Source organism: Methylobacterium sp. Leaf94, assembly GCF_001426045.1.
GTDB lineage: Bacteria > Pseudomonadota > Alphaproteobacteria > Rhizobiales > Beijerinckiaceae > Methylobacterium.
On record NZ_LMRM01000056.1, the window covers coordinates 162789 to 249648 of the forward strand.

General features: G+C 67.3%; 72 protein-coding genes, 1 tRNA gene and 2 pseudogenes (1 of these 75 running past the window's edge). 41 read left to right on the forward strand and 34 right to left on the reverse strand.

The features are described 5' to 3' along the window. The 4 genes from ybgF to glmM all read left to right on the forward strand — a co-directional run. Positions 1–214 carry the end of a tol-pal system protein YbgF gene (gene ybgF, locus ASG63_RS20725; protein ID WP_056221082.1) on the forward strand. Its footprint begins 755 nt before the window's first position, so only the last 214 of its 969 coding nucleotides appear in the window; the start codon falls outside the window, past its left edge; its stop codon occupies positions 212–214. A gap of 98 nt (positions 215–312) precedes the next feature. Beyond that, positions 313–1212, forward strand: a complete 900-nt coding sequence (gene tilS / locus ASG63_RS20730) for a tRNA lysidine(34) synthetase TilS (protein ID WP_082559435.1) — start codon at positions 313–315, stop codon at positions 1210–1212. A gap of 159 nt (positions 1213–1371) precedes the next feature. Then, positions 1372–3288 carry an ATP-dependent zinc metalloprotease FtsH gene (gene ftsH, locus ASG63_RS20735; RefSeq protein WP_056221088.1) on the forward strand — a complete coding sequence of 639 codons (1917 nt, stop codon included), beginning with the start codon at positions 1372–1374 and terminating at the stop codon, positions 3286–3288. A gap of 238 nt (positions 3289–3526) precedes the next feature. Beyond that, the gene (glmM, locus tag ASG63_RS20740) at positions 3527–4870 is read left to right on the forward strand and encodes a phosphoglucosamine mutase (protein WP_056221091.1); all 1344 of its coding nucleotides are present in this window, start codon (positions 3527–3529) and stop codon (positions 4868–4870) included. Positions 4871–4934: 64 nt separating this feature from the next. Here glmM and ASG63_RS20745 read toward each other — a convergent pair whose 3' ends face one another. Further along, on the reverse strand, positions 4935–5237 hold the full coding sequence (locus tag ASG63_RS20745) for an MmcQ/YjbR family DNA-binding protein (RefSeq protein ID WP_244479989.1): 303 nt from the start codon (positions 5235–5237) through the stop codon (positions 4935–4937). Between the two features lie 239 nt (positions 5238–5476). Between ASG63_RS20745 and ASG63_RS20750 the strand changes: the two genes are divergently transcribed. From ASG63_RS20750 to ASG63_RS20760, 3 genes are all read left to right on the forward strand, one after another. Beyond that, positions 5477–6346, forward strand: a complete 870-nt coding sequence (locus ASG63_RS20750) for an outer membrane protein (protein WP_056221099.1) — start codon at positions 5477–5479, stop codon at positions 6344–6346. A 256-nt stretch (positions 6347–6602) separates the two neighbouring features. Then, positions 6603–7457, forward strand: coding sequence for an outer membrane protein (locus tag ASG63_RS20755; protein WP_056221101.1), 855 nt, complete (start codon positions 6603–6605; stop codon positions 7455–7457). A 148-nt stretch (positions 7458–7605) separates the two neighbouring features. Beyond that, positions 7606–8526, forward strand: a complete 921-nt coding sequence (locus tag ASG63_RS20760) for an outer membrane protein (RefSeq protein WP_056221104.1) — start codon at positions 7606–7608, stop codon at positions 8524–8526. 347 nt (positions 8527–8873) lie between these two features. On the opposite strand, the gene ASG63_RS20765 is transcribed toward ASG63_RS20760, so the two are convergent. Beyond that, positions 8874–9422 (reverse strand): HNH endonuclease, encoded by a 549-nt coding sequence (locus ASG63_RS20765; protein WP_055950293.1) that lies wholly within the window; start codon positions 9420–9422, stop codon positions 8874–8876. Positions 9423–9998: 576 nt separating this feature from the next. Between ASG63_RS20765 and ASG63_RS20770 the strand changes: the two genes are divergently transcribed. Further along, positions 9999–12671, forward strand: coding sequence for a DUF3772 domain-containing protein (locus tag ASG63_RS20770; RefSeq protein WP_082559436.1), 2673 nt, complete (start codon positions 9999–10001; stop codon positions 12669–12671). Between the two features lie 63 nt (positions 12672–12734). Then, positions 12735–13202 (forward strand): CAP domain-containing protein, encoded by a 468-nt coding sequence (locus ASG63_RS20775; protein ID WP_056221107.1) that lies wholly within the window; start codon positions 12735–12737, stop codon positions 13200–13202. A 199-nt stretch (positions 13203–13401) separates the two neighbouring features. Here ASG63_RS20775 and ASG63_RS20780 read toward each other — a convergent pair whose 3' ends face one another. After that, a complete protein-coding gene (locus ASG63_RS20780) occupies positions 13402–14235 on the reverse strand; it encodes an OmpA/MotB family protein (RefSeq protein ID WP_056221110.1) in 834 nt (277 codons plus the stop codon). 33 nt (positions 14236–14268) lie between these two features. Next, entirely contained in the window at positions 14269–15042 is a 774-nt protein-coding gene (locus ASG63_RS20785) for a motility protein A (protein ID WP_056221112.1), read from the reverse strand. A 248-nt stretch (positions 15043–15290) separates the two neighbouring features. Here ASG63_RS20785 and ASG63_RS20790 point away from each other — a divergent pair, with 248 nt between their 5' ends. Beyond that, positions 15291–17066 (forward strand): glucan ABC transporter ATP-binding protein/ permease, encoded by a 1776-nt coding sequence (locus ASG63_RS20790; protein ID WP_056221115.1) that lies wholly within the window; start codon positions 15291–15293, stop codon positions 17064–17066. Positions 17067–17236: 170 nt separating this feature from the next. Here the strand turns inward: ASG63_RS20790 and ASG63_RS20795 are convergent, their stop codons facing one another. Next, a complete protein-coding gene (locus ASG63_RS20795; RefSeq protein ID WP_056221119.1) occupies positions 17237–18061 on the reverse strand; it encodes a transglutaminase-like domain-containing protein in 825 nt (274 codons plus the stop codon). Between the two features lie 133 nt (positions 18062–18194). Further along, entirely contained in the window at positions 18195–19079 is an 885-nt protein-coding gene (locus tag ASG63_RS20800; protein ID WP_056221123.1) for a YihY/virulence factor BrkB family protein, read from the reverse strand. A 140-nt stretch (positions 19080–19219) separates the two neighbouring features. On the opposite strand from ASG63_RS20800, the gene ASG63_RS20805 reads away from it, so the two are divergent. After that, the gene (locus tag ASG63_RS20805; protein WP_056221310.1) at positions 19220–20092 is read left to right on the forward strand and encodes a DMT family transporter; all 873 of its coding nucleotides are present in this window, start codon (positions 19220–19222) and stop codon (positions 20090–20092) included. 213 nt (positions 20093–20305) lie between these two features. Next, the gene (locus tag ASG63_RS20810) at positions 20306–21988 is read left to right on the forward strand and encodes an acyl-CoA dehydrogenase family protein (protein ID WP_056221126.1); all 1683 of its coding nucleotides are present in this window, start codon (positions 20306–20308) and stop codon (positions 21986–21988) included. 83 nt (positions 21989–22071) lie between these two features. On the opposite strand, the gene ASG63_RS20815 is transcribed toward ASG63_RS20810, so the two are convergent. Both ASG63_RS20815 and ASG63_RS20820 read right to left on the reverse strand, forming a co-directional pair. Beyond that, positions 22072–22254, reverse strand: a complete 183-nt coding sequence (locus tag ASG63_RS20815; RefSeq protein ID WP_056221130.1) for a hypothetical protein — start codon at positions 22252–22254, stop codon at positions 22072–22074. Positions 22255–22467: 213 nt separating this feature from the next. Continuing rightward, positions 22468–23742, reverse strand: a complete 1275-nt coding sequence (locus ASG63_RS20820) for a glycosyltransferase family 4 protein (protein WP_056221133.1) — start codon at positions 23740–23742, stop codon at positions 22468–22470. A 142-nt stretch (positions 23743–23884) separates the two neighbouring features. Between ASG63_RS20820 and ASG63_RS20825 the strand changes: the two genes are divergently transcribed. From ASG63_RS20825 to ASG63_RS20845, 5 genes are all read left to right on the forward strand, one after another. Beyond that, positions 23885–25138 carry a glycosyltransferase gene (locus ASG63_RS20825; protein ID WP_056221136.1) on the forward strand — a complete coding sequence of 418 codons (1254 nt, stop codon included), beginning with the start codon at positions 23885–23887 and terminating at the stop codon, positions 25136–25138. A 127-nt stretch (positions 25139–25265) separates the two neighbouring features. After that, positions 25266–25628: a phasin gene (locus tag ASG63_RS20830; RefSeq protein ID WP_056221139.1), complete on the forward strand. Its 363-nt coding sequence runs from the start codon at positions 25266–25268 to the stop codon at positions 25626–25628. Between the two features lie 221 nt (positions 25629–25849). After that, positions 25850–26512, forward strand: coding sequence for a hypothetical protein (locus ASG63_RS20835; RefSeq protein ID WP_056221143.1), 663 nt, complete (start codon positions 25850–25852; stop codon positions 26510–26512). Between the two features lie 119 nt (positions 26513–26631). Beyond that, on the forward strand, positions 26632–28095 hold the full coding sequence (locus tag ASG63_RS20840; RefSeq protein ID WP_056221146.1) for a Do family serine endopeptidase: 1464 nt from the start codon (positions 26632–26634) through the stop codon (positions 28093–28095). Positions 28096–28167: 72 nt separating this feature from the next. Further along, positions 28168–29484, forward strand: coding sequence for a replication-associated recombination protein A (locus ASG63_RS20845; protein ID WP_056221150.1), 1317 nt, complete (start codon positions 28168–28170; stop codon positions 29482–29484). 70 nt (positions 29485–29554) lie between these two features. Here ASG63_RS20845 and ASG63_RS20850 read toward each other — a convergent pair whose 3' ends face one another. Then, a complete protein-coding gene (locus ASG63_RS20850; RefSeq protein WP_156394290.1) occupies positions 29555–29932 on the reverse strand; it encodes a hypothetical protein in 378 nt (125 codons plus the stop codon). Positions 29933–30238: 306 nt separating this feature from the next. Here ASG63_RS20850 and ASG63_RS20855 point away from each other — a divergent pair, with 306 nt between their 5' ends. The 7 genes from ASG63_RS20855 to ASG63_RS26905 all read left to right on the forward strand — a co-directional run bounded on the left by ASG63_RS20855 (position 30239) and on the right by ASG63_RS26905 (position 38793). Then, on the forward strand, positions 30239–31735 hold the full coding sequence (locus ASG63_RS20855; protein ID WP_056221155.1) for a carboxypeptidase M32: 1497 nt from the start codon (positions 30239–30241) through the stop codon (positions 31733–31735). Positions 31736–31964: 229 nt separating this feature from the next. Continuing rightward, positions 31965–33212 carry an Hsp70 family protein gene (locus ASG63_RS20860; protein ID WP_056221157.1) on the forward strand — a complete coding sequence of 416 codons (1248 nt, stop codon included), beginning with the start codon at positions 31965–31967 and terminating at the stop codon, positions 33210–33212. A gap of 91 nt (positions 33213–33303) precedes the next feature. Next, positions 33304–34734 (forward strand): RluA family pseudouridine synthase, encoded by a 1431-nt coding sequence (locus tag ASG63_RS20865; RefSeq protein ID WP_056221161.1) that lies wholly within the window; start codon positions 33304–33306, stop codon positions 34732–34734. 630 nt (positions 34735–35364) lie between these two features. Then, on the forward strand, positions 35365–36042 hold the full coding sequence (locus ASG63_RS20870) for an HAD-IA family hydrolase (RefSeq protein WP_056221163.1): 678 nt from the start codon (positions 35365–35367) through the stop codon (positions 36040–36042). 65 nt (positions 36043–36107) lie between these two features. Further along, positions 36108–36902 carry an ATP12 family chaperone protein gene (locus ASG63_RS20875; RefSeq protein ID WP_056221166.1) on the forward strand — a complete coding sequence of 265 codons (795 nt, stop codon included), beginning with the start codon at positions 36108–36110 and terminating at the stop codon, positions 36900–36902. A 116-nt stretch (positions 36903–37018) separates the two neighbouring features. Continuing rightward, entirely contained in the window at positions 37019–38551 is a 1533-nt protein-coding gene (locus ASG63_RS20880) for an acyl-CoA carboxylase subunit beta (RefSeq protein ID WP_056221169.1), read from the forward strand. Between the two features lie 113 nt (positions 38552–38664). Beyond that, positions 38665–38793 (forward strand): hypothetical protein, encoded by a 129-nt coding sequence (locus tag ASG63_RS26905; RefSeq protein WP_274534750.1) that lies wholly within the window; start codon positions 38665–38667, stop codon positions 38791–38793. A 55-nt stretch (positions 38794–38848) separates the two neighbouring features. Here the strand turns inward: ASG63_RS26905 and ASG63_RS20885 are convergent, their stop codons facing one another. The 3 genes from ASG63_RS20885 to ASG63_RS20895 all read right to left on the reverse strand — a co-directional run bounded on the left by ASG63_RS20885 (position 38849) and on the right by ASG63_RS20895 (position 41873). Next, complete coding sequence (locus ASG63_RS20885) at positions 38849–39802, reverse strand: metallophosphoesterase (RefSeq protein WP_056221172.1); 954 nt, start codon at positions 39800–39802, stop codon at positions 38849–38851. 168 nt (positions 39803–39970) lie between these two features. Further along, a complete protein-coding gene (locus ASG63_RS20890; protein WP_056221174.1) occupies positions 39971–40186 on the reverse strand; it encodes a hypothetical protein in 216 nt (71 codons plus the stop codon). Between the two features lie 289 nt (positions 40187–40475). Further along, positions 40476–41873, reverse strand: a complete 1398-nt coding sequence (locus tag ASG63_RS20895; RefSeq protein ID WP_056221177.1) for an aminotransferase — start codon at positions 41871–41873, stop codon at positions 40476–40478. Between the two features lie 102 nt (positions 41874–41975). Between ASG63_RS20895 and ASG63_RS20900 the strand changes: the two genes are divergently transcribed. Both ASG63_RS20900 and ASG63_RS20905 read left to right on the forward strand, forming a co-directional pair. Continuing rightward, positions 41976–42515, forward strand: coding sequence for a hypothetical protein (locus ASG63_RS20900; protein ID WP_056221180.1), 540 nt, complete (start codon positions 41976–41978; stop codon positions 42513–42515). After that, positions 42505–43233, forward strand: a complete 729-nt coding sequence (locus tag ASG63_RS20905; RefSeq protein ID WP_056221183.1) for an HAD family hydrolase — start codon at positions 42505–42507, stop codon at positions 43231–43233. The genes ASG63_RS20900 and ASG63_RS20905 overlap by 11 nt, the downstream gene beginning before the upstream one ends. Here the strand turns inward: ASG63_RS20905 and ASG63_RS20910 are convergent. Continuing rightward, positions 43230–43712 (reverse strand): MarR family winged helix-turn-helix transcriptional regulator, encoded by a 483-nt coding sequence (locus ASG63_RS20910; protein WP_056221185.1) that lies wholly within the window; start codon positions 43710–43712, stop codon positions 43230–43232. The genes ASG63_RS20905 and ASG63_RS20910 overlap by 4 nt on opposite strands. Before the next feature lie 140 nt (positions 43713–43852). Here ASG63_RS20910 and ASG63_RS20915 point away from each other — a divergent pair, with 140 nt between their 5' ends. Continuing rightward, on the forward strand, positions 43853–44632 hold the full coding sequence (locus tag ASG63_RS20915) for a DUF1499 domain-containing protein (RefSeq protein ID WP_056221188.1): 780 nt from the start codon (positions 43853–43855) through the stop codon (positions 44630–44632). A 7-nt stretch (positions 44633–44639) separates the two neighbouring features. On the opposite strand, the gene ASG63_RS20920 is transcribed toward ASG63_RS20915, so the two are convergent. Next, a complete protein-coding gene (locus tag ASG63_RS20920; RefSeq protein WP_056221191.1) occupies positions 44640–45557 on the reverse strand; it encodes an MBL fold metallo-hydrolase in 918 nt (305 codons plus the stop codon). A gap of 86 nt (positions 45558–45643) precedes the next feature. Then, positions 45644–46315: a DUF2865 domain-containing protein gene (locus tag ASG63_RS20925; RefSeq protein ID WP_162248661.1), complete on the reverse strand. Its 672-nt coding sequence runs from the start codon at positions 46313–46315 to the stop codon at positions 45644–45646. Between the two features lie 567 nt (positions 46316–46882). Between ASG63_RS20925 and ASG63_RS25680 the strand changes: the two genes are divergently transcribed. From ASG63_RS25680 to ASG63_RS20935, 3 genes are all read left to right on the forward strand, one after another. Next, positions 46883–47128 (forward strand): hypothetical protein, encoded by a 246-nt coding sequence (locus tag ASG63_RS25680; RefSeq protein ID WP_156394291.1) that lies wholly within the window; start codon positions 46883–46885, stop codon positions 47126–47128. A 313-nt stretch (positions 47129–47441) separates the two neighbouring features. Further along, complete coding sequence (locus ASG63_RS20930) at positions 47442–49139, forward strand: methyl-accepting chemotaxis protein (RefSeq protein WP_056221197.1); 1698 nt, start codon at positions 47442–47444, stop codon at positions 49137–49139. A 165-nt stretch (positions 49140–49304) separates the two neighbouring features. Next, positions 49305–50681, forward strand: a complete 1377-nt coding sequence (locus ASG63_RS20935; protein ID WP_082559438.1) for an Nramp family divalent metal transporter — start codon at positions 49305–49307, stop codon at positions 50679–50681. A gap of 22 nt (positions 50682–50703) precedes the next feature. On the opposite strand, the gene ASG63_RS25685 is transcribed toward ASG63_RS20935, so the two are convergent. From ASG63_RS25685 to ASG63_RS20950, 4 genes are all read right to left on the reverse strand, one after another. Beyond that, positions 50704–50853 (reverse strand): hypothetical protein, encoded by a 150-nt coding sequence (locus ASG63_RS25685; RefSeq protein WP_156394292.1) that lies wholly within the window; start codon positions 50851–50853, stop codon positions 50704–50706. A gap of 218 nt (positions 50854–51071) precedes the next feature. Then, positions 51072–52448: an aminotransferase class I/II-fold pyridoxal phosphate-dependent enzyme gene (locus ASG63_RS20940; RefSeq protein WP_056221203.1), complete on the reverse strand. Its 1377-nt coding sequence runs from the start codon at positions 52446–52448 to the stop codon at positions 51072–51074. Positions 52449–52473: 25 nt separating this feature from the next. Further along, positions 52474–59895, reverse strand: a complete 7422-nt coding sequence (locus ASG63_RS20945; RefSeq protein WP_156394293.1) for a type I polyketide synthase — start codon at positions 59893–59895, stop codon at positions 52474–52476. Positions 59896–60402: 507 nt separating this feature from the next. Continuing rightward, positions 60403–62592: a glycosyltransferase family 2 protein gene (locus tag ASG63_RS20950; RefSeq protein ID WP_056221209.1), complete on the reverse strand. Its 2190-nt coding sequence runs from the start codon at positions 62590–62592 to the stop codon at positions 60403–60405. 422 nt (positions 62593–63014) lie between these two features. Between ASG63_RS20950 and ASG63_RS20955 the strand changes: the two genes are divergently transcribed. The 4 genes from ASG63_RS20955 (at position 63015) to ASG63_RS20970 (ending at position 64220) form a co-directional block, all read left to right on the forward strand. Further along, positions 63015–63089 (forward strand) — tRNA-Val (locus tag ASG63_RS20955). Positions 63090–63342: 253 nt separating this feature from the next. Continuing rightward, entirely contained in the window at positions 63343–63606 is a 264-nt protein-coding gene (locus tag ASG63_RS20960) for a hypothetical protein (RefSeq protein ID WP_244479990.1), read from the forward strand. A gap of 30 nt (positions 63607–63636) precedes the next feature. Then, complete coding sequence (locus ASG63_RS20965; RefSeq protein ID WP_056221214.1) at positions 63637–63900, forward strand: hypothetical protein; 264 nt, start codon at positions 63637–63639, stop codon at positions 63898–63900. Further along, on the forward strand, positions 63897–64220 hold the full coding sequence (locus ASG63_RS20970) for a hypothetical protein (RefSeq protein ID WP_056221218.1): 324 nt from the start codon (positions 63897–63899) through the stop codon (positions 64218–64220). The genes ASG63_RS20965 and ASG63_RS20970 overlap by 4 nt, the downstream gene beginning before the upstream one ends. Positions 64221–64306: 86 nt before the next feature. On the opposite strand, the gene ASG63_RS24740 is transcribed toward ASG63_RS20970, so the two are convergent. The 10 genes from ASG63_RS24740 to ASG63_RS21005 all read right to left on the reverse strand — a co-directional run bounded on the left by ASG63_RS24740 (position 64307) and on the right by ASG63_RS21005 (position 73162). Further along, on the reverse strand, positions 64307–66031 hold the full coding sequence (locus ASG63_RS24740; protein ID WP_156394294.1) for an alpha-L-fucosidase: 1725 nt from the start codon (positions 66029–66031) through the stop codon (positions 64307–64309). Then, positions 66028–67701 (reverse strand): hypothetical protein, encoded by a 1674-nt coding sequence (locus tag ASG63_RS25690; protein WP_156394295.1) that lies wholly within the window; start codon positions 67699–67701, stop codon positions 66028–66030. The genes ASG63_RS24740 and ASG63_RS25690 overlap by 4 nt, the downstream gene beginning before the upstream one ends. A 405-nt stretch (positions 67702–68106) precedes the next feature. Then, positions 68107–68439 (reverse strand): hypothetical protein, encoded by a 333-nt coding sequence (locus ASG63_RS20975; protein ID WP_244479991.1) that lies wholly within the window; start codon positions 68437–68439, stop codon positions 68107–68109. Between the two features lie 85 nt (positions 68440–68524). Then, complete coding sequence (locus tag ASG63_RS25695; RefSeq protein WP_156394296.1) at positions 68525–68821, reverse strand: hypothetical protein; 297 nt, start codon at positions 68819–68821, stop codon at positions 68525–68527. Continuing rightward, a complete protein-coding gene (locus ASG63_RS20980; RefSeq protein ID WP_056221223.1) occupies positions 68745–69185 on the reverse strand; it encodes a hypothetical protein in 441 nt (146 codons plus the stop codon). Before ASG63_RS20980 ends, ASG63_RS25695 begins: the two co-directional genes overlap by 77 nt. After that, on the reverse strand, positions 69182–69664 hold the full coding sequence (locus ASG63_RS20985) for a lysozyme (RefSeq protein ID WP_244479992.1): 483 nt from the start codon (positions 69662–69664) through the stop codon (positions 69182–69184). Before ASG63_RS20985 ends, ASG63_RS20980 begins: the two co-directional genes overlap by 4 nt. Next, entirely contained in the window at positions 69661–69882 is a 222-nt protein-coding gene (locus ASG63_RS20990) for a DUF7940 domain-containing protein (RefSeq protein ID WP_056221227.1), read from the reverse strand. The genes ASG63_RS20985 and ASG63_RS20990 overlap by 4 nt, the downstream gene beginning before the upstream one ends. Positions 69883–69946: 64 nt before the next feature. Then, positions 69947–71509: a hypothetical protein gene (locus tag ASG63_RS20995; RefSeq protein WP_056221229.1), complete on the reverse strand. Its 1563-nt coding sequence runs from the start codon at positions 71507–71509 to the stop codon at positions 69947–69949. Positions 71510–71582: 73 nt separating this feature from the next. Continuing rightward, positions 71583–71999 (reverse strand): hypothetical protein, encoded by a 417-nt coding sequence (locus ASG63_RS21000; protein WP_056221232.1) that lies wholly within the window; start codon positions 71997–71999, stop codon positions 71583–71585. An 8-nt stretch (positions 72000–72007) separates the two neighbouring features. After that, positions 72008–73162 (reverse strand): hypothetical protein, encoded by a 1155-nt coding sequence (locus ASG63_RS21005; RefSeq protein ID WP_056221235.1) that lies wholly within the window; start codon positions 73160–73162, stop codon positions 72008–72010. Positions 73163–73391: 229 nt separating this feature from the next. On the opposite strand from ASG63_RS21005, the gene ASG63_RS25700 reads away from it, so the two are divergent. After that, complete coding sequence (locus ASG63_RS25700) at positions 73392–73640, forward strand: hypothetical protein (protein ID WP_156394297.1); 249 nt, start codon at positions 73392–73394, stop codon at positions 73638–73640. 395 nt (positions 73641–74035) lie between these two features. On the opposite strand, the gene ASG63_RS21010 is transcribed toward ASG63_RS25700, so the two are convergent. Next, positions 74036–76588 (reverse strand): hypothetical protein, encoded by a 2553-nt coding sequence (locus ASG63_RS21010; protein ID WP_056221237.1) that lies wholly within the window; start codon positions 76586–76588, stop codon positions 74036–74038. A 98-nt stretch (positions 76589–76686) separates the two neighbouring features. Between ASG63_RS21010 and ASG63_RS21015 the strand changes: the two genes are divergently transcribed. Both ASG63_RS21015 and ASG63_RS21020 read left to right on the forward strand, forming a co-directional pair. Next, on the forward strand, positions 76687–77493 hold the full coding sequence (locus ASG63_RS21015) for a PD-(D/E)XK nuclease family protein (protein WP_274534752.1): 807 nt from the start codon (positions 76687–76689) through the stop codon (positions 77491–77493). Beyond that, the gene (locus tag ASG63_RS21020; RefSeq protein ID WP_056221242.1) at positions 77490–78491 is read left to right on the forward strand and encodes an AAA family ATPase; all 1002 of its coding nucleotides are present in this window, start codon (positions 77490–77492) and stop codon (positions 78489–78491) included. Before ASG63_RS21015 ends, ASG63_RS21020 begins: the two co-directional genes overlap by 4 nt. Before the next feature lie 231 nt (positions 78492–78722). On the opposite strand, the gene ASG63_RS25705 is transcribed toward ASG63_RS21020, so the two are convergent. Further along, positions 78723–79583 carry a hypothetical protein gene (locus ASG63_RS25705; RefSeq protein WP_156394298.1) on the reverse strand — a complete coding sequence of 287 codons (861 nt, stop codon included), beginning with the start codon at positions 79581–79583 and terminating at the stop codon, positions 78723–78725. A gap of 118 nt (positions 79584–79701) precedes the next feature. Between ASG63_RS25705 and ASG63_RS27140 the strand changes: the two are divergent. Both ASG63_RS27140 and ASG63_RS21025 read left to right on the forward strand, forming a co-directional pair. Further along, positions 79702–79839, forward strand: a pseudogene (locus ASG63_RS27140) (helix-turn-helix domain-containing protein); the annotation flags it as partial. Positions 79840–79856: 17 nt separating this feature from the next. Then, the gene (locus ASG63_RS21025; RefSeq protein WP_056221246.1) at positions 79857–80933 is read left to right on the forward strand and encodes a tyrosine-type recombinase/integrase; all 1077 of its coding nucleotides are present in this window, start codon (positions 79857–79859) and stop codon (positions 80931–80933) included. A 118-nt stretch (positions 80934–81051) separates the two neighbouring features. Here ASG63_RS21025 and ASG63_RS21030 read toward each other — a convergent pair whose 3' ends face one another. From ASG63_RS21030 to ASG63_RS21040, 3 genes are all read right to left on the reverse strand, one after another. Continuing rightward, positions 81052–83613 (reverse strand): PAS domain-containing protein, encoded by a 2562-nt coding sequence (locus ASG63_RS21030; protein WP_443189821.1) that lies wholly within the window; start codon positions 83611–83613, stop codon positions 81052–81054. Beyond that, complete coding sequence (locus ASG63_RS21035) at positions 83546–83743, reverse strand: ribbon-helix-helix domain-containing protein (protein ID WP_056221251.1); 198 nt, start codon at positions 83741–83743, stop codon at positions 83546–83548. The genes ASG63_RS21030 and ASG63_RS21035 overlap by 68 nt, the downstream gene beginning before the upstream one ends. Before the next feature lie 838 nt (positions 83744–84581). Continuing rightward, positions 84582–85358 (reverse strand): calcium-binding protein, encoded by a 777-nt coding sequence (locus ASG63_RS21040; protein ID WP_056221253.1) that lies wholly within the window; start codon positions 85356–85358, stop codon positions 84582–84584. Positions 85359–86277: 919 nt separating this feature from the next. Here ASG63_RS21040 and ASG63_RS21045 point away from each other — a divergent pair. Then, positions 86278–86607 (forward strand): CsbD family protein, encoded by a 330-nt coding sequence (locus ASG63_RS21045; RefSeq protein WP_056221255.1) that lies wholly within the window; start codon positions 86278–86280, stop codon positions 86605–86607. 47 nt (positions 86608–86654) lie between these two features. Beyond that, a pseudogene (locus ASG63_RS21050) lies at positions 86655–86860 on the forward strand (PhnA-like protein); the annotation flags it as partial.

Here is an 86860-nt window from a genome sequence, read left to right on the forward strand (position 1 = left end):
GGCCGAGCAATTCCTGAAAGTCTCCACGGACTATGCACGCTCGGCGCAGGCGCCGGATGCCATGCTGAAGCTCGGAGCCTCGCTCAATGCGCTCGGAGCCCGCGAGCAGGCCTGTGCGACCCTCGCGGAATTGGAGCGTAAATTTCCTTCTGCCAGCACCAGCGTCCGCCAGGGCGTGACCCGCGAACAGAAGCGCGCGCGCTGCGCCGCCTGAGCAAACCGGTCGACGCGGTCGAGGACGCGCTCCGCCCCTATCTGACTGGCGGAACGGTCCTCCTCGCGGTCTCCGGCGGACCCGACTCGACCGCGTTGATGGCTGCAGCGGCAGCCGTCGATCCTGCGGCGACCGTCCACGTCGCCACGGTCGATCACAACCTTCGGCCTGAAGCGGGCGTGGAAGCCGCGGCGGTCGCCAGCCTCGCCGAAGCTGTCGGTCTCCCCCACCGAACCTTGGCCTGGACCGGACCAAAGCCGTCGCGGGGGCTTCAGGAGGCCGCCCGCATCGCGCGTTACGCTCTCCTTGCCACCCATGCCGAAACCATCGGTGCCGGCCTCGTGCTCACCGGGCACACCCGGGACGATCAGGCCGAGACCGTTCTGATGCGTCTTCTGGCGGGGAGCGGGCCGGCAGGCCTCGCGGGTATGCGCACCGAGCGATCCCTGACACCTTCCATCAGACTGGCACGGCCCTTCCTGAAAATCGCGAAGGCTCAACTCGTGGACTATTGCGAGCGCCGGCACTTCGCCTTCGTGCGCGACCCATCCAACGACGACGAACGCTTCGCCCGAGCACGCCTGCGCCGGCTCATACCGGACCTCACCCGCAAAGGTCTGAGTCCGGATCGGCTCTGCCGTCTCGCGGCGCGCTGCGCTCGTGACGACGCGGCCTTGACGGAAGCGGCGCGGATCGCTTTCGTGACGGCACTCCGGCCGGAGTGCCGCCCCGGCATCCACCTGGACGGTCCCCATCTCCGCTTCCTGCCGGACGCCGTACTTCTTCGTGTTGCGAGCCTCGCGGCGGAGCAGATGAAGCCCGATAGCCCGGAGCGGCTGGAACGGCTCGAAGCCCTCGTTCTGGATGACCTTCGACCCGCCCTACATGAGGGGATTCCGGTACGCCGGACTCTGCGTGGGATATTGTTCGAAGTGACGCGGGCAGGGGATCTGGTGCTGACCTCGGCGCCACTGCGCCGGGGAAGGAAATCTTCGTAACCCTCCCATCCGATGCGGCCTTGCCGCGGCGGCATGGCCATGGCACGGCCTCCCCTTCGACTTGGCAAGGGGGGACTCGCTGCCTACATTGGCGGGGAGCGTCAGGAGCGACCCGCCCCAATTCGCGCGGCGGGCCCCGATGCCTCCAGGGATTGATCGATGAACCCGAATTTCCGCAACTTCGCCTTGTGGGTCGTCATCTTCCTGCTCGTGCTCGCCCTTGTGACCCTGTTTCAGAACCCGGGTCATCGTGGTGGCGGTTCCGAGATCGCCTACAGCCAGCTCCTGAATGATGCCGATTCCGGTAAGATTCAGACGGTTGTGATCTCCGGGCAGGATGTCAGCGGCACCTATGTCGGCGGCGGCAACTTTACGTCCTATGCCCCCAACGACCCGAGCCTCGTGTCCAAGCTGCAAAGCAAGGGCGTGCAGATCACCGCTCGTCCCCCATCCGACAACACGCCATGGTTCATTCAGCTGCTCGTGAGCTGGCTGCCGATCCTCGTGTTCATCGGCGCCTGGATCTTTCTCTCCCGGCAGATGCAGTCCGGGGCAGGGCGCGCAATGGGCTTCGGCAAGTCGAAGGCCAAGCTTCTCACCGAGGCCTCTGGCCGTGTAAGCTTCGACGACGTCGCCGGCGTCGAGGAAGCCAAGGAGGACCTGCAGGAGATCGTGGAGTTCCTGCGCGACCCGCAGAAGTTCCAGCGCCTGGGCGGCCGCATCCCGCGCGGCGTGCTTCTCGTCGGCCCCCCCGGCACGGGTAAGACCCTGATCGCCCGGGCGGTCGCGGGCGAGGCCAACGTGCCATTCTTCACGATCTCCGGCTCCGACTTCGTCGAGATGTTCGTCGGTGTCGGTGCCTCGCGCGTGCGCGACATGTTCGAGCAGGCCAAGAAGAACGCCCCATGCATCATCTTCATCGACGAGATCGACGCGGTCGGCCGCCATCGTGGCGCCGGCCTCGGCGGCGGCAACGACGAGCGCGAGCAGACCCTGAACCAGCTCCTCGTGGAGATGGACGGCTTCGAGGCCAACGAGGGCGTGATTATCATCGCGGCGACCAACCGTCCCGACGTGCTCGACCCCGCCCTGCTGCGTCCGGGCCGCTTCGACCGCCAGATCATGGTGCCGAATCCCGACGTCGTCGGCCGTGAGCGCATCCTGCGCGTCCACGTCCGCAAGGTGCCCCTGGCGCCGGACGTCGACCTGAAGGTCATCGCGCGCGGCACCCCCGGCTTCTCGGGCGCCGACCTGATGAACCTCGTCAACGAGTCGGCCCTGCTCGCCGCGCGGCGCGGCAAGCGCATCGTCACGATGCACGAGTTCGAGGATGCCAAGGACAAGGTGATGATGGGTGCCGAGAGGCGCACCCTGGTCATGACCGAGGACGAGAAGCGGCTGACCGCCTATCACGAGGGCGGCCACGCCATCGTGGCCTTCAACGTCCCGGCGACGGACCCTGTCCACAAGGCTACGATCATCCCGCGCGGCCGGGCACTGGGCATGGTCATGCAGTTGCCCGAGCGCGACAAGCTCTCGATGTCCTTCGAACAGATGACCTCGCGCCTCGCCATCATGATGGGCGGACGCATCGCCGAGGAGATGACCTTCGGCGCCGACAAGGTGACCTCGGGTGCACAGTCCGACATCGAGCAGGCGACCCGTCTTGCCCGCATGATGGTGACCCGCTGGGGCTTCTCGCCAGAGCTTGGTACCGTGGCCTACGGAGAGAACAACGACGAGGTCTTCCTGGGCATGTCGATGGGTCGTCAGCAGACGGTCTCGGAGGCGACCGCTCAGAAGATCGACGCAGAAGTTCGCCGCCTCGTGGAAACCGGCCTTGAAGAGGCGCGCCGCATCCTCGGTGAGCACAAGGACGATCTGGAGGCATTGGCTCAGGGTCTCCTCGAATACGAAACCCTGTCCGGTGACGAGATCAAGAACCTCATCGCGGGCAAACCTCCAATCCGGGACGCGGGCGATGGACCGACCACGCTGCGCGGCTCATCCGTTCCATCTGCCGGCCGTGGCCGTCCACGCGGCAGTGATGGACTGGAGCCTCAGCCACAGGCTTGAGACCTGAGATAAGCCACATCTGACATCACGAGCCCGCCACCGGCGGGCTCGTTCGTATCAAGGCCGTCCTAACGATACGATGGATTTGGTCTTCAAGGGCGGGATCCGGCAACCGGATTTTCATCCCATGGGTGAACCTAATGCCGAAGCATCATCACCGGCGGTCAGTCGGAGCATTGCGTCTGAAGGCGGACTCAGTTCCCCTACACGCGAGAACAGCAGACGGGACGCGAAAAGCATGTCGCGCAAGTATTTCGGCACGGATGGTATCCGGGGACGGGCCAACGGCGTCATCACGCCGGAACTCGCCCTGAAGGTCGGTCAGGCGGCAGGCTTGATCTTCCAGCGCGGCGATTACCGCCATCGAGTCGTGATCGGCAAGGATACGCGTCTTTCGGGCTACATGATTGAAACCGCCCTGATTGCCGGCTTCACATCGATGGGCATGGACGTACTCCAACTCGGGCCGATGCCAACCCCGGCCGTGGCGATGCTCACCCGATCCATGCGCGCCGATATCGGCGTGATGATCTCGGCCTCGCACAATCCTTTCGAGGACAACGGCATCAAGCTGTTCGGGCCCGACGGCTTCAAGCTCAGTGACGATGTCGAGCGGGAGATCGAGGCACTGATCGACGGCGAACTGCATAAGCGTCTGGCAGGTTCGCGGGACCTTGGACGTGCCAAGCGCATCGAGAGCGTGCACGCCCGCTACATCGAATTCGCCAAGCGCTCCCTGCCGCGCAACGTCACCCTTGACGGCCTGCGCATCGTCGTGGATTGCGCGAACGGCGCCGCCTACCGAGTGGCACCCGAAACCCTCTGGGAGTTGGGTGCCGAAGTGATCGCCATCGGTGTGGAGCCAGACGGCTTCAATATCAACCGTGACGTCGGTTCAACCGCGCCGGCTGCGCTTGCGGCCAAGGTTCGGGAGCTGCGCGCTGATATCGGCATCGCCTTGGATGGCGACGCAGACCGGGTCCTTATCATCGATGAGAAGGGCCAGTCCGTCGACGGCGATCAGCTGATGGCCGTGATCGCCCGGTCATGGAAGGAGGATGACCGCCTAACGCAGCCGGGGCTGGTCGCCACGATCATGTCGAACCTGGGCCTGGAGCGCTTCCTAGGTGGTATCGGTCTGAATCTGGCGCGCACCGCGGTGGGGGACCGCTACGTGCTCGAACACATGCGGGAGCACGGCTACAATCTCGGCGGCGAGCAGTCCGGACACATCATCATGTCGGATTACGCCACCACCGGCGATGGCCTCGTGGCGGCTTTGCAGTTGCTCAGCGTCGTGAAGCGTCAGGAGCGTCCGGTCAGCGAAGTCTGCCACTGCTTCGAGCCGCTGCCCCAAATCCTCAAGAACGTACGCTACCGGTCCGGCCAGCCGCTGAGTGCGGATTCGGTCGTCACGGCAATTGCTCAGGCGCGTGAGCGCCTCGGCAATTCCGGCCGCCTGGTGATCCGCCCGTCGGGCACCGAGACGGTGATCCGTGTGATGGCCGAAGGGGACGACCGGGGCCTCGTCACGGAGGTGGTGGATGATGTAGTCGAGGCTGTTGCCAGAGCTGCGGCGTGAATTCGCTCGGGTTTGACTAAAACGGCTCGGCACAGATGCTTTGGCCCGTTCGAGATGCGAGACCTTAGATCTGATCGTAAGCCGCAGGTGCGACCTCTCGCCAGGCGGCCAGGAGAGCTGCGGCCAGCATGTCCTCATCCGCCTTCCAAAGGGTGAGACAAGTCCAGCCGCGCCGACCCCAAGCGCCGTCCACCGCTTCGAAAAGATCGGGCTCGGCCTCGATCCATTCGGCCTGCAGCGTTCGCGAGAGGCGCAGAACCAACCGTTCCTCTTCCACCCACAGCGTCGCGAAGATCCGCCCAAGAACCCGAAAGTCCGGGTGTCCGTTGTGCGCCCCCTCGGTTACTTCAGGAAGTGCCCCGGCCAAGCGGCGAACATCCTCTGGTCTGCTGGGCACGGGCAGTGTTTCCCTGTCGCTTAAATTTCTACTCAAAACGAGCGTGCATTCCGCCGTAATGACGGACCAAGCGTTGTGTGACAGCCGTCAACGCATCCGCAAGGATAACATTTAACGTTAAATCCGATTTAACTCTTGGATCCCATGATGTCCCCGTCATCCCGCCGGTATTTCAGGCTTCCGGCACACGGTCGATTGAAGGACATCCGATGCGCCGCACCAAGCTGTCTGCCTTGGCGCGCTCGATCACGCTCTTTGCGAGCGTGGCAGCGCCCTGCCTCGCCCAAGCGGCGGATCTGCTTCCGCCCCTGCCGCCCGAGCCGCTGCCCCCGCCCGTTGAGATCGGCGGCGGCTGGTACCTGCGCGGCGACGTCGGCGTTGGCGCAGCCAGCGTGGGCGCCATCTCGACCACGGTCCTGAAGGGATCGCTTCCGGACGGGTACCGATACGACCAGAAGGCCATCGAAAGCCAATTCTTCGCCGGCGGCGGTGTCGGCTATCAGTTCGGCGCTTACTTCCACGGCGATATCACGGCCGAGTACCGCGGCGGAGGCAAGCTGACCTTCCAGGACAGCTATGGAGCGGATTGCCGCTCGGATGGGTGCCGCGGGGTCAACGCGTATCAGGCCAACTTGGCGTCCGTCGTCGTAATGGCGAACGGCTACATCGATCTCGGCACCTGGTATGGCGTGACGCCCTTCGTCGGCGGCGGCGTCGGCACTGCGTTCCACGACTTTTCCGGATTCAACGATCGCGGCTTCGGCAACGCGACCGGCGGGTATGGATTCGCTAAGGACAAACATTCGAACACGCTGGCCTGGTCGGCTATGGCCGGTCTCGGCTACAGCGTGACGCCCAATTTGAAGCTGGAACTCGGCTATCGCTACCTCAATCTGGGTGACGTGCGCTCGGGTGTCGTGAACTGCATCAACCAGGATTGCGGCGGCGCGGTCTACAAGGTGAAGGAGGTCACCTCCCACGACGTCCGGATCGGCATGCGCTGGCTGCTCGGTGGCATCGTCGCCCCTGCAGTCGCCGAGTATCAGCCCGAGCCGGCCCCGTTGATTCGCAAATACTGACGGAGGCGTGCCCTGCCGGGGGGCTCCCCCCAGCGGGGACAGAGACCGGATTGATCCGAAGGCCGAGGACGCGGGATGCCGCGTCCTCGGCCTTCGTCCGTTTCCGGGCGTCGGCGATCATCAAAAACCCCGTCGCGACAAAGCGTTAGGGTTAAGTCCTCTCTAACGGTTCTGTTCTACGGTGCGGCGTTGCGTGATCCGAGGCGTGCCGCGCGCGCCTTCGATCGCTTCAAATCGTTCAGCGTTCGAGAGGGTCATGGCCGCATCCACGTTCCGGTTCGTCACGGCCTTCGGGCTGATGCTCGCTGCTCTAGGGCTGGCGCCCACCGCCTCGGCGGCGGATCTTCGCCCCCTGCCACCACCGCCACCCGCCCCGGTCGCCATCGGGGAGGGGTGGTACCTCCGGGTCGACGCGACGGTCAGCGATTATGCCCGTCCCCATGATGCGACCCCAGCGCCGGCCGACGGAAGCCCCCTCAATCCCCTCACGCGCCTGAATCTCGAGACGGTTCCCGGCTATGGCGGCGGCGTCGGCTACCGCATCAACAACTGGCTGCGCGTGGACGCCACGATCGATCAGCGGATGCCCGCCCGCTACAGCGCCTATTCGTCGGGCTCGGGCTTCGTGACGGGCTACAACATCGAATCCGCTCAGCTCGACGTCCTCACGGGATTGGTGAACATCTATGCCGACCTCGGGACCTGGTGGGGCCTGACGCCCTATATTGGCGGGGGCATCGGCTTCGCCGACAAGCATCTCGGCAAGGCCTACACCCAGACGACCTGCATCCTGGAAGCCTGCGACGGCAATGCGGGCACCGGCTTGCGCGACGTTGTGCGGCGCCCGAGCCGCTCGGTCGCTTCCTTGGCCTGGGCCCTCACAGGCGGCGTGTCCTACGAGATCGGCGCCGGCCTGAGCCTCGACACCAGCTATCGCTACGTCGATCTCGGCCGCGCCAAGACAGGGCTCGACACCTACGGCTTCGATTCGCGCCTGAAGGACCTCGCCTCGCATGAGGTCCGCGTCGGCCTGCGCTACCGCTTCGCTGGCGGTCCGGCGAGCCTCCCCGGCCTCCCCGGTGCGAGCTGGAACCGAAATCCCTACGAATAAGGGACCCGGCCCGGCGAGCGCCTCGCCGCCGGGCTCCTTACCGTTCCCGCGAAGGACAGGGCAACGGAACGTTAAGGTTACTCAAGTAAAACCGAACCATAGGCTCAGCCATCTGACCCATCGGGCTCACGCCCTGAGGACGACATCGATGCGTACCGTTTCCCTCGCGCTCCTGACCGGTTTCACTGTCGGAATCGTCGTGCCGGCGTGGGGCGCGGACCTTGATTACGGCATCCTGCGCGGCTCCGACTACGAACCCGAAGTCCAGATCATCGACTGGAACGGCGTCTATTTCGGTGGACACGGCGGGTACTCGTCAGCGACCGCCGGCTTCAAGAACGCCTACACGCCGCTGGTGTCGAACGCCTTGCGCTACTCCACCGCAGAAACGACCTTCAACGCCTCCAGCCTGCTTGCGTCCCGCGGTGGCAATATGGAGGGGGCCAGCTACGGCGCCTTCGCGGGCTTCAACTACCAGTTCGACGAGACCGTGATCGGCATTGAGGCCGACTATACGCGGTTCGACCGGACAGCCTCGACGCGGGACAGTCTCAGCCGGTTCAAGGTCGGATCCGACGGTTACCTGGAGACGGTCTCGCTGACCGGTGCCGCGACCGCGCGGATCGAGGATTACGGCACGATCCGCGCCCGCGGCGGCTACGCGCTCGGGAACTTCCTGCCCTACGTTACGGGCGGCCTTGCCATCGGCCGGGTCCATACCGAGCAATCCGTCGCGATTCAGGATTACGGCTACGACACGATCGCCTACAAGGCCAACCAAGCTCTGACGACGGGCAATCCCGTGGCGGTCAAGAACTTCGGCTACACAGCGAACGGCTTCGACCCGAACAACCCGGAATCCGGAACTCCGGCCACCCAGGTGGTCCGCACTGCCAAGACCAAGACCATGGGCGGCTTCGTCCTTGGTGGCGGCCTGGAGTTCGCCCTGACGAGCAACATCCTCCTGCGTGGCGAATATCAGTACGTCATGCTCAACGACTTCCAGCAGAGTGCCGCGAACCGGATCGCCATCAGCACCGTGCGGGCCGGCGCCGCCGTGAAATTCTGAAGGCCCTTAAGCGATCGCTCGCTCTTTTCTTTTACGGTCGTCCGCGCGGCGACCACGCCGCCGCCGGGAGTTCGTTCATGCGTCGCCACATTTTACTCGGCAGCGCCGCGGCCTTGTTCGCGAGCGCTGCGGCCTCGTTCGTAGGAGCAGCGCCCGCTCACGCAGGCGGTGAACCCGGCCGGGGCGACCGGCGCCCGCTCCTCCCGCCGCACATCGCCTACCGGGATCCGGTCTACGTTGCCCCGCGACGCCCGGTCGTCCTGATTCCCGTCCGTCGCGTGCCGCGCTCTCTCGCACTACCGCTCTACAATGAGCCTCCGCCGCGCTTCCAGGCGCTCTGACCGCACTCAGGTCTCCAACTCGGTGTCCCAGTAGAGATAATCGAGCCAAGTGTGGTGATACTCCCGGTGATCGAACTCCGGCTGGCGGCGGTGCAGCTCGTGCCGTGTCGGCCGGTGCGGCTCGTGGAGCAGAGGCATGTCCGCCTCTGCCGGGGTGCGATTGGCCTTGCGCAGATTGCAGGGGGAACAGGCCGCGACGACGTTCTCCCAGCTCGACAGGCCGCCGCGGGACCGGGGCACGACATGGTCGAAGGTTAGGCCACCCGCCGGAAGGCGCAGGCCGCAATACTGACAGGAAAAAGTGTCTCGCAGGTAGATGTTGTAGCGGGTAAAGGCCGGGCTACGTGCCAGCGTCACATAGCTCTTCAGGGCAACGACGCTGGGCACGCGCAGCGAGCGAGACGGGGACCGAGCCTCGACGTCGTAGCTGGCCACCAGCGTGACTCGATCAAGGAACAATGCGGTGAAGGCATCCTTCCAGCACCACAAGGAGAGCGGATTATAAGAGAGCGGCCGATAATCCGCATTCAGTACGAGCGTTTGAAGATCCAGCATCGGCGCTACCCTCTCGACGGGTCAACAGAGGGACAACGCGCGGAGGTCGGTGGGCGCATCGTCCCAGGTTGGTGAAAGATCAAACATCTCCGCGTCCCGGAGCGTCGTGGCGCAGGCGGAAATGGGGGTAGGGCCCAGCCGCTCGACAAGCGCCGAGGAGGGGCGGGATAGCCAGGCATTGGCCAAAAGCCGTCGCATCGGGCGAGAACGCCCGGTTCGTGGCGACGCACATCGGCGCAGATGGTCGTCGCCACCTCCTCGCACGGGAACGAAAAGGCCAAGTCCATCGGGATTTAGTCTAATATCAGCGTGACACGCTTGTGAAGGTCACCCCCGCTCTCCACGAGGTCGCGCCCACGGATCGGCGATCCGTACCGACCGGCTGCCTGTATCTGCCGCACCGTCAGCCTTTCGCCCCATTGCTCGGCGATGGGGCGGTTTCCGGTCGCTCCCCGTGCTTCCGAGTCGTGCAGGTTCTACCCGTCCGGTTTGGGCATGTGGGTTGCCAGTGGCCCAACGAGGCGAGGCGCGACAGCGCGCCAGAACCGCGCGACGGCGCAGCGCGAAAGGATCATCATGGGCGGTATCCCGAGAGGCCAGACGACCCGAGGCACCCGAGGTGCGGCACTGATCGCCGCTTGGCTGGGTGTCCTCGTCCTGGCTCCTGCGGGCGCAGTCGGGCAGGGCACGCCCACGGCGGCGCCCGCCGCGGCCCCGACGAAGGCTGCCCCGGCCCCTGCGCCAGCAGCCCCCGCAGATAGCAAGCCGGCCCCCAAAGCGGCGGCCCCGAAGCCGGCCGTTTCGGAGCAGATCCAAAACGTCCGCGACCAGCTCGACAGCGCCAAGGCGGATTTGGAGCAGCGCGAAAAAATCCTCACCGGACCGAATATCGGGAGCGGCGACCTGACCCGCGCCCGCGAAGGCATCGAGGTGATCGCGGACAAGATCCGTCACGTCATCGACATCACCACCCCGCGCCTCGATGCGGCCCGCGAGCGGCTGACACAGCTCGGTCCGAAGCCGAAGGACGGTGAGGAGGGCGAGGACGTGGCGCGCGAGCGGACGGAGCGCGAGCACGCCGTTGCGGAGATCGACGAGACCCAGCGACTTGCCCGCTCCCTCCTGGTCCAGAGTGACCAGATCGTCGATCAGGTCTCGAACCGCCGTCGCGCGGCCTTCACTCGCGGCCTGTTCGAGCGATCGACCGCCCTCGTGAATCCCGACCTGTGGATGAGGATCGCGGCCGACATCCCACGCGACGGACGCGCCTTGCAAGGCGCTGTGGAGGATACGGCGGCCCTGTTCGCCCGCAACGGCACCATCGGAAACCTGCTGCTGCTCGGGATCGCCTTCGGTATCTCGATCGCCCTGTATTTCGGGCGTCGCAACATCGCCCCACGCCTCGGCCGGCGCGATGCCAAGGCCGTCGACCCCTCGCAGCGCCGGAAGCTCCTCGCGGCCTGGCGCGTGTTCCTCCTCGGCACCATCCCGGCGTTCATCGGCAGCTACGCGGTCTATTACGCCCTCGATGCCACCGATCTCCTGCCCCTGCGCCTGTTGCCGGTGGCGGGCGCCATCCTGGGTGGCCTCGCCTTCATCGCCTTCGTGGAGGCCCTGGCCGACGCGCTGCTCTCACCCGACAAGCCGTCCTGGCGCGTCGCGACCATGAGCGACGCCGCCGCTGCGCGGGTGACCCGTCTGGCCGTCGGCATCGCCATCGTCATCACAGTGGTCAAGTCGATCGAGGCCCTGAACTCGGGGATCTCGGCGGCGCTGCCCATCTCCATCGCCACGCGCGGCATCGGCGCGCTCGCCACAGCGCTGATCCTCGCCATCGGACTGCATCGCTTCGCCGATTCGGCCGAGCAGGAGGAGGCGTGTTTCGGCCCCTACGTGGCGCCGGAGGCGACCACCGGGATCGGCGGCCCGGCGCGGCTTCTCGGCTGGGCGGCGGTGGTTGTCATCGCCATCGCCCCCCTCGTCGGCTACGTGGCCTTCGCGGCCTTCGTCATCGACCAGCTCGTCTGGACGGCGGGGCTCTTCGTCCTGCTGTTCCTGCTGATCTCCAGCGCCGACACCTTCATCGGGGGGACGCTCTGCGATGACACCAAGATCGCCACCGCGCTCCAGGCCAATACCGGCTTGCGCAAGCGCTCGATCAATCAGATCGCCGTGCTGGCGACCGGCCTCGCGCGAGTGGTACTGGTCCTCGTGGCCGCGCTGCTTGCCCTGGCGCCCTGGGGCCTCGACTCGACCGACGTGTTCAGCTCGGTTCGCAGCGCTTTCTTCGGCTTCAAGGTCGGCGACGTCACGATCTCGCTCTCCACGATCGCGCTCGCCATCGGTCTCCTGCTCCTCGGCATGGCGGTGACGCGGGCGATCCAGCGCTGGCTCGAACAGACCTACCTGCCGGCCACCGACCTCGACGCAGGCCTGCGCAATTCGATCTCGACGATCGCGGGCTATATCGGCTTCCTACTAACCCTGGCGCTGGCCTTCTCCTACCTGGGCCTGAGCCTGGAGAAACTCACCATCGTGGCCGGTGCCCTCTCGGTCGGTATCGGCTTCGGTCTCCAATCTATCGTCAACAATTTCGTCTCAGGCCTGCTTCTTCTCTGGGAGCGCCCGATCCGCGTCGGCGATCAGGTCCTGATCGGAGACAGCGAAGGCATCGTGAAACGCATCTCGGTGCGTTCCACCGAGATTCAGACCTTCGACCGCTCGGCTGTGATAGTGCCGAACTCGAACCTGATCTCCGGTATTGTGAAGAACCGGGTCCGTGGCGATCGGACCGGCCGCGTCAGCATCACGGTCAGCGTTTTGCGCAACCAGGACCCCGTTCACGCGGCCGAACTCCTGATGGGCTGCGCTCAAGCCCAACCGGACGTGCTCAAGGAACCGCCGCCCCGCGTCGTCTTCCGCAAGATCGGCGATCCCTTCCTGGAATTCGAGCTGATCGTCATGATCGTCGACGTCAGTCTTGGCCTGAAAGTGCAGAACGATTTGAACCTTACGGTCTTTCAGACCTTGTCGCAGGCTGGAATGATCCCCGCCCTCGGGCCGGGGTCCAGCGTGGTCACGGTGCAAGGCTTGGATTCTTTCCAGAGCGCCGTAGGGCAGATCGCCAGCGCGTTCGCCCAACCGCAACGCTCCGGAGACCAAACCGCGCCGCAGCGCGTTGAGGACCGGCTCGACGAGGCCGAGCCGATGCGCTCCGCGGAGGCGGGGAGGCGGCGCGCGGGGAGCTGACACGGTGCGTAGGGAGACCGAGGCGTGGGGCGGAGAACGGTACTGATTTTCGGAGCCGGCGTGATGGCCGGCGGTCTGGCTCTGCTCACCGGCTGCGCTACCCCGGAGCCTGTAAATTCTACGCTTCCCAGCCTCTACTGGCCGATGACGACGCAGTCGGCGCAGGTCGATACGGCGACTGCACGTGACATGATCTCGGCCTACCGCGCGCGAAACGGCGCAGGGCCCCTGCGCCTTGATCCTGACTTGCAGAAGCTGGCGGAGGCGGAGGCGGCCTCCATGGCCGCCGCCGATCGACCGAGCCGGGCCCAGACCGTCAAGAATGCGGTCGAGCGGCTCGGCTTCGAGTCAGCAGAGGCCAACCTGTCGGCCGGGTATCACACCTTGGCCGAGGCGTTCTCCGGGTGGCGCGACAGTCCGGCACACAACGCAGCGATGCTTGCGCCCGGTGTGCAGCGTATGGGCATCGCCACCGCCTACGCACCAGGATCGAAGTACAAGGTCTATTGGGCCCTCCTATTGGCACAGTAGGCTTTATCCAGAAATAGCTTGTCCCGGACGGAAGCTGGCACAGCCACCGGACGTCAGACTGCGAGCGCGTTTTCCGGGGGGTCGGGGGAGAGAGGCCTCCCCGGATGGCTGGGCGAGAAAAACTTTTCCGTTGCCGATAACGCCTCTCGATCGAGCCAGCCGTCAGGCCGGACGGTGCACGAGGCGCAGGCTCGGCGGCTCAGGGAAAGTTCTTCATGCGAGGCGTCGGTGACGTTTCGCTGAGGAGCGTCACCGTCACCCGGCGATTGGCCGGGAGGTAGGGATTGTCCGGAAACAGCGGCTCCGTATCGGCTTTCCCGGTCACGGATGCGAAACGGTCATCGGGTACGCCGCTGCCGGCCAGGATCTCGCGCACGCTGATCGCGCGATTGGCCGAAAGCTCCCAAGGCGGAGCGAGAGGTCGCGTTCCGGGTCTCTCCGTCGCAGTGTAGCCCGTGATGGCGATGCGATTAGGCATCTTGCGCAAGGTCCCGGCGATCCGCTCCAAGAGGCGTCGGGTACGGGCATTGGGTCGACTCGATCCATCGGGGAACATCGAGGTGCCATCTTGGTCGACGATCGACACGTCGATCCCGCGTTGCGAGGGGGCGACGATGATGTTCTTCGACAGCTCGGCGACCTCGGGCATGTCCTGCAACGCCTGACGCAGGCTCGCTGCCGCGAGACCGGCGCCGTCCGGGTAGCCCTTGTCCGGCATACCCTCGTCAACGTTGCCGTCGACCGCGGGCGGGGTGGTGTGATCGGAGGCAAGGTCAGGGGGAATGTCGCGCTTGTACTTGACCTTGTCGGCGTGGGCGAGGCCGTCCTTCTCGATGATGCCAGCAAAGCGCGACTCCTTGTTGACGCCGAACGCGTCGCGCATGGAGCCGGCCACCGCCTGCATCTTCTTCTGGTCCTGGGTCGAATAGGCGGCGATCATCACGAAGAAGCTCATGAGAAGCGCCATCAGGTCGGCGAAGGTCACGAACCAGCCGTGGCCGCCATGCGCGCCGCCGCGCTTCTTCTTAGCCATCGGCGCCGTCGCGCGTGATGCGGGTGCGCGCCATCACGCCGGCTCGGCCACAAGTTCGTCGCGGTGGTTGTGCGGGAGGTAGGCGATGAGCATCTCGCGCACCAGGGAGGAGCTCTTGGCGTCGCGGATGAGCAGGATGCCGTCGATGATAAGCGAGCGCGACACATCCTCCTCCTCCAGCTTCACGTGGAGTTTGTCGGCGAGCGGCAGGGTGATCATGTTGGCGATCAGGGCGCCGTAGAGGGTGGCGAGGAGGGCAGTCGCCATAGCCGGGCCCAGCTTCGAGGGGTCCGACATGTTGGCGAACATCGTCACCATGCCGAGGATGGTTCCGATCATGCCCCAGGCCGGGGCGCAGTCGCCGAAGGCGCGGTAGATCTTCGAGCCTTCGTCGAGGTGCATGAGGAAGTTGTCGCGGTCGCGCTCCATGGTGTCCCGGATGAACTCGCGGTCATAGCCATCAGCGATGTAGCGTGCCCCTTGGGCCAGGAAGGGATCGGAGATCTCCATGTTTTCCAAGGCCATCGGGCCGGACTTCCGCACCACGTCGGCTATCTTGGTGATCTCCTCGATGAGGTCGCGTGGCTTGATGGCGCGCATCGAGAAGGCGTAGCGCAGGCCCATCGGGAGCCCGTGCATCATCGTCGAGAAGGGGAAGCGCATCATCGTCGCGGCGGTGGCGCCGCCAAAGATGACGATGACGGCGTGCTTGTCGAAATAGGCGGCAAAGTTGCCGCCGTCGATCATGATCAGGACGAAGACGACGGCGAAGCCGCCGACGAGGCCGATACCGGTTGCGAGATCCATGATCACTCGAGCCTGAGCGGCTGCCCGCATGCCGCGTTGGCGCCGCACGACGAGGCGCCGTCCCCACCGTTATGGATTCAGGTTGAACGAACCGTAAAAAACACCGCCGGACTCTGGCCAAACCCGAGGGGTTCGCGTCATGCACCGTTCAGGGAGCGCTCCGCATAAGGCACGCAACGCCAAGGATTTGGCGGCCTCCGCCGGGACGCGTTCGCGCAACCCGGTCAGGGATCGGAGCACACGGTATCATGTCGTTGGTTCGTCTTTACGTACGGGTCATGGGTCTTCTGGGCTCCGACCGCCGTCTGGCGGCGGTCCTGGCCTGCGCCAATGTGGCCCTGGCGGTGGCGGCGTTCGCCGAGCCGCTTCTGATGGGCCGCATCATCGACCAGCTCACCCACCTCAAGAGCAGCACCAACGCCTTCACGACGCTGGCGCCCCTGATTGGCGCTTGGGTGGCCTTCGGCCTGTTCACCATCGCGGCCGGCGTGACGATCGCCCTGCACGCGGACCGGCTGGCCCACCGCAACCGTTTGACCGCCATGGCCAACTACTTCGAGCACGTGCTCGAGCTGCCGCTCGCCTTCCACTCCTCGAACCATTCCGGTCGCGTCCTGAAGGCGATGCTGGAGGGCTCAAACGGCATGTTCTGGCTCTGGCTCGGCTTTTTCCGCGATCACTTCGTGGCCTTCGTCTCCCTGATCGTCCTCCTGCCGATGACCCTGTTCGTGAACTGGCAGCTCGGCTCGATCCTGGTTGTGCTCGTGCTGGCCTTCACGACCCTGACCACGATGGTCATGCGTCGTACCGAGACCCTGCAGGGCCGGGTCGAGGCCTACCAGTCGGGCCTGGCCGAGCACGCTTCGGACGCGCTGGGTAACGTCGCCGTCATCCAATCCTTTACCCGTGCCAAGGCCGAGAAGGACGCGATGCACGACATCATCCGCAACCTGCTCGCCGCGCAGATCCCGGTTCTGTCCTGGTGGGCGCTCGCCAACGTTGCCACCCGCGCCTCCGCGACCCTGACCATGACGGCGATCTTCATCACCGGCATCGCCCTGCACCAGCACGGTCAGGCGAGCGTCGGCGAGGTCGTGGCCTTCATGAGCCTCGCGACCATGCTGGTCTCGCGCCTCGACCAGGTTGCGACCTGCATCAACGGCCTGTTCCAGCAGATGCCCAAGATCGACGAGTTCTTCGAAATCCTGGACACCACACCAGCGGTCCACGACCGTCCGGGTGCCCAGCACGTCACGCGCTTCGACGGTGAGGTCGCTTTTGAAGGCGTCGGCTTCTCGTACAACGCTCGCCGCAAGGCATTGGAAGATGTTTCCTTCATAGCCCAGGCCGGCGAGACGATCGCCCTGGTCGGCACCACCGGTTCGGGCAAGTCGACCACGCTCGGCCTTCTGCACCGCGCCTTCGACCCGGACCACGGCGCCATCCGCATCGACGGCAGCGATATCCGCGACATCGGACTGTCCAGCCTGCGCCACAACATCGGTGTTGTGTTCCAAGAGCCGATGCTGTTCGCCCGCTCGATCCGCGAGAACCTGCAGGTCGGCCGCCCGGACGCCACCGATGCCGAGATGCTCGACGCCCTGGAGCGGGCTCAGGCCACCGAGTTCATGGCCCGCCAAGCCGACGGCCTCGATACGGTGATCGGCGAGCGCGGACGCTCGCTCTCCGGCGGCGAGCGCCAGCGCCTCTCCATCGCCCGCGCGCTCCTCAAGAACCCGCCGGTGCTGATCCTCGACGAAGCCACCTCGGCCCTCGATGCCACCACTGAGCGCAAGCTGCAGGGTGCCCTGGAGGCCGTGATGGAAGGTCGCACCACCTTCGTCATCGCCCACCGCCTGGCGACGATCCGTAACGCCGACCGCATCCTCGTCTTTCATGAGGGCCGGATCGTCGAATCGGGCAGTTTCGACGAGCTCGTCGCTCAGAACGGACGCTTCGCCGATCTCGCGCGAGCCCAGTTCATGGCGGGGTCCGAGCCGCAAGGCATGCCGCTCGCGGCGTGATCCGCGCAGCGCAAATCGACAACCAAAAGCCCTCGCCGGTTCTTGGACAAGGGCTTTTGGTTTTCTTGCCAAGGACTTAGACGGCACCCTGAAAGTTATGGCTTCACGCTGCGCTTGCGTCTGAACGGTATCCGCGTCCCGCTCGATGCGGCGTCTTCAGGTGCAGGCGATCAATCCGCCGCGGCGGACGTCGCGCCGTCCTCCGCCCAAACCCGGAACTTCGTCAGGCGGTTCGGTCCGAAGGTATGGGTCAGGGGCACGTCCGCCGCATCGCGCCCACGGGCCACCAGGATCCGGCCTCGGCGCGGAGCATTGTTGCGCGGGTCGAAGACGTGCCAGGCGCCACCGAGATAGACCTCCGTCCAGGCGGCGAAGTCCCCCGGGGCATGCGGCTCGGGCTCGCCGATGAAGCTGAGATAGCCGGTGCAGTAGCGGGTTGGGATATTCAGGGCCCGGCAGAAGGCGACGAACAGGTGAGCATAGTCGCGACACACGCCGCGCCGACTTGCGAAGGCATCGGCAGCGGTGCGGTCGACGTGGGCATACCCATAGCCGAAGGTGATGTGTCCGTGGACGTAGTCGCAGATCGCCTGCACCCGCGACCAGCCGGGCTCGAGGTCCCCGAACAGCCGCCAGGCCTCGCTCGAGAGGAGATCGGATTCGCAGTAGCGGCTCGCCACGAGGAACGGCAGCGCCTCTTCCGGCAGATCCTCAACCGCGTGCTCCTCGGCTTCCGGCACCACCGGATCGAGGGCGCCGTCGTCCTCCGTCTCCGCATGCACGCTCAGGGTCAGGGCACCGGCGGGAGCCATGAAGCGCACGGTCCGATTGCCGAAGACATCGCGGAAGGTGCGCAGGGGCAGCGGTGGATCGAGGGTGAGCACGTCCGGCGGTACGGCAGCCAAGCCGTTCACCGGATAGGAGTTCAGGCGGGCGATGACGGGCGTCGGCTGCGGAAAATCATAGCCCATCTCGCAACCGAACCTGATCCGCATCGAAGCTCCCCCGGGCCGGCCGCCGCGCCGCCGCTTGCGCCATCACTGCCCGTGCCCGAACCGGGACACTAGGCCGCCAGGGTCACAGGCGGATGTCATCGCGCGCCCTGCGCGCAGATGAAGCAGTACAGACTCAGAGCCCCCGAGCCCGGGCCTGCTTCTCCTGCATCCGCGCCTGAAGCCGCACGCGTCGCGCTGCAATGACGGTGCCATTGATCTCGCCACCGAACAGGAACATCGCGGCCAGCCAATACAGGAAGACCAGAAACACCATCGCGGTGGCGAGGCCGCCATAAGTGGAGGCGTAGGCGTTGGAGAAGCGGTCGAGGTAGTAGCCGAAACCGAGGCCGGCCAGGAACCACAGCAGCAAGGTCACCGCGATTCCGGGGACCACCGCCAGGACGGAGCGGCGCCCTGTCGCGACAAACTTATGAGCGATCACGAGTACGGTGAGGAGCAGGAAGGCCGTGATTCCGATCCGTCCGATCGCGACGGTCAGGCTGAGGGGCTCGAGCCCCGGCGCCACGTTGATGACTTTGCGCCAGATCAGGGGGCCAAGCACCACCAGGAGGGCGAAGGCCAGCATGGCGAAGGCGCCGCAGACGACATAGCCGATGGATTCGAGACGCGTCAGCCACCAGGGCCGCACCTCGCGCAGGCCGTAGGCACGATTCAACCCGACCCGCAGGCTCTCGACGCCAGAGGAGGAGAAGTACAGCGCCAGCAAGGCACCCAGTGTCAGCACGCCTCCGCGCTGCTCGGTCAGCACCCGGTGCACCTCATTGACGATGGGCTTGGCCACTTCGCGCGGCCAGGCATCGAAGATGAGGACGCTGGCCTCGTCGGCGAGCGACTTCGTGCCGAACAGACCAGCCAGGGCGGCGAGCAGGATCAGAAACGGAAACAGCGCGGTCAGGCTGGAAAGGGCGATGTGGCTGGCGATGGCCCAGCCGTCATGGGCGACGAAACGCTGGGCGGCGACGCCTGCGATCTCGAAAGGTTTGCGGAAACGTCTCACGGGGCGGGGGTTCGTCCTCGAACGGGGCAGGCGGGCGTGTCTTCTAAACGTCACGCGACCGGTTCGCGCAACGTGCCGTGCGCGAGGCGGCGCCCTACCCGCTTGAATTTATCGCGACCCTGTGATGCGTGGCCACCATCATGCCCGCGCCCGTTCCGTTCCTTGTCCCCGCCCTGTTCGTTCTGATCTGGGCGACGGGCTTCGTCGCGGCCCGCTTCGTGGCTCCCCATGCCGAGGCCTTCACCTTCGTGGCGATCCGGGTCGCTGCCGTCGCGCTGGTGCTGGCGACCCTGGCGCTCCTGCTCCGAGCCCGCTGGCCGCGCGGCCGCACCGGCTGGCTCCATGCCGCGTTCGCCGGCGTGCTGATGCAGGGGGTTTACGTCATCGGCGTGTTCTGGTCGGTGCAGCATGGCTTGCCGTCCGGCATCGCTGCCCTTGTCGGCAGCCTGCAGCCCCTGTTGACCGCGAGCCTGGCAGGTCGCGTCCTTGGGGAGTCCGTGAGCCGGCGGCGCTGGCTCGGTATCGGCATCGGCTTTTCCGGTGCGCTTCTCGTCCTGGCACCGAAGATCGGCGCCTCGGATCCTTCCGGCATCCCGGTTCCGGCCCTGACTGCCTGCCTTTGCGCAATGGTGGCGATGACGGGCGGAACCCTCTGGCAGAAGCGACATGGGGCTGGTGCGGATCTCCTCAGCAATGCCGCCATTCAGTTCGCGGGCGCTGTACTCCTTGCCGTTCCAATCGCCCTCCTGTTCGGAACGGGTGGATTCGATGCTTCCACGCCCCTCTGGCTCGGCCTTGCCTGGTCGGTCCTCGTCAACTCCGTCGGTGGCATCCTCCTGCTTCTGATGCTGATTAAGCGCGGCGCCGTGGCGGGTGTCGCGTCGCTGTTATTCCTGGTACCGCCGGTCTCGGCCGTCATGGCGTACCTCCTGTTCGGAGAGTCGCTCGCGCCGGTCCAGATGGGTGGCATGGCCATCGCTACCCTCGGTGTCGCTCTAGCCAGTCGCGGATGAGCCCCCGCCGGTAAGGCGATGACTTTTTCTTTGAGAAGCGTCTCAATAAAATTCATCATCCCTTGGTTAGCAAAGAGAAATAAGGGTTTTTCACGCCCACGGATAATGAATTCAGGCGGGATAGTGCCGCAGTGCGGCGAGACGCCTCTACAGCCGTGACAAACCTGCCTATAATGGACTGCAAAGTATCGTTCCTTTGCCAGCGAGTTTGCCATGTCAGCCTCTCCCGTCGTCTCGACTGAACCGCAGGATCTCGTGACTTTGGCCCGTGAGGCCGCCGAGGCCGCGAAGGGTCTCGTCGCCGAGGCCACGCGGCGCGTGCGCGCCACGATCCTGTCGGACGAGGGCAAGATCTCGGCCGAGAAGATGGAGACCCAGCAGCACGCCACGCATGGTCTCGCCTGGATCGCGACCTATGCCGAGGGCGTGCGTGAGCTCGGCGCGTACGCGCAGCGTCTGACGGAGACTGGAGAGTTCGGCGAGACCGAGAGCCTCCTCGTCCGGATCGGTCTCGGCGAGTACCTCGACCAGATGTTCTCGGGCATTCCGATGAGCCAGGGCGAGATGGTGCGGCCGACAGGCTCCCTCGGCCTTGGCACGCGCGAAGTCGCCAAGTTCCGCACCGAGGCGGTCGAGACCCTGATCGCCGAGGGCAACACCCCCGAGAACCGGGCCGCCCTCGTGGCCCGGATCCGCGACAACGGCGGCTCGGCCACCATCGGCAAGTCCGGTCTCGACGAGGACATGGAGGCGATCCGCTCCGAGATGCGTCGCTTCGGCCTCGCCGAGGTCGTGCCGCACGCGCACGAGTGGCACAGCCAGAACGCCTACATCCCGATGGAGATCGTCACCAAGATGGCCGAGCTCGGCGTCTTCGGACTGACGATCCCGGAGGAGTACGGCGGCATGGGCCTGCCGAAGATCTCCATGTGCGTGGTCTCCGAGGAGTTGTCGCGCGCCTATATCGGCGTCGGCTCCCTCGGCACCCGCTCGGAGATCGCCGCCGAGCTGATCCTGTGCGGCGGCACCGAAGAGCAGAAGCATCGCTTCCTGCCCGGCATCGCCTCGGGCGACACCCTGCCGACCGCCGTGTTCACCGAGCCGAACACGGGCTCCGATCTCGCGAGCCTGCGCACCAAGGCGGTCAAGGACGGCGACGTCTGGAAGATCTCGGGCAACAAGACCTGGATCACGCACCCCGTGCGCGCCGACATCATGACCTGTCTCGTGCGCACCAAGCCAGAGGAGAAGGGCCACAAGGGTCTGTCGCTCCTCATCGCCGAGAAGCCGCGCGGCACCGACGCCGAGCCGTTCCCGGTCCAGGGCTTGTCCGGTGGCGAGATCCATGTGCTCGGCTACCGCGGCATGAAGGAGTACGAACTCGCCTTCGACAACTTCGAGGTCCCTGCCGGCAACCTCCTCGGCGAGGTCGAGGGCAAGGGCTTCGCCCAGCTCATGCAGACCTTTGAATCCGCGCGCATCCAGACGGCGGCTCGCGCCATCGGCGTGGCGCAGAACGCCCTCGACCTTGGTCTGCGCTACGCCGAGGACCGGGTGCAGTTCGGCAAGGCTCTGATCAACTTCCCCCGCGTGGCCGACAAGATCGCCATGATGGCCGTGGAGATCAACATCGCCCGCCAGCTGACGTATTTCTCGGCTCGCGAGAAGGATGAGGGCAAGCGCTGCGATCTCGAGGCCGGCATGGCCAAGCTTCTGGGCGCCCGCGTGGCCTGGGCGGCGGCCGACAACGCTCTGCAGATCCATGGCGGCAACGGCTTTGCGCTCGAATACGCCGTGAGCCGCGTGCTCTGCGACGCCCGCATCCTCTCGATCTTCGAGGGTGCCGCCGAGATCCAGGCCCAGGTCATCGCCCGCCGCCTGCTCGAAGCCGCCTGAGCCTCGCACTCCGACGCCGGAACGCCGGGAGATCCGATCGCCCCGGCGTTCCGGTATTCACAGAGGGTGTCGTCGAGGTCGCGCTACTTGGTCACCTTCACCGAGACGGGATCGCTCGACGGGAAGGTCTCCTCCAGCGCCTCGTCGAGGCGCGCGTCGAGTTCGCCCTTCTGGTTCTCGGGGCGGTTCTTATCCGACCCCTTCGGGGCGGCCTGGCCCGTGGTGGAGATCGTGTCGCTCTCCGGTGTCTTCTGGTGATCGGCCATGCGGGCACTCCTTCGGTTCGGGGATTCAGCGCCTTCTTCGGCACGTCGTCCGAAACAACGCCGGGCGCGCGTGGGGTTTCCATTGGGGGATCCGGGCCCGATGACCGGATCGGTCCACCCAAGGGTCGACAGGCCGGCCCAAACGCCCAACCCGGTTCCGGACATCCGTCATCCGGGCCATTCCATCGCGGTCGATGGATCTCGGCCGCTGTCTCAGGATACGGCCGGAAGCTGAGAGCGCGTGGCGACGCGGCCGGCCGGCGCGCCCGCGGTTCGGGCCTCGCGCAGGACGAAGTCGTAGACCTGCATCAGCCGGTCGAGATGCGCATCCGACGTCAGCGGTGCCGCCCAGTAGCGCTCGTAGGCCGCCCGGCTCATGCGCTCGGCGAGGCCGTCGTCGGAGAGTCGCACGAGATGCGCGGCGAGCGAGTCCGGGTCGCCGGAGCGGAACCAGAAGCCGGTCTCGCCGTCCTCCACCGCCTCCCGGCCGGCACAGGCGTCGCTGACGATCACCGGCGCGCCGCAGGCGAGGGCCTCGTAGACCGTGAGGGGCTGTCCCTCGTACCAGACGCTCGGAAAGACGAGGGCGCGGGCCTGCCGCATCAGGGCCTGGACGCCGGCCTCGTCGCGCCAGCCCAGCATCACGGCCTCGGGATAGCGCGCCGCGAGGTCGGCGCGGGCCGGCCCGTCCCCGACGAAGACCGGGCGAACGCCGGCGCGGCGGGCCGCCTCGGCGAAGATCGGCGCCCCCTTCTCGGTGGAGATGCGCCCGACGAAGAGGAAATCGCCCGGCGCCCCGGAGCGAAGGGGCGCGTTGGCCACCGCGATCGGGTTGTCGACCCTGTGGAAGCGGGTCGCGCTCGGCAGATGGGGGGCGACGACCCGTTCCTGCAGGGCGCTGAGGGTGACGATGTGCGGGAACAGGGCCTTCAGGCCGGCCACGTGCTCGAGAGCGAGGTGGCGCACCACCCGCAGGAGCTTGCGCGGGTAGCTGCGGGCGTCGCAGTTCGTGGTCAGGCAGCCCGGGGACATCGGCGTGCGGTGGCAGATCCGGGCGGCCGGATACTCGTAGAAGCCGCCGTTCGGGCACACGAGGAAGAACTCGTGCATCGTATAGAGCAGCGCCAGTCCGGACGCCGCGAAGCTGCGCCCGATCGAGGGCGAGAGCGCCTTGGCGAAGGCGTGGACGTGGACCACGGTGTCGCGCGGGTCGAGACCGCGCAGTTCCTCCGCCAGGCGCCGGGCGGCCGGACGGTTCCAGATCGCCTGCGCGGCGAAGGCGAGCTTGTTCCGGGTCGTGCCGATGTCGTCCTGGCCGAGGCAGACCACGCGGATGCCGGCCGCCTCCAGGCGAGGGTCGGCGGGGCCGACGGCGGCGAACACCGTGACGCTGTGGCCGCGGGCACGCAGCCCGAGCCCCGCATCCAGGGCCACCTTGGCCTGTCCGCCGTTGATGAAGGCGTGGTCCACGACAAGGACGAGGTGCATGGTGAACTGTCCCGGCCAGCGACGAGGTCTTCCCCGATCTTTACCGAACGTACGTTGATCTCCGGTAAATCCCGGTTCTTGCGGTGGTCGTCGGGTCGTCCGCTGCGAATTCCTCAGGCATCGGCACAGTCTCGGACCTCCCATGCAGATCGTCGTGTTGGCGGAATTCGCGGTGGCGAGCGGCGGTGCCGAGAAGGTGGCCGTCGAATCGGCACGGGGCCTCGCCGAGGCCGGACTCGACGTGACCTACATCTCGGCCATCGACGGGCCGGTGGATGACCTCCTAGACCATCCCCGCATCCGCCGGATCGGCCTCGGCAACACGGACATCTGGCAGCGTCCGGCGCATCGCGCCGCGCTCAACGGGCTCTGGGACGCGGAGGCCGCCGCCCGTCTCGGCGCCGCCTTGGACGCGCTGCCGGTGCGGCCGGACCTGATCCATCTGCACCAATGGACGCGCAGCCTGTCGCCCAGCGTCTTCCCGGCGCTGTTCGCGCGGGGTCTCCCGGTCGTGACGACCCTGCACGACTACTTCCTGGCCTGCCCGAACGGGGTCTATTACCGCTTCGATCAGGCCGAGCCCTGTGCTCTGAAGCCTCTCTCGGCCGCCTGCCTCGCAGCGCCCTGCGACGGCCGGAGCCGGCTCCACAAGCTGGTGCGCGTCGGCCGCTCGGTCTTCCTGCGCGCGGCCCTGAAGCGGCAGCGCCTCGACGTCATCCATGTCTGCGACGCGAGCGTGGCGCGGATGGGTACGCTCCTGGAGGGTCTGGCGGTCACCCATCACCGGGTGGACAATCCGGTGCGCGTCACGAAGCAGGTGCCGGCCGATCCGGCACGGGGCGATGCGCTGGCCTATGTCGGCCGCCTGACCCGTGAGAAGGGCGTCGACCTCGTGGCGGACGCCGCGCGGGCCGCCGGGCTTCCGGCCCTGTTCGTCGGCACCGGTCCCCTGGAGAACGAGCTTCGTGCGCGCCCCGGGGTCGAACTCGTGGGCTGGCAGGCGCCGGACGCGGTCTGGTCTCTCCTGCGCCGCCGGGCCCGGGCGATCGCCGCGCCGTCCCGCTGGTACGAGACCGGGCCCCTGACGGTCTACGAGGCCTTGGCCAACGGCATCCCGGTGATGGCGTCGAACCGATCCGGAGCGTCCGAGAAGATCCTCGACGGGGTGAACGGTTATTCCGTTTCGCCGGAGCCCGAGGCCTGGGCCCGGGCGGCCGCGACGCTCCACGACGACGCACGCACGGCCAGCCTCGGCGCCGCCGCGCATGCCCGCTACTGGGCGAGCCCGATGACGCTGGGGGTTCATACCGATGCGTTGATCGCGGTCTACGAACGCATTCTCGCAACCCGGGCCGTCGAACGGCTGCCCGCGGACGCGGCTGCCTCGGCCGCTTGAAGGCGGCGCAGAAAGTTGGCAAAATTCTGCATCTTTCCGGGCCGATGATCTTGACGTTCATGTTGCATCGCAACATAGATTTCCCGCGATGCATCGAACGAGTCGGTGCAGCCTGGAGAGAAGCGAGATGACCGGTCAGACCTTCGAAATCCCCGCCGAGATGCGCGCCTTCGCCGAGAAGAGCGTCGATCAGGCCCGCACCGCCGTGAGCACCCTCATCGGCACCGCGGTCAAGACGGCCGAGCAGATGCAGACGACGTCGAAGTCGGTGCAGGAGTCGATGCAGACCGTCGTCGCGAAGGGTCTCGACCAAGCTCAGGAAAATGCCGCCGCGACCTTCGACTTCGCCCAGAAGCTGGTCCGGACCCGCGACGTCCGCGAGGCGATGGCGTTGCAGGGCGAATTCATCCGCAGCCAGATCGCCACCCTGCAGGCCCAGGCCAAGGATCTGGGCGCCCTGGCTCAGAACACCCTGCGCCCCTCCGCCTGAACCCGGCCGAAGGCCCGAAACGCGCGGCCGGCCCCCTTCAGCGCCTCGGGGTGCCGCCCGCCCGCGCGGCGCCCCGCAGACATCCCGCCGTTTCGGGTTATTCTTCCCCTCGAAGCGGCAAGGAGACAGAAGCCATGGCAAGACGGCGCAGACCCCCCTCCAAAGCGCAGGACCGAGCCGGATCGCTCCCGCAGACCGCCGGCAGCCAGGAGGATGGACCGATGAACATCGACACCGTGCAGGCCGTCGAGATGGGTGACCCGAACGATCCATCGGGGTCGGACCATGTGCCGAACCTCCATGACGCGCTCCTCGAAGGCGTGTCCCCGGACGCTCTGGCGGCGGCAGCCGGAAGCGACGGCGCGCCGGTCCCGGTCGTGACCGAGTCCGCCACCGCGACGACCGAGACCTCCGAACGCGTCGAGGATCTCACCGTGGTCCCGGAAGAGACGGCGGCACCGGGCGAAGGCGGGCGGGAGACGGTCCAGGCCGCGGCCGACGCCGTCGAAGTCGCGACCGACGCCGTGGAGACCATCGCTCAGACCCTGCCCGCGACCATGGCCGAGCCCCTGCCGGCGGCGCGGTCCGTCCTCGAAGGCTCCCAGGCTTCCTTCGGCAAGCTCGCGGACCTCGCAAAGTCGCCGCGGATCTCCGAGGTGATGGGTGAACTCGGCGAGGTGAACACCACCGTGCTCACCTATCTTCGCGGCGAGGGCGCCGCGGCGGTGGCCCACTGGCAGGCTCTCTCGGGCGCCAAGACCCCGGCCGATGCCATCCGCCTCCAGGTCACCGAGATGCAGCGCGCCGCCGACGCGTCGCTGAGCTGCTTCGCGGCCCTCGCCAAGCGGGCGAGCCGCTTCACCGGCACGATCGGCCGGCGCTGAAAGATCCGGCTCCGGCGCCCCTCGCGCCGGCGGCTCGACGCGTCTAGATATCCGGGAATCCGTCGCGGCGCCGTCCCAGACCGGGGCAGGGCCGCCGCGCCCTCGCCCCGGGAGTTCCCATGCCGCGCACGTCCCTTCTGCTCGTCCCGCTGCTGACCGCGACGCTCGCCGCCGCGCCCGCCACGGCGCAGATGATGAAGTCGCCCGCGGTCCCCGAGCCGGGGGCGCCGGAGAAGGTGGTGCCCCTCGCCAAGGGCCAGGTGCAACTGTCCTTCGCCCCGGTGGTGAAGCGGGCCGCCCCCTCCGTGGTGAACGTCTATGCCTCGCACGTGGACACGCGGGGTCAGAGCCGCAGCGCCATGGACGAGTTCATGCGGCGCTTCTTCGGTGACAACGGCGCGGGACGCGGGCGCGGGGGCGCGCCGGGCGAACGCGCCCAGAAGTCCCTCGGCTCCGGCGTGATCGTCGACGAATCCGGCCTCGTCATCACCAACAACCACGTCATCGAGAACATGAACGAAGTGCGCATCGCGCTCGCCGACCGGCGCGAGTTCGAAGCCACCATCGTGCTGCGCGACCCCCGCACCGATCTCGCCGTGGTCAAGATCAAGAGCCCGTCCGGCGGGCTGAGCCCGATGGCCTTCGGCGACTCCGAGTCCCTCGAAGTCGGCGACTTCGTGATGGCGATCGGCAACCCGTTCGGGGTCGGGCAGACGGTGACGCAGGGCATCGTCTCAGCGCTGGCGCGCACGCAGGTCGGCTCCTCCGACTACCAGTTCTTCATCCAGACCGATGCGGCCATCAATCCCGGCAATTCGGGCGGTGCCCTGGTCAACCTCCAGGGCCAACTGGTCGGGATCAACACCGCGATCTACTCGCAATCGGGCGGCAGCCACGGCATCGGCTTCGCCATCCCCGCCAGCATGGTCCGCGCCGTGGTGGAGACCGCCAAGGGCGGGGCGAGCGCCGTGCGGCGTCCCTGGCTCGGCGCCCGCGTGCAGAGCGTGACGCCCGACATCGCCGAGAGCATGGGCCTGGATCACCCCACCGGCGTGCTGGTGGCGAGCCTCCAGGCCAAGAGCCCAGCGGAGGAGGCCGGCCTCAAGCGCGGCGACCTCATCCTCACGGTGGACGGCAAGAGCGTCGACGACCCGGAAGCCTTCGGCTACCGCTTCGCCCTGAAGGGTCTCACCGGCCAGACCCAGTTCGGCATCCTGCGCGGCACCGGGCGCTCGACCGTGGCGGTGAAGCTCGGCCCCGCACCGGAGACGCGTCCGCGCGACACCCTCAAGGTGCGCACCCGCTCGCCCTTCCTCGGCGCGACCCTGGTGAACACGTCACCCGCCGTGGCGGAAGAGCTTCAGGCCGACTTCCCGTCGGACGGGGTCGCGGTGGCCAGCATCGACGAGGGCTCGATCGCCGCGCGCGCCGGCCTGCAGAAGGGCGACATGATCGTCGCCATCAACGGCATGCCGATCGCCACCACCAAGGACCTGGAACGGATCACCCGCAACAGCCTCAACATGTGGGAGGTCTCGATCAACCGCGGCGGCGAGGTCATGACCTCGATGTTCGGGGGCTGATGGCCCAGCCGGCAGGGGAGGCCGCGATTTTCCCGGTTGCGGGCGGCGGACACCCGCGTCTTTGATGCGCCGATGTCCGACCTGTTCGCCTCCGCCGGCTTGGCCAACACCGCCCCCCGTCCCCTCGCGGATGCCCTGCGTCCGAAAACCCTGGCGGAGGTGGTGGGACAGGAGCACCTGACCGGCCCCGACGGGGCCCTGACCCGCCTCCTCAATGCCCGCTCCTTCGGCTCGCTGGTGTTCTGGGGACCTCCGGGCACCGGCAAGACCACCGTGGCGCGGCTCCTGGCGCACGAGACCGACCTGCATTTCGAGCAGATCTCGGCGATCTTCTCCGGCATCGCCGAACTCCGGAAGGTGTTCGACGCGGCGCGCGGGCGCCGGGCCATGGGGCGGGGCACCCTGCTCTTCGTCGACGAGATCCACCGCTTCAACCGGGCGCAGCTCGACGCCTTCCTGCCCGTGATGGAGGACGGCACGGTGACGCTGGTCGGCGCCACCACGGAAAACCCGTCCTTCGAGCTGAACGCCGCCCTCCTGTCCCGCGCCCGCGTCCTCCTCTTCCGGGCGCTCGACGACGCAGCCGTCGCCAAGCTGCTGGTGCGGGCGGAGGCGCTGACCGGCCAGCCGCTTCCCCTGGACGCGGAGGCGCGGGGCGTTCTGGTGCGCATGGCCGACGGGGACGGGCGGGCCGCGCTGACCCTCGCCGAGGAGGTCTGGCGCTCGGCCAAACCGGGCGAGACCTTTGACGCGGAGCACTTGCAGGCGATCATCCAGCGCCGCGCGCCGATCTACGACAAGTCCCAGGAGGGGCACTACAACCTCATCAGCGCCCTGCATAAGACTGTGCGCGGCTCCGACCCGGACGCGGCGCTCTACTATCTCTGCCGGATGCTCGACGGCGGCGAGGACCGCCTCTTCATCGCCCGCCGCCTCGTGCGCATGGCGGTGGAGGATATCGGCCTGGCCGACCCGCAGGCCCTCGTGGTGGCCACGGCCGCCAAGGACGCCTTCGACTTCCTCGGCTCGCCGGAGGGCGAACTGGCCCTGGCCCAGGTCACGGTCTACCTCGCCTGCGCGCCGAAATCGAACGCGGTCTACGAGGCCTACAAGGCCGCCACGCGGGTGGCGAAGGAGCACGGCTCGCTGCCACCGCCCCGCACCATTCTCAACGGCTCCACGAAGCTGATGCGCAAGATCGGCTACGGCGAGGGGTATCGTTACGACCATGACGAGCCCGACGCCTTCTCGGGCCAGGATTACTGGCCGGACAAGCTCGGGCGCCAGCACTTCTACGCGCCCACGGATCGCGGCATGGAGCAGCGCTACACCGAGCGATTGGCCCATTGGGAAGCCCTGCGCCGGCAGCGACGCGCCGACGAGGACTGAAGCCCGCGTCTCCTCCGTCGAAAGTTCGCGACGCGTCGCGCGCCCGCTGCCTCAGGCAGACGAGGGGAATCTAGTCGCTCGAGACGAGGCGCAGATGAAAGCCGTCCCGGATCGCACTCGGGACCGGCCCCGTGAACTCCGCCGGATCGCCGACGCGCAGGGCGAAGGCCATCTCGTCGGTGGGCAGCGGCTTGGCGGAGACGGGCGGCATCGCCTGCGCGAGGCAGGTGCCGAGACCGATGGCCGCAGCGACCTGACCGCCGATCCAGGGAAGCAGCGTCCGGTGGAGGGAATGGGGCCTTGAGCCGGCCGACGTTCCGTCCAGCATCCGGGCGGGCACGTCCGGGACAGCCGCCGCCCGGGAGGTCGCGGGCGCTGCGCCGCTCGGCGCCAGCGGGAATGCGCTGAAATCGAAGGCGGCGGAGTCGTCGCTGAGCGGGACAAGCACGGGTTCCATGTCGCTCAAACTGGACCGAGTCCGCTAACACCGTCTTAACTGCCCAGGCCGGAGCAGATCTGGTCTGGCCGGGCCGGCGGCCAGTCTTGCGGGGCGTCCGACGTCTCGGCTCGGCGCGAGGCGCCGGAGCTGCGCGATGGCGTGGCCCGGCCTTGCAACCGGGTGGCCGCCATGGTGGGATTCGCGTCTCCGGTCTCGCCGCGCGGCCGGGTGCGTGACACCCCGGACCGACGTCCCAGCGGTCCTCGGTCACGCTCCGTGCCCCGGCCACGACCCAGCAGGCCCCTTCGAGCCAGCATGCAGACTTATCCGATCCTCTCCGCCCGCTTCGCGCGCCTCGGCGCCCTCGGGGACGCCGCGGGGCTTCTCCATTGGGACCGCCAGACGCTGATGCCCGCGGGTGCGGCCGACATGCGGGCCGAGCAACTCGCCCAGCTCGCGGTCATCGGCCACGAGATCCTGACGGCCCCGGAGACCGGCGACCTGATCGCCCGGTCACTCGACGACGTCGCGAGCCTCGGGCCGTGGGAACGGGCGAACCTGCGGGAGATGCGCCGGGCCTATCTGCATGCCGCCGCGGTTCCGGCCGATCTCGTGGCGGCGAGCTCGAAGGCGTCGTCCCAGTCGGGGATGATCTGGCGGGAGGCGCGGGCGCGCGCCGATTTCGCCATGCTGGCGCCGGCCCTGGGCGAGACCCTGCGCCTGCAGCGGGAGGTCGGCGCGGCGAAGGGGTCCGCCCTCGGCCTCGATCCGTACGACGCCCTCCTCGACGGCTACGATCCCGGGATGCGCCGCGCCACGATCGATCCGGTGTTCGCCCACCTGCGCGCTGCGTTGCCGGATCTGATCGCGGCGGTTCAGGCGCGTCAGGCGCGGGAGCCGGCCCCGCTGCCCCTGACCGGCCCGTTCCCGGTGGAGGCGCAGAAGGCGATCGGGGAACGGCTGATGCGCGCCGTCGGCTTCGATTTCGAGCGGGGCCGGCTCGACGTCAGCCTCCACCCCTTCTGCGGCGGCGCCACCGACGATGTGCGGATCACCACCCGCTACGATGCCGCCGATGCCACCGGCGCCCTGATGGGCGTGCTGCACGAGACCGGCCACGCCCTCTACGAACAGGGCCTGCCCGCCGCGTGGTATCACCAGCCGGTGGGGACGGCCCGCGGCATGACCCTGCACGAGAGCCAGTCGCTGCTGGTGGAGATGCAGGCCTGTCGCTCGGGTGAGTTCTGCGCCTATCTCGCGCCGATCCTGGCGGAGGCCTTTGGCGGGGAGGGACCCGCCTGGAGCGCGCAGAACCTCTACCGGTGCTACACGCGCGTGGCGCCGGGCTTCATCCGGGTCGATGCGGACGAGGTGACCTATCCGGCCCACATCCTCCTGCGCTACGAACTCGAGACCGCGATGATCGCGGGCGATCTGGCGCTCGCCGACCTGCCGGGCGCCTTCAACGACGGCCTGCGCGATCTCCTCGGCCTCACCGTCCCCGATGATCGGCTGGGCTGCCTGCAGGACATCCATTGGCCGAGCGGAAGCTTCGGCTACTTCCCGACCTACACCCTCGGCGCGATGGCGGCGGCGCAGCTGTTCCGGGCGGCTCGGGACCAGAGGCCGGGCCTGCCGTCCGATCTGACCAGGGGCGATTTCACGGCCCTGCGCGAATGGCTGCGCGAGGCCGTCCACGCCCGCGGCTCCCTGCTCGAGACCGACGACCTGCTCGTCGCCGCCACCGGCAAACCCCTCGGCGCGGAGGACTTCATGGCTCACCTGCGGCTCCGGTATCTCGGAGAGGGCTGAGACGCCTGCGCCGGGCGATCGCCGCCCTGTCCGCGCGGGGCTCGCGGCGGCGGCCGAAATGCACCGGCGCGCGGCGAGGCCGTCGCCGAAACCGCCGCCCGGCTCGGTTCGCCGACCGCCTCGCGCCAGCGCGGTCCGTCGTTTCGGGTTCACGGACGGTGGACCGGACGCGGGTCAGCCTGTAGGCCGGCGGCCCCTCCACCAGCGGACCTGACGTCCGGAGATCCTCATGGCGGCCTGCGGCCTCGATTTCGGCACCTCGAACACCACCCTTGGCCTCGTCACCGGACAGCGCCCGCAGCTCGTGCCCCTGGAGGGGCGGCACGTCACGATCCCCAGCGCGATCTTCTTTCCGCCGGGGCAGGCGCCCTTCGTCGGGCGGGCCGCCATGGCCGAGTACCTCGAGGGAACGCCGGGCCGGTTGATGCGAAGCCTCAAGTCGGTGCTGGGCTCGTCCCTCCTGGAGGAGACGACCCCCGTCGGGCGCGAGCGCATCAAGTTCCGCGACGTCATCGCCCGCTACCTCGCGGCCGTGAAGACGCGGGCGGAGACCGAGACCGGCCGCGTCCTCGATACCGTGGTCCACGGCCGCCCGGTTCACTTCGTCGACGGCGATCCGGAGGGCGATGCCCGCGCCGAGGAGGCCCTGCGCGCGATCGCCACCAGCATCGGCTTCCGCCACGTTTCGTTCCAGTTCGAGCCGATCGCGGCCGCCCTCGATTACGAGCAGCAGGTCCGCGCGGAGGAGATCGCCCTCATCGCGGATATCGGCGGCGGCACCTCGGACTTCTCCATCGTGCGCCTCTCGCCGGAGCGGCATGCGCAACCCGATCGCAGCGGCGATATCCTGGCCAATGACGGGGTGCGCATCGGCGGGACCGACTTCGACCGCCGGCTGAGCCTCGGCACGGTGATGCCGCTGCTCGGCCTCGGCAGCCCGATGACGCGGGGCGATATCGATGTCCCCACGGGCTATTTCCACGACCTCGCCACCTGGTCGAGCATCAACCGGCTCTACAATGCCAAGACCCTGCGCGAGATCGAGGAGGTCCGCCGCGACGCGCGGCGTCCCGACCTGCTGGCGCGGCTCCACACCGTCGTCGAAGCCGAGCGCGGGCATTCCCTGGCGATGGAGGTGGAGGGCGCCAAGATCGCGACCTCGGAGGCCGGTCAGGGCAGGATCGCCCTGGACTGGGTCGAGGCGGGGCTCGAGGCCGAGATCGACCGGCGGGGCCTCGTCGTCCATACGGACGAACTCGCGCGGCGGATCGCCGAGCGGATCGACCGATGCCTCGCGCAAGCCGGCCTCACGGCGGACCGGATCGACGCCCTGTTCCTCACCGGGGGCTCCACCGGCTTGCCCCATGTCCGCGCCGCCCTGACCGCCGGCGTCCCGAACGCCCGCGTGGTCGATGGCGACACCTTCGGCTCCGTGGGCACCGGGTTGACCCTCGAGGCGGCCCGGCGCGCGGCCTGAGGCCGGATCGGAGCCGAGAAAGATCGACCCGGTCGGGCGACACGCTCCGTGTGCCCTTTGTCGGGGCGCCCGTGGGTGTTACGAGCAGGCCATGACCACACGACCACCTTCACGCGGCGGCTCCGGGCGCAAGGGCGCCGGCACGGGCCGCGGCGCACCGCCCGGCCGCTCCCCCCGGCCGGGCAAACCGGGTGCCTTCCGGCGGCCGGACCGCGAGCGCACGGGGCCGCGCACCAGTGCCCTCGATGCCGCCCAGCGCGCGGCGCAAGGGCGCGGCGATGCCGCGGCCAAGCACGCCCCCTGGCGCCCCGGCCAGGAGGCGAGCGACCGCGAGGCCGGCCCCCAGGACGGCTTCGAGACCATGACCGAAGCCCCCCGGCGGGCGCCGCGCACCCGCGCCGAGCGACCGGCGCCGGCCGGTCCCGCGCCGGCGCGTCGCCCGGGCGCGGCCTCGCGCGAGACCGCACCGGCGCCGGAGGGACCGACCCGGCGCGAGCAGCGCGCGGCCGCCTCCGCCACCCTGGCCTCCGGCGTCCAGACCCTCACGGTGGAGGAGGACGAGGCCGGGATGCGGATCGACCGCTTCCTGACCACGCGTTTTCCCCAGCTTCCCTTCACGCGCGTCCAGAGCATCGTGCGCAAGGGCGAGCTCCGGGTCGACGGCAAACGCGCCAAGCCCAACGATCGGCTCGATCCGGGCATGAGTGTGCGCGTGCCGCCGCTCAAGCTCGAGGCCCAGGGCGAGCGTCCCCGCTCGGCCGCGAAGGACGCCACGGACGCCGACTTCATCCGCTCGCTCATCCTCTACGAGGATGCCGAGATGATGATCCTGAACAAGCCCTTCGGCCTTGCGGTCCAGGGCGGCTCCGGCACCGTGCGGCACGTGGATGGCCTCCTGGAGGCGCTGACGGGCAAGGACGGGCAGAAGCCGCGCCTCGTCCACCGACTCGACAAGGACACCGCGGGTTGCCTCATCGTGGCCAAGACGCGGCTGGCCGCCGCGACCCTGGCCAAGAGCTTCCGTTCGCGCTCGGCCCGGAAGGTCTACTGGGCCCTCACCGCGGGCGTGCCGCGGGTGGCGCAGGGCCGGATCTCGACCTACCTCGCCAAGGAGGAGCCCACGGACGCGGATGCGCGCATGCGGGTGGCCAAGCACGGCGACGAGGGCGCCGCGCACGCCCTGACGTATTACGCCATGGTCGACAACGCGGCCCAGAAGCTGTCGTGGCTGTCGCTGAAGCCGGTGACCGGGCGCACCCATCAGTTGCGCGCGCACGCCGCCCATATCGGGCATCCCATCGTGGGCGACCCGAAATACTTCAGCATCGAGAACTGGGAGCTGCCCGGCGGCATCCAGAATCGGCTGCATCTCCTCGCGCGACGGATCGTGATCCCGCATCCCCGGACGGGACAGCCCGTGGACGTCACGGCCCCGCTTCCGCCGCATATGGCGCAGAGCTGGAACCTGCTCGGGTTCGACGCATCCCGCTACGATCCCATCGTGGAGGCGCCGGAAGCCTGACGCCCCCTCCCGCGCTCGGGAGGTGCGGCACCTCGCCGGAGGACGAGGCGGCAGGGCGCCACGGTTGCACCTTGGCAAGCGCCCGCCATGCCTTATCCTCTCCATCCATCCCGGCGGGCGCGTTGCCACCGGCCAAGGACCGTCGCGCCACGATGCATCGAGACACGATCCTGACGCCGGCGATCGGCTTCGCACTCCTGGCACTCGCGGCGATCGGCGCGGGCAGCACGCTCAGCACCGCCGCGACAGCGCAGGCGACTCCACCGGCCCAGACCCAGACAAGGGCGCAGCCGCAGACGCCGGCGACGCCGCAGAATTCAGGACCGCAGCCACAAGCGGCACCGGCCGTCCCGCTTCAGGGACCGGGCGCACAGGGGCAGGGATCACGGCCGGCGGGAGCCAGTCAGGCGGTCGGTACGGCCGGAGGGCGCGGCGCGGCACAGGTCGGCCGGCCCCGGAGGCGGTCCTACGCCGCCTGCAACCGGATCTCGCACACGCGCGGCCTGCGCGGCGGAGCCCGGCGCCGGTTCCTCGTCCGGTGCAAGCTCGGCTACGATCGCCCCCGGAACGGTCAGACCCAGGGCCCGCGGCAGCCGTGAGGAACGCCGTTCGCAGCACGAGCCCGAATCCGTGAAGCTCATCGTCTTCGACGTCGACGGAACCCTCGTCGACAGCCAGCACCTCATCGTGGCCGCGCAGGGCATGGCCTTTGCCGAGCATGGCCTGACGGCGCCGAGCCGTACGGACTCGCTCTCGGTGGTGGGGTTGTCCCTGCCGCAGGCCTTCCGGCGCCTCGTCGGTGACGACGGCCCGATCGAGGGGTTATCCGAGAGCTACAAGCGCGCCTTCAACATCCTGCGCCTCGACCCGAACTACGAGGAGCCCTTGTTCCCCGGCATGGAAGCGCTGCTCACACGCCTCCATGCCCGCGACGACGTGCAACTCGGGATCGCCACCGGAAAAGCGCGGCGCGGGGTCGATCGCCTGATCGAGACCCATGGCTGGCGGGGATGGTTCGCCACGACCCAGAGCGCCGACGACGCGCCCTCCAAGCCCGACCCCGCCATGCTGCTCCAGGCCATGGCGGAGACCGGGGCTGCGCCGGACGCCACCGTGATGATCGGCGACACCACCTACGACATGACGATGGCGGTCAGTGCCGGTGCCGCGGCCGTAGGCGTGGCCTGGGGCTACCATCCCGTCGGGGCGCTGTTCGGTGCCGGCGCCTCCATCGTCGTCGACACCGCGGATGATCTCGGGGCCCTCTTCTCCGGGGATCCGCGCGCACGGGCGGCGGCTCAGGCCTGACCCCGGCGCCAGACGCGAGACGCCGCGTCTCGCAGCCTGCGCCGCGATGCTCTATCTGCAGGACCATGAGCGACGATTCCAAACCCGATTGGCTCGGCGAGCCTGGACACCCCACCCAGCCCGATCCGACCCGTGCGGCACGCGGCCCCGGCAAGCCCGCCCTGCCGAAACGGTTCTACGGAGAGGCCGGCCTCGCCGCGCACGGCGACGGCTTCCGGCTGACCCTCGACGGGCGCCCGGCGAACACGCCGGCCCGCAATCCTCTCGCCCTGCCGACGCGCGCCCTCGCGGAGGCCGTGGCGGCCGAATGGGCGGCGCAGGTCGCGGTCATCGACCCCGCCACCATGCCGCTGACGCGCCTCGCCAACACCGCCATCGACGGGGTCGCGCCGCGCCGCGAGGCCGTGGTGGACGACCTCTCGGCTTATGCGGGCACCGACCTGCTGGCCTACCGCGCCGGCGATCCGGAGCGTCTCGTGCGCGCCCAGGCCGAGGCCTGGGACCCGATCCTCGACTGGGCGCACAGCGATCTCGGCGCCCGCTTCATCCTCGGCGAAGGCGTCATGCACGTCACCCAGCCGGATACCACCGTTGTGGCGCTGCGCCGGGCGATCGGCGAAACCGAAGGCCCGTTCCGATTGGCCGCCCTTCACACGTTGACGACGCTGACCGGATCGCTCGTCCTCGCCCTCGCGGTGTTGCGCGGGCAGGCCAGTCCGGCCGAAGCCTGGGCGGCGGCCCATGTGGACGAGACCTATCAGGCGAGCGTCTGGGGCCGTGACGCGGAGGCTGAGGCGCGTCACGCCCTTCGGCAAGCCGAGTTCGAGGCCGCGGCCCGGCTGGCACAATTGAGCCGTTAAATCGATTTTCGCGGAAAGCGCCGCGTGCTAAGGCCGGTTCAAATCGCGACCGCCAAGGTTACCGCTCAAGTTCGTGCGGGACGCGACCCCATCTCTCCAACCAGGGCCGAGCGCGCATGAAGGACATTCTCGAGAAGCTGGAAGAGCGGCGCGCCCAGGCCCGCCTCGGCGGCGGCGAGAACCGCGTCGTGGCCCAGCACAAGCGCGGCAAGCTGACCGCGCGCGAGCGCATCGAGCTCCTCCTCGACCACGGGTCGTTCGAGGAGTTCGACATGTTCGTCCAGCATCGCTCCACCGATTTCGGCATGGAGAAGCAGAAGATCCCCGGCGACGGCGTGGTCACGGGCTGGGGCACCATCAACGGACGCACGGTCTTCCTGTTCTCGAAGGACTTCACGGTGTTCGGCGGCTCCCTGTCCGAGGCGCACGCGGCCAAGATCGTCAAGGTCCAGGACATGGCGCTGAAGATGCGCGCGCCGATCATCGGCATCTTCGATGCCGGTGGGGCCCGCATCCAGGAAGGCGTCGCGGCGCTGGGCGGCTACGGCGAGGTCTTCCGCCGCAACGTCGCCGCCTCGGGCGTCATCCCGCAGATCTCGGTGATCATGGGCCCCTGCGCGGGCGGCGACGTCTACTCGCCGGCCATGACCGACTTCATCTTCATGGTGCGCGACACGAGCTACATGTTCGTGACCGGCCCCGACGTGGTGAAGACGGTCACCAACGAAGTCGTGACAGCCGAGGAGCTCGGCGGCGCCAAGGTCCACACCACCAAGTCCTCCATCGCCGACGGCTCCTTCGAGAACGACGTCGAGGCGCTCCTGCAGGTCCGCCGTCTCGTCGACTTCCTGCCCGCCAACAACATCGACGGCGTGCCGGAGATCGAGAGCTTCGACGATCCGCTGCGCCTCGACATGAGCCTCGACACGCTGATCCCGGACAACCCGAACAAGCCCTACGACATGGGCGAGCTGATCCGGCGCGTGGCCGACGAGGGCGACTTCTTCGAGATCCAGGCGACCTACGCCCGCAACATCATGACGGGCTTCGGGCGCATCGAGGGCCGCACCGTCGGCTTCGTGGCGAACCAGCCGATGGTGCTGGCCGGCGTGCTCGATTCGGACGCCTCCCGCAAGGCGGCCCGCTTCGTGCGCTTCTGCGATGCCTTCTCGATCCCGATCGTCACCTTCGTCGACGTGCCGGGCTTCCTGCCGGGCACCGCGCAGGAATACGGCGGCCTGATCAAGCATGGCGCCAAGCTGCTCTTCGCCTATTCGCAAGCGACGGTGCCCCTGGTGACCATCATCACCCGCAAGGCCTTCGGCGGGGCCTACGACGTGATGGCGTCCAAGCACGTCGGCGCCGACCTCAACTACGCCTGGCCCACCGCGCAGATCGCCGTGATGGGCGCCAAGGGCGCCGTGGAGATCATCTTCCGCAGCGAGATCGGCGATGCCGAGAAGATCGCCGAGCGCACCCGCGAGTACGAGGACCGCTTCCTCTCGCCGTTCGTGGCCGCCGAGCGCGGCTACATCGACGAGGTGATCATGCCCCACTCGACGCGCAAGCGCGTCGCCCGGGCCCTCAGCATGCTGCGCACCAAGGAGATGGAGCAGCCCTGGAAGAAGCACGACAACATCCCGCTCTGAGGGCGGGGACCACCGGCCCGGCGCCTCGCCGGGCCGGCGTCGCGCAACATTCCGGTGGCCTATTCCCGGAAGGCTGCCATGATCCCCCAACCACAATCGGAAGGAGACAGGTCATGGCGGCGGAACAGAAGCGCGGAAGTCGCGAGGCGAAGAAGCCCAAGAAGCCCGTGACGAAGACGATCGCGGCGGCGCCCTCGACCAAGGGCACGGTGGTCGCGGCACCGAAGGCCGGCAAGAAGTAGGCCCACATGGCACCGGTGCGGGCCCGAGCCCGCGCCGGGGTGCCCCCGAGGCGCGTCAGCCCTGGATGAGCCCGGGTCCCTGAACGGTCTTGCCCGCCGGATCGGACGCGCTTCCGAGATTCAACAGGACGATCTCCGGGGGAACCCCCAGGCGCACCGGAATGCGGCTCACGCCGAACCCCCCCGAGATGATCATCTGGCGGCCTTTCCGGACCACATGGCCGTAGGCGAAATCGTTGTTGCCGTGGATCGCCGCAATGGCCGGCGAATAGCCGAAGAGGCGAACCTGACCGCCATGGGTGTGGCCCGCGAGGGTCAGGGACACGCGGTCCGGCACGTCGAGGAACAGGTCCGGCTCGTGGATCATCAGAAGGACGGGCGCGGAGTCGGTGATCTTCGCGAGCGTGCCCGGCAGGTCGTCGCGCCCGCCCTCGTCATCTTCCACGAGGAACGGAATCTGGTCGCCGACGCCCGCGATCCAGAACGGCTTGCCGTCCTTCACGAGACGCAGGGCGTCGTTCTCCATGACGGGAATCCCGACATTCTCCAGCGCCCGCTGCGCTTCCACGGGCCCGTCGCGGCGCGCCTGCGCCTGCTTGTCGTCCCACCAATCGTGGTTGCCGAGGATCGAGTAGACGCCGAGCGGGGCGCGGAGCGCCGACACCACCCGGGCGAATTCCGGCAGCGGGATCTTTCGGTAGGTGACGCTGGGTCCGGCCGGGTAGTCCCCCAGCATCAGGATGAGATCGGGCTTCAGCGCGTTCGTGGTGTCGACGATCTCGGCGATCCGGTCGAGGGGCATGAACGGCTCGCCGACATGGAAGTCGGCCAGCACGGCCACACGCAGCGACAGGCCGGGTGTCCAGTTCGGAAGGACGGGGGCGTAAGGCGTGACCACGAGACGGTAGAGCGGCTCGATGCCGAAGGCGTAGACACCCGTCGACCCGACGACACCCGCACTCGCCCCGAGCCCGGTCAGGAACTGCCGGCGGCTCGGCAGGATCAGCATGGTCAGGCTCCTCGGTCGCGCGAAGGACGCGGCGCGTCCCTCTCGCCACAAAAGATGACGAAAGCGAGGAGCGTGCCGCGCTCAGCGTGACCGTTAGGCCCGAGGCGTTGAGGAAGGACTACCGCAGGGGTGGACTCGCGCCCCTCGACGCAACCCACCGTCGAGACGTCAGGACAGTGGCGTGTCCTCGTGCTCGAAGCGCGCGGAGCGGGTGCCGCTCAGGAGCCCCGTCCGGGCCAACTTCTGCGCCTTGGACACGGCCTGTACGGCCGCTGCCAGGGCCGGAAGTGCGACGGGCCGGAACGTCTCAGCCTGATGATCGACGATGATGGTGGAGCGGTCGGAACGTCGAGCGGTGCCTGAAGTCTGTGGGCGCGGGTGCATGTAACGGGTGTCCTGTTGTGCTCGACAGGCTCTGTCAGGTTCTCGTGCCTAATCTTGAGCCATGAACGTCTCGCGGGCACCGTTTGGTTTCACCCGGACGCCGATCGAGCGACGTGACAACCATAGAGCCGCCGCCAACCTGAATGAAAGCTTAAGGCTCTCACGATCCCTTGACCAAAGCCCAAATCGACCGCGCGTCCCATCTCGAGAACACTTAAGCAGGGCCGCGCTTGCAGCGCAAAAGACATCATGCACTGCGAAGAATACCTTCGCGGTGCAATCTTGATGGTCAAGCCACGGGACGCGGAGCGGCTTCGAGCTTCTGCTCCGCGATCCAGGCCGAAGTCCGGTCGAGGGCTCGCGTCAGGCGGTCGAACAGGGTGTCGATCTCGGAGGGCGTGATCACCAGGGGCGGGCAAACCGCGACGCGGTCCCCGGCGAGGAACCGTACGATCAGCCCTTCGGCCTGGGCGAAGGCGACCACCCGCGCCGCCACGCCGGCCTTCGGCTCGTATTGCCGGCGGGACGCCTTGTCCGCCACGAGCTCGATGCCGCCGATGAGCCCGATGCCGCGTGCCTCCCCGACGAGGGGGTGATCGCCCAGCGCCGCCAGGCGCGCCTGGAACTGCGGCGCCTTCTCGGCGACCCCCTCGACGATGCGGTCGCGCTTGTAGATCGCGATGGTCTTGAGGGCGACGGCGCAGGCGACGGGGTGCCCCGAATAGGTGGTGCCGTGTCCGAAGGTCCCGAGCTTGGCGCTCTGCTGCACCATCAGACGGTAGAGCGGCTCATCGACGGAGATGCCGCCGAGCGGCAGGTAGCCGGAGGTGAGCGCCTTGGCGAAGGACAGGCTGTCGGGCCGCATCCCCATCGCCTCGGATCCGAACCAGGTCCCGAGCCGCCCGAAACCGCAGATCACCTCGTCGGCGATGAAGCGCACGTCGTGCCGGTCGAGCACGGCCTGGATCTTGGCGTAATAGCCCGCGGGCGGGAGAATGGCCCCGCCGGCGCCGAGCACCGGCTCGGCCACGAAGGCCGCGACGGTCTCGGGGCCCTCACGGAGGATCACCGCCTCCAGCTCGGCGGCGAGGCGGGTGGTGAAGGCCTCTTCGCTCTCCCCCTCCTGCCCGAAGCGATAATGGTGCGGGCAGCCCACATGCAGGAAACCCGGCAGCGGCAGGTCCCAGTCGGCGTGGTTGGCGGGCAGGCCCGTCATCGAGGCCGTGGCCACCGTGACCCCGTGGTAGCCCTTGATGTGCGAGAGGATCTTCTTCTTGCGGGGTCGGCCCAGCGCATTGTTCATGTACCAGGTCAGCTTGACCTGCGTGTCGTTGGCTTCCGAACCCGACGAGGTGAAGAAGATCTTCGAGGTCGGAACCGGCATGAGCTCCTTCAAGGTCTCGGCCAATTCGATCGCCGGGTCGTGGCTCCGCCCCGAAAAGAGGTGCGTGAAGGGCAAGCGCGCCATCTGCTCGCTGGCAGCCTCCACCAATTCCTCGTTGGAATAGCCCAGCGCCGTGCACCACAGGCCGGCCATGCCCTCGAGATAGGGTCGGCCGTCGCTGTCGTAGACCCACACGCCGTGGCCGCGCTCGATGACGAGCGGCCCCGTCTCGCGAAAGGTCTCCAGGTTGGTGTAGGGATGGATCAGGGTTTCGACGTCGCGGGTCGCGAGGTTCGAGAGCATAGTTTTGCCTGACGGTTGGCCGATGGCCGACATGGGTGCGAGACTGTAACGAGGGGCGCCCGCCGTAGAAACCCGCGCGACGTCGCAACCGGACCCGAACCCATGCTCGACCCCGCCACCATCGTGGCTCAACCCGCCCCCGGCCGCGCCTGCGGAACCTGCACCCTCTGCTGCAAGGTCTACGACGTCCCGGCGGTGGAGTCCGTTGCCGGGCAATGGTGCCGGCACACCCGGCAGGGGCGGGGCTGCGCCATCCACGCCACCCGGCCCGATCATTGCCGCGCCTTTCACTGCCTCTGGATGACCGAAGGCTGGATGGGCCCGGAATGGAAGCCCGAGCGCGCCAAGATGGTGCTGAGCCTCGATCCGATCTCGCGCCACATGAACGTGCAGGTCGATCCGGGCCAGCCGAATGCCTGGCGGCGCGAGCCCTATTACGGCCAGCTCAAACGCTGGGCGGTGTCGTCGCTGGCCCAGAAGCGCCACGTCCTCGTCCATCTCAACAGGACCACCACCGTGGTGCTGCCCGACCGCGACGTGGCCCTCGGCGTCTTCGAGCCCGGCGACCGCATGGTGGCGCGCGAGCGTATGACCCCGCAGGGGGTCGTGATCGAGGTCGAGAAGGTCCGCGATGCGGCCTGAGATTCTCGGGACCACGATCCGCGGGATCCTGTTCGACAAGGACGGGACCCTCGTCGATTTCGACCGGACCTGGGGGCCGGCCGCCTATTCGGTGATGTCAGACCTGTCGGGCGGCGACCGGTCCCGGCTGGATGCGCTCATGCGGGTGAGCCACTACGACGAGGTCGGCCAGCGCTTCGCGCCGACCTCGCCGCTCATCGCCGGCTCCTCGGCCGGCTACGGCCCCCTCTGGGCCGAGGTCCTGGGCCGGCCCGCCGGCCCGGCGCTCTATGGCGAGATGGACGCGTTGTTCCGCGCGGCCGGCCTCGCGGCGCTGACGCCGATCGGTGCACCGTCGGACCTCGCCGCATGCCTCGTGGCCGGCGGCTTCACCCTCGGGATCGCCACCAACGACGCCGAGGCTTCGGCGCGGGCCCAATGCGCCGCCCTCGGCCTCGCATCGCACTGCGCCTTCGTGGTGGGCTATGATTCCGGTCACGGCGCCAAGCCGAAGCCCGGAATGGTCACGGCCTTCGCCGACCATCTCGGGGTGCCGGCGAAGCGGATCGCCATGGTGGGGGATTCCCCCTACGACCTCGCCGCGGCCCGCGCGGCCGGGGCGATCGCGATCGCGGTGCTCAGCGGCCCGCTGGGTGCCGCCGCCCGGGACGAGCTGGAACCCCTCGCCGACTACATCCTCGACTCGGCTGCGGATTTGCCGGCGCTGCTCGGGCTCTAGCCCGCTTCGCCGGTGACCGGCTGCTCACGGGCCAGATCGCGCCACTTCAGCACGAGGCGCTCGAAATCCGCGATGTCCTGGGCCGGCAACTGCCCCAGGGTGCGGGCGACGTACGCTTTCTGCGCGACGATGCCGCGCGTGGCGAGGTCCGCTCCGGCGGGGGTGAGATAGAGGGCGTGCGAGCGCCGGTCGCCCGGGATCGGACGACGCTCGACGAGGCCGGCTTCGACGAGACGATCGATCAGCCCGGAGACGTTGCCCTTGGTCACGTAGAGCCGCGCCGCGAGGTCCTGCTGCGTCATGCCCTCGCGCTCGGTGAGGGTGGAGAGGGCATCGAATTGTGGGATGGACAATCCCAATCCGCGCAATTCCCCGGCCATCGCGGCGGTCACCCGACGGTTGAGGCGGATGAAGCGAAACCAGACCCGCAGAGGATCGGCAGCCTCGGCGGGGGTCGGAGCGGGTGGGGGCGCAGGCATCGTCGGGCGGCTATAGCAGACACGGCGCCACTCCCGGAAGCTTCGCGACACACAGCCCGGGTGGCGCCGGGGAGCGCGGACCGGTAAAGCTCCAGGCATACGGCCCCGCGGATCGTCCGGACAGCGAATCTCGTCACAGCATGCGTCGTCTGCCCTACGAAGATCCCATCACCCGCGCCGGCCCGGTCTCGCGGACCGTCGCGGTGCTGGCCCTCCTCGTCAGCCTCTTCGCCCTCGTCCTGGTGCGCGATCCGCGCGCCGAGGCGGGCCCCGCCCTGGCGACCCTCGGCGCCGGTCTCGTTCTGGCGGGGGTCGCGGTGTTCCTGGCCCTCGTCGCCTTCGTCCGGGTCTGGCGCGAAGGCGCGCGGGGCCTCGGGGCGGCCCTGGCGGGCCTGTTCCTGGCCGGTCTCGTCCTCGCCTATCCGGCCTACGCGGCCCTGCGCGCCCTGAGGCTGCCGGCGCTCGCGGACGTGACCACCGACACCGACAATCCCCCGGCCTTCTCGCGCTCCCGCACCGCCTTCGCTGCCCGCGAGGGTCGCTATCCGCCCGATCCAGGCCCCGCCGCCCGCGCCGCGCAACGCGCGGCCTATCCGCAGATCGCGCCGCTGACCCTCGACCTCGATGCCGACGAGGCCTTCGAGCTCGCACGCAAGGCGGCCGTGAACCGCCGTTGGCAGATCGTCGAGGCGATCCGCCCCGGCGGACGTGTCGGGAACGGCCGCATCGAGGCGGTGTCGCGCGGTCCCATCCTCAACCTCGCCGATGACGTCACCGTTCGGGTCCATCCGCGGGCGGACGGGGCCCGCATCGACGTCCGCTCCGCCTCGCGTCTCGGCACGCGGGACTTCGGCAGCAACGCCGACCGCATCCGCGCCTATCTCGACGAAGTCGCCAATCTCGCCATCGCGGTGAAGTGAACGGGCGTCAGGCCGGTGCGTAGCGGCTGTCGAGCCGGGCAGGGCCGTCGCTCCGCACGACGCCGCGCTCGACCAGATCCTCGAGGTGGGCGAAGACCGACAGGGCGGCCGCTCCGCGCAGGGCGGGGTTCAGGCCCTGGTAGATCGCCGCGACGATGGCGCGGATGTCCCGGTCGCCCGCCTCCAGGCGCCCGCGGATCGCGCTCTCACGCTGACGGCGATGGGTGGCGAGACCGCGCACGAAGCGGCGCGGGTCGCGGACCGGTCCGCCATGGCCGGGCCAGTAGATCGTCTCGTCACGGTCCCGCAGAGCCTCGAGGGACTCCATGTAGGCGCGCATCGCGCCATCGGGGGGCGCCACGATGGTGGTCGACCACGCCATCACGTGGTCGCCCGAGAACAGGGCCGTCTCCTCCCGCAGGGCGAAGGCGAGGTGGTTCATGGTGTGGCCCGGGGTCTCCACGGCCTCGAGGGTCCAGCCTGGCCCCGCGACCGTGTCGCCCATCCGCAATTGCCGGTCGGGGACGTGGTCCCGGTCGGCGCTGGCATCGAGATGGGGGATCTCGCCCGCGCCGAGCGTGCGCGCCGCCCGGTGCGGACCGCAGCCGAGGATCGGCGCGCCCGTATGCGCCTGGAGCAGCCGGGCTCCCGGCGAGTGATCCCGGTGGGTATGGGTGACCAGGATGGCCGTCACGGGGGCCCCGGCGCAGGCCGCGACGAGCGCCGCGATGTGCCCCTCGTCCGCCGGGCCTGGATCGACGATCGCGACGGCCTCGTCGCCGACGAGGTAGCTGCAGGTGCCGGTCGCCGTGAACGGTCCGCCGTTCGGTGCGATCCGCCGCCGGACCAGGGCGGAGAGCCGGACCGTCTCGCCGCTGGGAGGCGGCGATCCGTCGAGGTCGGGATCGGACTGCGTCTCGCTCACAGCGGCTCCTGAGCGGGTGGGATCGATCCGGCCCCTCCGCCGCCATCGGCCGAGGGACGACGCGCGGCACGCGACCGGCCGCCGATTCAATAGACGAAGGGCGATGCCATCACGACCCGGGTCGGCGCCCGGACCGCACCGAAGCGCGGCTCGACGTCGATCGGCAGCGGCCCCGGCTCGAAGCCGTCGGACGCGGCGACCCGGACACGGAGCGCCCGATCGGCTCTGCGGACACCCTGGCGGAGGGCTCGGGCATCGGCCTCGCGGCGGACCACATCGACCTTGGCATCGATGTCGCGCCGCGCGCGGCGCGACAGGCCGCGCGCCTCGCGGAAATCGACGACGGTGAAACCGCCGGCGCGGGCCGGTACGACGACGGCCGCGCTCGCCTCGGTGGCGACGACGTCGCCGGCGCGCACGGTCATGTCCTGGAGAATCGAGAGCGGCGCGGCCACGCCCTGCTCGGGCTGACAGCTGCACTGCTCCACCCGTTTCGTCCGATAGAGGTTGGCCACGGCGAGGCTGCGGTAGGGCTGTCCGTCGAGACCGACGGCGCGGTCGAATTCGGTCTCCCCCGCCCCCAGGGTGAAGAGACGCGTCGGCGTGTTCGGGCAGGCCGCCGCGCAGGCGGCCTCGTGAACCGGCAGGTCGGACCGGGCCCCGAGGCGTCCGAGGGGGAAGACGTAGCCGTCGCAGGATCGCACGCAGACGGTGCGGGCCCCCAATACGGTGCGCGCGGCGGCCGGCACAGCCGCCACCTGGTTTCTCGCGGCCGGACCTCGGGGATGCCGGATCCGGATCGGTCGGGCCGCGGTCGCCTCGACGAGGGGGCGCGGCGTTTGGCGCATCGGCCGCACGGCGCTCACCCGCCGGGCGTCGGGAAGCGAGACGTAATGCCCGGGCCGGCGCGCGGGAATCGATGCCGCCGGCGGAGGGGCCGGCTCACGGAACAGCGTCTCGAGGAAATTGAAGAGGCCCCCCCGCTCCGAGGCCCTGACCATCGTCGTCCCCGCCGTGACCCCACCGAGACCCAGAAGAAGGCCGGCCAGTGCCGTCCCTATCATCTGCTGTCGCGTACCGGCCGGTGCGAGACGCTGCCACTTCATACCCGCCGGCTCCGCTTCCGTCGCTGAGATCGTTTTGGCCGCCTCTCACGGGGCACGGCTTCCTCAGGTACACATCATCGCGGACCCGGCGCAACGGCGGCAAACAACCGAGACGGGCGCGCGTGACGACGGAGCGGCGGCATCCTGGCTGGTTTCGAGGGCCGGCAGGGCGGTGCAGTTTCAACGACGCACAGCCGTGCCGTCGAAACATATTGCTCGATGTTCCTCTGTGGCGTGATCGATGGCGTCGTGCCCGATCGCCCTGTTGGCAATGAAACCGCGGTGAAGGACCGACCGCCGATCGCAATCCCGGTGTCGCGGGAAGGCTACGGCCATGCGGTCTTTCATCGAAACCTCGACATCGGCTCACGGCAATCGGACGGAACCGGCGACATCCGGGTCGCGCGGACGAACAGAACGAGCAATTCGCCCAAACAGCTAAGACTGCTCTTCCCTCAAAGCTAACCTTTGATGGAAACCCGGACTACAGATTTCTCCGGATCATCACGGGGATTTTATCTACGGTTTTATTCGGATTTAAGGCTTTCCGGCTTCAATCGGTGTGCACCGGGGAGGGTGCCGGCAGCGGTTCCCACGCTGTCGTCGAAACACCCCGCAGGGGATGTCGAGCGCTCCGGATCGTCGAGTCGACAGCACAGTTCCCTCGAGGAATCGCGCCGCGCTTCCTCACCGGTGGTCGGGCCCGTCCCACGGGTACCCCGGAGGGCGCAGAGGTGTCCGCACGGCAGTGGAACGCATCGCAGCCGAGGATTGGCCCATGACATTCTTCAACACCCGCACCGCGGCAAAGCTCGAGGCGCTCGACCGGTCCCAAGCCGTGATCGAGTTCCTTCCCGACGGCACGATCGTGACCGCCAACGAGAATTTCCTGAAGACCGTGGGCTATGAACTCGCGGAGATCAAAGGCCGGCACCATCGCATGTTCGTCGACGCGGCGGATCAGGACCGTCCGGCCTACGAGGCCTTCTGGGCCGCTTTGGCCCGAGGAGAGTTCCAGCGTGCCGAGTACAGGCGGATCGGCAAGGGTGGCCGCGAGATCTGGCTGCAGGGAACCTACAATCCCATCCGGGGACGGGACGGCCGCGTGACCAGCGTGGTCAAATTCGCCACCGACATCACGGAGGAGAAGCAGCGGAGTGCCGATACGCGGAGCCAGATCGAAGCGATCGGCCGGTCGCAGGGCGTGATCGAGTTCGACCTCGACGGCACGATCGTGAATGCCAATCGAAATTTCCTCGATGTGGTGGGATACAGTCTCGAGGAGGTGAGGGGCCAGCATCACCGCCTGTTCGTCGACGGCCCCGAACGGGACAGTGCCGCCTATCGTGTCCTCTGGGAGGGATTGGCCAGGGGCGTCTTCCAGAGCGGCGAGTTTCGGCGCATCGGCAAGGATGGCCGCGCGATCTGGCTGCAAGCCACCTACAACCCGATCCTCGACTTGGCCGGGCGCCCGGTCAAAGTGGTCAAGTTCGCCACCGACGTCACGGCCGAGAAGCTGCGGACTGCAGAGCTGCAGGGCCAGGTGGAAGCGATCGGCCGCTCGCAGGGCGTGATCCATTTCGATCTCGCCGGACACGTCCTGGATGCGAATGCGAATTTCCTCGCCGTTCTGGGCTACGATCTCGCTCAGATCCGGGGCCAGAACCACCGCATGTTCGTCGACCCAACCTATGGAGCCTCGGCCGAGTACAATGCGTTCTGGGCCGCCCTGCGCCGGGGCGAGTTCCGCAGCGGAATCTTCCAACGCGTCGGCGCAGGCGGCCGCACGATCTGGATCCAGGCCTCCTACAACCCGATCCTCGACATGAGCGGCCGGCCGTTCAAGGTGGTCAAGTACGCCACCGATATCACGGCGCGGATGCGCTCGCAGATCGAGGCCGCCGGCGCCTCGTCGCAGACCCTCGTGAATGTCCAAGCGGTGGCCTCGGCCGCCGAGGAATTGAACGCCTCCATCGGCGAGATCGCCAGCAGCCTTGCCCGGTCCCGCCAGGAGGTGGACGAGATGGACGAGCGCGCGCAGAGAGCCGACCGGTCGACCGGCCAGCTCGCTGACGCCGCCGCGTCGATGAACGGTATCGTTCAGTTGATCCAGGGCGTCGGCGGGCAGATCAATCTGCTGGCCCTCAACGCTACGATCGAGGCCGCCCGCGCTGGCGAGGCGGGGCGCGGCTTTGCCGTGGTGGCGGGCGAGGTGAAGAACCTCTCCAACCAGGTCACGAACGCCACGGCACGGATCGCCGAGGATATCAAGACGATGCAGACGGTCTCCGGCGACGTCGTCGTCTCCTTGACGGCCATCGGACAGGCGATCGACGTGGTTCGCGGCTTCGTCACGGGCGTGGCCTCTGCGGTGGAGGAGCAGAGCGCCGTCACGCAGGAAATCTCGATGAGCATGCAGACGGCGGCTCACGGCGTGGCCGATATCGATCGCAACCTGCAAGCTCTGGCATCCTGACGGCCTGAGGGTCCGAGAGGAGCAACCATCGCGTCGGGTCCGACTTAGCCGTTTGCTCTTTTTATAGCTCCTGCTATAAAGCGGTGGGCTGCTTCCAGGCGCCCGGCGGTCCTCTTCCCGGAAACACGCGTGGGCATGGCTCGACACGAACCTCTGACGGCTCCGATGCCCGTCTCGGCACCGGAGGGTACCCTGGCGAACGGAACGCGCACGGAAGGATCCTGGCGCTTCAGCCGAGAGACTCTTGACCACCCGAGCCTCGGACGCATGAACGGCAGCGTTCCCGTTCAGGCGACAGGCACCTGGTTGCGGCGACTGCTGGCCTTCATCGGCCCCGGCTACATGGTCTCAGTCGGCTACATGGATCCCGGCAACTGGGCGACGGACATCGCCGGCGGTGCCCAGTTCGGCTACACGCTGCTCTCGGTCATCCTGCTGTCCAACCTCATGGCCATCGTCCTCCAGGCGCTCGCCGCTCGGCTCGGGATCGCGACGGGTCGCGACCTCGCCCAGGCCTGCCGGGATCATTACCCGCGCCCCATCAGCCTGATGTTGTGGCTCGCCTGCGAAGCGGCGATCATCGCCTGCGACCTCGCCGAGGTCATCGGGACGGCCATCGCCCTCAAGCTCCTGTTCGGCTTGCCCCTCGTCGTTGGCGCAACCCTCACGGCGCTCGACGTTTTCCTGATCCTGCTCCTGATGCGGCGGGGCTTTCGCGCGCTCGAGGCCTTCGTCATCGCTCTGTTGGCCGTGATCTTCGTGAGCTTCGGGATCCAGATCGCACTCGCGGCACCACCACTCCAAGCGGTGCTCGGCGGCTTCCTGCCCACATCCGAGATCGTCCGGAATCCGGCGGCGCTCTACATCGCCATCGGCATCATCGGCGCCACCGTGATGCCGCACAATCTCTACCTGCATTCCTCCATCGTGCAGACGCGGGCTTATCCTCGGACGGACGACGGCCGACGTGAGGCCATCCGCTTCGCGGTGGCCGACTCGACGATCGCGTTGATGCTGGCCCTGTTCGTGAATGCCGCCATCCTGATCATGGCCGCCTCGGTGTTCCACGCCCAGGGACGCACCGACATCCAGGAGATCGAGCAGGCCTACGAACTGCTCTCACCGCTCCTCGGAGCCGGCATCGCCTCGACGCTGTTCGCGGTGGCGTTGCTGGCCTCAGGCCTCAATTCCACCGTCACGGCGACGCTGGCGGGACAAATCGTGATGGAAGGATTCCTGCGCCTGCACATCCCGGACTGGGCCCGACGCCTGGTCACCCGCGGGATCGCCATCGTGCCGGTCGTCGGCGTCACGGCACTCTATGGAGAACAGGGTACGGCGAAGCTGCTCGTGCTGAGTCAAGTGGTGCTGTCGATGCAGCTCCCCTTCGCGATCATCCCCCTGGTCGGTTTCGTCTCCGACAGAGGGAAGATGGGGGTTCACACGATCAAACCCTGGCTCAAGGTCGCGTCCTGGGCCATCGCGGCCCTGATCGTCGTCCTGAACGGCAAGCTGCTCTTCGATACCGTGCTGGGCGCCTGAAACGACGCCCTTCAGGCAGGCCTCAGCGGCGACGGTCGGCGCGGACACGCACCGGGATCGGCTGAGGCGCCGGCATCGGCCCTTCGAGGATCGCACCGATCAGCGAGCGACTGGCCTCGACGACGGTTTTGATCAGACGTCGCGCGATGGAGGCGACAGTCGATTGTCTCATGACGGGCTCCTGACCGACGGGCTGAGGACGAACGTCGCATCCCGGGCCGGGTTCCGGTTGCGATGAGACACAGATAGCAACATCAGTGTCGCTTGCTCAGGGGTCGAGGGCAATCGGCCGCATCGGTGCGAAACGCGCAAAAAAACACCGGCGCGATGACGCCGGTGCCCAGACCCGATGCAGGCGGAGGATGGTGGAGTCGTAGGGTCCCGGGGACCCTACGGCTTGCCGCGCTTCGCCATGAGCTGCTCGATCAGCGAACCGCCCTTTTCGATGGCAGCAAGTTCCTCCGCGACCGCGTCCACGGTCTCGCGGATCTGTTCCGGCGTATGCTCCGAGGTGATGAAGAAGCGCAGGCGCGACGCTCGTTCCGGCACGGCCGGGTGGATGATCGGCTGAACGTTGATGCCGCGCTTGAAGAGGCGGTCCGACAGCGTCACCGACTTCAGGGAGTCGCCGACGATGACGGGGATCACCGCGAGGCCGAGGCTGGTCCCGGTGTCGAGCCCATGCTTCTTCGCGCAAGACAGGAACAGGTGGCCGTTCTGCCGCAGACGCTCCACCCGGTGCGGTTCGGCATGCATGATCTCGAGCGCCGTTTCGGCTGCGGCCGCGAGAGGCGGCGAGATGCCAACGCTATAGATGAAACCGCCAGCCGTGCACTTGAGGTACTCGATCAACGCCGCCGGTCCGGCCACGTAACCGCCGCAGGTGGACAGGGTCTTCGAGAGGGTGCCCATCCAGATATCGACCCCGTGGGGATCGACGTCACAATGTTCGGCCAGACCGATGCCGGTCCGCCCGAGGACGCCGAGCCCGTGCGCGTCGTCGACCATCAGCCAGGCGTCGTAGCGCTGCTTCAGGGCGATGAGTGCCGCGAGGTCCGGCGCATCGCCGTCCATGCTGTAGAGGCCTTCCACCACGATCAGCGCCCGGCGATGCTCGTGGCGCGTGGCGCCGAGCAACGTCTCCAGGGCGTCGAGATCGTTGTGGGAGAACGAGCGGCGCTGAGCGCCGGAGAGCTGAGCGCCGGTGACGATGCTGTTGTGGCTGAGGGCGTCGTGGAAGATCACGTCGCCCGGCTCCAGCAGGGCGCCGATCGTGGTGACGTTGGTGGCGTGGCCGCTCACCATAACCACACAGGCCTCGGTGTCGTAGTGGTCGGCCAGGGCCTTCTCCAGGGAGAGGTGTCCCGGTCGCTCACCGGCCACGATCCGGCTGGCCGACGCCGACGTGCCGTAGGTTTCGATCGCACGGGCCGCCGCAGCGTTGACGTCGGGATGCCCGTTCAGACCGAGGTAGTCATAGGACGAGAAGTTGACGAACGACTTGCCGGCGATGCGCGTCGTGGCGCCGGCCTTGGTCTCGTGCACCCGGAAGAACGGATTGCCGAGGCCGATCAGATCGGCCGCCGAGCGCTGGAGGCGCAACTCCCGGTATCCCGGCAGGGACTCGAAGTTCTGTACGGACGCATCGCCCGCCGGGCGCTGCGCCGGACGGGCGGGAGCCGTCCGGTTGGCGTTTCGCCCGAGGCGGTTCGTGACGAAGCCCGCCAGGGCCGCGCGTCCGCCGTCCGGTCTCGCGGAATTGCTCATGCGGCATGCCTCAAGGGGGAATCGCTCACGGGAGGATTTCTTTGATCGCGAGGCTGTTTTCTTCGACCATCGCGTGGAAGGGCTCGAGGGTGCGGACATCCACCCCCTCGCTGGCGTGACGCTGGGCCAAGCTCATCACGGCCGCCGCCGCCTCGTCCACCGGAGCCGCGATCGACTGGATCAGGGTCTCGGTGAGTTCGTTGACGGTGAGGCCGGAGGAGATGCCGGACGGCGGCGCCTCGAGGGCGAAGCGCTCCTGCAGGCTCGCGCCGAGTTCGACGCCCATCAACGAGTCGAGACCGATCTCGGAGAGGTGGCGCACGCGGCTGATGTCGTCCTTGGGCAGGCGCAGGATTCGGGCGATGTCCTCCACGATGGCGTCGGCCACCGTCTTGCGCACCGAGTCGATGTCCTGCGTCTTCAGGAGCAGGCCGATATTGATGGCCGCCACCGTTCCGGCTTCCATCTGCTGGTCCGAACCGAGCTCGGCGTAGCTCGGGCTCTTCATGGTGGCGAGACGCTCGCGCGCCTTGCCCCAATGCATCGACGCGATGGCGATCACGGCGTCGTCCGGGCTCGACCCCTGGCCTTCGAGCGCGTCGGCCATGAGGTCGAGGCAATGGCGGGCATCCATCGGCGTCACGCCGACGCGACCCGCCAAGGTCTCCATCACCGCACGGTTACGGGCCAGCACGCCGACATCGCCGATGGCCCCCCAGGCGACGGCCAGCGCCGGCAGGCCGAGCTTGCGCCGGCGGCGGGCGAGGCCTTCCATGAAGCCGTTCGCGGCCACGTAGGCGCCCTGTCCGGGGTTGCCGATGAACGTTGTGGCCGAGGAGAACATCACGAAATAGTCGAGCGCGCGCGCGCGCGTCGCGGCGTCGAGATGCTCGGCGCCGATGACCTTCGGACGGATGACCGTGTCGAGGGCGGCGGCGTCGATGTTGGCGATGAGGCCATCCTGGAGCACCATCGCGCCGTGGATCACGCCGGCGAGCGACCGGCCCCCGCGCTCCACCTCGGCCAGCAGCGCATCCACCGCCTTGCGGCTGGTGATGTCGCAGGCCATCGCGACCACGGCGACGCCGCGGGCGCCGAGATCGGCCACGACCTGCTTGGCCTCGGGGCTCGCGGCCCCGTTGCGGCCGACGAGGACGATGTGCTTCGCACCCCGGTCCGCGAGCCAGCGCGCCGCCTCGATGCCGAAGCCGCCGAGACCGCCGGTGACGAGGTGGACACCCTCGGGAGAGATCGTGAAGGCGGACTTCTCCGTCTGCATCACGCTGCCGGGCTTCGGCGGTGCGATGACGATCTTACCCACATGCCCCGATTGCTGCATCAGCCGGAAGGCGTCCGAGACCTCGTCCGCCGTAAAGGGCTGGAAGGGCAGAGGCTTCAGCCCGCCCTCCTTGAACAGGGACATCACCTCCCGGAACAGCCGAGCCCCGTCCTCGCCCTGGTGCTGGAGCACCTGGTCGAGATCGACGCCGAAATAGGACAGGTTCCGGCGGAACGGACGCAGGCCGATATGGGTGTTGGCGACGTAGTCGCGCTTGCCCAGCTCGATGAAGCGGCCGAAGGGCTTGAGGACGTTGAGGCTGCGCTCCATCGCCTCGCCGAACAGGCTGTTCAGCACCACGCCGACGCCGTCGCCGGTGATGCGGCGGACATCGTCCACGAAGGCGAGGGAACGCGAGTCGAGCACGTGCTCGGCCCCCAACGCCTTGACCAGGGCGCGCTTCTCCCGCGAGCCGGCCGTGGCGATGACCCGCGCACCCTTCATCTTGGCGATCTGCAGGGCGGCCAGACCGACGCCGCCGGCTCCGCCATGGATCAGGACCCACTCGCCGCGGCGCAGGCGGGCGCAGCTGACGAGGCCGTAATAGGCCGTGAGGAAGGCGACCGGCACGGTGGCGGCGGCCTGCGGATCGAGGCCGGGCGGGCTCGGGGCCACGACGAGCTCGGGGACCAGGATGTGGGTCGCGAAGCCCGACTGCGCGAAGGCGACGACGCGATCACCGGGCTTGAAGGCGTCGACGCCCTTGCCGACGGAGAGGACCCGGCCGGCCACTTCCAGCCCGAGGCGCGGACCCGCGAAGCCATCCTCCAGGATCTCCTCCGGCAGCATCGACAGCGCCCAGAGGACGTCGCGGAAATTGAGACCCGTGGCCTCGACCGCGATCTCGACCTCGCCGCGCTCGGGAGCCCGGCGGGTCGCCGGCCCCCAGGCCATCTCGTTGAGGCCGCCGGTGTTGCTGCGTTCCAGGCGGGCCGCCTCGGCCGGAACCGCATCGGCGCCGGGACGACGGGAGAGCTGGCCCGGCGAGAACCGGATCACGCGGGTCCGGTCGGCGTCGAGGATGATCTCTGTCTCGAGCGTACCCGAGAGGATGAGGTCGCGCAGCCGCTCGGCGGCGGCCTTGGTCGAGAGCGCCTCGGCGAGGTCGATCCGACGCACGTCGAGATTCGCCACCTCGTTGGCAAGCGTCCGGCTGAACGCCCAGACGCCGGCCTCCACGGAGCCGGTCGGATCCCCCGCATCGCGGGTGGCGCCGGGGCAGACCACCCAGAGCCGGGTCTGGCGGCTGCCGAGATGCTCGACGCAGCGCTTCAGGCTCAGGCAGCGCTCCCGCAGGCGGTCCGCCGCGGCACCGGCATGGTTGAAGGCGCCTGCGAGGAAGACGACCGTGTCGGGGGTCTCGCGTTCCAGTTCGAGCAGCGACTGCTCCGAGTCGAGGATGATCGAGACGTGGACGCCGCTCGCCACCAGCAGGGTCGCCAGGGACGAGGCCGTCTCCGCCGCGACAGCGTCGTGCGAGCCGATCACGAACGCGAAGGTCTGGCCGGGCGCCGGCTTGGCGCGCACCGGCGCCTCGGCGATGAACAGAAGATCGTCCCCGTTGGCGGAGACGGCGCGATCGACGGCCACCCGCACGAGGCCGGTGTCGCTCAGCGCACGCTGCCACCCGGTGATGTCGTCGAGACGGCCCACCGGCAAATCGGCCGTGGCCTCGAACCAATCCGGGGTCAAGCCGAACACCAGATCGCGGAACAGCGACGCTCCCGGCTCGACGGCGACGAGGAAGCCTCCGGTCGCGAGCGCGTCGGCGACCTTGCCGAGCAGGGCTCGCTCGGAGCGATGCAGGACGTTGCTGGCCAGGATCACATCGAAGCTGCCTGCCGACAGCTCGGCCGTATCCTCGATGACGGTGAGGCCGCGCGGCAGGGCGAGGCGCGCCCGCTCCGCCAGGCGACGATCGGCTTCGAACACGGTCAGCTGCGCCTCGATGCCGTCCGTGAAGGCGGCGGCCTGCGCCGAGAGCGGTCCGAATCCGACCTGAAGCACCCGCAACGCACGGTCGCGGGGCAGGGCGGCACGGCCAGACTCGACGAGATCCGCGATCACGTCGGCCGCGGCCCGGGCCGTTGCACTGCGCAGGACGAAGGCGTCGAGGGCATTCTGCGAGAGGGTCGGAGCCTCCGTCAGATCACCCGAGAGCAACCGGCCGACGACGGCGCCGATATCGGCGGTGAGCACGAGTTCGGCCGAGAGTTCGGGGTGATCCGCCGCGATCCAACGCATGATCTCGTCGGGTGCCGGCAGGGACACATCCTTGCGCAGGGTCCAGCGCTCGCCGTCGAGGGTGGCGAGGTCGCTGCTCTCCAGGGCGTAGAGGGCGTTCAGGAGCCAGGGGCGCATCGCCTCCGGCACGCGGTCGTCGATCGCCACGGTGCCGGAGCGCTGGAGGCCCTCCGCCAGGCGGTAGGCCATCGACGTCGCCCAACCTTCGAGAAGGAGGTGCCCCGGTGCCAGCGGCGCCTCGGCAGGTGCGACGGCGGCCTTGCAGGCCGGACGGATCGCGTCGGCGACGCGCTTTCCGCGCTCCATCGCGATGGCGGTGGGTTCGGTGGCAAGCTCGGGCCGCTGCGCGATGGCGTACGCGGCGAGATCGCTGCCGTTCTTGGAGCGGAGCGCCTGAAACCGCCCCTCGCGCAAGGTGGCGATGACGGCGCCCTCGGCATCCACTAGGGTGAAATCGGCCAGGATGCTGCGCTCGTTGGCACGCCGGGTCCGAATCATCGCCCGGGCGATGACGGCCCCCGGCTTCACGAGGCGGATTTCGCCGAAGCGAACCGGGACATAGGCCTTGGTCGACCCCTCGCCCATCAGACCGGCGAAGAGCAGGATGAGGCCGTGGAAGCAGGAATCGAGGCGCGCGGGGACGAGCCCGAAGCGCCCGTCGGCCTCGGCGGGCAGGAGCTCCGAGACGATGGTGGTCTCGTCGAGGCGCGCACTCGCCGCGACCTGACGGAAGCTCGGGCCGAAGCCGAGACCCGAGGCGGCGGCCAGGCGGTAGAGGCTTTCGCCCGCCACCGCGTGTTCGGCGGGAACGTGCAGGTCCACCGGGGCGGGCGCCGGGAAGGTCCCATCGATGATCTTGGCCGCGGCGTGGAGCTGCCAGGCGGCCTGGGTCAGGCGTGGCCGGCTGAGAATCTGGATGGCGTTGCCCGAGCCGGCGACCCGCACCGCGACCTCGCGCAGGGATTCCTCGCCGAACACCATCGGCGACTGGATCTCGAAGTCCGCGAGCGTGACGCTGTCCGTCTTCATCGCCTCGCGGGCGACACCGAGGGCCATCTCGATGAAGGCCGCGCCGGGCAGGATCGCCTGCCCGTCGATGCGGTGATCATCGAGGTCCGGCACCGTCGCGATGTCGACGTGGCCGTGCCATTCGAGGCCGTCCGGTGCGACGCGGGAGCCGTAGAGCGGATGATAGGGACGCGGCGTCGCCGCACCGACACCCTCGGTGGTCTCCGCGAGCCGGAAGGAGCGACGCTGCCACGGATAGAGCGGCAGCGACACGTCGCCCGTCGGATTCGCCCCGAAGACCGTCGCCTCATCGACGGCGGCGCCCTGCACAAGGGCGGCCGCGACGGTGCGGGCGATCGGATCGCCGCCCGCCGGCTTGCGGTGGAGGACGCCGATGGTGGCGTTCTCGATGCCGAGGGGCTCGATGGCGTCGCCGATATGCGACAGCAGGGTCGCGCGGGGCCCCACTTCGATGAAGACGCGGGCGCCCTGTCGGGTCGCCTCCTGAACGGCCTCGCAGAAGCGCACCGGTTCACGGATGTTGCGCCACCAGTAACCGGCCCCGAACTGATCTCCGGCCAGCACCTTGCCGGTGACGGTCGATACCATCGCGGTCGTTGCAGCGTGCGGCTTGAGCCCAGCGAGGTCCCGCAGCAGCGGCTTCTCGGTCGGGTTCATCAACCGGCCGTGGAAGGGGTACTCGAGGTCGAGCTTGCGCCCGCGACGACGCTTGCGCGTCAGCGCCTTCATGGCCGCATCGATATCCTCCACCGGGCCCGCCACCGTGATGGCCTTGGGGCTGTTATAGGCGGCGATGTCGAGGCTCGGGTAATCCTTCAGGAACAGTTCGATCTCGTCCGCAGGGGCGAGCAGCACGGCCATCGTTCCGAAGCCGCGCGTCGTCTCCTGGTGCTTGCTCCGGTAGAAGATGACCTTCACGGCCTGTTCGAGGCTCAAGATCCCGGCGGCTTCCGCCGCGGCGATCTCGCCGACGCTGTGGCCGAGGACGTAGCTCGGCTTGAGGCCGTGGGCCCGCAGCGCCGTCGTCGAGGCGCTCGAGATCGCGAAGATCAGGGGTTGCGACACCCGCGTGAGGGCGAGGCGCTCCTCCAGATCCTCGGCGAACAGGGCCTCCTTCAGGGACCAGCCCGAAAGGGTGTGGAACAGGCCGTCGATGCGGTCGAAGGCCTCGCGGAAGACGGCGTTCTCGTCATAGGCCTCACGACCCATGCCGGCCCACTGACTCCCGTTGCCGGAATAGACAAAGGCGACCTCCGCCGCGCGGTCCACGGCGGTCCCCAGAAGGGCGTCGGGGGCATCCTCGGCCTCACCGACGGCGCGCAGGACCCCCGGAAGATCGGCATCCAGGGAGACGGCCAGGCGCGAGGACAGACGCTCGCGGCGATGGGCGGCGGCCGCGGCGATCCGGGCGATCTCGGCCTTGTCGGCGCCGTCGAAGCGCTCGGCGTAATCGAGGGCGAGTTCGTTGAGGGCGGCACGGCTCTGGGCCGAGAGCAGGAGCACTTCCGGCATCCGGGCCGCATCGGGGGCGACCGAGGCGGCACGAACCGGCGGGCCGTCCGTGAGAACGACGTGCGCGTTGGTGCCGCCGAACCCGAAGGAATTGACGCCCGCGAAGCGCGCCTTGCCATCGCGCGCCAGCGGCAGCGGCTTGTTCGTCACCGACAGGTTCAGGTCCCGAAAGGGGATCTCGGGATTCAGTTCGGCCGCGTGAAGCGAGGTCGGGAAGAGGTCGTGCTCGAGAGCGAGGCTGGCCTTCAGAAGACCGGCAAGGCCCGAGACCGGCTCGGTGTGGCCGATGTTGCTCTTGATCGAACCGATCGGCAGCGGCGCCTTGCGGGGACGACCGAGCTTGCTGCCGATGGCACTCGCCTCGATCGGATCGCCCACCGGCGTACCGGTGCCGTGGGCCTCGACGAAGACCACCGCGTCGAGGTCGATTTCGGCCTCGCGGTAGACCTGCTCCAGAAGCGCACCTTGGGCATAGCCGGAGGGCAGGGAGATGCCGGTGGTGCGCCCGTCCGAATTGACGCCGCTGGCCGCGATGACGCCGCGCACGGTACTGCCGTCGCGCAGGGCCGCTTTCGCGGATTTCAGCACGAGCACCACACCGCCCTCGGAGCGCACGTACCCGTCGGCGCTCGACGAGAAGGCCTGGCACAGGCCGGTGCGCGAGAGCATCTGCGCGTTCGAGAAGCAGATGAAGTTGAAGGGGCTCGCGAGAAGGTTCACGCCGGCAACGACCGCCGTGTCGATCCGACCGCTGGAGATGGCCGCCACCGCGGCATCGAGGGCGACGAGCGAGGACGAGCAGGCCGTGTCGACGGTGAAGCTCGGTCCCTTCAGGTCGTAGATGTAGGAGATGCGGTTCGACAGGATCGAGAGCGTGTTCCCGGTGGCCGCGTAGGCGTCCCCCGACGAGGTGTCGAGGACGCGCAGGTTGCCGTAATCCAGGGAGGAGGCGCCGACGAAGACGCCGATCTGGGTCCCCGCCACGTCCGAGGGGCGCAGCCCGGCATCTTCCAGGGCTTCCCAGGTGAGTTCCAGCAGCAGGCGCTGCTGCGGATCCATCTGCTCGGCCTCACGGGGCGAGATGCCGAAGACACCCGGGTCGAACGACCAGATGTCGTCGAGGACGCCGGCGGACCACGTATAGCTCTTGCCACGCTCCTGCGCGCGCGGGTGTCCGAACCGCTCCAGGGACCAGCGGTCATCCGGGATGCGACCGACGGCGCATCGCGCCTCGGTCAGGAGCTGCCAGAGCCCGTCGACGCTCGAAGCGCCGGGAAGCCGGCAGGCACGGCCGATGATCGCGATGTCTGTACGTTGTGTCACGTTCGATTCGCACACGCTCTTGAACGGGGGACAGGACCGACTTGTACCACCGGTGGCAACCAGCCCGATCCTTAGTATGGCTCCAGGCTACTGTCCAACCGGAGCGCCGGGAATCAGGGCAATCACCGACCGGACACAGGGACCCTGTTGCACGTATTCATCGATCATTCCGGCAAGATGAGGGAGCAAAGTGCCGCGCCTCACGACGACGACTGCTCGATCACATGCAGGAATTCCAAACAAATGCCACAAACCGAGACGGCTTCCCCGACCTGACTTATGGACCATCGCCGACCGAAGTAACCGGCCCGTTACGCCGGCATCCTGGCAAGGGAGGGACCTGGAGGCAGGAAGGATGCGGACCAGCGTCGCCCCCTGTGATTCAGACCCCGCTGCCACCCTGTTTCGCAACGGTTCATCGCTGTGCCGAAGCCATCCAGGGAAGGCGGATAGACCGGCTGATTACGGCGACTTTGCGGTGCGAGGGGATGACGCTGCGCCGCAACATCAGAGCCGATAGCGCGCGGCGATCTTCGAGAGATTGGGATTGTAGTACGGGTCCGCCCGCAGAACCGCCCCCCATCGGTCTTGCATCACCCGGACCTCGCGCTCGAACCGGGCCAGTTTCTCGGGTGTGTCCTCCGCGCCGCGGCTCTTCGATTCGTGGTGGATCAGCCGCGCATGCGGTGTCCACACGATCCGATACCCCTGCGCGCGCAGCCTGAGGCAGAGGTCGACGTCGTTGAACGCGACGGCGAGGTCGTTCGCGTCGAAGCCCCCGCCCTCCGAGAAGACCGACGCCCGGAGGAGCAGGCAGGCGCCGGTCACGGCCGAGACCTCCTGCGTCAGGACCATCCGGGCGAAGTACCCGGGGTCGTCCTCGGACAGCCCGGGATGGCTGTGCCCAGCCACGCCGCCGATCCCGAGGACGATGCCGCCGTGCTGCAGCGTGTGGTCCGGGTAGAGCAGTTTCGCGCCCACCGCGCCGATGTCCGGCGTCAGCGCGATGGACACCATCTCGCGCAGCCAGCCGGGCTCGATGACCTCGACGTCGTTGTTCAGGAACAGGAGCAGCGGCCCCCGGGCCGCTGCCGCGCCTCGGTTGGAGAGGTCGGAAAAGTTGAAGGGTCCGGGCACCGACACGACACGAACGCGCGCGTCGTTCGAATAGCGCGCGAAAAGGTCGCGCGTGCGGGGCTCCCGGCTGTCGTTGTCGACGATGAGCACCTCGATGGCCGGATAGTCCGTCGCGTCGAGAACACCCGCGAGGGCCACGGCGAGCAAGTCCGCGCGGTCGCGCGTCGGAATGACCACCGAAACGAGGGGAGCCGGCTCCGGGACCGGACGGACGAGCCGGTTGAACCCGAGGGGGCCGCGCACCGCCGTCGCCCGCAGGGGGGCGGCCACCTCGGCCAGCGCGCGCAGCCGCGCCACCTCGCTCCGCTCCAGGGCCCGGTCCGAGAACGTCCCCGAGCCGCCGGCGGCACGCCAGTGGTAGAGGATCCGCGGAATGTGCCGGATGCGATCCGGCGTCAGACGCGCCGTGATCCGCAAGAGGAGATCGTGGTCCTGGCTGCCCTCGAAGCCCGGGCGCAGGCCGCCCACGGCCCGGATCGCCTCCGTGCGGATCACCGTGAGGTGATTGATGTAGTTCTGGCCGTAGAGCAGCTCGCGATCGAACCCCGACTTGAAGTGCGGCTCGAAGCGACGCCCACGCCCGTCGATCTTGTCCTCGTCGCTGTAGATCAGAACGAGATCGGGCGCGGCACGGATCGCGGTCGAGACGTGGTAGAGCGCCCCCTCGGCCAGCACGTCATCGTGGTCGAGGAAGGCGACGAAAGGACCGGTCGCCTGCGCGAGGGCGTCGTTGGTGGCGCGGGCGATGTGACCATTCTCCGCACGCCGGACGACGTGAATGCGGGGATCCTGCTGGGCGTGACGGGCCAGGAGGCGTGGGATCGCCGGATCCGTCGAGGCGTCGTCGACGATCGAGAGCTCCCAGTTCGGATAGAGCTGCGCGCGGACCGACCGGATGGCGGCGTCCAGAACGCGCGGGGCGGGATCGTGCACCGGCATCACCACCGAGATCCGCGGCGCGTCCGGCCAGGCATCGATCGCGTCGCGGATGCGCCGCCGATCGGCCTCGGAGAGGGTATCGAATCGGGCGATCCACGTGGCGTAGCCGGTCTCCGTCCGATCGTGGAGGGCCCGCAGGAGCAGCGCCCGCCCGCGAACCTTGAGGCCGAGGGCGCGCCAGTACAGGGCGCGCGCGGCGAGGGCCGGGTTCCGGCGCAGGGCGCGCGCGACGAGGCCGATCCGCCGGACCCGGCGGATCGCGAAACCGTCGAGGTGGAACCCCGTTTCGCGGGCGAGGGGCGCCAGGTGCAGGGCTCGCAGCCCCTCGGGCAAGCGCCCCGTCCAGACGAAGCGATCCCCGCCCTCCGCCTCCTCGGAGAGGGCCACGATGCCGGGCCGACCGTCCGGGCCGAGGACCCGCGCGCTGAGGACCAGCCGGCAGACGCCCGCGCTCCCGACGTCCCGGAACCGGATCGTCGCCCAGGTCCCGCCGAGACCGGCATCCGCGAGGTCGAGGTCGAAGCCGGGGCCATCCGGGACGAAGCGCCGCGTCGAAGCCCCCCTGCGAATCCGGGGGAGCGAGACGGCCGGCAGCGAGCCGGACCGGTTCGGGGTCTTCATCCCTGGCTCACTCCATCGCGGACCGTACCCGAGGCAGCAGGGCCGGACCTTCCCGCGAGCGTCATCGAACGGCGGGACACCGCAGGGCGGGCCCGATCGTCGCCCCCGCTCCCCCGGTCGGCGTCGCCGCCCCAAGCGCGAACGGCCTTTCCGCGCTCACCCTCGTTCACGCCCCACATCGTTCCACCGTAAGCCCCAACCCGCCTGTTCCGGCCGTCGGCCCCGGTCGGCGCACCGGACCGGCCCGCGCCACCGGAAGGCGACCAGACCCGGCTTACCGCATTTTCGCGGGTCACACAGGGCCGATGCCGGGGCCGGGGATCGCCCGACCGGCAGGCCGAACATTCGCGCGGCGAGGGCCCTTGCGTACCCCGAAACCCCAGGCTATAGCCCCCTCCACCGGCGCCGAGCGGCACCGGTGAGGGCGCGTAGCTCAGCGGGAGAGCACTACCTTGACATGGTAGGGGTCACAGGTTCGATCCCTGTCGCGCCCACCATCTATCTCTCTGATGTCACAGGTTTTTACCTGCTGAGAGATAGGCCTACGGTTACTGATCGTAGGTTCAGCGAACCTGATCGAGGTTCGATACGGCTCCACCGCAGGTTCGCGCTTCATCAGAACCCGACGCACAAGAGCCGATGCCAGCCCCCCCCAAGCTCGTTCCAGCCGATCCCGCAATCTGGCGTAAGGCCTTCCTCGACCTGCGCCCCAGCGTGTCACCCTGCCCAGGCCTGACCGGCACGAACTGGATGGCCATGCACGAGGCCGCGATCGAGTTCCTCGACCGATACGCCGATCAAGCGGTGGCGCTCGGATGGTCGACGCTGGATCTGTTCGGCGTCCACCCCCAGGCCGGTACCATCCGACCCGATTACTGCGGCGCCATGGTCCTCAGCGGCGAAAAGGTGTCGTCCGTGCTCGCGGACCGGATCGTGTTCGAGCGAACCACCCACAGGCGGGACAAGCCGGGCCGGCCCAGCGGCGCGGTGCCGCTGTGGACGTTCGGCCGGTGACGCGGGCCCGGCGCATGCTACTTCCTCGACATGGCTGAGAATCCAACGACCGGCGACCTCTACAAGGCGAAGACCATCCTCGAGGCGGACGTCGCCGCCGCGGTCGACGCCTACATGGCGGATCCAACCAGCACGGCCTTCCTCTTCGGCGACGGCTACCGGATCAATCTCGCCGATGCTGTGAGCAGCCACGAGTGGTCGAAGGTGACCGTCGCGAACAAGGACGCCACCGAGCACCTGAAGCGCGCTGCGGTGCGGACCGCGATCCTACTGGCTCGGCCGGATAGGCCGTGAGCGGCGAAGCGCCGTCCTGGCGCGAGATCACCACCGACGAATACGCGCCGCGCATCTTCCCAGAGACGTCCGGCAGCGCGCAATGGATCGCGTCGAGTGACCGCGTTTACGAGCTGCTGAAGGGGCAGCACGAGGGGCAGTACAGGCTCCGGCTGATCCTGTGCGAAGCGGTCGACCTGAAGCGCGGCCCGAACGCCAACGCGCTCTGGTACTGGGACTATGACGCCGGGCCGCCCGCGATCACATGCGTGGCCGAGACCTGGATCCAGGCCAAGGACGGGCGGCGGCGCCGGGTAGGCGAAAATGGGTTCGCCCGCTGAACAAGCGAAGGTCTCGCAGAAGGGCCCTCAGCGCTCGCTACTTGCGTTGATGAGCGTTCGAAGCCTGTTCGTCCGACGAACAAGAGTTAAGCGCGGCCGCTTCTCCACCAACGCTCCCACGGCCATGCACGCTTCTGCGATCGCTCTGTGCGCGGGCTCGTCCCTTCCACGACTGCAAACGCCCCATTCAAATGAAACGAGACTGACCGATCTGTTCGCTCAAGCGCTGAGATGTGTCCCCAGACGTTACCGATATGGAACTCTCCTGGAACACTGACCCGGTGAGGTCCTGCAAATCCCGCCCCTTCGTCCCGAACATGCCGACCCATATCGAACCCGTTTTTAACGCCGTTCCAAAGGAACAGGCGCCAAGAACCATCGGAGGCAGTCAGTCCACGTGCGAAGGTCGTCCAGGGCCTTTCGAGATCCACGTCAGACCAGAGAGTGCTCTTTGGGGAGGCATGGTAGGCGTCCGCAACCAGATCCATCGTTTGCTGATCGATTGACCAATTCGATGAAACCATCCGTTTCTTGAAGCCAGGAAGGTCAGGTCCGAGGATCACGACACCAGCGGCTTCTGCCGCTTCTACCAGCCGGATAGCCTCTGCCGAGAGCGCTTGCCCGGACGGGATGATCAACAAGCGCATCCTTGCGAGATGGTCAGCGCACCGCTGGGTCGAGGCGACTCCGACATTGAGGCCGGCTGCGCTTGCCGCCAGAAAAGCGCCGCGGACCGAACTGAAATCCTGGCTGCGTTGCATGGCATCGCTATCAGACAAGCAGAGAACGTCGAAGTCTGACTGCAAATCCGTCTGTGTCGTGTGCTGCTCGTCGCCTTCTATGCGAGCGCGCATCTCATTCAGGCTGCCAACGTAGGCTTGGTCGATGCGCCCTCTCCGTGACATCGGGAAATAGACATGGACGGGATCGCCATGTGCAACGATTGGTGCCGTCTCGTGGATCAGCTGAGGAACGCTCTTGGGATATTTTCTGCCGCCACCTTCGGGCTCTGCATAGAGAGGCACGACGAGATCGCGACGGATATCAGCGCGTAGCAGTACCGCTGTCTCGATCCATGCTTCGAGCGCTCCATAGAACGGCGGCAAGTCCGATGTAACGAGATTAAGCCCAATCGGTGGTGCTGTTGGATGTCTGAAGGTGAAGGCCAGATTGACGGAGCTTAGTAGGCGCTTGTCGAGCTTGCGAAGAAAAGTGCCCAGTTCACGTAGGTATGCAGTGTAAGTTTCTACAGTCAAAAGGCGGTGCTCTTCCGGAGACAACGTTGAGAGTGCGGTCTCGCCTCTTGTTGGCCATCTTAGTTGAGCAGCACGAGCGCGTGGTTCACTTATGCTTTCGCCAACGGCCCAATAATCGCCATCGAAGAAGAAGCTGTCGGGTTTGTACTTTTTGTAGATCTCTGAGAGTACCGGCTTCAGCCACTTCGCAAGGTACGGCGATGTGTGATCAATCTTGCCAGACGTAGCTCCATCGAGACGATACCGGACCCACGCTGGCTGCTCTGTCAATAGAACGTCATTACGAAGAGTGCTGACGTAAATACCAAATGCGATGCCACGCTTGCGAGCGACATCTCTCCAGAAACCAACTAAATCAAAAGGTAAGCCAGGTGCAACTTTCGCTAAATTTGAGGGATACTGCGCTAGCCCGTCATGCCCAATCGCGAAGACGGTCAACCTAGAAGGACGTACCGAGTCGATGAACTGCTCGATGTCAGATGCTGCAAAATCCGGCAGTCTGTACGCGTCCATTCCGGCATGTAGATGGTTGTCAATCAGGACATTGACCTTCACGCGCCGTGCTCCGTTGTTACTGCTATCTGCAACACGGCTGCGCTTATTCCACCCTCAAGCTTTAGGATTACATCGCGGGCCACGCCGGTAAGGATCGCAATCTCCCTCGCAAAAGCCGAGGTCGATGGGTCAGTCGCATTACCGACTTCGATTGGCCCGCTGATAAGCGGAAGCTTATTCGTTGGCCCGTGCAGGGCAGGCCAGCCGCGTGCGATCCCGCTCCCTCCCGAGTCCGCGAATTGGCGGCGATCGTAGACAGCAACGAAGGCTTGCCCCTCCCTGAATGATACTGCGCAGGGTAAGCCGCACGAGCTCAGTCTAGCGCCGCCAGAAACGGATGAGCAAAACACATCCAGGACGAACAGTGCATCTGGATCGCCGGTCTCAATCCAATCCTCCGCGCTGGATGTTGCGAGCAGTATCTCAGGCCGGCATTTAGGACGTCCGATCAAGACATTCTCGTAGATCGCGATCAGATGCGCCGCCCAGTAATCCGGACGTGTGATGATCATCTCCCAGAAGTTGCTCCCTCGATCGGGCATCAGGGGGGCCTCGAACAACTCCCTGTAAGCGAAGGCGTCTGTGGCCTCATTCCCCACCGGCAGGCCTGTGAGCATCAGGGTCGGAATGGAGTGGCTTAAGATTATGCCGCGCCGGCCTTCGGCCCAATTCGAATCCTTAAGGCATCTTCGAGCAGCATCCGTCGAAGTGACATCGTATCGGAGAGGGCCAACGATCACGCTATCGCTGCCATGAGCAGGATCAAGGCGTGCGAGAGAGCAGATGGATGCGCTTACTCCTTGTCGCAGCAAAGCGGTCCATACCCCCCTTATTGTTAGCCAAAATTGTTCGTGAGGCGAGAAATAGCTTTCAAGCAACAAGAATTCCGACTCTGATATAAGAATGGCTGTTTGAGAGATTGTCCCCGAGCAGCTATCGCGCGCAAATATAAATTCATTGAACGTCGGGAAAGACTTGCCACTAGAGGTCACGTCGGGCGCAGACCATGCGAGGCGCGCGACTCGGTTTGGCAGGTCTCCCCGGTGCTCCCCGAATGCATCAACGATCACACGAGATAAAGCCAACCCTTCCTGCCGAAGGTTGAATTCGATGTTCTGCCATGAGGCTCCGATGAAGCGAAACTGCAGCTTTGTCAGATCGGAGGTGATGAGATGAGCGGGCAATTCAATACGATGATCTTCGTTATGCCATCGGCTCCCATCATGGGAGCGAGGAAAGGATGCGACTACTTCGTCCTCGATAAGGATCTCGAAATCAGTCGTTGCGTGAATATTAAACTGAATACAGTGGGGATAGTAAGCAATGGTCGGCAGCTGGATTGTTGCACCGTCGAAAGCCCAGCGGAAGGCTTTATTGTTGAACCAATTGCCAAAACAAAGTCGCCCCTCGCGGTATGACCATCTATCGCCGATTAAAGCTGAGTCACTGGATGCGCCAATCTGTACTTCGTACCTGTACGCATGGCGTCGGTGCGATGTCAGGGATATGTTGGCATCGACAGCCGGCAGCTCTTCTACCAGATACGGACTTGATGGGATTAGAAGTATACGGCGGTCACGAGGAAAGTTCAGATAAATATCTGGATGTTTATATGTAGCGTCGTTCTGTGTAATTACACCGACCAATCTACCGGCACCGAGTGAATACACTGCCCATGCAAGATCATGGCGATGGGATATCCGATCGCTTAAGGATACATTTGATAGATAATGCTTTGTATTGAGTGAGAATACGACTCTGTGACACCCAGCAGGAGCGACTTCGAATTCAAAATTAATAGGATTTGAATAAACATTGCCTATCCCAAATTGGGATCCTGGTACGTGCTCCGTTGAACTATGGTCCTTCGAACTCACCATTGATAACTTTCTGTCCGCTGCAGCTAGGATATAGCACGGTTTAACGACCAGAACCTCGAAATGCCATCGCGTGTTTCGTTCGGTAAAGCACGCTGTGGTGCTTCGCACTAGCATTCGCAAAACTGACAGTTCGAAACGACAGAAGCCCCGGAGCCGAAGCTCCGGGGCGCTGTGGACGACGGTGAATAGCGGGGATCAGCGTCGAGATGGGGGTCGCCCGAGGATTGCATCGAGCATTTCGCGGCGCGTCTCCTGCATCTCTTCGCGCACTGAACTCACCATGTCGTCAATCCGTCGTTCGAGGCGAGTGATGACGTCGCCGGTGACGTAGGTCCGTGCGACCTCCACCTTGAAGGCGTTGAGGGCATCGGCCTGACTCGCGACCTGGATTTTTACAGCGGCCATGTCGATCGTTAGCGGCGAGACGGCGGCGGTCTCTCGGGCCTTGAGCTTGCCGGCGATCCAGTCCCAGCCCTTGATGAGCAGGACGAGGAACAGCGCGAAGCCGATGAAGGCGCCCCAGGTCATAGGGCCGCTGGCTAGGAACGAGACATCCATGATGGTGGCCCCCCAAGGCCTGATGCGCGCCGGTGTCCGGTCGCGCGAGAGAAGATCAGCGCGCTAGGTCGCGGCGAACGCTGTCGATCCAGAACAAGGCGCGGGCGCCGCAGGCGGTCTTGGCGCGGTCGAGGGCCTTGGCCTCGCCGATAAGCTGCACCACGTCGCGCTTCGTCAGGGCGCGGTCCGGGATCTTGGGGAAAGACCGGCGCAGGCACTCGGCCACCCCGTCAGGGGCGGGCGGGAGCGCGACGCGGACGTCCGGCCCCGCGCCGCTAGAGTGCTCGCAGGCGCCGAGCGTCGTCGCGAGTAGTGCAGCGGCGATCCCGCTCAGGATCCTTGGCCAGCGCATCGTTGATCTCCTGGAGCTTTCGGTTCGTGGCTTCGGCCGCGGCGAGGTCCCGCACGGCCTGAATCGCCACACGGTCGGTGATGTCCTTCGCGACCTTGGTGCGGGTCTGTTCGGCCGCCAGGGCCCGAGCCGCCTCGCGGGCGAAAGCCTCGTGCGCGCCCCTGGCCCGCCCTGCCTGGAACAGGGCGGCCCCGACCATAAGAGCGAGGCCGGCGCCGATCAGCGGCCGGCGCAGGAAGCCCGGCAGGTAGGCCGTGCCGAGCAGGGCCAGCAGGATCAGCCCGAGCCCGCCCGCGCCGGCCAGGAGCGAGACGAGGGAGAAGGCGGTCCAGCCGTTCTGGAGGATGGTAAGGAGGGCGGTCACTTCAGGCCCTCCAGGCAGAGGGCCGTTTCACGGGCTCGACGATCGGCGAGGCCCGGGACGACCCGGCCCCCGGCCTTGTTCCAGTAGCCCATGGCCCTGCACGCGCCCGGCCGGTCGCCGGCATTGTAGAGCCGGACCGTGGTTGAGCCGCAGAACCCGCCTATCCCGACGTTGTAGGCCATGGACGTGAAAGCCACGAGCGTCCGGTCGCTCATCGGCGCCTTCACGCAGTGCTCGACCTTGCCGGCAAACTCGTCGAGGCGGCGCAGCAGCAGCGCGTCGCATTCCGGCTTCGTGTAGGTCCGGCCCATCACGGCACCCTGGGTCTCGCCGTAGCAGTAGGTCGGGACCCCGACGATGTCCTTGTACGTGCGCAGGCGCAGACCCTCGTCCTTGCCCACGTTCACGATCGCCATCAGCCCGGCGGCCGTGGCGGCGAGCGCTCCGCCCCACATGGTCTTGCGCGCGAGCCGGCTCATTCGCCCCCCGGCAAGGCTTTCTGCGAGACGAGGCGCGCCACGGCTGCGGCGATCGTCACGGCGCCGGACAGGGCGGCAAACCACCCGGCCGGGATCGGCGGACTGCCGGCGAGGCACGACAGGGTGACCTCGACGCCGGACAGGACGACCGCGAGCGCGGCCAGCCGAACGCTCCAGGCGTGCCGAAGCACCGCCCGCCAGTTGGATTTCAGTTTCACGGGATGCCTCCGGGCATAAAAAAACCGCCCGAAGGCGGCGCATCATCGAGCGGTGGTGGGGGGATCAGGCGACGCCGGTTGCCTGGTTCGACCAAGTTCCGTTCTGACCGGCTTGCCTCTGTGCATAGGTCCGGACATGACCCGTGAAGCGGGAGTTGCCGGCGGCGCGGAGCGATACGGCGCGGTCGAGGTTCGTGTTGGCCCCGCCAAACGCGTTGTCGCGTGAGGTCCCGGACTCCACGATCGAGTAGGCATCGGCCGGGGGCGCGTCCGGGTTGCCGTAAGCCTTGGCGTGCATGCGTCCCATCTGGAACGAGCTATCGGTCGTGTCCTGGCAGAGAATCGCCGGCTTTTTCGTCTGCGCGTAGTCGTAGTCGCTGACGTTCCCGATCGAGACGCTCAGGTCCTTGCAGCCGATCGCCGCTACGACGTACGGCATCTGGATCGCTTGGCCGATGTCGAGATCCACACGCTCGACACCGACGAGGCGCACGCCGCAGAAGCCGTCGGCGTAGGCATTTCCGATCCAGCGGATGCCCAGCGCCATGCCGTAGCCGAACTTCTGGTCGGGCTTGTTGATGATGTTGCTGGCCCCGCGCGAGAACAGAAACAGGTCCTTGCCGCAGGTGTCGCCCGAGACACCGTCCATGATCGGCCACTTACCGTCCAGCCCAGCGGGGCTGTCGCCAAAGTACCAGCCGTACTCACCGTGACCGAAGGACTGCGTCCCGTTGAAGACCGAGCCCGAGAACTTCTCCGCACGGATGCCGACACTGGTGCAGTACCCAAACAGCCCGTCGCGCACGGTAAGGCCGTTCTCGGTGAGCGTAGTGTCGCCGTCGGGCATGTAGAGCCCGCGGTAGCAGGCGAGACCGCCCTGGCCGTTCACGAGTGGATTGTTGAGCGTGGTGCCGAATGCATCCGTGCAGCGGATCGCGTCGCGGGCCGCCCAAACCTGGACGTCGAACTCGCAGGAGAAGGGGGCGACGAGATCGAGGCCGTGCGCGTTGACCAGCGGGGAGGCCGCCGCTCCGGCGCCCGGCCCGTAGAGCAGCACCGGCGCCAGCTTGAAGTTCGTGAGCGGCGCGCCGTTCTTCTTGCGTGCCGTAATGGCCGGGAAGTTGCCGCCCCATTTGATGACGCCCGAGCCCCGCCCGCCGAAGCGCACGCCGATGCCGTGCATGCCCGAGATGTCCCAGGTCTTCGTCGCCATGGTGAGCTGGCCGTAGGGGAATACGATCTCGGGACCGCCACCTGCGTACTGGTTCTGCGATCCGTAGGCCGCCGACAGTGCGTCGAGGGCGGCACTGTCGTCGTCGACTCCGTTAAGCTTACACCCCCCGCCCCACTTCGCATCCATTGGATTGATGAACTCGCGCAGCACCATGAGATCGAAGGCCGGGCGCAGCTTCGACGCGGACGTCCCCGTCTCCGGGATGATGTTCTGAGCCTTGTTGTTCAAAATGTTGTCGAGGTCGCCGACGTCGGCGGTCTGCAGATCGAGCGTTGCCTTCGCATTGACGGGATCAATCGACAGGTCGAGGCCGGCGCCGCGCCGCTTCACCTTGAGCCCGAGTGACCCCGTTACGTCGATCGGAAAGGTGGGCTTCTGCGGATAGGCGGACATGAGCAGGGCTCCGGGCAAAGAAAAACCCGCCGGGCGAGGGCGGGTGGAAGCGGTCAGGCAGGAGAGCGAGCAATTAGGCGAAGGCGATCGGCTCGTCGAAGATCTCGGCCGTCTCCGAATCGATCGTGATGCTGATCCGCACGTCGTAGAGACCGGGCCGGAACCCGAGCAGCGTCCCGGCCGGGAACAGCGCCTCGACGATGCCCGGGTTGGAAACGGTCAGGGAGCCGGCGGCGAGCGACGCGCTCAGCACCGGCGCCGGGGCGCAGTATCCGTCCGCCGAGCCGTAGACCGGACCGCACCAAGCTTGATGCTGGACTGGGGGGCGACGCGTGACGGTCAGAACGATGTCGGAGGCGGTCGAGAAGTCAATCAACCCCTCATCGGATACGTCGACCCGGCCGTCGGCCCGCACGGCCCGCAGGATCTCGCGGAATCGCCACTGGCCCCGGCGCGAGACCGAGCCGAGCGTGTTCAGGTACGAGGGCATCGTGGCGCCTACAGCTTGATATAGAAGGTGCCGAGGCGGGTCGGCTGCATGGTCCGGTGGGGCACGCCGCCGTCCGGGTTCGAGATCGGCACGCCGAAGGTCTTTGAACCTCCAGGGTTGGGCGTCGTCTTGTAGTTCGTGGTTGCGGTCCAGACGTTCGGTACCGCCGCGCCGCTACCCTGCTGCACGACCTGGAGCTGCGAGTAGATGACGCCCTGCTGTTCCGGATAGCTGACCTCGACCGCGCCGTCGGGCAGGTCGGCCGGCAGGTTGTTGAGGGAGAGCACCTGGATGCAGTCGCCCCCGATCCCGCCTGGCGTCTGCGCGTCGGGGAAGTAGGAGAACCGCGCCGAAACCGTGCCGGTGGTACCCACCGCCGCCGGCGCCGACATCGTGATCGTGCTTCCGCTCTTAGCAACGACGGTCGTCCCGGCCGGTACGCCATCCGCCAGGATGGTCATGTCTCGGCCGATCCGCTCAGCACGACTGACCGTCGCCGTCGCCGAACCCGCAGCGAGCGTGAGCTGCACCGACGTCTGCAGGCGGTCCGCCGGGTTCGAGCCCATGTCGTCGAGGCCGCCTGCGATCAGGCCCTGCATGGTCGGGACCATGATCTGCCGGCCGGCGGCGAAATCCTCGATCGCGGAGACGCCCCGGCCACCGATCACGGACGCGACGGCATCCGGGAAGGTGTTCCAGAGATACAGGAACAGCGCCTTGGCACTGACGTTCGCGAGCTCGGATGCGCCGGAACCGGACCCGCCGATGGTGCGCGCGTTCATCCGGACCCAGCCGGCCTGGATCGAGGCATCAAGGCGCCACTTGATGTCGCCCGTCACCGCGATGGCGGTCGGGTCGACCGGCGCGTCGGAGCCGGTGTCGCTCGCGACCGCTTCGCCGAGACCGTCATCGTTCCAGAGCAGGTCGCCGTAGGGGCCGAGCACCTCTTCGCGGTATTGGCCGGCAGGGAGATAGACCCGGGGGAAGCGCCCGAATCCGTCCGCCTTCACGGGCTGGGTCCAGGGCTTGGAGAGCGCCGCGTCCTTGTAGACCGTCAGCGAAGCTGTCGTGCCGGCGGCGTAGAAGTTCACGCTGGGCACGAGGAGCGGGCGACCGGAATCGTCGAGCACCTGCTGCCGCGAGAGCGGCCAGGAAATCGTCATGCAGGGGTGCTCCGGAAAAGCAAAAGCCCCGCGCGGAGGCGGGGCCTTGGGCAGCGCGGCGGATCGCTCGCGCGCGTCTCGGGACGGTGGTTGTTTCGGGCGGATTGCCTGTGAGGTCAAGGCTCGCCGCTTGAACGGTCATCTCGCGGGCTGGAAGGGTGCGAAACTTTCACAGGCCTAAAGCGGCATCGGGCGATTGGATGTGTCCAAAAAGCGACGGACACAGCGAGTGGCCATGCTGGATAATCCGAGCGTTGGATTTGGACAGGCCATGAGCATCAGATTTTGCACTGCGGTAGCACTGGCCTTGGCGGTCGGCGGCTGCGACCCTGCGGATGCTCCAAAGGAGCCGGGAGTTAAGCCGGGAATCGATAAGATGTGCGAGATCGATCGCCAAATGGGGGGCACCACCACCGCGCATGATTCTGAAACCTGCAAAAAGCAGCAGGAGCAGATCGACCGGGCGACCAGAGGTTGATGCCCCGTTGGTCGCGCTTTCTCTCCGCAGTGCTCGTCTACACGCTCGCGATGGTCGCAGCATGGTGGGTCATGCAGGCCTGGGCTTCCCGGTCCGTAGATGCATCCCCCATGTTCATGGTGGGCATGTCGGATGCTACTACTGCTCTGCAGCCTTGGGACGATCCTGCTCTATCGCTACATCGTGCGGGCGTACCCGCTGTCAGGGAGGCGGCAAAGATGACCCGGGCTTTCTGGATGCTGGCTCAGGCCGCCGCGATCGGGTGGTGCACGTGGAGCGCGTTCAACAACGCCGACGTGCACCCGGACCCGCGCCTGTCGGGCCCGCTCGCCGTGCTGGTCATGTTCCTGCTGTCGACGCTGATGGTGGCCTTCGCCACCGCCGTCCTCACGAACCTATGGGACTGGGCGCACCGTCAGCTTCAGGGGCTCCCCTTCCGTTCTGGGCGCGCGGTCGCCCGCCTGCGCTCCGCGTCCCGTAATCCGGGTCAGGCGATCGAGGAGGGCAATAGTCGACGCGCCCGGCTTCGCGGTGGCGAGCTGCGCCAGGCGCCGACCGCCCTCCGGGGTCGTCAGTAGCTCGGCGAGCCGATCCACGTTCTTTCCCGCCTGCCAGTCGTCGAGTCGGTTCATGATGCGCGACGGCAGCTTAAAGCCGCCGGTGGCGATCGCCGCGCCGCCCTCGCCGACGAGCCCACGCTTGCGCAGCTCCTGCAGGGCCTCGTTGTTGAACGAGGTCTTGGAGCCGATGCCCTGCCGGGTGCCGGTCGCCTCCAGGATGTCGAGGAACCGCGAGAAGCCGGCATTCACCTGCTCGCCGTTGGGCAGGGCGCGCAGGAAGGCCTCGATGTTCTCTCGCTGGAGCGGGTTGCCACGGATCGCGGCGGCGAACTTGGCGCCGCCGGCCTGGTTTGGGCCGGATTGCAGCCTCTGGGTCGCCTCGGCGAACTCGGTCCCGAGGAACGATCGGCCGAGATCCTGCGCTGCGCGAGGATTGCTCCGAACCAGCGCCTGCACCGTCCGAGTGACTTCCTGCGCCGACCCCTCGCGAGGCTTGGTCGGCAACAGCGCGGAGATCGCGGCGTCAACGTCAGGCCGAGCCGCGATGCGGCCGAGCGGCGAGCGGTCGATCGCCTCGCGCCCCTGGTAAGCGACAGCGAGGCGCTGGAGGCGCTGCCGGGCCTCGGGCAGCTGTGCGAGCAGGTCCTCGTTCCGGCGCATCGCGGCGCGGATGGTGCCAGCGGATGCTCCACCCTCGGCGCCGCCGACCTCGTCGAGGATTCGAGTGACTTCGCGATCCTGGAAAGCGCGACGTGCCTCCGGCGTCGCGTTCGCCAGGAACTCGCGCGCGGCCGTGGCGCCCTGCACCGCACCCGGCACCTGCTCGGCCGGGGTCGCCATCCGACCGGTGCGGGGGTCCCGCTGGACGACCCGAGCCAGCGGCGTGTTGCCCGAGAAGGGCTCCAGGGGCCGGCTGTTGGCCGCGAACCGCGCGTCGGCCATTGCCATCTCGGGCACGCCCTTCAGCACGTTGTCGAGAGTGGTGCGGGCGGCCTGGAGGCGGCTCGCCTTCACGCCATCGCCCATGTCGGTCGCGGTGCGGATGTCCTGGTCGAGGCGTTCGCGGGCCTGATGCAGCCCGTCGACCGTCATGTCGGTCTCGCGCCCGGTAGACCCGAACAGGTTGCGACGAGCCGCCTGGAGCGAGGCACGGACGTCGCCCTTGGCGGTGCGCAGCGCCTCGTCGACCGCGTCGAGCGCAGCCTGCGGATTCACCTGCCCGAACCGGACGCTCGGGATTTCTTCTGTGACCGTGGTCGACTTCACGTAGGGTTCAAGCGGGCCCTTCATCCGGCCGACGACGTGCTCGTAGGCGTCGAGCGGGTCGCTGATCTCGCCGCGCATCAGGGCGCCGACCACGCGGCTGCGGATGTCCGGATGCAGGCTGGCCGGGTCGATCCCGGCGCGGGTCAGGTCTTCGTCGAGGCGGGATTCCGAGGTCGACAGCGCGGCGTCGTATTCGTCGCGGCCGCGGCTGGCCTCGGAACGTGCACGCGGCTTCCCCTGCGCATCGAGCGGGTAAGACGGCACGCCGCGCTGCTCGTTCTGAAGCTTGCGCAGCAGCTCGGACGAGATGTCCCGCGCCATGCCAGCGTCGGCGTCGGGCCGGAAGTAGCCCTCCTCGATCAGGCGCTCGCGCCAGAAGTTGTCGAGGCTCTTGCCGTCCGGCCGGGCGACCTTACCCACACCGGGCACGGTGAAGCGGTGCAGGTCCGTCGCGGCGGCGTCGCCATCCAGGCGCAGACCGCCGTTGCGGGCGATGAAGCGCGCAAGGCTTTCCGGGCCGGGCTCGGCTTCCACGGCGCCGGGACGCTCGAACGGCTCCACCGGGCGCGGCGCATCGGCCTCGAACTGGGGGCGCGAGTAGGCGGGCTGGGTCACGATCGGCTCGCCCGGCCGCTCCACCGTGACGGTGCCCTCAATGCCCGCGTTCTCAGGCACGGCCCGGGCGGCAGCGTAATCGCGCGCAGCCTGCTCGGTACGGGTGGCCTCGCGGGCGTCCGCGACCCGGCGCATCTCCTGCTGCATGACCTGCCCGGCCCGATCCGGGGAGACGCGCGGGCCCGCAGCCTGAGTGGCTCGGATCACGGACTGTCCCTCGGGCGTACCGGCCACGCCAGCCCGGGCGGCGGCCTGGACGTCGGTCCCGACCTGCGACGGGCTCGGTCCGGCCGGCGCGACACGGTCGAGTGCACCGCCACCAGCAGCTTTGATCTGCTCGGCACGCTTGCCGAAGAAGTCGGCCAAGCCGCCCTGGCCCTCGACCACGCGCAGAAGATCGCCCGCGCGGCGCGGCCCGAGGACCTGCTGCGCGGCTTCCGCCCAGGTCAGATCAATCGGCGTAGCGCGTCCGTCGGCAGCGCGAAGGCCGGCCCCGTCGTCGACCACGGCCTGGATCTTGCCGAGCTCGTCGGGCGTGATGCTGCCGAACGACTTGTCGAACAGGCGCTCGGCGGTCGACGTCCGGCCATGGAGGGCACCCGCGCCTGGGCAAGGCGCCGGACGACGAGCGCGACCCGACCCGGCCGATGGAGATCGGCATCGCGGCCCACAAGCTGATCCTGGGGCACGGCGCCGACCTCGTGATCATCGACGCGGCGGACTACAAGGGCGGGGCCGCGAAGACCGCCCGGGCCGCCGCCTACGCCGCCGGCGACGCGCCGATCCTGCGTCCGGACTGCGAGAAGGCCGAGACGCTCGCCGAGCAGGTCAAGATCCGGCTGGCCCGCGTCCCTGGCTGCGAGGGCTTCCAGGGCGCGCCGGCCGAGGTCGTCGCCATCGCCCGCGACGTGTCCGGCGCCTGGCTGCGCATCATGATGGACCGCGTCGAGATCCACGAGGATCACGCGATCATCTGGGACGTGAAAACGGGGGACACGTCCGCCGCGCCCCAGACGCTCGGTCGCCGCGTCGAGCAGATGGGCATGGAGGTTCAGGCCGCCTTCTACATCCACGTCCTGGGGCTGCTGTTCCCACACCTGCAGGACCGCATCGCCTTCCGGTGGATCTTCATCGAGAACGACGCGCCGCACGGCGTGTGCGTCGCCGAGGCCGATGCCGCCGGCATGCACGTGGGCGCCCACAAGGTCGTGCTCGCGCTCACCCGCTGGAACAAGGCCCTCAAGAGCGGGACCTGGGCCAGCTATCCGACCCAGATTGTCCGCGTCGAGTACCCGGAATGGGCCCAGAAGCGCTGGCTGGAGCGCGAAGAGCTCGAACTTGCGCAGGAGGTCCAGAATTTCGACCTCAACAGCAGCCCGTTCCGTCCCCTCGATTGGGAGGATGCGGCGTGAGCTTCACCTTCATTCCCGCAGAGCGCTTTAAGGAGCGCGCTGGCCTGTTCGTGTCCCTCACCGGGGGCACCAACAGCGGCAAGACCTACTCGGCGATGCGCTTGGCGCGCGGCATCGCCGGGCCGACCGGCAAGGTGGCGGTTCTCGATACCGAGGGCGGCCGCACGCTCCACCTGAAGGCCGACTTCGCCTTCGACGCGAGCGTCATGGACCCGCCGTTCCGCCCCGAGCGGTTCGCCGCCGCCGCGAAGGCCGCAGAGGACGCCGGCTACGACGCGCTCGTGATCGACAGCTTCTCGATGGAGTGGGCCGGCCTGGGCGGCGTGCTCGACTGGCAGGCGGCCGAGTTCGAGCGGATGGGCAGCAAGGACTCGGCGAAGGGCACGTCCTGGATCAAGCCGAAGATGGCCCACAAGGCCATGGTCTACTCGTTCCTGCAGCGCCGCATCCCGATCATCTTTTCGATCCGGGGCGAGGAGAGCTTCGTCCCGCCCAACAAGACGATCTTCAAGGCGATCACGAACAAGCAGTTCCCCTTCGAGGTGACCGTGTCGTTCCGCCTGGAATCGGACCGCAAGGGCTACATCGACCTGAACGACCCGAAGTCGTGGAAGATGGAGGGTGTGCACCAGGAGATCTTCAAGCACGGGGACCGGATCGACGAGGAGCACGGGGCGGCGCTCGCCCGCTGGGCCTGTGGTGCCTACGCGCCGAAACCCGCTCCGCAACTTGCTGCGCCGGCGATGAAAGACGAGCCGGAGCAGCGTCGGCTCACGGGACCCGCCGACGCTACTAGGCCGTCTAACCGGGACCGCTTGTTCATCGCGGCGCGTGAGGCCGCGAAGAGGGGCCACGTCGCCTTGGTGGACTTCCGTCGTAACCTCGACCCTCGCGCCGATCGCGCCCTCGACGAGATCCAGGCCGAGCTCATCGACATCGCCGCCGACGCAGACTCGCGCGACGATGGCGATCCCGACCAACACAGCGAGGCCGCGTGATGGTCTCGGCCGCCGCTACGTCCACTCCTCGTCTGCGCCTTCTCTCCCTTGGTGCCGGCGTCCAGTCGACGACGCTCGCGCTGATGGACGCTCATGGCGAGGCCGCCCCCATGCCCCACTTCGCAGCGGAGTAGCCCCGTGCTCGTTCCTTGGCGTGTCCTCATCAAGATAGTTAACTTCAGCCGCCGCGCCGAGACGGCCATGCTCTCCAGTGATGATTTACAAATGGTTCTATATTCTATGGCCAGCATCCAATATTTGATCGAGAAGTATTTCGAGAGAAACGATACTTTCGTCGAGTGCAGCATGAACCGGGTGCTGCTTAAGATCAATAGTGTTCTTAGTTTTATTCGCCTGCTTCAGGATAACCTCAGAAATTTGGTCATATCTATCCCAATCACCTGTGTCTATTGCGGCCTGTACTCGCTTGCCGAATATGCGGTAAGACCTGCTGATAGGACGAATTACCAGCATAAAATCTTCGACACTTTGTCTGGCGTCGTTTCGCAGCAAAGCAGGTTGAATGTTGGCTCGGAAGTTAGATATCCTATCCTGAAACAGATCCACCAATGTCTGATAGCTTTCTGCGGCAGGAGAGAAGTCCTTATCAAAGCTTCTTTGTTTATCAACACCGCCTTCAATCGATGCCGTACGATAGGCAGATGCGGAGACATCCGGTATAATAAAGTCGAATTGATCATTCATGCGCTTAATGGAGTCGGCTGCCCTTTTCAACGATCGAGTTGCTTCAAGCCGGCCGTTCACTATGGGTATGAGACTAACGGACCTTTGCTGATTTGCGGCGGCAACTTGGCGCTGGGCTCCCTTCCATGCAAGCAATCCGGCGCCGAGTGCTGCAAAAACGCCAAGCAGTGTCTGATAGCGGTTGAACCAGAATTCGAAGCAATTCGGCCTAGGCAGACGTTCGAGTACTTTAGGCGATTTGATAAGCTTAAGCTGCTCATCAGTGAAGAGATTATCAGGGACAGGACACGCAACCCCGGGCAGAAAAAGCCAAGCTACAAAACCTACAAGAGCCAAAAGGCTCAAGAACGAAATCACCCGCCAGACTTTATGCGATTTAACAGCCATGCTTACCCCCGTGGAGGTTCATGGCGTTCTGGGTGTGAGGTGCGCAAGCCTTCAACCTGCTCGATCCACATCGCTGTGACTGCTGAGGTCAAGCATAACGGCATGCCCAGGGGCGCCGATGCGTGAGGACATCCTCATCCCCAAGCAGGTGGCCGCCCGTTGGGGCTGCTCGGAACAGCACGTCAGGAACATGGTCAACCGGGGCGAGCTCGGGCACTTTCGCCTCGGCGGGAAGCTGTTGCGGATTCCCCTCTCTGCCGTCGAGGAAGCGGAATGCGCGATCAAGGCCAGCCTTACGACATCGGACGGCTCAAGTCGGCCAGCTACCCCGAGGGCGAATGCGTCCTCACGTTCTGGAAGGACGGGAAGCGCCGCCGGTTCCGCCTCGGCACCAGTGTCGAGGCTGAGGCTCGCAGCCGTGCGCCAGCCGTCTACGCCGAAGCCCTGAGGCCGACCGGCACCACGGTCGCGGAGCTGTGGGAGGCCTACCGAGTCGACAAGGCCGGGCGTCCGGTGGTCGAGATCATGCGCCACGAGTGGAAGGCCCTAGCGCCACGTTTCGGGGAGATGGCGGCCGAGGCCATCACGATCGCCGACTGCCGGGCCTACATCGCGGACCGGCGGGGACTGCGCACCAAGCGGCACCCGAACGGGATCAAAGACGGGACGATCGTTACCGAACTCGGCCGCATCCGCATGGTCCTGAAGTGGGCTGAGAAGCACAAGCACATCGCGCAGGCGCCGGCGATCGAGCGCCCAGCCCTCCCGAAACGGAACGTCGACAAGCATCTGACCGCGCACCAGGTGCGTCAGCTCGCGGAGGCCTGCAAGGCGCCCCATCTTGAGCTGTTCGTGCACGTGGCCTACGGCACGGCCGGCCGCGCCGCGGCGATCCTCGGCCTGACCTGGGATCGCGTGCACTTCGATCGCGGCAAGATCGACCTGGAGGACCCCGACATCAAGGTCGCGCACAAGGGCAGGGCCGTCGTGCCACTGACCCGGACGCTGCGCCTGCGGCTCCTGGAGCAGCAACGGGGTGCGCGCTCCGACTTCGTCATTGAGTGGAACGGTGAGCGTGTGGGGTCGGTGAAAAAGGGGCTGGCCACGGCTGCGAAGAACGCCGGCCTCCCGCACGTCCACCCGCACATGCTCCGTCATTCGGCGGCGGTGCGTCAGGCCGAGGCAGGTGTGCCGATGGAGGAGATCGCGAGCTTCCTGGGGCACTCCAACCCGAAGGTGACGCGCGAGATCTACGCGAAGTTCTCGCCCGAAGCGCTGAGCCGGGGTGCTGCCGCGCTGGAGCTCGACGACGACGAGCCGATCGCCATTGTGGCCCGCCGGACGGGATAGCACCCGGGTTTAACTGGTGAGCGTGTGAACCGCTGCTTTGGGTGGTGAGCGGACCTCGGCTCTTCGCCCGAAAGCGGACGCCCCATATCTGACCTATAGCGGACCATCAGGTCCGGCGTTACCGCCTCGCCTCCCGCCCCGCCTCGATCATCGAGCGGATGCGTGCCGCCATCGTCTCGATGGCGAACGGCTTCGTCAGCACCCCCATACCGGATGCTAGATGACTGTTAGCCAGCACTGCGTTCTCGGCGTAGCCGGTGATGAACAGCACCTTGAGGTCCGGTCTGGAAACACGGGCTGCATCGGCCATCTGCCGCCCGTTCATGCCGCCGGGCAGGCCCACGTCGCTGACCAGGAGGTCGATGCGCACGTTCGACTGCAGGATCCTGAGCCCGGCCGCGCTATCTCCGGCCTCGATGGCCGTGTAGCCGAGATCTTCCAGGATGTCGGTGACTAGCATGCGCACGGTCGGCTCGTCGTCGACCACCAGCACCGTCTCGCCCTGCTCGGAACGTGGCAGCGTAACTGCTGGGATCATATCCGAACCATACGGCACCTCGCCGTAGTGGCGCGGCAGGTAGATAGAGACGGTCGTCCCCGTGCCGACCTCGGAGTAGATGCGCACCTGCCCGCCCGACTGCTGCGCGAAGCCATAGATCATCGACAGCCCGAGACCGGTGCCCTCACCGATGGGTTTGGTGGTGAAGAACGGCTCGAAGACCCGTGCCACGACCTCGGGCGGCATGCCGGTGCCGGTGTCGGTGACGCTGAGCGTGAGGTACTGCCCCTCCGGAACGTCCTGCTGCCGCGCCGCTCGCTCGTCCAGCCACTTGTTAGACGTCTCGATGGTTATGGTGCCCCCGTCCGGCATCGCGTCGCGGGCGTTGATGCAGAGGTTCAGCAGCGCGTTCTCCAGCTGGGACGGGTCAACCAGAGTGGGCCAGACCCCTGAAGCGCCGACAACCTCGACGGCGATGCCGGGACCGACCGTGCGCTGGACCAGCTCCTGCATGCCGAGGGTCAGACGGTTCACGTCCGTAGGCCTGGGATCGAGCGTCTGCCGGCGCGAGAAGGCGAGAAGGCGATGCGTCAGGGCCGCCGCCCGTTTCGAGGCGCCTTGCGCGGCGGCCATGTAGCGCTCGATGTCGTGGAACCGTCCCTGCTGCATGCGGGACTGCATCATCTCCAGCGAGCCGGATATGCCCGCCAGCAGGTTGTTGAAGTCGTGCGCGAGCCCACCGGTGAGCTGCCCGACCGCCTCCATCTTCTGCGCCTGCCGCAGGGCCTCCTGTGTGACGGCGAGCTCCGCTTCGGCGCGGAGCCGGGCCGAGATGTCCCGCGCATAGTGGAACGCCCCGATGACCCGACCCTGTTTGTCCCGCAGCGGCGAGTAGGAGACCTCCCAGCGGGGCTTGGCCAGGCGAGGGTCTCCGAACTCCTCGGTGACCGTGTACGCCTCCCCCGTCAGGGCGCGCGCCATCAACCCACGCATGATCGAAGCCTGGTCGGGCGGGAACAGGTCGGGGAACACATCGCCGAGCGCGACCCGACGCCCGAAGATCCGATAGAACTCGTCGCTGTGCGCCCGGTTGAAGTCGATCAGGCGATAGTCCGTGTCGAAGGCGCAGATCGGGTCGGCGTTCGACTGGATGATGTCACGCGAGAGCTGCAGTTCCGTCGTCCTGGCACGGACCTGAGCCTCCAACGTCGCGTTGAGGTCGCGCAGGCCCCGTTCGGCAGCGTGCTGCGCGCTAATATCGGTGTTGGTGCCGAACCACCGGACGAGCTCGCCAGCCTCGTTGCGGATCGGCTCGGCGCGGGTGAGGAACGGCCGGTACTCGCCCGCGGCCGAGCGCAGGTGATAGACGCCTTCCCATGCTTCCCCGGCGGCCCAGCGTCCACCGACCTCGGCGATGATGCGCTCGACCTGGTCCGGCAAGTGGACCTCGCGCCAACCCCAACCCTGCATGACTTCGAGGGTCGTGCCTGTGTATTCATACCATCGACGATTGTACCAGAAGATGTGCCCGTCCGGCTCCGCCATCCATGCAAGTTGGCTGACGTTCTCGGCCAGGGCTTGGAACTCGCGCACCTTTTCCCCGAGTTCCCGCTCGCGCTGCCGCAAGGCGGTCTCGGTATGCACCCGCCGGGTTGTCTCGGTGCAGGCGCAGAACATACCCGCTACGGTGCCGTCCTCGCCCCGCAACGGCGAGTACGAGAACGTGAACCAGGTCTGCTCGTCGAAGCCGTTCCGCGCCATGCGAAGCGGCATGTCTTCCATGTAGGTCGCCTCGCCGTCGAGGGCCCGCCGGACGATGGGTTCGATGTCGGTCCATATCTCCGGCCAGACGTCCCGGAAGGCGCATCCGAGCGCGGCGGGATGCCTGCTCCCCAAGATCTGGACGTAGGCGTCGTTGTAGAGGAAGCCGAGGTCCGGCCCCCAAGCCATGAACATCGGGAACGCGGAACCCAACATGAGACTGACGCTCGCCCGTAACGGCGCGGGCCATGTCTCTGGCCGGCCGAGGGGTGACAGCGTCCAATCATGCGCACGCATCAGCGCACCCAACTCGGTCCCGCCAGCGAGGAACGCGGTTTCGCGACCGACCGTGTCAGCCACGGCTCGCCCTGCCGTGGGCCACCGGTCCCTTAATCGCTGTGAGGGTTGCCGCTTCGTCACGCTCCAGCAGGCGGAGCGCAGACCGCATAACCTCACTGATGCTGCGGTAGCGGCCGGACGCGAGAAATGCGCAGAGGAGCGCGTCCTGTTCCGCGGTGATCGAGACGGTGACGGTTCGGCGCACGGACATCGATATGCCATGCCTGCCGGGGCTTGTTCTTACAAGCGCGACACGGCCACAGATACGCCCTAAGGCACCTCAGTTCTCGGTCGCGGTGCAATGCCAGAACCTCCGCTGATCGCCCATCCCGATTGTCGGTCTCCACCTCAACAGCCTCAAAGCGGACATTCCAAGGGTCGGCAAAGGATCGAAAGCAGCCGCTGGGAGACGCCAAGCTTCTAATAGCGGACCTAGGTAGTGCTCTCAGGTTCGCCGCGCCTGTTCCCCGTGAACGCAGCCGGAACAAGACGCGATTTTACCGAGGGAGACGCGAGGCGACCACCAATAATTAGAAGCAGTTGGGGGAGGGGAACAAACTTGACATGGTAGGGGTCACAGGTTCGATCCCTGTCGCGCCCACCATTACTCCTTGATCGGATTAGTGGTTCACGAAAGGCGGCCTTCGGGCCGCCTTTGTCGTTTCCAAGTGGGCATCCCGCAACGGCGACGCGTGGTCGATGGCGGATCGGCCGGGATTCCAGGTCCTTGCGGCTTGTCGGTGACGGGCCGTGAGCGCGTCGTATTTTCCGGGCGCGCCTGATCCCACGAGGCTGGAGCCGTCACGAACCAAGGCGTCACGCGCGTCCGATCACGCAGCCGCGAAAACCGCGTCATCCCCCAGACATTTCCCGCCCGAGCATCGCGCGACCAGGCGCCCCCCCCCGGAACACGCGCGCGCGAATCCGATCGCGGGAGGCCTCACGACAGAGAACAGCCGCCGCCCCCGAGGGGAGACGACGGCTGTCGATGAGCGGCCGCACACCGGTCCGCGGACCGGTGTGCGGCCGTTTGGTCAGGCTGCCGTCAATCAGGCGTAGAGCGGAGCGGTGTAGACCAGGAAATCGTCCGCATGGAGTTCGACGGGCTTCGTGTCGAGCGTCGCGAAGACCACCGCCTTGCCAGCCCCAGCGGTCCCATCGGCATCGAAGGAAACGTTTCCGCTCGTGCTGTCATAGATAATCGTCGGCGCTCCCTTCTGGGAGATCTCGTTGCCGGGGCGCAGAATGAAGTGATTGTCCACTCCGGTGCCGTCCACCAACTGAGCATAGCCATTGTAGATCGGCGTGCTGTTGTTGAAGACACCGAAGATCGAGCTGTCGAGGACGATCTTGTCGAGCCCAACCTGGAAGTCGGTGATGTGGTCCAGGTTACCCGACGTCAGAGACGCGTCGAAAATGAACTTGTCCGCACCTGCACCGCCGGTGAGGACATCGCGACCGGACCCACCGGAGATCACGTCGTCCCCAGCGCCGCCGTCGATCGTGTCGCTGCCGGCTCCCCCACGCAGGCTGTTCATGCCGCTGTTGCCGACGATAATGTTGTCGCCGTCGTTGCCGGAACCGCCGATATTGGCCGACCCTTCCAAGTAGAGGTTCTCGAGATTAACGCCGAGCGCCCAAGTGACGGTCGAGTGAACGTTGTCGATTCCGCCACCCTCACCATTGAATTCGACGATTTTATCGTCCCGGTGGTACACGTAATAGGTGTCATCACCAGCACCGCCTTCCAGACGACTGGCCTGGGTCAGCGACGCATACAGAACATCGTCACTATCGGTGCCGCGATCGAAGTATCCGAAAGCCATACTCAAACTTCATCCGTAAGATTTTTGTACGGAGTGGACTATGAAATACTGAATATTTCAAATAATCAAGCTCTCATAAAGTGTTGCCTGCACTTTATCGGGAAATTTATAAAAAATTGAATTAAATCTAAGGGCTTGACGCTGCCGATGTGAACTTAAGCTGCCTAGACCGTCTTGTCGGCAGTTGTCTTTCCCAAGACAACCTACTTCCGTGGTGGAGAACTGGCGTAGAGCGCCGGCCCCAACCCCGTCTAGCGGATAGTTTTGACGAAATGCGCTTTCATCTGACCGGAGATTTGCGAAGTGAATTCTCCGCACAATCAGCCAGACACGAACGGAACAGGATCTGGAAGAGACGCTGAACGAACATTTAGACTGTGACGTTTGCCGCAGTGCCCGATCAGACTTGGCGGGTGACAATCTTCTGCCGCCGGCCATCAACCGGCCAGGGTCACGGATGGACATTCCGGCGACTGGCCCGTTGCTGCGTTGCTGCATGCGGCGGGCGATCAATAAAAGGGCCCACGCGGATGTGATCACAACATTGCGAGGGGAGGGGGGAGCCTGCAGCAGGATCGGGCGCGCCTGCACGGAGGCTCGCGTCGCAGGGCTCCGTCCGTGTCACGACACCGGGTGCGCGGCGTCGCAGGTCAATTCGACGGAGTCTGATTCCAGGAACAGCTGGATGCCGAGAACCCGATCGGCACAGAATATTCGGTCGATCCGCACGTCGGCCCGCACGGCGGTCCCTCTGACCGCCCCCTAGTGCGTCCGTACCAGAAATCGCGAGCGTGACCGGAACAGGATTGCGCACGATCCGTTTGCGCACAGTTGCTGACGCACCCGGCGATCGTCTTCCGGGATGCAGCCACGCTTGGACCGACGAAGCCACTTCGGCAGACGACGACGGGAGACCATCATGATCGACACCCACCGTGTGACCGGTACCGCCAAGGAACTCGCCGGCAAGGCGCAGGGCGCCATCGGCGACCTCACGGGATCCCGGGATGATTCGGTGAAGGGGCGCCTGCGCGAAGCTCAGGGCTCGGCCGAGGACCTCTACGGCCAGGCCAAGGACGTCGTCCGAAACGTCGCCGACGAGGTCTCGGATTATGCCGAGGACGCCTACGACCAGGGCAAGCGCCAGTTGCACGAGGTCCATGAGCGGTCCGTCGCCTGGCCGCACGCCTCGCTTCTCGTGGCCGGCCTCGTCGGCTTCGGCCTCGGCCTCCTCGTCAGCAAGCTCTGACCCGTCCACGCCGCTTTTCCAGACCCACCGAACGTTCGGAGTATCCCGTGTCCACTTCCCCCCTTCTCGCGACCCCGGCCGTCTCGGCCGACACCCGTACCGTCCTCCTGAACCAGGTCTCCTGGGGCGCCATCTTCGCCGGCGCCGTCACCGCGCTGGTGACCCAGGTCATCCTCAACATGGTCGGGGTGGGCGTCGGCCTGTCCAGCGTCGGACCCGTGGCCGCCGACAACCCGGCCGCCTCGACGCTCTC

What these genes read in the sequence shown, in the direction of transcription:
- tilS (WP_082559435.1), top strand. Translation starts at nt 313, where the DNA reads ATGGCTGCAGCGGCAGCCGTCGATCCTGCGGCGACCGTCCACGTCGCC.
- ftsH (WP_056221088.1), top strand. Translation starts at nt 1,372, where the DNA reads ATGAACCCGAATTTCCGCAACTTCGCCTTGTGGGTCGTCATCTTCCTG.
- glmM (WP_056221091.1), top strand. Translation starts at nt 3,527, where the DNA reads ATGTCGCGCAAGTATTTCGGCACGGATGGTATCCGGGGACGGGCCAAC.
- ASG63_RS20750 (WP_056221099.1), top strand. Translation starts at nt 5,477, where the DNA reads ATGCGCCGCACCAAGCTGTCTGCCTTGGCGCGCTCGATCACGCTCTTT.
- ASG63_RS20755 (WP_056221101.1), top strand. Translation starts at nt 6,603, where the DNA reads ATGGCCGCATCCACGTTCCGGTTCGTCACGGCCTTCGGGCTGATGCTC.
- ASG63_RS20760 (WP_056221104.1), top strand. Translation starts at nt 7,606, where the DNA reads ATGCGTACCGTTTCCCTCGCGCTCCTGACCGGTTTCACTGTCGGAATC.
- ASG63_RS20765 (WP_055950293.1), bottom strand. Translation starts at nt 9,422, where the DNA reads ATGCTGGATCTTCAAACGCTCGTACTGAATGCGGATTATCGGCCGCTC.
- ASG63_RS20770 (WP_082559436.1), top strand. Translation starts at nt 9,999, where the DNA reads ATGGGCGGTATCCCGAGAGGCCAGACGACCCGAGGCACCCGAGGTGCG.
- ASG63_RS20775 (WP_056221107.1), top strand. Translation starts at nt 12,735, where the DNA reads ATGGCCGGCGGTCTGGCTCTGCTCACCGGCTGCGCTACCCCGGAGCCT.
- ASG63_RS20780 (WP_056221110.1), bottom strand. Translation starts at nt 14,235, where the DNA reads ATGGCTAAGAAGAAGCGCGGCGGCGCGCATGGCGGCCACGGCTGGTTC.
- ASG63_RS20785 (WP_056221112.1), bottom strand. Translation starts at nt 15,042, where the DNA reads ATGGATCTCGCAACCGGTATCGGCCTCGTCGGCGGCTTCGCCGTCGTC.
- ASG63_RS20790 (WP_056221115.1), top strand. Translation starts at nt 15,291, where the DNA reads ATGTCGTTGGTTCGTCTTTACGTACGGGTCATGGGTCTTCTGGGCTCC.
- ASG63_RS20795 (WP_056221119.1), bottom strand. Translation starts at nt 18,061, where the DNA reads ATGCGGATCAGGTTCGGTTGCGAGATGGGCTATGATTTTCCGCAGCCG.
- ASG63_RS20805 (WP_056221310.1), top strand. Translation starts at nt 19,220, where the DNA reads ATGCCCGCGCCCGTTCCGTTCCTTGTCCCCGCCCTGTTCGTTCTGATC.
- ASG63_RS20810 (WP_056221126.1), top strand. Translation starts at nt 20,306, where the DNA reads ATGTCAGCCTCTCCCGTCGTCTCGACTGAACCGCAGGATCTCGTGACT.
- ASG63_RS20815 (WP_056221130.1), bottom strand. Translation starts at nt 22,254, where the DNA reads ATGGCCGATCACCAGAAGACACCGGAGAGCGACACGATCTCCACCACG.
- ASG63_RS20820 (WP_056221133.1), bottom strand. Translation starts at nt 23,742, where the DNA reads ATGCACCTCGTCCTTGTCGTGGACCACGCCTTCATCAACGGCGGACAG.
- ASG63_RS20825 (WP_056221136.1), top strand. Translation starts at nt 23,885, where the DNA reads ATGCAGATCGTCGTGTTGGCGGAATTCGCGGTGGCGAGCGGCGGTGCC.
- ASG63_RS20830 (WP_056221139.1), top strand. Translation starts at nt 25,266, where the DNA reads ATGACCGGTCAGACCTTCGAAATCCCCGCCGAGATGCGCGCCTTCGCC.
- ASG63_RS20835 (WP_056221143.1), top strand. Translation starts at nt 25,850, where the DNA reads ATGAACATCGACACCGTGCAGGCCGTCGAGATGGGTGACCCGAACGAT.
- ASG63_RS20840 (WP_056221146.1), top strand. Translation starts at nt 26,632, where the DNA reads ATGCCGCGCACGTCCCTTCTGCTCGTCCCGCTGCTGACCGCGACGCTC.
- ASG63_RS20845 (WP_056221150.1), top strand. Translation starts at nt 28,168, where the DNA reads ATGTCCGACCTGTTCGCCTCCGCCGGCTTGGCCAACACCGCCCCCCGT.
- ASG63_RS20855 (WP_056221155.1), top strand. Translation starts at nt 30,239, where the DNA reads ATGCAGACTTATCCGATCCTCTCCGCCCGCTTCGCGCGCCTCGGCGCC.
- ASG63_RS20860 (WP_056221157.1), top strand. Translation starts at nt 31,965, where the DNA reads ATGGCGGCCTGCGGCCTCGATTTCGGCACCTCGAACACCACCCTTGGC.
- ASG63_RS20865 (WP_056221161.1), top strand. Translation starts at nt 33,304, where the DNA reads ATGACCACACGACCACCTTCACGCGGCGGCTCCGGGCGCAAGGGCGCC.
- ASG63_RS20875 (WP_056221166.1), top strand. Translation starts at nt 36,108, where the DNA reads ATGAGCGACGATTCCAAACCCGATTGGCTCGGCGAGCCTGGACACCCC.
- ASG63_RS20880 (WP_056221169.1), top strand. Translation starts at nt 37,019, where the DNA reads ATGAAGGACATTCTCGAGAAGCTGGAAGAGCGGCGCGCCCAGGCCCGC.
- ASG63_RS26905 (WP_274534750.1), top strand. Translation starts at nt 38,665, where the DNA reads ATGGCGGCGGAACAGAAGCGCGGAAGTCGCGAGGCGAAGAAGCCCAAG.
- ASG63_RS20885 (WP_056221172.1), bottom strand. Translation starts at nt 39,802, where the DNA reads ATGCTGATCCTGCCGAGCCGCCGGCAGTTCCTGACCGGGCTCGGGGCG.
- ASG63_RS20890 (WP_056221174.1), bottom strand. Translation starts at nt 40,186, where the DNA reads ATGCACCCGCGCCCACAGACTTCAGGCACCGCTCGACGTTCCGACCGC.
- ASG63_RS20895 (WP_056221177.1), bottom strand. Translation starts at nt 41,873, where the DNA reads ATGCTCTCGAACCTCGCGACCCGCGACGTCGAAACCCTGATCCATCCC.
- ASG63_RS20900 (WP_056221180.1), top strand. Translation starts at nt 41,976, where the DNA reads ATGCTCGACCCCGCCACCATCGTGGCTCAACCCGCCCCCGGCCGCGCC.
- ASG63_RS20905 (WP_056221183.1), top strand. Translation starts at nt 42,505, where the DNA reads ATGCGGCCTGAGATTCTCGGGACCACGATCCGCGGGATCCTGTTCGAC.
- ASG63_RS20910 (WP_056221185.1), bottom strand. Translation starts at nt 43,712, where the DNA reads ATGCCTGCGCCCCCACCCGCTCCGACCCCCGCCGAGGCTGCCGATCCT.
- ASG63_RS20915 (WP_056221188.1), top strand. Translation starts at nt 43,853, where the DNA reads ATGCGTCGTCTGCCCTACGAAGATCCCATCACCCGCGCCGGCCCGGTC.
- ASG63_RS25680 (WP_156394291.1), top strand. Translation starts at nt 46,883, where the DNA reads ATGTTCCTCTGTGGCGTGATCGATGGCGTCGTGCCCGATCGCCCTGTT.
- ASG63_RS20930 (WP_056221197.1), top strand. Translation starts at nt 47,442, where the DNA reads ATGACATTCTTCAACACCCGCACCGCGGCAAAGCTCGAGGCGCTCGAC.
- ASG63_RS20935 (WP_082559438.1), top strand. Translation starts at nt 49,305, where the DNA reads ATGCCCGTCTCGGCACCGGAGGGTACCCTGGCGAACGGAACGCGCACG.
- ASG63_RS25685 (WP_156394292.1), bottom strand. Translation starts at nt 50,853, where the DNA reads ATGAGACAATCGACTGTCGCCTCCATCGCGCGACGTCTGATCAAAACC.
- ASG63_RS20940 (WP_056221203.1), bottom strand. Translation starts at nt 52,448, where the DNA reads ATGAGCAATTCCGCGAGACCGGACGGCGGACGCGCGGCCCTGGCGGGC.
- ASG63_RS20950 (WP_056221209.1), bottom strand. Translation starts at nt 62,592, where the DNA reads ATGAAGACCCCGAACCGGTCCGGCTCGCTGCCGGCCGTCTCGCTCCCC.
- ASG63_RS20960 (WP_244479990.1), top strand. Translation starts at nt 63,343, where the DNA reads ATGGCCATGCACGAGGCCGCGATCGAGTTCCTCGACCGATACGCCGAT.
- ASG63_RS20965 (WP_056221214.1), top strand. Translation starts at nt 63,637, where the DNA reads ATGGCTGAGAATCCAACGACCGGCGACCTCTACAAGGCGAAGACCATC.
- ASG63_RS20975 (WP_244479991.1), bottom strand. Translation starts at nt 68,439, where the DNA reads ATGACCTGGGGCGCCTTCATCGGCTTCGCGCTGTTCCTCGTCCTGCTC.
- ASG63_RS25695 (WP_156394296.1), bottom strand. Translation starts at nt 68,821, where the DNA reads ATGCGCTGGCCAAGGATCCTGAGCGGGATCGCCGCTGCACTACTCGCG.
- ASG63_RS20985 (WP_244479992.1), bottom strand. Translation starts at nt 69,664, where the DNA reads ATGAGCCGGCTCGCGCGCAAGACCATGTGGGGCGGAGCGCTCGCCGCC.
- ASG63_RS20995 (WP_056221229.1), bottom strand. Translation starts at nt 71,509, where the DNA reads ATGTCCGCCTATCCGCAGAAGCCCACCTTTCCGATCGACGTAACGGGG.
- ASG63_RS21000 (WP_056221232.1), bottom strand. Translation starts at nt 71,999, where the DNA reads ATGCCCTCGTACCTGAACACGCTCGGCTCGGTCTCGCGCCGGGGCCAG.
- ASG63_RS21005 (WP_056221235.1), bottom strand. Translation starts at nt 73,162, where the DNA reads ATGACGATTTCCTGGCCGCTCTCGCGGCAGCAGGTGCTCGACGATTCC.
- ASG63_RS25705 (WP_156394298.1), bottom strand. Translation starts at nt 79,583, where the DNA reads ATGGCTGTTAAATCGCATAAAGTCTGGCGGGTGATTTCGTTCTTGAGC.
- ASG63_RS21025 (WP_056221246.1), top strand. Translation starts at nt 79,857, where the DNA reads ATGCGCGATCAAGGCCAGCCTTACGACATCGGACGGCTCAAGTCGGCC.
- ASG63_RS21035 (WP_056221251.1), bottom strand. Translation starts at nt 83,743, where the DNA reads ATGTCCGTGCGCCGAACCGTCACCGTCTCGATCACCGCGGAACAGGAC.
- ASG63_RS21040 (WP_056221253.1), bottom strand. Translation starts at nt 85,358, where the DNA reads ATGGCTTTCGGATACTTCGATCGCGGCACCGATAGTGACGATGTTCTG.
- ASG63_RS21045 (WP_056221255.1), top strand. Translation starts at nt 86,278, where the DNA reads ATGATCGACACCCACCGTGTGACCGGTACCGCCAAGGAACTCGCCGGC.